This is a genomic window from Rhodococcus aetherivorans (assembly GCF_011058165.1).
GTDB lineage: Bacteria > Actinomycetota > Actinomycetes > Mycobacteriales > Mycobacteriaceae > Rhodococcus > Rhodococcus aetherivorans.
The window spans coordinates 1-113,502 of record NZ_JAALEG010000008.1; the positions used below are offsets into that span (position 1 = coordinate 1).

Consider the following 113,502-nt stretch of genomic DNA (forward strand, 5'->3'; position numbering starts at 1 on the left):
CTCTTTCGTCGAGTCGAGTTGGTAGCTCTCTCGAAGAATCACGCGGTGACCGTCTTTCGTTCGGTTACGACACGCCGGTCATCGGGATCCGATCCGGCTCGTACACCATCCTGATGGACGCAACCCCGGCCGCTCAGAACACGGTCGAGCTTCCACGACAGGTTCGCCGCATCGCGCATGCCGGAGCACATGCCCTGGCCGGCGAACGGAGGCATCTGGTGGGCGGCATCGCCGGCCAGGATCAGTCGGCCCTTGTTCCATGCGTCGGCCCACCGGGCACCGAAGGTGTAGACCGCGTGCCGCTCGAGATCGGTGTTCTCCGGGGTTCGCCCCCAGGCTGCGAGCAACTCCCACGCCTTGGCGGGGTCGTTGAGGGAGTCGCGTGTTTCCCCCGGCAGTCGCATGAACTCCCAGCGTCGCCGTCCCGGTCCGCCGGACACCACGGTGGTGGGTCGCGCCGGATCGCACATCTGCCAGTTCTGCGGCACCGGGTCTACGTCGTCCCAGCCCGGCGGTGCCCAGTCGGCTTCGTCGTGAGGCTTCGTGTCCACGACCAGCCAGTCGAAGAAGAATCCCCGATCGACCATGGAGACACCCATGCGCTGGCGGACGAAGCTGTTCGCCCCGTCGCATCCCACCACGTATCGGGCACGGATCCGGCGTTGCTTGGTCACCGCGCTGGTGTAGGTCACCAGCACGTCGTCGTCGGTTTCGTGGATCTGTACCACCTCGGCGCCGCGCCGCAGCCGCACATTGGGCATGGCGGTCACCGCGTCGGCGAGCACCTGTTCGAGCTCGGGCTGGGAGAAGAAGGACGTACCCCAGCCGCACGGGCGGTCGAGCTCCCACGGGATCTTCACCAGTGTCCGGCCTTGGGCGTTGCGCCACTCGTACGAGTCGTGCACCGGCTCGGAGATGGCCTTGACCTCGTCGCTCAGTCCCATGGACTGGAAGGCGCGTCCGATCTCGTCGTCGAAGACCACGGCCCGGGGCAAACCGTAGGGCTCGGGCCAGCGCTCGAGGATCACCACGTCGTGACCTTGCAGGCCCAGCAGCCGTCCGACGGCCAAGCCCACCGGACCGGCTCCGACCACGACCACATCGTGCAGTTCAGGCTGCATTGCCGAGGTCCTCTCGTTTGGAAGGGGAATGGTGCGGATCACCCTCGCACCAATTGAGCATGTTGAATATGCTTAATACTGTGACGTGATCTGAGTCTCATGTCAAGAGGCCTGAGAGAATCGGGCATGATGAATTGCGATCGAGTACGAAAGAGCAGGTAGAGGGCATGACCACTCCACAGCCGGACCTGCAGGTACGAGGGTCACTGACCCGGCCGGAGCAGGCCGCCCTCGCGATAGGCCGTCTCGCCGAGAGCGCCGAGCCCGGCGCGCGCCTCGGCACCAAGCAGGAACTACAAGAGCGCTGCGGGGTTTCGAAAGGAACCTTCAACGAGGCCCTGCGTTTGCTGCAGGCCCGGGGCCTGATCACCGTCCGATCAGGTCCGGGCGGAGGCCTGTTTGCCGCAGAGCCCACACCTGCCGTACGGATCGGCAACGCCATTCTGGCCCTCGATCGAACGGAAACCTCCGTCGACGACGCGGTACGGATCCGCAGCGCACTGGATCCACTGTTGATCGACGACGCCATCCAGTTCGCCGGCCGCGCCGACATCGCCCGGATGCGTCAAGCACTCGACGAAATGAGCCGATCGGTCGAGACCGAGGACGTGCTGACCTTCCTGCGCGCGAATTGGGATCTGCACGCCGCCATCGCACGCACCAGCCCCAGCCGGGTACTTCGATCGGTCTATCTCAGCCTGCTCGACGTGCTTGCCTCGCATACTGTTTCAGCCGACCCTGTCGACGGTCGGACCCTGGCCGAGGTGCTCGCCGAACGCTTGGTGCTACATTCCGATATCGTCGAAGCTCTTGCAGGCAAAGACCTTTCGCGCGCCCAGGAACTTATCGCTGTCCACAATCAGCGCTGACTCCATCCAGCCCTCCAGAAGGAGCCATTACGTGCAGGCAGCAGTTGTCCATCAGTGGGGCGGTCCCGAGCAACTCGTCCTCGAAACCGTGGCCGATCCCACCCCCAGCCCGGACCATGCCGTCGTCGAGCTCAAAGCCAGTGCCGTCAATTGGCACGACATCCTTGTCCGCCGCTCCGGCCGCGGATTCCCGCTTCCTCGCATCCTCGGCATCGACGGTGCCGGAATCCGGCGCGACACCGGTGAAGAAGTGCTCATCTATCCCGGCTTGAACTGGGGCGACAACCCCGCTGCCCCATCGGCACAGTTCTCGATCCTCGGTGACGACACCGACGGCACCTACGCCGAACTCGTCTGCGTACCTGCCGCCAACCTCTTCCCCAAACCTCGCCACCTCGGCTGGGAGGAAGCCGCGGCGCTGCCGGTCGGTGCGCTGACCGCATATCGCGCGATCGTTACCCGGGCCGGCCTGCGCCCCGGCGACACCGTTCTCGTCCTCGGCGCCGGCAGCGGCGTGTCCACCTTCTCGATCATGATCGCCGCCACCCTCGGCGCCACCGTGCTGGTCACCTCCTCGAGTACGGACAAGATCGAGCGGGTTCGCGAGCTCGGTGCCACCGACGGAGTGCTCTACACCGACCCGAACTGGCCCCGGCAGATCATCGACGCGACAGGTGGCGTCGATGTCGTCGTCGACGGTGTCGGCGCCAACCTCGACCAGTCCCTTTACTGCCTCAAACCCGGCGGCCGTGTCGTCGTCTTCGGGGCCACCGCAGGCACAGTCGGGAACATCGACATCCCTTCCCTCTACTTCGGGCAGCACACCATCCTCGGATCGACTCTCGGCACCCGAGACGAGTTCGGCCGGATGCTCTCGCTGTTCGATGCCCATCGCCTCCGCCCGGTGATCGACTCCGTACGTCCTCTGACCGATGTCCGGGCTGCCCACGAACGCATCGAAAGCCGTGCCCACTTCGGCAAGCTGGTCCTGTCCATCGATTGAGGACGGAGTTCGTCGATCTCGGGCGGGCCATGGAGCGTTTCGTCAGATCAGCGGGGTGACCTGCTCATCGATGTCGAGCAGCGCTCGTCCGTACGCCTCCGCACTGATGGACGGGTTGACCACTGCGTGACGCGAGCCGGTCTCGAGATCGCGCAACTTCAGCTGCAGCGGGCTGCCTTCGGCGAAACTGCCGGCGCCCTGCACACTGAGCAGCAAGTCTATTTCTCCCGAGTCATGGAAAGTGACTCGAGTTATGGGAAGTCCTCGAAAGCGACGACCTCCGAGTGTCGTTACGAGTCGCGCCTGGACTCCCACAGCCCGATCACGTTGCCCTCGGTGTCGGCGAAGTACGCTGCGAATCCCATGTCGCCGACGGGCATTCGCCCCGTCACCGTCTTCCCGCCGAGGGATTCGATCCTCTGCAGCGCGGCGTCGATGTCCTCGACGTCGACGGTCACGACGGGACTCTTCAACTCGTCGCGTCGGAACATGCCCCCGTTGATGTACCCGGGTTCGGTGGAGGTGCCGGTCTCGTCGACGGGACCGGTGGTGACGAGGGTGTAGTCCATGCCGGGGACGTCCGCGAGCGACCATCCGAATGCGTCGCGATAGAAGGACCGGGCGCGGTCACCGTCGTCGTAGGGGAGCTCGAAGTGCACGATGCGTCCTGCCATGACGTTCGCCTCCTGTGCGACCGGAACGACCGGGTTTCAGCGTAGCCTCCGCGAACTGGTGGACCCGCCCGATCGAGGTCGATCGGCGCTAAGCCATCGCTAAGAGCGTGTCTTGTATGGGTCGGATCCTGTGTACGGCATGATGCATGGCGTGGTCGATGCGTTGTCTACTCGGTTGGTGCCGGATGCGTTGTGGGAGATCGTCGAACCGCTGCTGCCTCGGTTCTCGCCGAGGCCGCAGGGCGGCGGCCGGGCGGCGCTCGATGATCGGGCGGTGTTCACCGCCGTCGTCTACGTGCTCACCAGTGGCTGCGCCTGGCGGCACCTGCCACCGTCGTTCGGGGTCAGCGTCCCGACCGCGCACCGCCGCTTCGCGGCCTGGGCAAAGGCCGGGGTGTTCGACGAGCTGCACCGCCAAATCCTCGACCGACTCGGCGCCGGCGGGGACCTGGACTGGTCCGCGGCGATCCTGGACGCCGCGCACGTCCGGGCGAAAAGGGGGGCTCTCTGACCGGTCCCAGCCCGGTCGACCGGGGCAAGAACGGCTCGAAGATCCACATCCTCACCGACGCCGACGGGATCCCACTCGTCACCGCGGTGACCTCGGCGAACACCCACGACAGTGTCATGCTGCAGCCCATGGTGGCCGCGATCCCGGCGGTCCGGTCGCGTCGTGGTCCGCGGCGCCGGCGACCCGGCCGGTTGCGGGCGGACAAGGGCTACGACTACCCCGTGCACCGTCGGTGGCTGCGTCAGCGGGGCATCGTCCCGCGGATCGCTCGCCGTGGCGTCGACAGCAGCGAGCGTCTCGGGCGGTACCGGTGGAAGATCGAACGCACCCTGGCGTGGCTGAGCGGCTACCGCCGGCTGACGATGCGCTACGAACGTCACGGTGAGCACTTCGCTGCCTTTCTCCAACTCGCTGCTGCGCTGACCTGCTTCAAGAAACTGGCCAAATGAGACATACTCTAAGAGGATGCGGGTGTACTCGACCGTGACAGCCCGGTCGAGCGAGGAAGAACCATGCACGAGAGCACGTTGACCGTCCACCTCCGGGCGGTGCTGCAGTTGACGCAGACGCAGATCCAGATCTTGGCGGCGCGCCGGGAGCGCACGGCCGACCCGGTGCGCCTGCGGGAGATCGCGGACGATCTGGAGCACGCGCTCGGCTACCGGGACGCTCTGGAGCAGGCCCTCCAGGATGGCGGCGCGCCGGCCGAGCGCCCGTCGGCGCGGGCCGCGCGCCTGAGTCGCTGCGTGGAGCAGATTGCGACGTCCGGCGACGGGCGCCGGGTGGCGGTGCTGGAACGGGTCCTGCACGAGCAGCTGGTGGACCGCACCCGGGCGCTGGCTCGACTCACCGCGGCCGGCGACCATCGGCCGGTGCACTACTGGGCACGGCGCTACCTGGCGCACTGCCGGAGCCTGGGCGAACCGCAACCGGCCGGGGGCGACGAGCAGTGGTCCGTCAGGTCACGGTGACGGTCATGCTCCGCTCGTCCGCCGACATGTGCTCGGCCCGCTGCAACTGGAGCGACACCGGCCAGGTGCCGGGCCGCTTGGCGCGCAGGTAGAGGATGCGTTCGCTGCCGGCGCCGGGGAGCGGATTCCGGGACGGTACGAATCGCACGTCGCTGAGCAGGAGACCCTTGCCGATGTGGGTCGGGCACCAGGTGTAGTCGCGGGAGGTGTTCTCCGGCAGGTGCAGTTCGATGGTGTCGCCCACGGCGACCTGCAGGTCCCGGGGTCCGGTCGTCACGTGCCTCATTGGACCAGAGTACGGCGGCTTTGTGATCTATGTCACTATCGGGAGCGATCCGGGGGCCTCGTTCGTCGGAACACGTGTCGGGGGTCCGCGAGGCGGGTACCCGGACCACCGAGATGGGAATCGACCAGGGAGTGGGAACACATATGGCCGCATCGGTGTCAGACGAGTTCGAGATCGAGGCGACGCCCGAGCAGGTGATGCGCGCGTTGACCGACATCGAGCGCATCCCGGAGTGGTCGTCCTCCCACAAGGACGTGCAGGTCGAATCGCGGCACGACGACGGCCGGCCCCGCGTCGTGCGCATGACGCTCGCACTGTTCGGCATCTCGGACACGCAGGTGATCGAGCACGAGTGGACCGAGGAGTCCACCTCGTGGACGCTGATCGAGAGCGAGATGCAGCACTCCCAGGACGGCGAGTACCGCCTGACCCGCACCGAGCGCGGGACGCGCGTGCGGGTGACGATGTCCACCGACCCGAAGATCCCGGTGCCGGGCTTCATGCTCAAGCAGGGCCAGAAGCACGCGGTGAAGACGATCCGCAAGGGTCTGACCGAGTTCGTCCTGCGGCACTACGCCTGACCCGGCAGCCTGACCCGGCACCAGGTCCGGCACGCCACCCGCCCACAGTCTCGGCACGCCGAGCCGCCGGCGCGTCGTGCGCGCCGGCGGCTCGTCGCTTTCCCGGATCAGCTCAGGTGGTGGACCTCCTGAAGCCCGTACACCGGCGTCGGGATCCCCTCGTGCCGGGCCTTGAGCTGCAACGCCAGGTACAGCGAGTAGTGCCGCGACTGGTGCAGGTTGCCGCCGTGGAACCACAGGCCCTCCTGCCGGGTGGGCTTCCACATGTTGCGCTGCTCGCCCTCCCACGGGCCGGGGTCCTTGGTGGTGTCCGACCCCAGGCCCCAGCACTTGCCGACCTTGTCGGCGACGTCCTGGCCGATCAGGTCCGCCGCCCACCCGTTCATCGAGCCGTAGCCGGTCGCGTAGACCACCAGGTCGGCCTCGAGCTCGGTGCCGTCCTCGAGGATCACGCTGTTCTCGGTGAGTTCGCGGACGCCGCCGTGGGCCAGCTTGATCTCGCCGTCGGCGACGAGTTCGGCGGCACCGACGTCGATGTAGTAGCCGGACCCGCGGCGCAGGTACTTCATGAACAACCCGGAGCCGTCGTCCCCGAAGTCGAGCATGAACCCGGCCTTCTCGAGCCGGGCGTAGAAGTCGGCGTCGCGCTCCCGGATCGCGTTGTAGACGGGAATCTGGAACTCGTGCATGATCCGGTACGGCAGCGACGCGAACGTCAGGTCGGCCTTGGCCGTCGTCATCCCCGCGGCCAGGGCCCGCTCGGAGTACAGGTCGCCGAGGCCGAGGTCCATCAATGAGTCGGATTTGACGATGTGCGTGGACGAGCGCTGCACCATCGTCACGTCGGCGCCGACCTCCCACAGCGCGGCGCAGATGTCGTGCGCCGAGTTGTTCGCGCCGATCACCACGGCCTTCTTGCCCGCATACGCGTCCGGCCCGGGATGCTGGCTGGAGTGGTGCTGGTCCCCGCGGAACCGGTCCATGCCGGGGAAGGTCGGGATGTTGGGCTTGCCGGACATGCCGGTGGCGAGCACCAGCTGCTTCGGCCTCAGCACGACGGGTTCGCCGTCGCGGACCACGTTCACGGTCCACTCGCCGGTCGCCTCGTCGTAGGACGCCGAGGTGCACGTGGTCTTGGACCAGTAGGGCACCTCCATGACCTTGGTGTACATCTCGAGCCAGTCACCGATCTTGTCCTTGGGCGCGAACACCGGCCAGTTCTCGGGGAACGGCATGTACGGCAGGTGGTCGTACCAGACGGGATCGTGCAGGCACAGCGACTTGTAGCGGCCGCGCCACTGGTCGCCGGGCCGGTCGTGCTTGTCGAGCACGAGCGCGGGCACGCCGAGCTGGCGCAGGCGGGCGCCCAGGGCGATGCCGCCCTGGCCGCCGCCGACGATCACGACGTACGGCTGGGTGGTGTAGCCGAGTTCGCGCTCCTCGGCCTCGCGCTTCTCGGACCAGGTGACGCGGTTGCGGTCGGCGCCGTGCTGCACGCCCTTGGGCCGGCGGACACCCTTGCTCTCCTCGTGCCCCTTCAGCTCCTGCATCGTGGTGAGCAGGGTCCAGGCACCCTCGTCCTTCAGCCGCAGGTGCCCGACGCCGCGGCCCACAGCGGTCTCGAACGCGATCCAGGCGCTGACGACGCCGCCGTCCTCGGTGGGGGGCTCGGTGGTGCGGAACCCGCTGGGGTCGGCGTCGTGCAGCCGCGCACGGAGCATGTCGCCGACACCTTCCCGGCCCTCGACGGTCTTGAGGTTCCAGGTGAAGGCGACCAGGTCGCGCCAGAAGCTGTCGGTGGCGAACATGCCCGCGGCGGCCTCGACGTCGCGCGCGGCGAGGGCGGCCTCGAAGTCGGCCAGCCACGCGTCGACCCTCTGCTGCGGTCCGGTGATCGCGGCGTCGGGTGGGGTCAGTGTGTCGGTCATTGCGTGCTCCTCGTCCTGAACTGTTGTGATACAGAGCACACCGCACGGCAGGTGGGTGCGGCCAGCGTTGCATCGTGTTGCACCCTGCGGCACACCGCTGCACGGACCCGGACGTCCGGCATAGACCCGCTCGCATCCCGGACGAACCGTCACAAACCCGGCGACGGTTCGTCCGGGATGCGAGGGTGGAGCGGTGAGAAACGGACATCCTCGCCCGGCGGCGGTCGCGGCGGGCCTCGCCGTCGCGGTGTCGACCGCCGTGGGATGCGCGCCGGCGATCGACTGCGGCGCCGCGATCACGCCGCTGCACGAGCCGGTCGGCGCGTGCCTGCGATTCGGCGTGAGCACGCCCGGCGGCCCGACCGCCGTCGACGAGTTCGAACGGGTCGCCGAGATCGCGGGCACTCCCCCGACCGTGGTGCTGTCGTTCTCCGACTTCGCCTCGCCGCCGCCCGTCGCGGGGCTCGCCGCCGTGCGGCGGCTGGGCGCCGACCCGATCGTCACGTGGGAGCCGTGGCGCTGGCTCGGCGACGGGCGGTACGAGCGCGGCGAGTTCACGATGGCGTCGATCGCCGCGGGCGTGCACGACGACTACCTCTACCGCTGGGCCGACGAGCTCGCCGCGTGGGGTTCGACCGTCTACCTGCGTTTCGCGCACGAGCCGAACGGGACCTGGTACCCCTGGAGTCCGGCCGGGGGGACACCGCCGCACGTCTACGTCGCCGCGTGGCGTCACGTGCACGAGTTGTTCGCGTCGAAAGGGGTGGCCAACGTGAAATGGGTGTGGGCTCCGAACGTCTCGTTCGAGGGCAGCAGCATGATCGCGGACCTGTACCCGGGGGCGGAGTATGTCGACGTGGTTGGGGCCGACGGATACAACTGGGGCGCCACGCAGCCGTGGAGCCGCTGGACGTCGCCGCGGGAGCTGTTCGAGGAGACCCTCGACGAGCTCGGCCGGATCGCGCCGGGCAAGCCGATCGTGGTCACCGAGGTGGGCAGCACCGACGTCGGCGGGTCGAAGCCGGACTGGGTCGGCGACCTGATCTCCTTCCTCGACGACCGGACGGATGTGGCGGCGTTCGTCTGGTTCGATCACGACAAGGAAACCGACTGGCGGCTGGCGAGCACCCCGGAAGCGGCTGCCGCGCTGGCGGAAGCCCTGCAGAGGGGGCAGCGCTGACATGACGACCGACGCCTCGCACCTCCCCGACGACCTCGAGGACCAGCGGGTCCGCGACCTCGAACGGCTGGAGATCCTCGACACGCCCCGAGAAGACCGGTTCGAGCAGATCACCCGCATGGCCCGACACGTGTTCGGGGTGCCCATGGCGAGTGTGGCACTGCTCGACCGGGACCGGCTCTGGTTCAAGTCCCTCCAGGGGCTCGACCTCGTACAGGTGCCGCGCGAGGAGAGCATGTGCAAGACCACGATTGCGCGCACCTACCACCATCCCGGCGATCCGACGCTGATCGTGGAGGACGCCTCCGCCGACCCCCGGTTCGCCGGCATTCCCGGTGTCGGCGGCGCCGACGGCGTCCGCTTCTACGCGGGCTACCCGTTGTACGGTCCCGCGGGTCATCCCGTCGGCACGTTCTGCATCTACGACACCGAGCCGCGGACACTCGACCCCGACCAGCTCGACGCGTTCGCCGAACTCGCCGAATGGGCGCAGCGGGAACTGCAGCGCGCCGACGAACTCGATCGCGCCGCCGCGATGCAGGCCCAGCTGCTGCCGCGCCCGTTGACCGGGCTGCCCGGATTCGAGGTGCAGGCCGTGTGCATTCCGGCGTTCGTGGTCGGCGGCGACTTCTACGACCACTACCGGTTGCGCGGCGGGCTGGTCGTCACCGTCGCCGACGTGATGGGCAAGGGCCTCGGCGCGGCGATCCTGTCCTCGGCGGTGCGCTCCACGTTCCGCGGCGCGTCCCGGGTGATGGAGCGGTTCAGCCACGCCGAGGCGTGCAGCGTCCTGGACACGGGCGCCGCGCTCGGCGCCGCCGCCGAGAACCTCACGGACGACTGCGAACACACCGGCACCTTCGTCACCGTGTTCCATGCCGCCGTCGAGTTCGCCACCGGGTCGGTGGACTACGTCGACGCCGGGCACGGCCTGGCCGCGATCCGCCGTCGCGACGGCTCCGTGGTGCCGCTGGCCGGCACCGGGCTACCCGTCGGCGTGCTCCGCGACACGTCGTGGCAGGCGCAGTGCACGCGCCTCGAACCCGGTGACACGCTGGTGATCTGCTCCGACGGGCTGCTCGACCTGCTCGACGAGCACAGCGACCGGGAGGCCCTGTACCGGTTCGTGGCCGACCATGCGACGCCGCACGACCTGACCGAGGCGGCGCGGGCGCTGGCCGAAGGCAACCCACCGATGGACGACGTCACCGTCGTCGCCGTCCGTCGCTGCGAGGACGCATGAGTGCGGCCGGCGCGGACCGCTACCCGTCGCCGGGCCTGCGGATCCTGATCACCGCGACGGTGCTGCTCGGCGTGAACTACGTGGTGTGGCGCTGGCTGTTCTCCGTCAACTGGTCCGCGTGGTGGATCGCGGTGCCACTCGTCGTCGCCGAGACGTACAGCCTGATCGACTCGATGCTGTTCGGGCTCACGATGTGGCGGTGGCGCCGGCGGGCCGCGCCGCCGGTCCCGCCGGACGGGCTGACCGTCGACGTCTTCATCACCACCTACAACGAGCCGGTCGACCTGGTGATCGGGACCGCCGAGGCGGCGGCACGCATCCGGTATCCGCACGAGACATGGATCCTCGACGACGGGGAGCGGCCCGAATTGGAGCGCGCCGCAGCCGAACTCGGGGTCCGGTACATGACGCGGGCGGCCAGCTGGACGAACAAGCCCCGGCACGCCAAGGCGGGCAACCTCAACAACGCCCTGCTGCACACGCACGGCGAGTTCATCCTCGTCCTCGATGCCGACCAGGTGCCCGACCCGGAGATCCTGCACCGCACCCTCGGCTACTTCGAGGATGAGCGGACGGCCCTGGTGCAGACACCGCAGTACTTCGTCAACGTGCCGGACTCCGATCCGCTGGGCAGCCAGGCCCCGCTGTTCTACGGCCCGATCCAGCAGGGCAAGGACGGCTGGAACGCCGCCTTCTTCTGCGGCTCGAACGCGATCCTGCGCCGCGAGGCGCTGATGCAGCTGGGCATCACCGGCTACGTCCGTGCCGTCGAGGAGGGCGTGGTGCGGGCGCTGCGCACGGCCGGCAAGGTGCTCGACCGGGCGCGATCCGAGGTCGGTGCGAACCAGCCGGAGGTTCTCGCCGCCCTCGATTCGGTGCGGGTGGCCGTGCGCACGGCCCGCGCGGCCGTCCGGCAGGGACAGCCGCTCGCCGAGGTGACCTACCGGTTCCAGCAGAGCGTGGACGAGGCCGCGCGGGCCGTGGTCGACGCGGACGCCGGATCGATCCGCGCAGACCTGGAGGCGATCGCCGCCCTGACCGCCACCCCCGGGTCCGACGCCGACGGAGTTCTGCTCGACGAGACGACACTGTCGCGCCTCGCAGACCGCGAGTGGTCGCCGCTCGGGGCACTCGAGTCGATCCGCACGATGATCCGCGCCGTCGACGTCAGCCGCGACGACGAGGCCGAACCGACGCTGGCGCTGGCAACGATCTCGGTGACCGAGGACATGGCCACGTCGATGCGCCTGCACGGGGTGGGCTGGAAGTCGGTCTACCACCACGAGGTGCTCGCGCACGGTCTCGCGCCGGAGGACGTGGGCACGATGCTCACCCAGCGGCTGCGCTGGGCGCAGGGCACGATCCAGGTGATGCTGCGGGAGAATCCGCTCGTGCAGCGAGGATTGACGATCCCGCAGCGGCTGATGTACTGGGCGACGATGTGGAGCTACCTCGCGGGTTTCGCGGCCGTCGCCTACATCGCCGCGCCGGTGATCTACCTGATCTTCGGAGTGCTGCCCGTGCAGGCCTACAGCTGGGACTTCTTCGGCCGGCTCATCCCGTTCCTGCTGTTGAACCAGCTGCTGTTCTTCGTGGTCGGTCGGGGCACCCCGACCTGGCGGGGGCAGCAGTACAGCCTGGCGCTGTTCCCGGTGTGGATCAAGGCGTGCTGGACGGCGTTTCGCAACGTGTACCTGCACAAGCCCCTCGACTTCGCGGTGACCCCGAAGACGCGGCAGGGCCGCGCCACACTCCCGTGGGGCAAGGTGCGGTACCAGATCGCGGCCATGGCGCTGCTGGTGATCGCGTCGGTGGTGGGCGTGGTGCGCTTGTATCTGGGCGCGAGCTCGGTGCTGGGCGTCGGCGTCAACCTGTTCTGGGTGCTGTTCGACCTGGCGATCCTGAGTGTGGTGATACCGGCGGTCCGCTACCGCGGGCCCGACATGGAAGGAAGACGATGACGCACTTCGCAACCCGCACCACCGGCTCGGACGTGGTGGTGGTCCGGCCCGAGGGCCGGCTGAACATGGTCGCCGCACCGCGGCTGCGGGAACAGCTGCGCGGCCTCGTCGAGGGCGGGTCCGCCCGCGTCGTCGTCGACCTCGGCGCCACCGAGTTCATCGACTCGTCGGGGCTCGGGGCGCTGGTGTCGGGGCTCAAGGCCGCCCGGCAGGCCGGCGGGGACCTGCGGCTGGCGGCGCCCACGGCGCAGGTGCGCAGCGTGCTGTCGCTGACGAGCCTCGACCGCGTGCTGCGCACGTACGACTCCGCGGACGCCGCGTTCGATGGCGACTGACCCCGGCGCGGGATCTTGGGCCCTGACGACCGTCACGGGCGCCGACACGCTCACCGACGTGCACGCGCTGATCGAGAAGATGATGTGCGCGGGGCAGGTGGAGGACGAGGATCGCTTCCCGTTCGAGATCGCGGTGGCCGAGATCGCCGCCAACATCGTCGAGCACGCAGGCGACGGCGCTCCGGTCACGATGCGGCTGGAGCTGCGCCTGTCCCCGGACCGGATCGAGGCCTGCTTCCACGACGACGGCCGGCCCGCGCGCGTCGACCTCGAGACGGTCCGGATGCCCGGGGACATGGCCGAGCGGGGCCGGGGCCTGGCGATCGCCCTGGCGGCGCTGGACGAGTTGTCCTACCGCAGGCGGGGCGGCAGCAACCGGTGGATCCTCGTGCGGGAACGGACCGACCCGGCATAACCGCGCACCGGTCCGCCCGGGGCCGGCCACGCGACCGGCCCGGCGTCCGCCCTCGCCGCGGCGACCGAGATGCCGACTTTGTCCGGACCACCCCCGTTAACTTCCCGTTAAGTCGACTCCCACGCGACCGCTCGGACCGCCGGAAAAGCCCAGGCCGGCGCCGCGCATCTGCCGTTTCGTCGAACGTCGGGATCGACGGCTCGCCGATGTGTCTATTACAGCGGCGGAGCGGGAACCTCAGACTCAGGCGGTCGAGAGGTACATCACACTCGATACCAAACCTGGTTGTGAAGGGGTTCCCATGTCGAACAGCGATCAGCCCGAGCTGAGGCACACGCTCGAGAAGCGGCACCTGTCGATGATCGCGATCGCGGGTGTCATCGGCGCAGGCTTGTTCGTCGGCTCGGGCGCTGCGATCCGGGAGACCGGTCCCGGGGTGCTGGTCGCCTACGCACTCGCCGGGGTGGTCGTCGTGCTCGTCATGCGCATGCTCGGCGAGATGGCGGCGGCGAATCCGCAGACGGGGTCGTTCTCGGCGTACGCCGACCGGGCCATCGGCCGATGGGCCGGGTTCTCCATCGGATGGCTCTACGCCTGGTTCTGGATCATCGTCCTGGGCATCGAAGCGACGGCCGGTGCGGTGATCATGAACCGCTGGATTCCCGGCGTGCCCCAGTGGACGTGGGCGCTGGTCCTCATGGTCGTGCTGACGCTGACCAACATCGCGTCGGTGAAGTCGTTCGGCGAGTTCGAGTTCTGGTTCGCCGCCATCAAGGTCACGGCGATCGTGGCGTTCCTCGTGCTCGGCGTCCTCGCGATCTGCGGCTTTCTGCCCGGCGTCGAGGCGCCGGGACTGAGCAACCTCACCGGTCACGGCGGCTTCTTCCCCAACGGGACAGGTGCCGTACTCGCCGGGGTCCTCGTCGTGGTGTTCTCCTTCTTCGGAGCCGAGATCGCGACCATCGCCGCCGGCGAGTCCGCCAACCCGGCCGAGGCGGTGCGCAAGGCGGTGCGGTCGGTCGTGTGGCGGATCCTGATCTTCTACATCGGCTCGATCGCCGTCGTCGTCACCCTGCTGCCGTGGGACGACGCCTCGGTGGCGTTGAGCCCGTACGTGGCGGTCATCGACTCCTTCGGCATCCCGGCGGCCGCCACCATCATGGACGTCATCGTGCTGACGTCGGTGCTCTCGTGCCTGAACTCGGGCCTGTACACCGCCAGCCGCATGATCTTCTCCCTGTCGCGCCGCGGTGACGCCCCGCCGTCGCTGGCCACCATCGGGCGGTCCGGTGTGCCCCGCAACGCGGTTCTCGTCTCCACCGTGGTCGGCTTCCTCACCGTGGGCCTGAACTACCTCTACCCCGAGACGGTGTTCCTGTTCCTGGTCAATTCCTCCGGAGCGATCGCCCTGTTCGTGTGGCTCGTCATTGCCGCGTCCCAGCTGCGCATGCGCCGCTCGCTCGAGGCCCAGGGCCGGGAGCTGTCGCCGAGGATGTGGCTCTTCCCGTACCTCACCTGGTTCACCATCGCGGCGATCGTCGCGCTGTGCGCCGGCATGATCGCCCTGGAGAGCACGCGCAGCCAGATGCTGACGTCCTCGGCCCTCGCCGCCGTCGTCGTCGGAGTCGGCGTGTACCGGCAGCGCCGCAGTGCCGCTCCGGCTGCGCCGGTGGACGCGAACGCCGGCGTCGCCGACGTGGTCCCGGAAACCACCTGACCGACCGGCCGGTGTCGCCCTCGCGGGTACCTGCCTCACCCCGGGGGGGCGACGTCGTGTCCCGAGTTCCGCAGCGCCGCTCAGAACAGGGTGGGGTCCGCCGACTCGGCTGCCGGCCGCGGCGGCGCTGCGACCGGGCGCCGGTGCTCGGCCACGCGCGCGCCGAGCCCGTAGCGGGACACCAGCGGATCGACGCGGTCCTTCAACCACGTCTTGTACTCCGGTGAGACGTACGCGCCGCGGCCGTAGATCTGCCGGTACCGCCGGATCAGGGCGGGGTGCTCCTGACCCAGCCACGACAGGAACCAGCCGCGGGTGGCGCCGCGCAGATGCATCGGCAGCACCGTCACGCCGGTCGCCCCCGCCGCCGAGATCGCACCGAGCAGATCGTCGAGGTGCCGGGTGGAGTCGGTGAGTCACGGGATGACCGGGGCGACCATGACGTGGCAGGGCAGCCCGGCGTCGCTGACGGCCCGGATCAGGTCCAGACGTGCCTTGGGCGACGGGGTGCCGGGTTCGATCTGCTTCTGCAGGTCGGGCTCGCCGATCGCGAGGGAGACGGCGACGCCGACGTCGACCTGCCCGGCGGCGAGGGTGAGCAACGGCAGGTCGCGGCGCAGCAGCGTGCCCTTGGTCAGGATCGAGAACGGGGTGCCGGATTCGGCGAGGGCCCGGATGACGCCGGGCATCAGCCGGTAGCGGCCCTCGGCCCGCTGGTACGGGTCGGTATTGGTGCCCAGGGCGACGTGCTCGCGCTTCCACGACCGTCGCGCGAGTTCGCGGCGCAGCACGGCCGCGACGTTGGTCTTGACCACGATCCGGCTGTCGAAGTCGCGGCCCGCGTCGAGGTCGAGATACTCGTGGGTCGGTCGGGCGAAGCAGTATCGGCACGCGTGCGAGCAGCCGCGAAAAGTGTTGACGGTGAAGCGGAACGGCAGGTTCGGCGCCTCGGGGGTCTTGTTGAGCGCGCTCTTGCACAGCACCTCGTGGAAGGTGATGCCCTCGAACTCGGGGGTCTGGACGCTGCGGACGAGCCCGGCCCGTTCGAGGCCGGGGAGCGCGCCGTCGTCGACGTCGAGAGTCTGTGCCGCCCACCGCATGCAGCCAGTCGAACATACGTGCTAAAGACAGTCAAGCGCGGGGCGGCGGGGGCGGCCTGACAGAATTCCGGGCCATGACCCGTGTGAACATCTCGTCCGGCTCCGAATGGGAACCCAGGATCGGCTACTCCCGCGCCGTGCGCATCGGCAACCAGATCGCCGTGTCCGGCACCACCGGCGCCGGCGACACGCTCGCCGACCAGACGCGCGCCGCACTGAAGACCATCGAGGCCGCGCTCGGCGAGGCCGGCGCCTCGCTGACGGACGTGATCCGCACGCGCATGTACCTCACCGACATGTCGACATGGGAGGAGGCCGCGCTCGTGCACGGCGAGGTGTTCGGCGAGATCCGCCCGGCCTCCACCATCCTCGAGGTCTCGAGCCTCATCGACAAGGGCCTGTTCATCGAGATCGAGGCCGACGCCGTCGTGTAGGCGGCTGCGCCGCCGGTGCGTCCTTCGGGCGGCAGGAACAGCCCGAAGGACACACCGGTGCTACGCGCCCGCGGCCTCCCAGCGGGCGCGCTCGGCGGCGAACGCCACCGACTGCACCTGTTGGAAGGCGTCGATCGACGCGGCGTTGCCGGCCAGGAACCGCTGGTGCTCGGCCAGGGAGAACGTGCCGTCGGTGATGTCCACTCCCCCGCCGCGGCCCGCCGCGAGGTCGGCGCGCAGGTCCATCAGCTCCTCCGGTTCGACGGGATACCAGGAGATCCGGTCGAAGAAGCGCAGCAGCCACGGTGTGCCGGCCTCGAACGGGCCCGCGGCCTGCGGGTGGCGGTGGTTCCACACCTGGGTCGTGCGGCCGACGAACTGGTAGCCACCCGGGCCCTCCATGCCGTAGATGCACAGGTACGCCCCGCCGATGCCGACGGCGTTCTCCGGCGTCCACGTGCGGGCCGGGTTGTACTTGGTCGTCACGAGCCGGTGCCGCGGGTCGAGCGGGGTCGCGACCGGCGCCCCGAGGTACACGTCGCCGAGACCGAGCACCATGTAGTCGGCGGCGAAGACGGTGTCGAACACGTCGTTCACCGAATCGAGGCCGTTCATCCGGCGGATGAACTCGATGTTCCACGGGCACCACGGCGCATCCGCCCGCACCCCGTGCATGTACCGCTGGATCGCCTCGCGGGTGGCCGGGTCGTCCCACGACAGGGGCAGGCGCACCCGCCGGCTCGGCACCACGAGCTCGTCGCTCGCCGGGAGCTGCTCCTCGGCCTCGGCGAGCAGATCGAGCAGCGTCGGCACCGGCAGCACGTCGGGGTCGACCTTGACCTGGAGCGACCGGATGCCGGGGGTGAGTTCGAGCAGGCCCGCGGGGCGTTCGGTGTCGAGCCGCCGGTGCAGCGCGTGCACGCGGGCCCGCAGCGCGAGATCGAGCGTCATGTCACCGTATTCGACCAGGACGTTGTCGTCGCCGCTGCGCCGGTAGGTGACGGCGGTGTCGCCGTCGCGGCGGGCGAGGACGCCGTCGTCGCCGTCGCCGCCGGGCGAGACCACCAGCGACAGCCCGGCGCGACGGGCGACGCCGAGTGCGCGGCGCGACGCGGCGTGCTCGGCGCGGACGGGCACGAACCGCACCGTGTGCCCGGGCGCGAGCTGGCCGAGCTTCCACCGGTCCGCGGCGACGACGGTGACGGGACAGACGAATCCGCCCAGGCTCGGGCCGTCCGGCCCGAGGAGGATGGGGGTGTCACCGGTGAAGTCGAGCGCACCGACGGAGTACGCGTTGTCGTGGATGTTGGACGGGTGCAGGCCGGCCTCCCCGCCGTCGGTGCGTGCCCACTGCGGCTTCGGCCCGGTCAGGCGCACGCCGGTGCGGTCGGAGTTGAAGTGCACCTCGTAGTCGGTGGCGTAGAGCGTGTCGATGTCGCTGCGGGTGAAGAACTCCGGAGCGCCGTGCGGGCCCTCGGTGACGGCGATCTCCCAGCGGGCGGTCATGGCCGGCACGTGTTCGGCCGGCACCGGGACGGCCGCGCCGGTCGCGACCTCCCCGACGACGAGCACGTCGCCCTCGGTGAGGGTGCGGCCCTCGTGGCCGCCGAACCTTCCGAGGGTGAAGGTGGCTGCGCTGCCGAGGAATTCGGGGATGTCGAGTCCGCCGCCGACGAGTACGTACACGCGCAGGCCGGGGCCGGCGACGGCGCCGACGTCGAGCACGCCGCCGGCGGGGACGGTGACGGGACGCCACTGCGGGACCACCGTGCCGTTCACCGTCACGGTCGCCGGGGCGCCGGTGACGCACACCTCGGTGGCGTCGGTGAAGCGCAGGGCCGGCCCGGCCATGGTGGATTCGAGGCCGGCCGCGCCCTCGGGGTTGCCGAGTGCGGCGTTGCCGAGTCGGAACGACAGGTCGTCCATCGGGCCGGAGGGCGGGACCCCGATCTGCCAGTACCCGGTGCGGCCCGGATAGTCCTGCACCATGGTGAGCATGCCGGGACGGTCGACGGTGATCTTGGTGGTCATGACGGTCGGGCCTCCGGTCGGGTGACGATCATCCGCACCGTGGTGGGGTCGAAACCGTTGCACGGATTGTTGATCTGCGGGCAGTTGGAGACGAGGACGAGCACGTCTCGGTCGGCGCGCAGTGCGAGGCGCTTGCCGGGCGCGGAGAGTCCGTCGACGATGCCGAGGGTGCCGTCGGGGTCGACGGGCACGTTCATGAAGAAGTTGATGTTGGACACCAGGTCGCGTTTGCCCAGGCCCCACAGGGCACCCTCGACGAGGAAGTTCTCGACGCAGGCGTGCTGGTGCTTGGTGTGGTGGCCGTAGCGCAAGGTGTTCGACTCCTGCGAGCAGGCGCCGCCGACGGTGTCGTGGTTGCCGACCTCGTCGGCGACGAGGGTCATCAGTTCCTCGCCGTCGGCGGCGCGCAGCACCGAGCCGGCGGTGAGGAACAGGTTGCCCTGCGCGGCGACGGTGGCGGCGGCGCTGTAGCGGACGGTGGTGTCGTGGGCGTCGTAGATCAGGGTGTCGACGGCCTGGTTGCCGTGCAGATCGACGATGGTGAGCACGTCGCCGGCGGCGACGACGGCCGACCACGGTCCGCGGGCGCCGGCGATCTCGTCGCGGATCACGGTCCCGGGGACGAGCGCCGGCAGGTCGAGGGTCGAGGTCATGATCAGTGCTCCGTTCCGGTGGCGGCAGTCCAGGCGTCCTCGGTGTTGAGGACGGCGCGCCGGTATTCGGGGTCCGTGTTCGGCAGGGTGTCGAGGTCACGCGGGGCGTGCCAGGCGAGCACCTCGAGGGTGGTGGTGGGGAACCCGGGTGCCGGGTCGAGGGGGTGGGCGGTGTTGGCGATGAGTGCGATCACCGGCAGGTGGATCAGCAGCTCGACGCAGGCTCCGGCGCCGGCGGTGCCGGTGCTGGTCAGGGCCCCGTCGGCCGCGACGCGCACGCCGTGGAAGAACGACAGGGACGGCGGCAGGTCGCGCGGGGCGAGGCCGTGCTTCGCGGCGGCGACGGTGAACAGCTCCCGCCCGGCGGGGGCGTGCGAATGCAGGCTGCCCGCCCCGTATTTCGCCGTGTTCCCGGCGAGGTTCGTGGTGCAGCACAGGGCGTCGTGGCGGCCGGAGGTGTCGGCGACGACGGTGGCGAGCACCCGGCCCTGGTCCGACAGCAGCGGGTGCCCGACGCCGAGGTAGGCCTGCCACGGCACCTTGACGGTGTCGGCGACGTTGAGCCGCTCGTGCGGGGCGTCGGCACGGAAGAGCAGCAGGTGGGCGCAGGCGGCGCCGTCGATGTCACGCAGCCGCAGCCGGGTGCCGCGGGCGAGGACCTTGGCGGTGTAACGGCCGCCGGGCACGGTCTCCGCCCAGGTCATGGCGGCGGTGCGGCCGCCGGGCGGGGTGGGGTACGCGGTGGCGGGCACGGTGGGCATGCCGTCGGTGACGGTGCCGGCCTGCGCGCGGGCGTGCGCCTTGGCGGCGTGGGTGGTGGCGGTGTCGAGGACGCCGGTCATCTCAGGCTCCGATCGTGACGGGGTTCGGGTGCGCGGCGCGGCGCGGGAAGCACAGGGCGCCCAGAGCGACGACGGCGGCGACGGTGAGCGGTGCGGCCCACTGCAGCAGCGGCATGGTGCCGTCCGGGTTGAAGATCTCGGCGCGCGGCCAGGACAGGTTGATCACCATCAGCAGGCCGTACGCGACGGCGAGGGCGTTGACGGGCAGGCCCCATCGGCCGAGGGAGAACAGCGGGTCGCCGTCGGCGTCGGTCGCCGTGCCGTCGTGCGGCCAACCGCGCAGCCGGCGCAGCAGCAGAGGCACGGTGACCATCAGGTACGCGAGGTAGATGAGCACGATGCACACGCTCGACAGGGTCGCGAAGATCGCGCTGTTGCCCATGTTGACCGCGAGGATGCCGATGCACACCACGCCGATCAGCACGGCCGGCGCGATGGGAGTGCCGGTGCGGGCGTTGACGTGCGAGAGGATCTTCGATGCGGGCAGTCGCTCGTCGCGGGCCATCGAGAAGATCAGGCGCGACGCGGCGGTCTGGATGGCGAGGGTGCAGATGAACACGGCGATGGCGACGTCGACGAGGAGCAGCGTGCCCCACGGTGAGGACAGGATGGCGCCGAGCACGTAGGGCAGGCCCTCGGCGGCGAGGCGGCCGTCGGTGAGGCTGGGGGCGGCCATGAGGGCGCCGAGGATCATCAGGCCGCCGCCGAGGGCGGAGACCGACAGGGCGAGGCGGATGGTGCGGGGTGCGACGCGCCGCGGGTTGCGGGTCTCCTCGGCGAGTTCGCCGGCCGAGCCGAAGCCGACCATGACGTACGCGGCCATGAGGCCCGAGACGATCCACGCCCAGCCGTAGCCGGGGGCCTCCCCGGTGACGCCGGTGTCGAGGACGACCTGCGGGCCGCGGACGGCGTGGGCGAAGAACATGCCGATCACGGCGACGACACCGACGATCTCGCAGGTGACGCCGATGCTGTTGATCCGCGACATCCAGTTCACGCCGATGCTGTTGATGATCGTGGTGAGCACGAGCAGCACCGAGCCGAGCAGGACGGCATTGGCGGCGCCGGAGGAGGAGGTCAGCGACGGGTCGTCGCCGATGATCTGGAATCCGCTCCAGATGTTCGGCAGGACCACCTGCAGGGCGATCGCGGCGGCCGAGGCGGTGACCATCTGGGCGAGGATCATGAACCAGCCGGCGAACCAGCCGACCACCTCGCCGCCCATCCGGCGGGCCCATTGATAGATCGCCCCGGAGATCGGATAGCGCGCCGCGAGTTCGGCGAAGTTCAGGGCGACCATGAACTGACCGGCGAAGACCACCACCCACGTCCAGAAGAAGGCGGGGCCGCCGAAGCCGAAGCCGAGGCCGAACAGCTGGAAGATGGTCGTCAGGATGGAGACGAACGAGAAGCCGGCGGCGAAGGAGGCGAACTTGCCGAGGTTGCGGTGCAGCTGCTGCTGGTAGCCGAATTCGCCCAGGTCGCCCGCGTCCTGGTGCGAGGCGGTCGGTGCAGCGGCAGCCGGCCGGGTGAGCGTCAGGCTCATGGCGGTGTCCGTTTCTGTGCGCGGTGGCGGCGGCCGGGTGACCGTCGAAAAACTGTCGAGTGACAGTTTTCGCGAGGTCACGTCTTGTCCGAATGACCGCGGCGTAACGAGTTCGTGACCGACGTTTCCTCCGTGTGACGGTCTGCTCACCGCCCGCCCGGGGCGCTGTCACCGTCCGATCTGTGCCATCGTCGAGGACGTGACCCACGCCCGTCCCGGACGCCCCCGACTGCACCGGCCACGCCGGCCCGGTTCCACCGCGCGCGCCGAAATTCTCGACGCCGCAGCAGAACTGTTCACCACCCGTGGATTCGCGTCGACCTCGACGCGGCTCGTGGCCGAGGCGGTCGGCGTCCGGCAGGCCTCCCTGTACAACCACTTCGCCACCAAGGACGACATCCTCGCGGCGCTGCTCGAGCAGACCGTCGCCCCCACCCTGTCGTTCTGCGAGCGCCTCGGCGACGACGCGCCCGCCGAGGCGCGGCTGTACGCCCTGGCGCTGTTCGACACCGCGCAGCTCGTCGCGGGACGCTGGAATCTCGGTGCGCTGTACCTGCTTCCGGAGGTGCGCACCGAGCGCTTCGCACAGTTCCACACCGCCCGGACCGGTCTGCGCGAGTGCTACCGGCGGCTCACGGTCGCCGTCCTCGACCGCCTCGGCGCCGGCGCGGACGCCGACGACCCGCGCGCCGATCTGCCGTTCCGGCTGGTCGAATCCGCCATCAACATCCGCGCGGACCGGGGCACGGACGCCGTCGCCGACCTGCCCGACGTGCTGGCGGAGGCGGCGCTGCGCGTGCTCGGATTCACCGCGCCCGCAGAGCCCGTGCGCGACGTCGCCCGCACGCTCGTCGCCCGTGTCGCCGACTCGAGTTAGAGTGCTGCCCACGCGAATCTGATTGGGGGGTCATCATGAGCGGTTTACTCGACGCTGTCGGCTCGTTCTCGACGGGAGGCGGCGTCCGTGTCGTACCCGACGGGGTCCGGGCCTTCGGCAGCACATCCCTGCGCGCCGCGGAGGAGGTCGCCCGCGCGGGCGCGATGGATCTGCAGGCCAACGTCTCGTCGCTGAGCCCCGCCATGGGCCTGATCGGCGCGGACTTCGTCGCGGCGTTCGCCGTCACACAGGGTGCGCACACCCGCACCGTCGCGCAGCTGGCATACGTCTACGCGTCCGGCGGTGTCGCCGCGCACGACGCCGCCGCCCGGTACGAGGCGCTCGACGCCGCGGTCGCCGCGGGACTCGGGGGCGCGCGATGATCGCACAGGAGACGCCGGTCGCCTCGCCCACCGTTCTCGACGCGCTGCGCGCGTCCCCCGCCGGCCCGGCCCTCGACCTGCCGCTGCCCGCGCCGCCGGCCCCGCCGACGTGGTCGCCCGAACCCGAGCTCGACGCGATAACTGAAGTGCTGCAGTCTCTTCCGGTTCCGGCAGTGCCGGGAATCGACGAAATGCTGCGTCCACTGCGCGACCTCGGCGACCTGTTCGGTACCGGCATCGTCGACGCGCTCGACCCGTCGGCGGTCCTGCAGCAGTCGTCGCGGATGCTCGACGGCGCGGCGTCGCTGGCCCGCACGGCACTGCACGCGCTGCCGGACTCGTGGGAGGGCGCACCCGCCGAGGCGGCGCTCGACAAGGGTCGCCAGGCCCAGGTCACCGCGGTCGAGCTGAGCGAACGGGGCGACGAGATCGGGGCCGTCACGCGCGCCGCCACCGCGAGTGTCGAGCGGGGCAACGTCGAACTCGGCGGGATCGCCCAGTCCTTCCTGGCCTTCGCCACCGCGACCGCGCCCGTCGCGTTGACGCCGCCGGGTCAGATCGCGCTGCTCACTTCCGCCGCCGAGCATGTATCCGCGGCACTGGCGGTGGTCGCGCGCACCCGCGGTGAGCTTCTCGGCTACACCACGGCGATGAACGCCCTCGCCGCACCCATCGCCGTGCCCGCCCCCGTCGCCGCGCCCGGCCTGCCGGCTGCGGACGACGTCGCAGCGGCGGCCACGGGAGCCGTGGACACCGTCGCCGGCGCGGTCGGTGTGTCCGACGACCTTCCCGCGCAGACGCACGCCGCGGCGTTCGGGGGTGGCACCGTCACCGCCGGCCCCACGATGACCGCCGCGACCGCACCGGTGAGCACCGGCGCCGTGGCACCGGGCGCCGGAGGCGCCGTTGCACCGGGCGCCGGAAGCGCCGTGGCGCTGGGCGCGGGAGGCGCCGTGGCGCTGGGGACCGCGGGCGGGGGTCTCACCGGCACGCCGTCGGGCCCGCGACCGCCCACGTCCGCTCCGGTGACGGCCGCAGCTGCGGCCGCACGTCATCCCCTCCCCGCCGCCGTCCCGGGCACCGGACGCGCCGACGAGGACGCTCCGCGACGGGCGCGTCCGACGATCCTGGTGACCGCGGCGAACACCACCGCCGTGATCGGCGAGGTGCCGCCGGCGACCGCCCCGGTGATCGGGGCCGGCGACGACTGGTGATTCCGAGTCCCCCGCCCCGGCGCGCGGGGCGGGGACACGGTCGACGGCCACGCTGGTGTCCGTGACCCGCGGTTTCCTTCTGCGAGGACGATCCGGGCCGCGTAGCGTGTAAACGCATGTTCGGTGGCGGTGCCCGCAAGCTTGGTGTCGAGGAGGAATTCCACCTCATCGACGCGAAGACCCGCCGTCTCACGCCGCGCGCCCCGGAACTGCTCGCGCGCCTGCCCGGCGACGTCTACGTCGAGGAACTGCAGCGCTGCGTCGTCGAGGTCAACAGCGGCGTGTTTCCGGATCTCGCGGGTCTCCGCGCAGATCTGGTGCACCGCCGGTCCGTTCTCGTCGACACCGCCGCCGAGCTCGGCCTCGGCATCGCCGCCGCGGGCGCGGTCCCACTGGCCGTGCCCGCGGAGATGCAGGTCACCGAGACGCCGCGGTATCGCCGCATGCTGGCCGACTACCAGCTCCTGGCCCGCGAGCAGCTGATCTGCGGCACCCAGGTGCACGTGGACATTCCCGACCGGGACGAGGCGGTGCAGGTCGCCAATCGGGTCGCCCCGTTCCTGCCGATCTTCCTCGCCCTGAGCGCGAGCTCGCCGTTCTGGGCCGACGGCACGGACACCGGATATGCCAGCGTCCGCAACCTGGTGTGGATCCGGTGGCCGAGTACCGGGCCGGCCGCGCCGGTGTCGTCGGCCGCCGAGTACGACAAGCTCATCGCGGACCTGGTCTCGACCGGCGTGATCACCGACCCGGGCATGGTGTACTTCGATCTCCGCCCGTCGGACCGGTATCTGACCCTCGAGCTGCGCGTGTGCGACAGCTGCCCGTCGGTGGACACGATCACGCTGATAGCCGGGCTGTTCCGCGCCCTGGTCGATCGGGAGGTGACCGACCTTCGGGCCGGTGTCCCGGGGCTCGACGTCTCGCCGACCCTGGTGCGCGCCGCCATGTGGCGCGCCTCGCGCTCCGGCCTCGAGGGTCCTCTGGTCGACGTGCAGTCGGCCACCCCGCGGCCGGCACGGGAGATCGTCGACGGACTGATCCGGTCGCTCCGGCCCCAGCTCGAGGGGAACGACGACTGGGCCCTGGTGTCGGAGCTCGCGGAGACCGCCCTGCAGGTCGGCAGTTCGGCCGCCCGCCAGCGGCGGGTGCTGCGCCGACGGGGCCGCCTGACCGACGTGGTGGATCTGCTTCTCGACGAAACCGCGGGGCGCGTGCGCGCGGTGCCGGAGATCGCCGATCCCGGTGCAACCCTGCTCCACGGCTACGTTCCGCTGCGAGCGGGCGACGTGGACGACCGGTACGACGAGGCCGTCGAGGTCGGCGGGCGTCCACGTCGCGAGTACGAGGCGGTCCTGGCCGCGGTGGCGCGGGTCGGTGCGGCCGAACTGCGCCGCATCCAGGAGTCCATCGACCGGGAACAGAGCGTCGACGGCGTGACGTTCCGGGTGAGCGGCGAGGATCGTGCCCAGGTCTTTCCCATGGACATCGTCCCGCGCATCGTCCCGCACACCGAATGGTCGCACCTGGTCCCGGGTTTGCAGCAACGCGCCCTGGCCCTCAACGCCTTCCTCGGCGACATCTACGGCGAGCAGGCCGCGGTGCGGGACGGGGTGATTCCCTCCGAGTTGCTCGACCGTGCCCCGGGCTATCGGGCCACCGGGGCCGCCGCAGCAAATCCCCCGGTGCGCGCCCACATCTGCGGGATCGACCTCGTCAGCACGGGCCCGGGCGACTTCGTGGTGCTCGAGGACAACCTGCGGGTGCCGTCGGGCGTGGGGTATGCGATGGCGCATCGCGCGATGACGACCCGGTTCCTCGGGGCCCTCGGCATGCCGGCCGACGTGATGTCCGTGGACTCGATGCCGGAGATGACGCGGCAGACGCTGCAGGCGGCGGCGCCCGCCGCGGCCGCGGGACCGGACGTCTCCGTGGCGCTGCTCAGCGCCGGGTGGAAGGACTCGGCATGGTTCGAGCACCGGTTGCTCGCCGAGAAGTCCGGACTGCCCCTCGTGCTGACCGGGGAACTGTCGGTACGCGACGACGTCGTGTACCGACACCGGGGCCGCGAGGCCACGCGAGTGGACGTGCTGTACGTCCGCCTCGACGAGGACATGCTGCTGTCCTCGATCGGGCACGACGGGCACCCGCTGCGCAGGGGGCTTCGGGCCGCGCTGCAGGCCGGCAACGTGACGATCGCCAATGCCCTGGGGAACGGGGTCGGGGACGACAAGGCCGTCTATTCGTATGTGCCGGCAATGATCGAGTACTACCTCGGCGAGAAGCCGATCCTCGAGCAGGTACCCACGTGGGTGTGCGCCGAGCGTGAGCAACGCGACTACGTCCTCGACCGGTTGGCGGAGCTGGTGGTCAAGCCGATCGACGGGTTCGGCGGCGCCGGAATCACCATCGGCCCGGAAGCGTCGCGACACGAACTGCTGGAGCGGCGTCGGGACCTGCTCACCCACCCGGAGCGATACGTCGCGCAGGAGGTCGTGCCGTTGTCGACGCATCCGACGTTCGACGGGAGCGGCCTGTTTCCGCACCATATCGACCTGCGCGCATTCGTTCATCTTCGGGCCGAGGGGCCGTCGGTGCGTGCCCACGTCGCTCCGGCGGCGCTGACCCGGGTGGCCCCCATCGGGAGCATGGTCGTCAATTCGTCCCGGGGCGGCGGGGGGAAGGACACCTGGGTGCTCGGTCCCCCACGCGGCGCGGGCAGCGACGAATAACCGGAGGGCGTGAGCCGGAAGGAGAGCACGATGTGCGGTGTGTGTGGGGAGATGCGCTTCGACGGGGCTCCCCCGGACGTGGCCGCGGTCGGGCGGATGACCGACGCCATGAGCGCCCGGGGCCCCGATGCGGCCGGCCTCCACGCGCGCGGATCGGTGGCGTTCGGGCATCGGCGGCTGACGATCATCGACCTGTCGGCGCGCGGCAGCCAGCCGATGATCGACAGTGAGCTCGGGTTGGCACTGGTCTTCAACGGGTGCATCTACAACTACCGGGAGCTGCGCTCGGAACTGGAGGGGGCCGGCTACCGGTTCTTCTCGACGGCGGACAGCGAGGTGGTGCTCAAGAGCTTCCACCGTTGGGGCGCGGAATGCGTGCAGCACTTCAAGGGCATGTTCGCATTCGCCGTGCACGACACCGACACCGGCGCGGTGACCCTGGCCCGCGACCGGCTCGGCATCAAGCCGCTCTATCTGGCGGAGGGCCCGGGACGGTTGCGCTTCGCCTCCACCGTGCCGGCGTTGCTCCGCGCCGGCGAGGTCGACACCACCGTCGATCGCGTCGCGCTGCACCACTACCTGAGCTTCCACTCGGTGGTGCCCGCACCGCACACGATGCTGCGGGGGATCCGGAAGCTGCCGCCGGCGACCGTGCGGGTGATCGAGCCCGACGGTGGCAGCACCGAGCACCGCTATTGGGAGCCCGCATTCACGCGGGACCCCGCGCGGACGACGTGGACGGCCGTGGATTGGCAGGAAGCACTGCTGGATTCGCTGCGGACCGCGGTGAGCCGGCGAATGGTCGCCGACGTGCCGGTGGGGGTGCTGCTCTCGGGAGGCATCGACTCGAGCCTGGTCGTGGCGTTGCTCGCGGAGCAGGGCCAGCGAGACCTGGCCACGTTCAGCATCGGATTCGATCCGGCCGGTGGCGAATCCGGGGACGAGTATGTCTACTCCGATCTCGTGGCGCGGAGGTTCGGCACCGTCCATCACAAGATCCACATCGACTCGTCCCGGCTGTTGCCGGCGGTGCCGAAGACCGTGGCGGCGATGAGCGAGCCGATGGTCAGCCACGACTGCGTGGCGTTCTACCTGCTGTCGGAGGAGGTGAGCAAGTCGGTGAAGGTGGTGCAGTCCGGGCAGGGCGCCGACGAGATCCTCGCCGGCTACGACTGGTATCCGCCGCTGACGGAGGTGGCCCGGGAACGGTCCGCCGAGGCGTACGCGAAGGTGTTCGCCGACCGTACCCACGCCGACATCGTCGCGCTGCTCGACCCTCGGTACTCCCTCGATCACGACGCGAGTGGCGAGTTCCTGGCCGAGCAGCACGCCGCGGCGGGGGCGGCGACGGCGGTCGATGCGGCGCTGCGTCTCGACACGACGGTCATGCTGATCGAAGACCCGGTCAAGCGGGTCGACACGATGACGATGGCGTGGGGCCTCGAGGGGCGGGTGCCGTTCCTCGACCACGACTTCGTCGAACTGGCCGCGACCTGCCCGCCCGAACTGAAGCTGGCCTCCGGCGGCAAGGGCGTCCTCAAGGAGGCGAGCCGCAAGCACCTGCCGGCGGAGATCATCGACCGGACCAAGGGCTACTTCCCGGTGCCGGGCATCCGGCACCTCGACGGGGACGTACTGACCCTGGTGCGCGATGCGTTGCACAGCCGGAGCGCCCGCGACCGCGGGCTGTACCGGCCCGAAGCACTCGACGCGCTGCTCGCCGACCCGAACCGGCATCGCACCACCCTCGGGGCGAACGCCCTGTGGCAGGTGGCCCTGCTGGAAATGTGGCTCCAGGAAATGGAACAGCTGTGAGCGGCGAGACGGAGACGACCCCGGTGGCGCGAACACCGGATGCCGCGACGACCGCCGCGGCGGCACAGCCGCGCCACATCCGCTTCACGTCGGGTGCGTCGGTCGCGCCGGACGGCACGGCGATCGCTCATCTCGTCGACGACGGCGGCTATCCCCGTGCGGTGCAGCGGTTCCTGTCCGGCCGCGCCACGAGCGCGGCGCGGTGGGTCGAGTTGCCGGTGGACGGGCCGGTCACCCGGATCATGCACTCGGCGGACGGCCGTTGGCTGGCGTGCGAGGTGGCGCCCGACGCCGGTACGCGCACCCAGGTATGGGTGGTGAGCACCGACCCCGACGACCGCGGCGCCCGCCGCCTCGGGTCGGCCGGGGACTCCTCGACGGAACTCGTCGGGTGGGACGGGAACCGGGTGGCGACGGTCGCCACCGACGAGGAGGGGGTGGCGGAATCCCGGCTGGTGGACCCGCACACCCAGGACACCGTGGTGCTCGATCGCCGCGTCGGCGGTCACCTCGTCGACGCGTGGGCGGGGTCGGCGCTGCTGCGGGTCGGTCCGCGCGGCCACCGGGAGTTGCTGCTGCTGCACGAGGACGGCACGCGGATTGCGCTGCTGCCCAACGACGTCGGTTCCACCACGGACGCCGGGGTCATTCTCGACGACCATCGGCTGCTCGGCGTGGTGGACCAGCTTCGTTCGCCGTGGGCGTCCAGCGACGGCGAACCGGAGAGATATCTGCGGTCGCTGGTGCGCAGCGACAACGGCGCGGAGTTCGCGCGGCTGCTGGGCGTGGCGGTGTCGTCGGAGGGCGTGTCGTACCGGGTGCTGGCCGAGCGGGAGGACGGCGATCTCGACGAGTTCGCCGTGAGCGACGACCACAGCACGGTAGCCCTGCTGTGGAACCACAAGGGTCTGAGCCAGTTGCAGATCCTGCACCTGGCGGACGGCTCGCTCGACGATCCCCTCGGGTTGCCCGGACTGGTGGCATCCGAACTGAGCATCAGCGCGGACGGCTCGCTGCTGGCGGTGACCGTGCAGGGTCCCGGAATGCCGCCTTCGGTGGAGATCGTCGATCCGCGGACCGGGGAGTGGGGCCCCGCGGAGGCCGCGCGGACCCGGATGGACGACGACGATCTGCCGACGTTGCTCGAGTTCCCGGCACGGGACGGGACGCCGCTCTCGGGTTGGCTGTATCGGGCGCAGGGCAGCGGCCCGGGCCCGGTGCTGCTGTACTTCCACGGCGGACCGGAAGCCCAGGAACGGCCCGGATACAGCGACTACTACCCGGCGATCGTGGCGGCGGGATTCACGGTCTTCGGGACGAACGTGCGCGGGTCCGGCGGTTTCGGGCGGACGTTCATGCACGCCGACGACCGCTACGGGCGGTTCGCCGGGATCGACGACGTGGCCGACTGCGTGCAGTACCTCGTCGACCACGGCATCGCCGATCCCGCCCGGGTGGCGTGCGCGGGCAGATCGTACGGCGGCTACCTGACGCTGGCATCGCTGACCTTCCACGCCGAGTTGTTCGCCGCCGGGATAGCGATCTGCGGGATGAGCGACCTCGAGAGTTTCTACGCCAACACCGAGCCGTGGATCGCGGCGGCGGCCTACCCCAAGTACGGGCATCCGGTGCACGACCGGGAACTGCTGCGCGAGCTCTCCCCCATCCATCGGATCGCGGAACTGCGGGCACCCCTGCTCGTGGTGCACGGGGCGCACGACACCAACGTGCCGGTCAGCGAGTCGGAGCAGATCGTCGCCGCGGTACGCGACCGGGGTGGGATCGCCGAGTTCCTCCTGTTCGACGACGAGGGCCACGACATCGTCAAACGCGAGAACAGGGACGTGCTCGCCGAGGCCATGGTGAACTGGCTGACGAGCCGGCTCGGTACGGCCGGCCCGTAGATGTCACCGAACCGACGGAGTTCTCGACGGATGAGGATCGACCACGACCGCCTCGTCGCCTGGCGACGGGACCTGCATGCCCACCCGGAGCTGTCGTTCGCGGAGTTCCGGACCACCGCGCTGGTGCGCGATCAGCTCGTCTCGCTCGGGCTGGACCCGGTGACGCTGCCCGGCGGCACCGGCCTGTGGTGCGACGTCGGCCCGGACACCACCGGATGCATCGGGTTGCGGGCCGACCTCGACGCGTTGCCGCTGACCGAGACCACCGGGTTGCCGTACGCGTCGACCGTGGAGGGCGTGTGCCACGCGTGCGGGCACGACGCCCACACCGCGATGCTGCTGGAGGCGGCCACCGTGCTCGCGGCGGATCCGCCCCCGCAGCGGGTGCGGTTGATCTTCCAGCCCGGCGAGGAGACCACCCCCGGTGGTGCGCTCGAGGTCGTCGCCGCGGGTGGCCTCGCCGGGGTGTCCCGGATCTTCGCCCTGCACTGCGCCCCCCAGCTCGAGGCGGGCAAGCTCGCCACCCGCGCCGGGCCGATCACCTCGTCCGGGGCCGTTCTCACGGTGCGGTTGTCCTCGCCCGGCGGCCACTCGGCCCGCCCGCACCTGACCGGCGACCTGATCCACGCGGCGGGCGTGCTGGTGACCGGGCTGGCGTCGGTGCTCGATCGGCGCCTCGACGCCCGCACCGCCACCGTGCTGACATGGGGCCGGATCCACGCCGGCCACGTCGGCAACGCCATCCCCGAGTCCGGTGAACTGGTGGGCACGCTGCGCAGCGCGTCGCATCGGACGTGGGCGACGGTCGAGCCGCTGGTGCGGCGCAGCGTCGCGGAACTGCTCGCACCCTACGCGGTGGACCACGAACTGGACTACGTGCAGGGCGTGCCGCCGGTGGTCAACGACGCCGAGGCAACCGCCGAGATGCTCGCCGCGATCGAATCCGTGGTGGGCCTGGAGAATCTGGCCGAGGCGGGACAGTCCAGCGGCGGCGAGGACTTCGCGTGGTACCTCGAGCACGTCCCGGGGGCCATGGCGCGATTGGGAGTCTGGGACGGGACGAGCCCGCGACACGATCTCCACAAGCCCGACTTCGAACTGGACGAACGAGCCCTGGTGTACGGGGCGCGCACCCTGCTGGCCCTCGCCTACGGAGGCAAGTACGAACCTCGTACGCCTGACCCGAGCGAATGAACCATGCTGTCGGACTGATCGAGTGAGCGATACATTCGCTCGGGGAAGCGCCCGCGCGGCGCCGTCACCGGTGGCGACGGACGGGTCCGGCCCGGATGGGCGGATCCGCCGCGGGGGGCGGGTCCGAGCGACGCACGGTCACCCGGACGGTCCGCGCGGAGGGCCGGGTGACCGTGTCGGCACGGCGGCGGTCGTACTCCGCGCGGCGGTGCGGATCGCGCAGGACGGCGTAGGCCGCGACGATCCTGCGCAGCTGCTCGTCCGGATCCGGGCCGAAAGGGACATCCGGGCTGCGGAGGTCGGGGTGGTGCTCGCGGAGCTTGCGGCGGAAGGCCGCGGTGATCTCCGCCTGCCCGGCAGACCCGGGCACGCCCAGCACGGCGTAGAGATCGGGTTCCCTGCCGGACACGGCCCCGCCCTTCCCTTCCGTTGTCGACGCCGAACGGCGTGACGGCGCGTGACAGGAGCGAACGCCCGGCCACCCGCCTCGTGGATGGGTACGAACGGCGGGTGGCCGGGCGTCGGCGATGATCGGGTGCGGCCCGCACTGTGTGTGCCGAATACCGGCGGTGCGCTGCCCGGTCACCGGCTCCGGGCCGGTGCCCCGCCCAGCGCCTCGTGGCTGCCGTCCGGGCGGGCGGCACGCACGTCAACGCCTGGCGACTCTGCTGCGATGTCGTATCACCGTCCTTTCGCTACTACGTGGCTTCGGCGGGCCGATCCGGTACGGACCGGAGGAGAGCGCTGCGTGGCAACCACTTCCCCCGGAGCCCGCGTCCCGGCTCGACCCGGCGGTCCCGCGGTGCGCGCCGCGCCCCGCGGACGACGGACCGCGGCGGTCCGGCACCTCGGGTCCGCCACCGGTCGTCGCGGCCGGGGCCACTCGAGCATCTCCAGCTCGAGATCGAGCAGGAGCAGCTCGAGGTCCACGCCGTCGACGGTGGGCGGCTGCCCGACGGGCGGTTCGGCAATCAGGTCGAGTTCGTCCATGGTCGTCTCCCGGGGACACGCCTCGGACGGATCAGCCGTCGATCGCCTTCTTGTCGCCTACCGCGATCTCGATCTTGCGCGGCTTGGCCTTCTCCGCCACCGGGATCGTCAGCCTCAGCACGCCGGCGTCGTACGTCGCCTCGATGTTGTCGGTGTCGAGGTTCTCGCCGAGGAACAGCTGCCGGCTGAACACTCCGCGCGGGCGCTCGGCAGCCACCATCTCCTGACTCTGGTCGCGTGCCGGCCGCTCTGCGTGCACCGTCAGCACGTTCCGTTCGACGTCGAGGTCGAGCGAATCCTCGGCGACGCCGGGCAGATCGAACTCGACGACGAACTTGTCGCCCTCACGCCAGGCGTCCATGGGCATCACCGCGGGACGGGCCGCCGTGCCGAGAACCTGCTGCGCGAAGCGGTCGAGCTCGCGGAACGGATCGGTGCGCATCAACATCGTTTCCACCTCCACAGACTCTCTTCGTGCCGGTTGAGGAGAGCGGTCGATCTATGCTGGCCGCTACACCTTTCTTGTACCACTCACAACACAGCGGGGCAAGGAATTGTTCCCGGAAACCCCTCGAATTCCGCGCGGACGGACGACAATCCGCCTCGCAAAACCTCCCGCGCGCGGCCGGTGCCGGTTACGCTCGACCTACCGCATGATGCCGCGGTCGTTCCGGGGTGCCGTCTCAGGCCGAGCGGAGCACCCGGCGCCGCAGCGACATCGCCGCCCCCGGGAGGCGCAAGGAGGCACCATGGTTGTCACCGAGACGAAGGCCGTTCGCCCGTATCCGCCGCGGTATGCGCCCAAGGGCTCGACGTTCTACAAGCTGGTCACGACGACCGACCCGAAGATGCTCGGGCTGATGTACATCGTGACCTCGTTCGCCTTCTTCCTGATCGGCGGGCTGATGGCCCTGCTGATCCGCAGCGAACTCGCCGTCCCGGGCATGCAGTTCCTGTCCAACGAGCAGTACAACCAGCTGTTCACCATGCACGGCGGCATCATGCTGCTGATGTACGCGACCCCGATCGTGTTCGGGTTCGCGAACTACATCCTGCCGCTGCAGATCGGCGCGCCCGACGTCGCGTTCCCCCGGCTGAACGCGTTCAGTTACTGGCTGTACCTGTTCGGCGCCTCCGTCGTGGCCTTCTCCCTCGTCACCCCGGGCGGCGCCCCGGACTTCGGGTGGACCTCCTACGTTCCGCTCGCGGACGACCTGCACAGCCCCGGTGTCGGCGGAAACCTGTGGTTCGCCGGTCTGGCCGTCGCCGGTCTCGGCACCATCCTCGGCGGGGTCAACATGATCACCACGGTCGTGTGCCTGCGTGCCCCCGGTATGACGATGTTCCGGATGCCGATCTTCACCTGGAACATCTTCATCACGATGATTCTGATCCTGCTGATCTTCCCGCTGCTGACCGCCGCGTTCATGGGAGTGCTGGTCGATCGCGTGCTCGGCGGCAACATCTACGACCCGGCCAACGGCGGGGTGATGCTCTACCAGCACCTGTTCTGGTTCTTCGGCCACCCCGAGGTGTATGTCATCGCGCTGCCGTTCTTCGGCATCATCTCCGAGGTCATTCCGGTGTTCTCGCGTAAGCCGATCTTCGGCTACACCGGCCTGGTCTACGCGACCCTGGCGATCGGCGCCCTGTCGATGGCCGTGTGGGCGCATCACATGTACGCCACCGGCGCCGTGCTGCTGCCGTACTTCTCGTTCATGACGTTCCTGATCGCGGTGCCCACCGGCGTGAAGTTCTTCAACTGGATCGGCACCATGTGGCGGGGGCAGGTGACGTTCGAGACCCCGATGCTGTTCGCGGTCGGCTTCATCATCACCTTCCTCTTCGGCGGCCTGACCGGCGTGGTCCTCGCCAGCCCGCCGCTGGACTTCCACGTCCACGACTCCTACTTCGTCGTCGCGCACTTCCACTACGTGCTCTTCGGCACCATCGTGTTCGCCACCTACTCGGGCATCTACTTCTGGTTCCCGAAGATGACCGGGCGGCTGATGGACGAGCGCCTCGGCAAGTGGCACTTCTGGCTGACCTTCCTCGGCTTCCACACCACGTTCCTGGTGCAGCACTGGCTGGGCAACGAGGGCATGCCGCGCCGCTACGCCGACTACCTGCCGTCGGACGGGTTCACCACCCTCAACACCATCTCGACGATCGGTGCCTTCACCCTCGGCGTGTCGACCCTGCCGTTCCTGTGGAACGTGTTCAAGAGCTACCGGTACGGGCAGGTCGTGATCGTCGACGACCCGTGGGGTTACGGCAACTCCCTCGAGTGGGCCACCACCTGCCCGCCGCCGCGGCACAACTTCTACGAGCTGCCGCGCATCCGCTCCGAGCGCCCGGCGTTCGAGCTGCACTACCCGCACATGGTGGAGACCATGCGGGCGGAGGCGCACGTCGGCGTCGGCCGGCGCCACGCCGCCGAGGTGGCCGAGGAGCCCCACGTCCGGGACACCGCCGAGCGGACACCGCCGAGCACCTGATTCGGACGGATCGGTGTAATCGGGCTCCTGCCGGGGTATCTGGAGCGCACGCCCCTCACGGCGGCGGGCATTCGAGAACCACTTCGGCGGGAGGCCTGGTGTCCACTGACGCGATCGTGTTGTTGAAGGAAGACCACAAGGAGATCCGGAAGCTGTTCCGCGAGTTCCGCGGAGCGGACGACGGCGACGAGAAGGGCCGGATCGTCGGCCGGATCATCGAACTGCTGACGGTGCACACCTACATCGAGAACGAGGGCATGTACCCCGAGGTGCGCGCGCTGCTGCCCGACCTCGAATCGGACATCCTCGAATCGTTCGAGGAGCACCACGTCGCGGACGTCCTCGTGACGGAACTGGCCGGGATGAAACCCGACGCCGAGCGGTTCGACGCGAAGACGACCGTCCTCATCGAGAACGTCGAGCACCACATCGAGGAGGAGGAAGAGGAGTGGTTCCCGAGGGTGCGGGAGGCACTCGGCCGTAAGCAGCTACAGGAGATCGGGGCGCGGATGCTCGAGCTGAAGGAGAAGGCCCCGCACTCCCCCGCGCAGCCCTCGGCCCTGAAGAAGACGATCGACGCCGTCGTGAGCTGACGCGTCGCCGGACCGGTTCCGGTCCGGCCCACGAAGGCCGGGGGTGCAGAGTTGCTCTGCACCCCCGGCTACTACGTTCCGGCGGTGTCGAGGAAACCGCTCCGCGCGGACGCGTCGGATGCCCCGCGTCCCGAGCGGCTGCCGCGGTATGCGTCGCGGCGGAACGGCACGAGCCAGCGCGGCCACAGCTCGACGGCCGCCGGGTGGTTGAGCACCGGATCGAACGACGGCTGGGCCTCGTCGGAGGCGGGCACCGCGGACTCGAGCGTGACGCGGCCGGCCGGCACGAGCGGCCCACGGGCCGAGGCCACGTGCAACGAGAACAGCAACGGGACGCCGTGCCGGGCCAGTTCCAGGACGGACGTCGAGGACGGCTGGTCGCCCTCCGGGAACGCGAAGATCCACCGCGGCGCGAGGTCGACATTCGTGCGATAGGCCATCAGGGAGCCGTACCGCGCGGTCGACCAGCCCCGGGCCGGCAGCAGGACCGCCCTGGTGGGCACGTGCAGGGTGGCGAGCAGGATGTCCCACGGGCCGTCCTCGAGGGAGAACCGCAACGCCAGACCCAGGATGTCGGGCACGCCGTCGGGCGTGCCCACGGCGCCGGACAGCCGCGCGGTGACCGGCACCCGCGCCGGTGCCGGAACCGGCCACCACCGCGAATCCAGTTCCGCGACGCCCCGGAAGAGCACCCCACGTGGATGGAACACCCGCGCCCCGCGCAGCGCGGAGGCGGCTCGGAACGGCCCGGAGAACACCGAGTGCAGCGAGATCATGCGCCCCGCATACCCGGGGTACCCACAGCCCAATCGGTCCGCGCTCACTCGACGAGCGAGGCCACCTCGTGGTCGGTGAGCGTGGTCTGCGGCACGCGCCCGGCGTCACGGGCCAGCAGCACCGCCCGGTACAGCGGCCGCTGCTCGAGCCCGGCGTCGCGGGCCTCCGCCCGCAGCTGCTCCACCAGCACCGACGACATCGCGGCGGCCGAGGCCAGCTCGCTCGCCGCCAGCGCGTCGGCGAGTCGGCGCAACGCCAGTACGTCGAGCTCCCGGCAGCCGCCGTTCGCGTACAACGCCAGCGGAACCGACACGAGCCGATCCCCGTCGTTGAGCCGCAACACCACCTGACTCACCCGCAGCGCCGACACCACCAGCTCGACCCCGGCGAGGTTGCGCAGCTCCACCCGCCGGGTGCGCAGCGCCCCCTTCGCGGTGACCGTGGTGCCGTCGATCCAGCGGTGCCGGCGCAGCACCGCCAGGGCGCCCACCGCGGGCGGCACCCCGACGAGCACACCGAACACGACCGCAACCAGCGGGCTGGACACCAGGTACACCAGCAGACCGGCCACCACGCCGATCAGGAGGGAGAACACCGCGACTCTCCCGGCGCGGGGCGCGAGCACCCGCGTGGGGATCAGGTCCAGACGGGTCGGCGCGGGACGGGCCGACGGGTCAGGTGCGGGCAACGACGTCCCCGACCCGGGCGACCACGTCGTCGAGCGGCACGGTGTGCTGTTCGCCGGTGCGCAGGTCCTTGACGACGATCTCGCCGGCCTCGAGTTCGCGCTCCCCCAGCACGAGCGCGACCACGGCACCGGAACGGTCGGCGGCCTTCATCGCGCCCTTGACGCCGCGACCGCCGTACGCCAGGTCCACGCGGATGCCGGCGGCGCGCAGCCGGTGGGCGATCGGCACCAGCGTCGACTTGGCGGCCTCGCCCATCGGCACGCAGAACACCTCGCAGCGGGCGGGGCTGCCCGCGGTCCTGCCCTCGGCGGCGAGCGCGAGGACCGTGCGGTCGACGCCGAGCCCGAAGCCGATACCGGAGAGCGGCTGGCCGCCGAGCTGCGCCATCAGGCCGTCGTAGCGGCCGCCGCCACCGATCCCGGACTGGGCGCCGAGCCCGTCGTGGACGAATTCGAACGTCGTCTTCGTGTAATAGTCGAGGCCGCGCACCATGCGCGGGTTGATCGTGTACGGCACGCCGAGCGCGTCGAGATGCGAGCGCACCTCGTCGAAGTGCGCCTTGGCCGTGTCGGAAAGGTGGTCGAGCATGAGCGGCGCGTCGGCCGTCATCTCCCGCACGTGGGGGCGTTTGTCGTCGAGCACCCGCAACGGGTTGATCTCGGCGCGGCGGCGGGTCTCCTCGTCCAGGTCCAGCTTGAACAGGAACTGCTGCAACAACTCCCGGTACTGCGGGCGGCACGTCTCGTCGCCGAGGGACGTGATCTCGAGGCGGAACCCCTCGAGGCCCAGGCTGCGGAATCCGGCGTCGGCGACGGCGATGACCTCGGCGTCGAGGGCCGGATCGTCGACGCCGATCGCCTCGACGCCCACCTGCTGCAGCTGGCGGTACCGGCCGGCCTGGGGGCGCTCGTACCGGAAGAACGGGCCCGAGTAGCTCAGCTTGACGGGCAGCTGGCCACGGTCGAGGCCGTGCTCGATCACCGCCCGCATCACACCCGCGGTGCCCTCCGGGCGCAGCGTGACGGACCGGTCGCCGCGATCGGCGAACGTGTACATCTCTTTGCTGACGACGTCGGTGGACTCGCCGACGCCGCGCGCGAACAGTCCGGTGTCCTCGAAGATCGGCAGCTCGATGTGCCCGTAGCCGGCCAGCCGCGCCGCGCGGGTCAGCCCGTCGCGCACGGCGACGAACTCCGCGGACTGCGGGGGGACGTAATCGGGTACACCCTTGGGCGCCGAGAACGTGGAGGGCTTGCTCAACTGTCGCTGCTTTCTCTCGTCGGTGGATCGGAGGCCGGGCCGGCCCGGGCCGGGTCAGCGGGAGCCGGCCAGCCCCACCAGGAACGGGTTCGACACCCGCTCCTGGCCGATGGTGCTGGACGGGCCGTGGCCGGGCAGGATCGCGGTGGCGTCGTCGCGCACGAGCAGTTTCGCCGCGATCGACGCGAGCAGCTGTTCGTGGTTGCCACCCGGCAGGTCGGTGCGGCCGATCGACCCCTGGAACAGGGTGTCGCCGGTGAGGGCGATCTCGACGTCGTCGCCGTCGGGGGTCGTCGCGTGGGTGCGCAGCACCACCGAGCCCTGGGTGTGCCCCGGGGTGTGATCGACGGCGAACCGGATGCCGGCGTGCTCGATCTCGTCCCCGTCGGCCAGTTCGATCACGGTCCGCGGCTCGGCGAATTCGGCGCCCTCGAGGAACGGCTTCAACGTCGGGCCGATGCCGCGCCCGGGATCGGTCAGCATGTAGCGGTCGTCCGGATGGATATAGGCCGGGATGTCGTAGCGGTCGGCGACGGCCTGCGCCGACCAGATGTGGTCGAGGTGCCCGTGGGTGAGCAGCACCGCGCGCGGCGTCAATCCGGACCGGGTGAGAAAGTCGGCGAGGGGCTCGGCGGCATCCTGCCCGGGGTCGACGACGACGCATTCCTTCGCGTCGTCCTGCGCGAGGATGTAGCAGTTGGTCTGGAACATCCCGGCGGGGAATCCGGTGACGAGCACGGGCATCGCTCCTACGGTGTGGGCCTTCGCGTGGCCCCTACAGCCTAGGCCGGGCTCCCCGTCGCCCGGTTCTCAGGTTGGGGTGGCAGACTCGATCCGGCTCGAGCCGGGTTCCAGCGGCGACGCTGGGACCGGCAACGACGATCGGTTACGGGAGGACTACTGCAGTGCCGAGCAACGCACAGCGGCGCCAGGCCGCCAAACGCAAACTCGAGCGGCAACTCGAACGGCGGGCACAGCGGGCGCGCAAGCGCCGCCAGCTGACCATCGGTCTGTCGGCGCTCGGTGTGGCCGCGGTCGTCGCGGCGGGCGTCGGCATCTGGGTGCTCGGCCGCGGCGGCGACGACGCCGCCTCCACCGCGGCGTCGGAGACGACCGACCCGGCGCAGACCGAGTTCGCGGCGCTGCCCGCGGGCCGGTCGGAACCGCTGCCCGAATCGGTGAACTGTGCGTACCCGCCCGGCGGCGAACCGGCCAGGCCGGTGCAGCCGCCGCGCACCGACGGCATCCTCACCACCGGCGAGGGCAATACCGACATCAGTGTCAGTGTGGAGACCACCCAGGGCAACATCGGCCTGGTCCTGCACAACGACACCTCCCCGTGCACGGTCAACAACTTCCTGTCCCTGGCGTCGCAGGGGTACTTCGACGACACCGCCTGCCACCGCCTGACCACGTCCGACTCGCTCGCCGTGCTGCAGTGCGGCGACCCGACCGGCACCGGCGCCGGCGGCCCCGGCTACCAGTTCGCCAACGAGTTCCCCACCGACCAGTACGCGCCCGAGGATCCGGCGGCCACGCAGCCGCTGACGTACCCGCGCGGCACCGTCGCGATGGCCAACGCCGGCGCCGGCACCAACGGCAGCCAGTTCTTCCTCGTGTACGGCGACTCGATCCTGCCGCCGCAGTACACCGTGTTCGGCACCATCGACGAGACCGGCCTGGCGACCCTCGACACGGTCGCCGCCGCCGGGGTCGAGGGCGGCGGCCAGGACGGCGCGCCGGCCCAGCCGATCTCCCTGACCAGTGTGAGGATGGACTGATGACCCGTACCCGATCCGGCGCTGCCCGGGCCGCCGTGGCCGGGGTCGGTGTGGCGCTGCTGCTCACCGCCTGCTCCGGCGACCCGGACGACGGGTCCGCGACGTCCACGTCGAGCACCGCGGCCTCGGCACCGACGTCCGCACCGTCGCTGTCCGACTTCCCGGCCCTGCCCGCCCAGCGGGCCGAGCCGCTGCCCGATACGGTGAGCTGCGCGTACCCGTCCGACGGGCGACCGGCCGCGAAGCCGGTGCAGCCGCCGCGCGCCGAGGCCGTCCCCACCACCGACACCGACGTCACCGTGGCGACCACCCAGGGCGACATCGGGCTGGCCCTGCGGGGCGAGCTGTCCCCGTGCACCGTCGGCAGCTTCCTGTCGCTGGCCTCCCAGGGGTATTTCGACGACACCGACTGCCACCGGTTGACGACCGACCCGACGCTGTCGGTGCTGCAGTGCGGCGACCCCACCGCCACGGGTACCGGCGGACCGGGCTACGAGTTCGCCAACGAGTTCCCCACCGACCAGTACGCGGCCGGAGATCCGCAGGCGCAGAATCCGATGATCTACCCACGGGGCACGCTCGCGATGGCCAATGCCGGCCCCGGCACGAACGGCAGCCAGTTCTTCCTGGTCTACGGCGATTCGATCCTGCCGCCGCAGTACACCGTGTTCGGCACCATCGACGAGACCGGCCTGGCGACCCTCGACGAGATCGCCGCGGCCGGGGTGGACGGCGGCGGACCCGACGGACCACCGGCGGCGCCGACGACGCTGACCGCCGTCCGCACGGACTGATTCTGCGCGTCTCCCAACGCCCCGCCCACCCGCCGGTGGGCGGGGCGTTCGCGTCCCCGCCGCCGGCAGGGGTCTGTCGGATTGTGACGGGATCGTCTACTGTGCCGTGTCTGTGACCTCAGGTACCTCCATTGCTGCGCGCCTGGCCGCGACGCTCGGCGCAGCACTCGCGGCTGCGGCGTGTGCCGCTTCCGACACCGGGCCCGCCCCTGCCGCGCTGCGGGCGACGACCACCGCGGCCGCCACTTCCCCCGGGTTCGACCCGTCCGCCTATGTTGCGATGCCGCCGCGGCCGGAACCGGCGGCCGCCACCGTCGCCTGCGCGTTCCGTGCCGCCGGGCCGGCCGCGAGGACGGCGACCGTGCCCGCGTCGACGTCCGTGCCCGCGACCGGGACGGTGGAGCTGACGCTGACGACCTCCGCGGGTCCGGTCCCGCTGGTCCTCGAGCGCGCCGCAGCGCCGTGTGCGGTGCAGAGTTTCGTCGGCCTCGCCCGGCAGGGCTTCTTCGACGGGACCGAGTGCCATCACGTGACCGACGAACCGGGGATGCAGATGTTCCGGTGCGGCGACCCCACCGGATCCGGGACGGGAGGGCCCGGCTACACGTTCGCCGACGAGTACCCCGTCACGGTCGTCCGCGGGGAGAACGGCTACCTGCCGTCCCCCGTCGTGTATCCGCGCGGCACCGTCGCGATGGCCAACGCCGGGCACCGGGACAGCAACGGCAGTCAGTTCCTGCTCGTGTTCGGCGATTCCCTGCTGCAGCCGCAGTATTCGGTGTTCGGCACCGTCGGAGAACCCGGCCTGCGGGCGCTCGAGGAGGTCGCCGCGGCGGGCGACGACGGATCGAGTCCCCTGGGCGGTGGGCGCCCCCTGATCCCGATGCGGATCGTCGCGGTCGGGTGAGTGCGGCCGGGTGAGTGCGGCCGGCCACCTACCGCGTCTGCAGGGCGACGAGTTCCGCGTACCGCCCGTCCCGGCTCAGCAGTTCGTGATGGCCGCCCCTTTCGACGATCCTGCCGTCGTCGAGCACGAGAATCACATCTGCGGTGCGGACGGTGCTGAGCCGGTGCGCGATGACGATCCGGGTCTGGCGCAGCCCTCCCAGCGACGCCACGACCGACGCTTCGGTCGCGGCGTCGAGGGCGCTGGTCGCCTCGTCGAGCAACAGCACCCGGGGCGCGCCGAGCACCGCCCGCGCAAGCGCGATCCGTTGGCACTGCCCACCGGACAGGCCCGACCCGTCCCGCAGCATCGTCTCGTACCCCATCGGCATGGCGACGATCGCGTCGTGGATGTGCGCCAGTTTCGCGGCCTCGACGATGCGGGGGAGGGAGGCCTCCGCCCGTCCCGCGGCGATGTTCTGCGCGACGGTCCCGGTGAACAGGGCGCTGTTCTGCGTCACCACCCCGAACTGGGCGCGCAGCGAACGGGATTCCAGGTCCGCGGCGTCGTGTCCGTCGAACAGCACCCGTCCCTCCGTCGGCTCGTAGAGTCCGAGCAGCAGGCGGGCGAGGGTGCTCTTGCCGGAGCCGGACGGTCCCACCAGCGCCACCGTCGACCCGGCGGGGATGTCGCAGTCGATGTCGCGCACCACCCACGGCGAGCGCGGGTCGTACCGGAATCCGACACCGCGCAGCGAGATCGCGCCGCTGAGTGCCGGGGCGGGCCGCACGCTCCGGCCGTGCTGTTCGACGTCGCTGTCGACGATGTCCCGCAGCCGGGCCAGGTGGGCCGCCGCGAACTGCAGCCGCTGCAGCACCGACACCACCGAGCCGAGCGGGGCGAGCGCGGCGAGCGCGATCCCGTTCGCGGCGATCATGGCACCGAGCGTCTGCCGTCCGTCCAGCACGCCGACGACGCCGACGATCATCAGGACCGCGGGCGCCGCGACCCTGAGACCGGCCACCAGCGATTCGACCACACCCTCGAGGCGGCCGCTGCGCGACGCCGCGTCCAGGGCGGTGGTGAACAGAGCGTGCCACTGCGCGGCCGCAGCCGCCTCGGAACCGGAGGCCTTCACCGTCTCGATGCCGTTCACGGTCTCGAGCAGGCGTCCCTCGGCGAGGGCGTGCGCGCGCAACTCCTCCTGACCGAGCTGACCGACCCGGCGGCCGGTGCCCACGATCAGGACGATCTGCACCGTCGCGAGCACCATCAGCGTGACGCCGAGCATCGGCGCCCACCACAGCAGCAGAGCGAGGTACGTCAGCGCCAACGGCCCGTCGAGCACCGCCGCCACGACGGGTCCGGTGAGCAGCTCCCGAATGGCCCCGACGCTCGAGACCCGCTGCACCACGTCACTGGTTCCCCGGCGAGCGAAGTATGCATACGGCAATGCCAGCAGGTGCGCGACGGCGGCGCCGGTGAGCTCACCGTCGGCGCGCCGGCGCAGCGCCTCCAGCATCCGGCTGCGCACCACCCCGACCGCACCGTGCGCAAGGCACGCGACGACCGTCGCACCGACCACGGCGTACAGCAGCGGGCGGTCGGCGCTCGGCAGGACCCGGTCCACCAGAATCGCCGAGACCACCGGAAGCGTCATCCCGATCGCCTGCAACGCGATCGAGGCCACCACGACCGACGCGAGCAGTGCGCGGTGGCCGTGCAGGAACCGGGCCGGCATCGTTCGTCGCCGGGAGGCGGGCAGGGCCGGCGGCGGATAGACCGACGGGTCGCCGGGGCCGAACTCGATGCTCACGCCCGAGTACCCGTCGCGGAACTGTGCCCGGGTCAGGCGCCGGCGCCCCCGCGCCGGATCGACGATGTGCACGTGCCGCTCCGTGCACCGTTCGACCACCACGAAATGGTTGCCGTCCCAGTGCACGACGGCGGGCAGCTGTGCACCGCCCCCGGCGACGGCGTCGGCGGAGCGGCCGAAGGCGCGGACGTCGAGCCCGTGGCCGCGGGCACATCGCACGAGCGCCAGGGCGGTGAGTCCGTCGCGGGAAACCCCCAGCTCGTCGACGAGGTCCGCGACGCCGCGTGGGACGCCGAAGTAGGCGAAGATCATCGCCAGGCACGCCGCGCCGCAATCGGACATCCCGGTCTGAGCGAGCGGCCGGATGCGGCGCGTCACCGCGGCGTCTTCTCCGCCTCGCCCCAGAACCATTCGATCCGGGCGGTGCGGCGCCGGTCGGCGAGCCACTCGTCGAACAACCGCCTCGAGGCCTGCTCCAGCAGGTCCGAATCGGACGCGGCGGCGCGCGAGAGCACCTGTACCACTTCCCATTCCGTTCCGACCGCCCGCGGCGGCAGCAGCGTACCGGGCGCGACCGCATCGGCCAGGCCGGAGCCGAGGCCGAGGTCGAGGTCGGCCACGGTCCGCTCCATCAGCTCGGCCCCCAGCGGACGGGACGGGGCGACAGCCGTCAGCGCCGCGCCGAACGCGTCGGCCGTTGTGTCGCAGGTGCGTCGCCGCTCGGCGAACGCGGCGACGAACCGCTCGGCGGCGGCGCGGTCGGCGAAGCGCACGCGGGCGATCCGGAGCCGGTCGTACGTCGATCGGTGCGCCGCGCACCACGAGTCGACGCGGTCGACCGTCACCCGCGTGCGCAGCGCGGCAACGGCGGCCTCGCGTGCCACCATCTCCTCGAGCGCCGCGTGGTCGAGGTGCCGCCGTGCCATCCATGCAGCGGTCGCCGCCGGGGTCAGCAGGCCGCGCGCGCGACGGAAGGCGTCCATGGCGTCCTGCAGCTCACCGTCGGTCAGCGTCACCGGGCTCTCGGCGAGTTCCTGCTGGACGAGACACACGTCGACGAGTCGGTCGAGCAGGGCCGTCTGCTCCCACATCACGTCCAGATACGCCATCGCGTGCTGGATGTCGAGCGCCTCGCCGTTGACGCGTAGCAGCATCGATTCGGCGCTGCGTTGCGCGCCGCGCAACATCCACGGCACCTCCGACGGCGGCGCCCAGGACAGCGTGACGGTGCCACCGCGGGGCCCGGAGACGAGCAGGCCGAACTGCACGGTGTCCCCGTAGGCTTCCCGGTGCCGGAGCAGGCGAAGGCGCAGTCCGGGGTGCTCCGCCCGCAGGGCCGCCAGCAGTTCCTCCGCGGACCCGGCCGCTACCGGGTCGGTGTTGAGGCGCGCGAGCAGAGTCAGCGCCTGCCCGAGAGCAGCGTCGTCGAGCGCCGCGCCGGCCGGGGCGATCATGCGGGCACCTCCTGGACGGCGGGGCGCCGGGAGCGGTGGGCACCGTCGAGCAGCAGCTCGCACAGTGCGTCGGAGATGGGCAGACCCGTCGCGTCCTCGATCCACAACCACTGTCCCGACGGGTTGATCTCGAGGAACACGTAGCGGCCGTCCGGAGTGAGTATGAGATCGATTGTCCCGTACTGCAATTCGAGCTCAGCCACCAGACTGCGGCACAACGCGGCGAGCGCGGCCGGCAACTCGTGCCGGCTGTAGCGGGTCGTGGAAGGGTCGTAGCTGCGCCAGTCGAGCCGCGTGTGGTTGCTGTCCTGGCTGTGGATGGCGGCGCCGAGGACCCGCTGCCCGACCACCGTCACCCGCACCTCGATCTGTTTGGGCACATAGCCCTGCACGATCATCGGGCACAGGCGCATCGCCTCCGCGTACCCCAGGTCCGTCGTCGTGACAGGCTCGCACATGCGGAAGTAGCCGTCGTCACCGTCGATCAGGAACGGCCGGTCGAGCGGTTTGCTGATCACCTGCCCCTCGTGCCGGTCCCAGAAATCGAGGAACTCGTCCGGGGAGGTGGTCACGATCGTGGGCGGAAGCTCGAACCCGAGACGGCCGGCCAGGGTGAGCTGGGCGGTCTTGCGGGCCGCCTGCCGGATCGCGGCCCGCGTTCCCGGCACCGCGAGACAGTCCAGATCGTCCCAGAGCGCGGAGGTCATTGCCTCGCATTCCCTTTCGACGTACTCGCGGACCGCCGGGGCGGTGACCTCCGGGTGCGCCCGCGGGTTGCGTGGGCGGCGGAACCAGACCGTGTCGACGGCGGACAGGTCGATCCGCCCACCGCGGTGGTCGAGGGTGCGGCGGACCGCACCGCCGGCGGTGTAGCCGACGGAGATCGACGCGTGGACAGGAAAATCGGCGGGGTCGAACACGACGACCCGGGCGTCGCGCCGGCGCAACAGGTCGACGACGTGGTCTGCGTGCGGGTCACCCGGCTGGGTGAGCACCAGGATGCGGGCGGGATGCGCGCTCATGAGCTGTTCCTCGGGGCGGATCGGATCGGATCGGTCGACGGACGAGCGCCGGGTGGGCGAGGCGAGCCGCCTCCCCACCCGGCGTCCTCGGTCCGTCAGAAGTCCTGATCGGTACCGACCGCGCCGGTCGACATGTCGATCGTCTTGCTCGACCGATCCTCGCACGCGCGACCGCCGGACACGGTCGCGAGGCGCGCCTCGTCGAGTTCCGCACCCTCGGCGGAAATGGCGGTGATGACGGTGTTACGCAATGCGTTCTCCTCTGTCAGGATGTGCCGGACCGTCCGGCGAGGAGAACGATCGCGCAGCGCGCTTAGCATGCGCTTAGCGTCGGCTGACGGACCGCGACGTGCGGATGGGCGAGGTGGGGTCGCCGATCCTGCTACGCCGCGGACCTTCTATGCCGCGGAGGTCACCCGGTACACGTCGTAGACGCCCTCGACGTTGCGGACGACGTTGAGCACGTGCCCGAGGTGCTTGGGATCGCCCATCTCGAACGTGAAGCGGCTCACCGCGACCCGGTCGCCGGTCGTGGTCACCGACGCCGAGAGGATGTTCACCTTCTCGTCGGCGAGTGCCTTGGTGACGTCCGAGAGCAGCCGGTGCCGGTCGAGCGCCTCGATCTGGATGGCCACGAGGAACACCGACGACGGGGACGGCGCCCACTTGACCTCGATGATCCGCTCGGACTGCTGCTGCAGGGATCCGGCGTTGGTGCAGTCGGTGCGGTGCACGCTCACCGAGCCGGTGCGGGTCACGAAGCCCATGATCTCGTCGCCGGGCACCGGCGTACAGCACTTGGCCAGCTTCGACACCGTGCCCGGCGCGCCGGGCACGAGGATGCCGGAGTCACCGCTCTGCCGGGACCGGGTCGGAATGGACGACGGGGTGGACCGCTCCGCGAGCTCCTCCTCGACGCCACCGACCCCGCCGAGCAGCGCGACGAGGCGCTGCACGACGTGGTGCGCCGAGACATGGTGCTCACCGACCGCGGTGTAGAGCGCCGACACGTCGGCGTACCGCAGTTCCTTGGCCACGGCCTGCATCAGGTCCGCGTTCATCAGGCGCTGCAGCGGCAGCCCGACCCGCTTGACCTCCTTGCCGATGGCGTCCTTGCCGGCCTCGAGCGCCTCCTCGCGGCGTTCCTTCGCGAACCACTGCCGGATCTTGGCCTTCGCGCGCGGCGAGACCACGAACGACTGCCAGTCGCGGCTCGGCCCGGCATTGGGGTCCTTGGACGTGAAGACCTCGACGACCTCGCCGTTCTCGAGCTTGCGTTCGAGCGCGACGAGCCGGCCGTTGACCCGCGCGCCGATGCAGCGGTGCCCCACCTCGGTGTGCACGGCGTACGCGAAGTCCACCGGCGTCGACCCGGACGGCAGCGTGATCACGTCGCCCTTGGGGGTGAAGACGAAGATCTCCTTCACGGCGAGGTCGTAACGCAGCGACTCGAGGAACTCGCCGGGGTCGGCGGCCTCGCGTTGCCAGTCGAGCAACTGCCGCATCCACGCCATGTCGTCGAGCTCGGCGACGTCGCCCGAGTGTTTGCCCTTGGTCTCCTTGTACCGCCAGTGCGCGGCGATGCCGAACTCGGCGGTGCGGTGCATCTCGCGGGTGCGGATCTGCACCTCGAGCGGCTTGCCCTCGGGGCCGATCACGGTGGTGTGCAGCGACTGGTACACGCCGAACCGCGGCTGGGCGATGTAGTCCTTGAACCGGCCCGCCATCGGCTGCCACAGCGAGTGCACGACGCCCACGGCGGCGTAGCAGTCGCGGATCTCGTTGCACAGGATCCGCACGCCGACCAGGTCGTGGATGTCGTCGAAGTCGCGGCCCTTGACGATCATCTTCTGGTAGATCGACCAGTAGTGCTTCGGCCGGCCCTCGACGGTGGCATCGATCCGCGACGCTGCGAGCGTCGCGTTGATCTCGGCGCGGACCTTGGCCAGGTAGGTGTCGCGCGACGGCGCCCGGGTGGCGACGAGCCGCACGATCTCCTCGTACTTCTTCGGGTGCAGGATCGCGAAGGACAGGTCCTCGAGCTCCCACTTGACCGTCGCCATGCCGAGACGGTGCGCGAGCGGCGCGATCACCTCGAGGGTCTCGCGCGCCTTGCGGGCCTGCTTCTCCGGCGGCAGGAAGCGCATGGTGCGCATGTTGTGCAGCCGATCGGCGACCTTGATCACCAGGACCCGGGGGTCGCGCGCCATCGCGATGATCATCTTGCGGATGGTCTCGCCCTCGGCGGCGGTGCCGAGCACCACCTTGTCCAGCTTGGTGACGCCGTCGACGAGGTGGGCGACCTCCTCGCCGAACTCGGCGGTGAGCTGCTCGAGACTGTAACCGGTGTCCTCGACGGTGTCGTGCAGCAGCGCCGCGATCAGCGTCGTGGTGTCCATGCCGAGCTCGGCGAGGATCGTCGCGACCGCGAGGGGATGGGTGATGTACGGGTCGCCGGACTTGCGCTTCTGCGACGCGTGCCGCTCCTCCGCCACGTCGTAGGCGCGCTGCAGCTCCGACAGGTCGGCCTTCGGGTACAGCTCGCGGTGGATCGTGACCAGCGGCTCGAGCACCGGCTTGAGAGTGGTGCCGCGCTGCCCGGTGATGCGGCGCGCCAGCCGCGCCCGCACCCGGCGGGAGGCCGACGTGGACGCCGAGGTCGGGGTCGGACCGGAATTCTGGGACCGATCAAGATTCTGGGTCATGCCCACACCTCCCGTCGCCGATGCACACCGGACGCACCGCCGCACATTCCTCGTCGTCCGGAACCACCGGCACCTGCGCCAACTCTAGCTCTCAGAGCCGAACCAATGACGTCACCGGGTACTTTTCCAGCCGCGCCCGCCCACCGAGGGCCTCGATCTCGGTCACCACCGCCACCGCGACGACCAGGGCACCGGCCGCGTCGAGAAGCTCCGCCGTCGCCGAGAGGGTGCCGCCGGTGGCGAGCACGTCGTCGACGACGAGTACCCGCCGCCCGCGCAACCGAACCGAATCCTGCGGGATCTCGATCGCCGCGGTGCCGTACTCGAGGGAGTACTCGCGGGTGTCCACCGGCGGAGGCAGCTTGCCGGCCTTGCGCACCGCGAGGACGCCGACACCCAGAGCGTGGGCGATGCCGCCGCCGAGCAGGAAGCCGCGGGCGTCGACGCCGGCCACCAGTTCCGCGTCCGGCGCGGTGGCGGCCAGCGCGGCGATGACCGCCCCGAAGGCCTCGCCGTCGGCGAAGACCGGGGTCAGGTCGGCGAAGCGGACGCCGGGCGCCGGGAAGTCGTCGACCCAGCGGGTACGGGCGGTGACCGCCGTGGCGGCACGTTCGATCAGAGCGTGCGCTCCGGCGGGATTGCTGTTCATCTGTTGAGGATCCACCTGTCCATGTTCCAGCCCGCACCGGCAGCGCTGGGGTTGGCGACGGCGGCACGCAGGCCGCCGGCGAAGGTCGTCTCCCGGGGCTGCGCGTACAGCGGCAGGGTCGGCATCGCGGTCCACAGGATCGTCTCGGCCTCACCCACCAGACCGGAGATGGTGGCGTCGTCGGTGGTGACGGCGAGGGCGTCGAGGATCTGGTCGACGCGGGCGTCGGCGAAGCGCCCGACGTTGCTGCCGGCCGCGGAGTTGAGGGCGCCGCGCGCGTCCTGCATGTCGGCCGTGCCTCCCGCCCCTGCCGCGACGGCGGTCCCGGCGAGGACGGCATCGACCTGTCCCGCCGTGAGCTGCGACGGCGTGAACGTGTCCGAGGCGGCGTCGACCACCTCTATGCCCGCCTCGCGACAGGACTGGGCGATCAGCTCGACGGTACGGGCGCGGCGCGGGTCCGGGCCGAGGTACCCGATCCGCACGGTGATGCGGTCCGTCCCCGCAGCGGCGAGCTCGGCCTGCGCCGCGGTCGTGTCCGCCCGGTCGTAGCGGGCTGCGGGCCCGGACACGCCCGGGTACAGCGGCGAGTCGGCGGGCAGCAGCCGCGACGACGTCGTCCCGGAACCGAGTCCGGTGGCGGGCACGTCCCCGACCCGGCCGAACTCGTCGAACAACTGCGAGCGGGGCACGCACAGCGCGAACGCCCGGCGCGCGGCGGCGGCGCCGAGGCTGCCCCCGCCGGTGCCCAGCACGAGCTGCTCGACGTTGCGCGACGCCGCGGCCGTCGTCTCCACGTCGTCCCCGAGGGACAGGTCGAGTGCCCCGGTGCCGGTGTCGGCGACGTGGACGCGGCCGTCGGCGGCCGCCGCGGAGGCGTCGGTGCCGCGCGGCCACACCACGATCCGGTCGGTGCCGGGCTTGTTGCCCCACCAGCGTTCGTTCGCGACGAGGACGAGCCCGTCCTCGGCGGTGAACGACTCGATCCGGTAGGGGCCGGAGGCCGGCAGCAGCGACAGGTCCAGCCGGCCGGGGGTCAGGTTCCACCCGGTGTTCCAGAAGTCGGCGAGCCGGCGCAGCGCCTCGACGTCGCCACCGCCGATGGCGGCGACCACGTCGGGCACCCCCGAGACCCGGGCAGCGACGTGCGCGGGCATCAGCTCGGTGGCGCCGAACAGGGCTCGCCAGTCGGCGTAGGCTCGGCCGGCGCGGAAGACGACGGTGGCGTCCTTGGACCCGGTCTGACAGTCGATCCGTTCGATGTCGACGTAGCCGGAGCGCCGGGCGGCGGAGAACAGGTTCGCCGGAGCACCCGAGGCGTCGGGCGCGGTGAATCGGCCGCTGGCGGCGGCCCAGGCGAGCACCAGGTCGTCGCACGACATCGGCACCCCGTCCGAGTACACGGAGTCCGGGGACAGCCGGTACTGGACGGTCAGCGGGTCCTGCGAGACGACGGTGGCCGCCCCGATGTCGGTGTCGGAGATCACCTGACCGGCCGGATCGACGTAGCCGAAGCCGGGCAGCACGCGGGCCAGGGCCTGCCGGGCTCCCGAGGCGGCGCCGTCCACGGTGTTGGCGTTGTAGGTGGTCACCGTGTTGTCGACGGCATACCCGATGGAGGGCAGGGACTCCTCCGTCGTGCCACAGGCGACGGTGGTCGCGGCGAGCGCCGCCGCGGCGGCCGCGCCCGCGATCGCCGCGCGGACGGACCGGCGGCGCCGGGCTCGACGTGTGTGCTCGGGTGCCGACATGTCAGTGCCTTCTCTTGGCGCGCTTTCCGGTGGGCCGGACGCCCGGTCTGGGGGTGCGCTCGGCCACCGGCGCGGCGCCGGCGCCCGCCGTCGTGGTCGCTCCGATGCGTTTGGTCACGGACACGGGTGTCGCGCCGGCGTGCGCGCCGACGGCCTCCCCGGCGGGGGGCACGGTCCGCGATTCGGCGGCGCCGCGCTTGGCGAGCACCTTGCGGGTGTGTGCGGCCACCGGCCCGCGCCATTCCTTGAGGGTCACCAGCAGCGGAGTCGCGAAGAAGATCGACGAATAGGCGCCGACCACGATGCCGACGAGCTGGACGAGGGCGAGGTCCTTGAGGGTGCCGACGCCGAGCAGCCACACCGCGATGACCATCAGCGCGAGCACCGGCAGCACCGAGATGACCGTGGTGTTGATCGACCGCATGAGGGTCTGGTTGACGGCGAGGTTGGCCTGCTCGGCGTAGGTCCGACGATGCAGGTGCAGGATGCCGCGCGTGTTCTCCTCGACCTTGTCGAACACCACCACGGAGTCGTACAGCGAGAAGCCGAGGATGGTGAGCAGGCCGATGACGGTGGCCGGGGTGACCTCGAATCCGACGAGCGAATACACCCCCGCGGTGACGATCATGTCGAAGAACAGGGCGGCCAGCGCCGCGAGCGCCATGTCCCGCTCGTAGCGCACCGCGATGTAGATGCTGACGAGCACCAGGAACACCGCGAGCGCGATGAGGGCCTTCTGGGTGATCTGTCCGCCCCACGTCTCGCTGACGTCGGCGACGCTGATCGCGTCGCGCGACGGCACGCCGTCGGGCCCGGTCGGCTGGAACTCGTCGTACAGCGCGTTCTGCAGGGTCCGGACCTGCTCGAGGTCGAGGGCCTCCGAACGGATCTGAATGGAGGCGCCCGCGCCGGACCCGACGGTCTGCACCGATACGGGCTCGGTGCCGAGGGTGTCGGAGTACACCGTCTCCACCTGCTCGGTGGTGACGCCCTCGGCGGCCGGGAGCTGGATGCGGGTGCCGCCCTCGAAGTCGATGCCCCACGTGAAGCCGCGGATCAGCATGCTCAGCAGCGCCACCAGCACGATGCCGCCGGTGAGCAGGTAGTAGAACTTGCGGCGGCCGACGATCTCGAACGCGCCGGTGCCGGTGTAGAGGCGGGAGAGGACGCTGTGCCGGGGTGCGGTCGTGGTGGTGTCGGTCATCGTCACGCCTCCTTCGCCGAGGCAGCCGCGAGCTGGCGTTCACGGGCGACCTGCTGAATGGCGCCGAGACCGTTCACGCTCGGCTTGGACCAGAACTTCGACGTCGACGCCAGGTGCACCAGCGGCCACGTCACCAGGAACACCACCACGACGTCGAGGATGGTGGTCAGGCCGAGGGTGAAGGCGAAGCCGCGGACCTGACCGACCGCGAGGACGTAGAGCACCGCGGCGGCGATGAAGCTCACGGCGTTGCCGGACAGGATGGTCCGGCGGGCCCGGGCCCAGCCGCGGGGCACGGCGGAGCGGAAGCTCCGACCCTCACGGATCTCGTCCTTGATGCGTTCGAAGAACACCACGAACGAGTCGGCGGTCATGCCGATGCCGATGATCAGGCCGGCGATGCCGGCGAGGTCGAGGGTGAAGTTGATGTACCGGCCGAGCAGCACCATCACCGCGTACACGGCGAGCCCGGACATCACCAGCGACAGCGCGACGAGCACGCCGAGCATGCGGTAGTAGACGAGACTGTAGAGCAGCACGAGGACCAGGCCGACGACGCCGGCGATCAGCCCGGCCTCGAGCGATGCCAGGCCGAGGGTCGCGGACACCGTCTCGGCCTCCGACGCGGCGAACGACAGGGGCAGCGAGCCGTACTTGAGGGTGTTGGCGAGCTCGGTGGCCTGGGTGTTGGTGAAGTTGCCGGTGATCGAGGTCGCGCTGCCGGCGGGGGTGGCGCCCTGGATCACGGGCGCGCTGACCACCTTGGAGTCGAGGACGAACGCGGCCTGCTGGCCGATGCTGGCGGCGGTGAACTGCGCCCAGGTGCTGCTGCCCTCGGAGTCGAACGTGAGGCTGACCTCGTAGCGGGACTGCTGGGTGTTGTAGCCGGAGGAGGCGTCGGTGATCTGCTGGCCGTCGATGATGCTCGGGCCGAGCAGATAGACGGCGGTGCCGTCGGTGGAGCACGCGACGAGCGGCTTTGCCGGATCGTCGTTGCCGGCGAGCGGGTCGGCGGCCGAGCAGTCCAGGGTGGCCATGGCCTGCTGCAGGACGGCCGGGTCCTCGCTCTGCCGGGTCTCCTTGGCGGCGGCGATGTCCGCGGCGGCCCGGGCCTGCGGGTCGAGGTCCTCCGTGGGAGCGGGAGCGGGCGCCGGGGCGTCGGTGGCGGGCGCCGGGGCGTCGGTGGCGGGCGCCGGGGTGTCGGTGGGATCCTGCGCCGGGAAGGGCCGGCCCTGCGGTTCGGGAGCGGGCGTGGCGGCGTCGGGCGCCGGCGTCGCGGGGGCGGGAGCCTGCGGGTCCGTGGGCGCGGGCGCCGGCTGCGCGGCGTTAGCGCTGGCGATGGGCTGACCGATCACGGGCCGGATGTACAGCCGTGCGGTCTGGCCGAGAGTGCGGGCCTGCGAGCTGTCGTCGCCGGGAACCGTGATCACCAGGTTGTCACCGTCGATCACCACCTCGGAGCCGGACACGCCGAGGCCGTTCACGCGGGTCTCGATGATCTGCTGGGCCTGCCGGAGACTGTCCTGGCTGGGCGCGCTGCCGTCCGGGGTGCGGGCGGTGAGGGTCACCCGGGTGCCGCCCTGCAGGTCGATGCCGAGTTTCGGCGTCGCCGACTTGTCCCCGGTGAAGAAGATCAGGGCATACAGCGCCACCAGGATCGCCCCGAACAGGGCGAGGGAGCGAACTGGATGCACCGATCCGTTGGAAGGTGCCACGGTCTGTCAGTCTCCTCGATGCGAGTGAGTGATGCGCTGGTCACGGGGCCACCGCACCCGTCGGGCGCGGCCCCCGGCGCGGCCCGCACATCGGCCGGGGTGTCGACCGGTCGGTGTCCGACCGTTCAGTGCTCGGCCGGCCGGCCGGCGGGCGGCTCGGTGTCGTCGCCCTTGTCCAGCGAGAGGCCACCGGTCTCGTCCGTCGCCGAGCCGAGCTCGGTGACCCGCTCGCGGACCACGACCCGGGCCCAGGTGGTCACCACGCCGGGAGCGATCTCGAGATCGACGGTGGTGTCGGTGAGCGCGACGATGGTGGCGTGCAGCCCCGCCGTGGTCATCACCCGGTCACCGACCCGCAGCGCGTCCTGCAGTTCCGCGGTCTTCTGCATCTCCTTCTTCTGGCGCCGGATGCCGAGGAACGTCGGCACCAGCAGGGCAAGGATCAGCAGCGGGAAGAGCAGTTCCATCGTTGAAGTCAGTCCTCGAGGTCGTCCGGTATCGGGCGCCGGCGGTCGTGGACCGGCGCAGTAGACCAGTGTGCCATTACCGGCGCGGCTCCTGTACCGGCGCCGGTGGCCGACCGGTCATTCGTCGTCGAACAGGCCGGGTTGCGGTTCGCGGGCCCGCACCTCGATGCCGCCGGTAGCAGCCTCCGGCGGCGGTGTCAGCCCGAGCTGCAGCCACGCGGCCTGGGTCGCGACCCGCCCGCGCGGAGTTCGCGCGATCATCCCCGCCCGTACCAGGAACGGTTCGCAGACCTCCTCGACGGTGCCGGGTTCCTCACCGACGGCCACCGCGAGCGTGGACACGCCCACCGGCCCGCCCCCGAAGCTGCGGACCAGCGCGCCGAGCACGGCACGGTCGAGCCGGTCCAGGCCGAGCGCGTCGACGTCGTAGACCGCCAGGGCGGCCTGCGCGATCTCGCGGGTGATGATGCCGTCGGCGCGGACCTCGGCGTAGTCGCGGACCCGGCGCAGCAGCCGGTTGGCGATGCGCGGGGTGCCGCGGGAACGGCCGGCGATCTCGGTGCTCGCCTCCTCGCCCAGGTCGATGCCGAGGATCCGGGCCGAGCGCAGCAGGATCTGCTGCAGTTCCGCCGGGTCGTAGAAGTCCATGTGCGCGGTGAAACCGAACCGGTCGCGCAAGGGTCCGGTCAGCGCGCCGGAACGGGTGGTGGCGCCGACGAGGGTGAACGGGGCGACCTCGAGCGGAATCGACGTCGCGCCCGGGCCCTTGCCGACGACGACGTCGACCCGGAAGTCCTCCATCGCCAGGTACAGCATCTCCTCGGCGGGACGCGCGATGCGGTGGATCTCGTCGATGAACAGCACGTCGCCTTCGACGAGGTTGGACAGCATCGCGGCCAGGTCGCCGGCCCGCTCGAGCGCGGGGCCCGACGTCAGCCGCAGCGACGACCCGAGTTCGGCGGCGATGATCATGGCCATCGACGTCTTGCCCAGGCCCGGCGGGCCCGACAGCAGGATGTGATCCGGGGTGCCGCCGCGCAGCTTCGCCCCGCGCAGCACCAGCTGCAGCTGTTCCCGCACCCGAGGCTGGCCGATGAAGTCGTCGAGGTTCTTCGGCCGCAGGCTCGCCTCGACGTCGCCGTCGGCGGGCGTGTACTCGGCGGTCATCGGCGCCTCGTCGGGGGCACCCGCAGGGGGGAAGTCCTCGATCATCGGCTCTTGCCCAGCAAGGCCAGCGCCGAACGCAGCGCGGTGGAGGTGTCGGAGTGCGGGTCACCCGCGAGGACCGTGTCGGTGGACTGCTCCGCCTGTTTGACGGGGAAGCCGAGTCCGACGAGAGCCTCGACCACCTGGTCGCGCATGGGCGAGCCGACCACCGCGGCCGGGGCGGAGGTTCCGGCGAACGCGGCGACCTTGTCCCGCAGTTCGACGACCATGCGTTCGGCGCCACGCTTGCCGATGCCCGGGACCCGGGTCAGGGCGGCGGTGTTGCCGTCGGCGAGGGCCGCACGCAACGAATCCGGATCCAGCACGGCCAGGGTGGCCATGGCGAGGCGGGGTCCGACACCGGAAACCGTCTGCAGCAACCCGAACAGATCCCGGGCGTCGGGGTCGGGGAACCCGTACAGCGTCATCGAATCCTCGCGCACGATCATCGCCGTCACCAGGCGGGTGTCCTCGCCACGGCGGAGCGTGGCCAGGGTGGCGGGCGTGGCGTGGATCCGGTAACCGACCCCCGCGGATTCGATGACGACGTGGTCGAGTGCGATCTCGAGCACTTCCCCGCGCACCGAGGCGATCACCGTGCACCTGCCTTCCGCGCGGCGGCCTGTTCCCGCAGCCGCGCTTCGTATCGTCGTTTCTGTTCGGCCGCGGCGGCCTCGGCGGCGGCCATGCGTGCGAGCATGGGCGCACGCCAGCAGTGGCAGATCGCGAGGGCGAGGGCGTCCGCGGCGTCCGCGGGCTTCGGCGCGGTGGCGAGGCCCAGGATCTTGGTGACCATGGCCGTGACCTGCTTCTTGTCGGCCGAGCCGTTCCCGGTCACGGCGGACTTCACCTGGCTGGGGGTGTGGAACGCCACCGGGATGCCGCGTCGGGCAGCGGAGAGCGCCACCACTCCCCCGGCCTGGGCGGTGCCCATCGCGGTGCGGACGTTGTGCTGGGAGAACACCCGCTCGACGGCGACGACATCGGGCCGGAATCGGTCGAGCCAGTCCTCGGCGGCCGCGGAGATGCGCAGCAGCCGCGACGGCAGTTCCAGGTCGGGGGGTGTGCGGATCACGTCCACCGCCACGGCGGCGACCTCGCGTCCGCGGCCGGTGTCCACGATGCCGAAGCCGCATCGCGTCAGTCCCGGGTCCACACCCATCACGCGCACCCGTTCACCTCTCGACCGCTACGAACAACTGTTCGAGAGCATAGCGGCCGGGGCGGCGCGTCGCGGTATCGACACGCAGCCCCGGCCGGGAGCCGTCCGTCTCAGGCGTCGAGTTCGGCGAGGACCTCGTCGGAGACGTCGACGTTGGTGTAGACGTTCTGCACGTCATCGGAATCCTCGAGGGCGTCGACGAGCTTGAACACCTTGCGGGCGCTGTCCGCGTCGACGGGGACCTCGACCGAGGCCCGGAAGTCCGGGTCGGCCGATTCGTAGTCGATGCCGGCCTCGACGAGCGCGGTGCGCACAGCGATGAGATCGCCGGCCTCGGAAACGATCTCGAAGCTGTCACCGAGGTCGTTGATCTCCTCGGCGCCGGCCTCGAGCACGACCTCGAGGATCTCGTCCTCGGTGCGGCCGTTCTTCTCGAGCACGACGACGCCCTTGCGGGTGAACAGGTAGGACACCGAGCCGGGGTCGGCCATGTTGCCGCCGTTGCGGGTCATCGCGGTGCGGACCTCGCCCGCCGCGCGGTTGCGATTGTCGGTGAGGCACTCGATGAGGATGGCGACACCGCTGGGGCCGTAGCCCTCGTAGGTGATGGTCTGCCAGTCCGCGCCGCCGGCTTCCTCGCCGCCGCCGCGCTTGCGGGCCCGCTCGATGTTGTCGTTGGGGACCGAGTTCTTCTTCGCCTTCTGGATGGCGTCGTACAGCGTCGGGTTGCCCGCCGGGTCACCACCGCCTGTCCGGGCCGCCACCTCGATGTTCTTGATCAGCTTCGCGAACATCTTGCCGCGCTTGGCGTCGATGGCCGCCTTCTTGTGCTTGGTGGTGGCCCATTTGGAGTGGCCGCTCATTCGATTGGAGCCCCTTCCGGCGAGGTGAGGTCGGACCGGGTCCGACTGGTTCGGAGGGTCGATTCTACTCCGCGCCGACCTGCCCCGAACGGACGGTGTCGACGAACAGCCGATGCACCCGCAGGTCACCGGTGACCTCGGGGTGGAACGACGTCGCCAGCACCGCTCCCTGCCGCACCGCGACCACCCGTCCGGCGGCCGGTCCCTCGGGGACGGTGGCCAGGACCTGCACGCCGGGACCGACCTCCTCCACCCAGGGCGCTCGGATGAACACCGCGCGCACCGGATCCCCCTCGATGCCCGCGACGTCGAGGTCGGCCTCGAACGAGTCGACCTGCCGGCCGAACGCGTTGCGCCGGACGGTGATGTCGAGGGCGTCGAGGTGCTCGGCGTCGGGGCGGGTGTCGAGCACCTGCGAGGCGAGCAGGATCATGCCCGCGCAGGACCCGTAGGCGGGCAGGCCGGCCTTCAACCGGGCGCGCAGCGGCTCGAGCAGGTCGAACACCTGCAGCAGCCGGCTCATCGTGGTGGACTCCCCGCCGGGAATCACCAGGCCGTCGACGGCGTCGAGTTCGGCGGTCCGGCGCACCCCGATCGCGCGGGCGCCGGCCGCCTCGAGTGCGGTCAGGTGCTCGCGTACATCGCCCTGGAGCGCGAGCACGCCGATGGTCGGAGAACTTCCCACTGTCGCCTGTTCTGTCGGGGACGGGACGACACCCGTCCGAAGCCTGGATATCAACGCTAGCAGCCGCGGCGGGGTGTCCCGGCTCACGGACCGCGAGCCGGATGCCGGCGCATCAGCGCAGGTAGCGGGCCAGTCCCTCCTGCACCACCGCGGCGACCATCCGCCCGTTCCGGTCGAAGATGCGGCCCTGCGTCAGGGCCCGCCCGAAACCTGCCGACGGGGACGTCTGGTCGTACAGCAGCCAATCGTCGGCGCGGAACGAGCGCAGGAACCACATGGCGTGGTCGAGGGAGGCGCCCTGCGTCTGCTCGTCGGGATGGGCGACGCTCGCGGAGCCGAGCAGCGTCATGTCGCTCATGTACGCCAGGGTGCACACGTGCAGCACGTTGTCGTCCGGGAGCGGGTCACGGACCCGGAACCACACCTGCTGCTGTGACACGATGCCGGCGCGCCGGAAGAGGCGATCCTCCGGCACCCGTCGCAGGTCCCATTCCGGCCACTCGCGCCTGGCCCACAGGTTTCCGGGGTCGTCCGAGTCCGCGAGGTCGGCGAGGTCGTCGGGATCCGGCACCTGGGGCATCTCGTCCTGGTGCTCGATGCCGTCGTCCTGGACGTGGAACGACGCGGACATGGTGAAGATCGCCTGCCCGTCCTGTACGGCGGTCACCCGCCGGGTGCCGAACGACCGGCCGTCGCGGATCGGGTCGACGAGATACACGATCGGCTTCTCGGGGTTGCCGGGGCGGACGAAGTACCCGTGCAGCGAATGCACCGAGTACGCGGGATCGACGGTGCGCACCGCGGATACCAGCGCCTGTCCGGCGACCTGCCCCCCGAAGGTGCGCTGCAGCGACGTCTCCGTCGCCACGCCCCGGAAGATGTTCTTCTCGAGGTGTTCGAGCGCCAGGATCTCCTCGATCTTCGCCATGCGGGCTCCTTCCCGGTCCTGCGACAGGCTATCCGCAGGGCCCGGCGAGAAGCGACGGGAGCCTCCGACACGGTCGGAGGCTCCCGTCGCACGCGGGGATGCCGGCGGCGGTGGGGTCACCAGCCCCGCTCGGCGAGGCGGTGCGGAACCGGGATGTCGTCGACGTTGATGCCGACCATGGCCTCGCCCAGTCCACGCGAGACCTTTGCGAGCACGTCCGGGTCGTCGTAGAAGGTGGTGGCCTTGACGATCGCGGCGGCACGCTCGGCGGGGTTGCCGGACTTGAAGATGCCCGAGCCGACGAACACACCCTCGGCGCCGAGCTGCATCATCATCGCCGCATCGGCCGGGGTGGCGATGCCGCCGGCCGTGAACAGCGTCACCGGCAGCTTGCCGGCCTTCGCGACCTCGACCACCAGGTCGTACGGCGCCTGCAGTTCCTTGGCCGCGACGTAGAGCTCGTCCTCGGGCAGGGAGGTCAGCCGCCGGATCTCCTGGCGGATCTTCCGCATGTGGGTGGTGGCGTTGGAGACGTCGCCGGTGCCGGCCTCGCCCTTGGAGCGGATCATCGCCGCGCCCTCGTTGATGCGGCGCAGCGCCTCACCGAGGTTGGTGGCGCCGCACACGAACGGCACGGTGAAGGCGAACTTGTCGATGTGGTTCTCGTAGTCGGCGGGGGTGAGCACCTCCGACTCGTCGACGTAGTCCACGCCGAGGGCCTGCAGGATCTGTGCCTCGACGAAGTGACCGATGCGGGCCTTGGCCATCACGGGGATGGACACGGCCTCGATGATGCCTTCGATCATGTCCGGGTCGGACATGCGGGACACGCCACCCTGGGCGCGGATGTCGGCGGGGACGCGCTCGAGCGCCATGACGGCGACGGCACCCGCGTCCTCGGCGATCTTCGCCTGCTCGGGGGTGACCACGTCCATGATCACGCCGCCCTTGAGCATCTCGGCCATACCGCGCTTGACGCGGGCGGTGCCGGTGGTGGGAACGGACTCGGGGCTGCTCACAGCAAGAACTCCTGGGGTATGGCCTGCAGAAACTGACGCGGCGGACGGAATCGGGCACGTCGCGGCGCCGCTCCCGATTCTAGGGGCACCGCGGGGACCGTCCCATAGCCAGTCGCGAGGCCCTGGCCTGCCTCGCAGGCAATCGGACTCCGCCTGCCTCGCCGGCAATCGACTCCGCCTGCCTCGCCGGCAATCGACTCCGCCCGCCTCGCCGGCAATCGACTCCGCCTGCCTCGAGTGCCGGCGCTCACCGGATGGCGCGGACCTCCGGCTCCACACGACGCACGGCGACGTCGCGCGCCTCCCCCAGCAGGTCTGCGAGATCCTGCGGATACACGGCCTCGCCGTGGCGCTGCAGGTCCCGGATCTCGCCCTCGGCGAACCAGCGGTGCTCGAGGCTCATGCGGCGCTCGAGGTCGGTGAATCCGCCGTCGCCCGGCTCGAAGGCGGGCGTCTGCAGCGCGAAGAACAGTTCCTCCGAGCGGATGAGCTCGCCGTTGAAGGGGAACACCGCCACCCGCCGCCACATGGGCCCGCACAGCTGCTCGGGCGCGACCGGCAACCCGGTCTCCTCCCCCACCTCGCGGACGGCGGCCGCGCGCAGCGTCTCCCCCACCTCGACCGCACCGCCGACGGTGAACCAGAAGTGCACGTCCGGCGTGGTCGGGTCGTGGCCCCGCAGTAGCAGCACCCGTCCCTCGTGGTCGAACAGCACCACCCGCGCCGAGGTGCGCGTCTCGTCGAGCGACAGGCCCGTCGCCGCGGCCGGGTTCGTGCGCTCGGCGATCTCGAAGTAGTTCGGCAACGGCGCCGTGCCGCCGAGATGCAGCCAGCGCACCGGCCGGCGGCTGCGCAGCGTCAGCGTGTCGCGGACGGCGTCGTTGTGGAACCGCCGTGCGATCAGCACCCGCGCCTCGGCATCGGCGAGTTCGGCCACCAACTGCGGGCGCAGCCGCTCGGTGTCCACCGCGGCCAACGCGGCCGACAGCGCGTTCTCCGCCGATTCCCGTTCGGCACGGTCCGCCCGTTCGGCGCGGTCGGCCAGCGCGGCCAGCCGACGGCCCTCGGCGACCGGGGTGGAGGCCGCGATGCCGCGCGCCACCACGGCGCGACGGGCCAGGGCGGCGTCGAGCGCCTGCCAGGAGAGGTCCGAACGCACGTGGAGCCGGTCCAGCCGGTTGGCCGTGCCGTAGGCCCACAACCCGAGCGCGACGATGATCGCGGAGATCAGCGCCAGGACGAGAACGGTGACCGCGGACAGCGTCACGTCCCACTCCCCTCACGCGGTGCCGTCGCCGGCTCGCACCTCACGACCGGACCTCCCGAACCGGCCCGGCTCCGACGGTGACGGTTTCGTACACGCGCAGGATCTGCTCGGCCACCACCGGCCAGTCGTAGGAGCCGACGATCTCGTTCGCCGCCGCCACCAGGGCGCGACGGCGGGCACCGTCGTCGAGCAGGCCGCGGATCGCGGCGGCGAGAGCCTCCGAGTCGCCCAGCGGGACGAGCACGCCGGCGCGCCCGTCGCGCAGTACCCGGCGGAACGCGTCGAGTTCGCCGGCCACCACAGGGGTACCGGCGGCCATCGCCTCCACCAGCACGATCCCGAAACTCTCCCCACCGAGGTTGGGGGCGCAGTACACGTCGGCGCTGCGCATCGCCGAGGCCTTCTCCGCGTCGGACACCTGGCCGAGCAGCCGCAGGTGCCGGGCGTACCGGCTGGCCTCCTTGCGCAACCGGTCCTCGTCCCCGCGGCCGACCACGAGGATCTCGAGGTCCGGGTAGTGCTCGACGAGCAGCGGCAACGCGCCGAGCAGCACCGCCATGCCCTTGCGCGGCTCGTCGTACCGGCCGAGGAACAGCACGGTGCGGCCGGCGCGGGGATAGCCGGGCAGCGTCGGGGCGTGAGCGAACGAGGACACGTCGACACCGTTCGGGATCTCCACGGCGTCCGAGCCGAGCGACGTCACCTGCCAGCGCCGGGCGAGTTCGGACACGGCGATGCGGCCGCTGATCTTCTCGAGATACGGCTGCAGCACACCCTGGAAGGTGCTCAGCACCAGCGATTTGGTCGTCGACGTGTGGAACGTCGCGACGATGGGGCCCTCGGCGATCTTCAGCGCGAGCATCGACAGGCTCGGCGCGTTCGGCTCGTGGATGTGCAGGACGTCGAAGTCGTTGTCGTTGATCCACCGTCGGACCCGCGCATAGGAGACGGGGCCGAAGCTCAGGCGCGCCACGGACCCGTTGTAGGGGATGGCGACGGCGCGCCCGGCGGAGACGACGAAGTCCGGCAGCTCCGTGCTGTCGGACGCCGGGGCGAGGACGCTGACCTTGTGGCCGCGTTCGATGAGCACGTGGGCCAGGTCCACGACGTGCGCCTGCACCCCGCCCGGTACGTCGAACGAGTACGGGCACACCATCCCGATCTTCACCGCGCCTCCATCCGGGCCAGGCGGGCCTCGGAGAGGTCGTCGAACCAGAGCGGTTGCAGCATGTGCCAGTCCGCGGGGTGTTCGGCGATGTCGGCGGCGAAGCAGTCGGCGAGAGCCTGTGTCGCCGGCCCGATCCCGCCGGTGACGTCGAGTTCGGGGTGGACCCGGAAACCCCAGCCGCCGTCGGTGAACCAGCAGTGCACCGGCAGCAGCGGCGCGCCGGTCTCGGCGGCTAGCTTCGCCGGGCCGGCGGGCATGCGGGTGGGCTCCCCGAAGAACGTCACCGGCACGCCCTTGCGGGCCAGGTCGCGCTCGCCGAGCAGGCAGACGATCCGGTTCTCGCGCAGCCGCGTCGCGAGCCGGTCGAACGGCGGCGACTCACCCCCGCTGAGCGGGAAGATCTCGAAGCCGAGGCTCTCGCGGTACGCGACGAACCGCTGGTAGAGCGATTCGGGGCGCAGGCGTTCGGCCACCGTCGACAGGCCACCGTAGGTCTGCGTGCACCACACGCCGGCCATGTCCCAGTTCCCGCTGTGCGGCAGCGCGAGGATCACACCGCGCCCGGCCGCCAGTGCTTGCTCGATGTGCTCGCGGCCCTCGACGGCGTGATCGAGGGCGGCGGCCGTCACGGTCAGGTCCATCGAGGGCAGCCGGAACGCTTCCCGCCAGTAGCGGGCGTAGGACCGCACGGACTGCCGGATCAGCTCGTCCGGGACCTGCGCGGCGGGCACGCCCAGGACCCGGGCGAGGTTGCGGCGCAACTGCTGCGGGCCACCGTGGCGCCGGGCGGCGACGTCGGCGCCGAGGTCGAACAGGCGGCAGGCGGTGGACTCGGGCAGCGCCCGCACGAGCCGCCACCCGGCGGCGTAGCCGAGGTCGGAGGCACGTTCGGTCGCGCTCATCGGGCTTCTCCGTCGGCCGGGGTCGACGACGGCAGGGGCAGCAGCTCGCGGGCATCCGGGGAGCGGCGCACGGCGAGCACCCGCTGGAACACGGTGATCACCGAGCCGGCGGCGAGCAGCCACATGGCGGCGTGGATCGCCCACCACACGCCGAGTCCGGTGACGCCGGCGCCGACCAGCACGATGACGAGCCGGTCGGGCCGCTCGATCAGGCCGCCGTCGGCGGACAGGCCACTCGCTTCGGCGCGGGCCTTGGCGTACGAGATGACCTGGGAGGTGACCAGGCAGATCAGAGTTGCGATCAGCAACGGTCGGCTCTGTTCCCCGTAGACGGCCCACCAGGCCAGCCCGGCGAAGATCGCGCCGTCGGCGAGGCGGTCACAGGTGGCGTCGAGGACGGCGCCGAAGCGGGTGCCGCCGCCGCGGGCGCGGGCCATCGCCCCGTCGAGCATGTCGAACATCACGAACAGCCAGATCACGATCGCGCCCCAGAACAGCTGCCCCATCGGGAACAGCGTCACGGCGGCGGCGATCGTGGCAACGGTGCCGATGAGTGTCACCGCGTCCGGCGTGAGGCCGGTGCGGATCAAGGCCCTGCCGAGCGGGGCGGTGACCTTCGACACCGACGCACGCCCGAAAAAGCTCAGCATCCACCGACCCCCGTCTTCCGTTCACACCGTTGCGTCCGGGACACGATCCTGCCACGCCCGCGAACGGCGACAAACATACAGGCGGGGGCGGCGACGGACACCGGGGCCGGGGCCCGGTGCGGCGTCACTCGTTCCAGGCCGCCGCGAGCAACGCGCGGGTGTCCCGCAGCAGCTGCGGCATGACCTTGGCGCCGCCGAGGACGGTGATGAAGTTGGCGTCGCCGCCCCACCGCGGCACCACGTGCAGGTGCAGGTGTTCGGCGAGCGAGCCGCCGGCGGCGGCCCCGAGGTTGAGGCCCACGTTGAAGCCGTGCGGCCGCGAGACGCTCTTGATGACCCGGATCGCCCGCTGCGCGAATGCCATCAACTCGGTGCTCTCCTCGGGGGTCAGGTCCTCGAGGTTGGCGACCCGGCGGTACGGCACGACCATCAGATGACCGGGGTTGTACGGGTACAGGTTGAGCACCGCGTACACGTGCTCGCCGCGCGCGACGACGAGACCCTCCTCGTCCCGCATCTTCGGGATGTCCGTGAAGGGCTCGTACGGCGCCTCCTTGGATCGCGGTGCCTCCGCGATGTACGACATCCGGTGCGGGGACCACAGCCGCTGCAGGTGGTCGGGTTCTCCGGCACCGCGATCGACGAGGGCGTCGTCGGAGCAGTCGCCGCTCACGCGGCGCCGCCCCGGTCGACGGGAGCGACGAGCTCCGCGGTGGGCGAGGCGTTCTCCCGCCGTCCGATCCACTCGGTGACCAGACGGATCGCGTCGGCCACGGGCACACCGTTGACCTGGGTGCCGTCCCGGAACCGGAAGCTGACCGCCCCGGCCTCGACGTCACGCTCGCCCGCGAGCAGCATGAACGGCACCTTCTGCGTGGTGTGGTTGCGGATCTTCTTCTGCATCCGGTCGTCGCTGGTGTCGACCTCCGCACGCACCCCGGCCGCCTTCAGCTGCCGGGTGACGTCGAACAGGTGATCCTCGAAGGCCTCCGCGACGGGGATCCCGACGACCTGCACGGGGGCGAGCCACGCCGGGAAGGCGCCGGCGTAGTGCTCGGTGAGCACGCCGAAGAAGCGCTCGATCGAGCCGAACAGGGCCCGGTGGATCATCACCGGCCGATGCTTGCTGCCGTCGGGACCGGTGTATTCGAGCTCGAACCGCTCGGGCAGGTTGAAGTCGAGCTGGATCGTCGACATCTGCCAGCTGCGCCCGAGCGCGTCCTGAACCTGGACGGAGATCTTCGGCCCGTAGAAGGCGGCGCCACCCGGGTCCGGCACGAGATCGAGCCCGGAGCCCTCGGCCACCTCGCGCAGCGTGTCGGTGGCCTCCTCCCACAGGACGTCGTCGCCGACGAACTTCTTGGGGTTCTTCGTCGACAGCTCGAGGTGGTAGTCCTCGAGGCCGTAGTCCCTCAGCAGGTCGAGGACGAAGTTCAGCGTCGTGGTCAGCTCGTCGCGCATCTGCTCGCGGGTGCAGTAGATGTGCGCGTCGTCCTGCGTCATGCCGCGCACCCGGGTCAGGCCGTGGACGACGCCGGACTTCTCGTACCGGTAGACCGAGCCGAACTCGAAGAGCCGCAGCGGCAGCTCCCGGTAGGAGCGGCCGCGGGAACGGAAGACGAGGTTGTGCATCGGGCAGTTCATCGGCTTGAGGTAGTAGTCCTGGCCCGGCTTGCGCACGGTGCCGTCCTCGTTGAGTTCCTCGTCGATGTGCATCGCCGGGAACATGCCGTCGCGGTACCAGTCGAGGTGACCGGACACCTCGTAGAGGTGCCCCTTGGTGATGTGCGGGGAATACACGAACTCGTAGCCGGCCTCGACGTGCCGCCGACGCGAGTAGTTCTCCATCTCCTGGCGGATGATGCCGCCCTTGGGGTGGAACACCGGCAGACCGGAACCGAGCTCGTCGGGGAAGCTGAACAGGTCGAGCTCGTTGCCGAGCTTGCGGTGGTCGCGGCGCTCGGCCTCGGCGAGCAGCTCGAGGTAGCGCTCCTGTGCCTCCGGGGATTCCCACGCGGTGCCGTAGATGCGCTGCAGGCCGGCGTTGTCCTGGTCACCGCGCCAGTAGGCGGCGGAGCTGCGGGTGAGCTTGAACGCCGGGATGTACTTGGTGGTGGGGATGTGCGGGCCGCGGCACAGATCGCCCCAGATCTTCTCGCCCGTCCGAGGGTTGAGGTTGTCGTAGATCGTCAGTTCCGCGCCGCCGACCTCCATGATCTCGGGGTCCTCGTCGAGGGAACTGTTGCCGGCCGACTTCTCACTGATCAGTTCGAGCTTGAACGGCTCGTTCTTCAGTTCCTCGCGTGCGTCGTCCAGGTTCTCGACGACGCGGCGGGAGAACCGCTGCGCGCCCTTGACGATCTGCTTCATGCGCTTCTCGAGCTTCGCGAGGTCCTCCGGGGTGAAGGGCCGGTCGACCTGGAAGTCGTAGTAGAAGCCGTCCTTGATCGGGGGCCCGATGCCCAGTTTGGCCTCCGGGAACTCCTGCTGCACGGCCTGGGCGAGGACGTGTGCCGCGGAGTGCCGGATGACGGAGCGGCCGTCCTCGGTACCGGCGGCGACCGGCTCGATCTCGGTGTCCTGTTCCGGCGTCCACGACAGGTCGCGCAGCCGGCCCTCGCCGTCGCGGACCACGACGATCGCGTCGGGTCCGCTGTTGGGTAGGCCGGCCTCCCGGAGGGCGGCACCGGCAGTGGTCCCCGCGGGCACCCGGACGAGCACGGCTGGGTCTACGGATGCGGGCGTCGTCACTGTGGTGGGCTCCTCGGGCTCGTGCCGGTGATGGGTGCACCGACGCCGCGGGGCATGCCACGCGTCGGCAACCAGACCATGCTATCGACACCACCCCGGTCGCCCGTTCACCCGGGCACCGCCGGGGCGGTGCGGGCCGGAGCGGTGCAGGCTGGAGCGGTGCAGGCTGGAGCGGTGCAGGCTGGAGCGGTGCAGGCTGGAGCGGTGCAGGCTGGAGCGGTGCAGGCTGGAGCGGTGCAGGCTACAGACGGCGCAGTCCGCCGAGAACCCGCGACAGGAGCTGGGCGTCGGGGCCGACCCCGTCGACGGTCCGGTGGACGGTGAGTTCCCCGGTGGCGGCGAGGTCGCCCACCAGGACCCGCGCGACCCCCAGGGGCAGCTTGGCCAGAGCCGCGATCTCCATGATGGAGCGGGGTTCGGCGCACAGCGCCAGAATGGTGCGGTGTTCTTCGAGGCCCGTGGCTCCCACGGCGTCGGGCACGGCCGAGACGAGGACCTCGAGCGGGAGATCCACCTCGGCGCGGGTCCGTCCCTGGCTGCGCACGAAGGGCCGCACGAACGACGGCTGCGCCCCGCTCGGCTCCTCTTCCCTCGGGACCGCGGTCACGACGGCGGGCATCGGGGTCGACGCCGGGGCGGCGACGGTCGCGAAGGCACCCGTCGCCGGCGGGTCCACCGCGGGCGCGGCCTCGTGCCGCTCGGTCGCGCCGGGGGCCGGGGCCGGGCGGTCCTTCCGCCGTCGGCCGGCAGATCCGAATCGTGCTCCTGTGGCCCCGACCAGGGGCCAGTTGTTGTCGGCGACACTCATCAGCCGCATCCTCCTCACACCGACCGCAATCCTGCCATCTGCGCAGTGCGGTCCGATGAACGCGCAGGTCACGACCGCTCCGCCGACGGCTGTTCCGTCCGGGCGCGCATCGAGCCGCGCCCGAAACGACGAAGGGCACCCCCGTGGGGGTGCCCTTCGTCGGTGCTGTGGTCCCGGCTGGGATCGAACCAGCGACCTCCCCGGTGTGAACGGGACGCTCTTCCACTGAGCCACGGGACCGGGCCGCTTCGCAGCGGCTCGAACGAGAAGGAACATTAACACGCCCACCGGGTGAACACGAATCGCCTGGTCGACCCCCGTTTTCGGTGGCGACGGAGGCCGGGCGCACCGCCATCGGCCCCGGCGCGGGAGCCGGTGCCGCGCACGCCGGATCCGCCGGAGCCCGCACGCCGGCGCCGGTGAGGGCCCTCACGACCCACGAGGACGCCTCGTCCGCGCCCTCACCTGCAGATTTGTGTGTTCTGACGATGGTCGGCTAATGTTCTCAACCGCACCACGGAGAGCACGACGCCGGACGGTGCGATGCGGATGTAGCGCAGCTGGTAGCGCATCACCTTGCCAAGGTGAGGGTCGCGGGTTCGAATCCCGTCATCCGCTCGAGAGGTTGGACTCGACCTTTTACGGTGGAGTGGCCGAGTGGTGAGGCAACGGCCTGCAAAGCCGTGCACACGGGTTCGATTCCCGTCTCCACCTCGCGCGATTAGCTCAGCGGGAGAGCGCTTCCCTGACACGGAAGAGGTCACTGGTTCAATCCCAGTATCGCGCACCACGATCGACCAGGTTTCACCCCGCACTTCTCGACCCGGGCCACCGGGAAGAGAGGTGCACATGCGGATGTAGCGCAGCTGGTAGCGCATCACCTTGCCAAGGTGAGGGTCGCGGGTTCGAATCCCGTCATCCGCTCCACCACCCGCGCGATTAGCTCAGCGGGAGAGCGCTTCCCTGACACGGAAGAGGTCACTGGTTCAATCCCAGTATCGCGCACCATCCACACGGCGAAGGCCCTCCCGACCGGGAGGGCCTTCGCCGTATCGCCACCCCGTCAGCGGGAGGCGTGCAGCCGGTTGGCGCCGGCGGTCATCGCGCGCAGTGCCGATTCGGTCCCGGTCGCCGCGATTCCCATGCTCCAGAGCCGGCGGCCGTCCGCCTCGCACAGCAGGAACGTCGCGTGGGTGTCACCGAGGTCGAACTGGTGGAAGGAGAGGATCTCGAGCGGCATCCCGAGGGTGTGCATCATGGCGGTCATCGCAGACACCGGGCCGGTGGCGGTCGCCGCGGCGGTGTGGATGGTCTCCCCCACGCCGAAGGTGGCCTCGTAGTTGCAGCGGCCGGCGCGCGCAGCCTCGGCGTACCAGCCACCGAGCCGCACGGGCCCGTGCTGCGGCGCATAGGTGGCGGTGAACTCGGCCCAGCTCATGCCGGCGGACTCGGCGCGCAGCTCGCGCGGCAGGAACCGACCGTAGCGTGCGGCGAAGGGATCGATCGGCGCCGAGCGGGGAGTGTTCGTGCAGCCGGCGGCAGGAATCAGAGCGGTGGAGGTGAAGGCGTTCATCGAAGGAGGTCTTCCGCGCGAAGGAAGGACCGACAGGTAGCTCAACGACCCGCAGCGAGGGGTCGGTCCGAATCAGACCCCGCTACGGCGGTGAACTACGAGTACGCGCTTCATGAGAGCCCACAGTAGAGCGTCGGCTCGCAGAAGGCAACCACCCCGGTAACCGGCGCGTGACCGAACCGTGACCCACCCGGCTGGAACCTGAGGAATCCCTCATGTATCGTCGGAGGTGCCATCCCCCCGATGGTAATGAACCCCAGCCATGACCCCCCATCCAAGGCTGGGGTTCAGCCATTTCCGGACCTCGGGCCGCTCCGTCCCCCGAGCGTCGCCGCGGCGGAGCGCCGAGTGATCTACTGGTTGCTATGCCAACGCCGTCACTCGAGGAATCCACCGCGAACGTCTCCGTCGAGCAGGCCGGGATCTGGGATGCCGAGACCATCGCCGACGTCGCGGCCACCACATTCCCCCTGGCCTGCCCGTCCGATGCCTCCCAGGAGGACATCGCCGCCTTCATCGACGAGACCCTGTCCGCGGAACGGTTCAGCGAGTACCTCACCGACCCGACCCGCATCGTCCTCAAGGCGACGGTCGGTGGCGAGATCGTGGGCTACCTCATGGCAATCGATGCCGAACCGGCCGACCCGGCGGTCCGCGAAGCCGTGACGGCGCTGCCGACCACCGAGATCAGCAAGCTCTACGTGCTCCCGGGCAAGCACGGCACCGGTGTTGCGGCGGCACTGATGGCTGCCATCGTCGACCACGCCCGGGCGACCGGCTGCCGGGGGCTGTGGCTGGGGGTCAACCAACAGAACTCACGCGCCCGGCGGTTCTACGCCAAGAACGAGTTCGAGGTCGTGGGGACGCGGACGTTCCAGGTCGGCTCGCGGACCCACCACGACTACGTCATGCAACGCACCCTCTGACGCGAGGTCCTGCGCTCCCGGCGGCGTCCGCCGGGAGCGTGACTCAGCTGGCCGCGGTCTCGAACCGCGACAGTGCCAGCAGGCGCGAGGTCGCGCGCAGGTACTTCTTGCGGTAGCCGCCGGCAAGCATCTCGGCGGTGAAGATCTCGTCCAGCTTCGCGCCGGCGACGGTCACCGGGATGCTCGCATCGTAGAGCCGGTCGGCGAGAACCACCAGGCGCAGCGCCACCGACTGGTCGTGGGCGGGATGGACCCCGTTGAGGAAGACCGCCGGGACGCCCTCGACGAGCTTGCCGTACCGCGACGGGTGCAGCGTGCTCAGGTGCGCGCACAATTCGTCGAAGTCGTCGAGGGTGGCGCCGGCCACCGCATCGGCTCGATCGAGCAGGTCCTCGGAGCTGATCGGGTCCGGTGCCGGGGGCAGGTCGCGGTGCCGGTAGTCGGGGCCGTCCACACGGATGGTCTCGAAGATGGCGGCGAGCTTCTTGATCTCGCGCAGGAAGTCCTGCGCCGCGAACCGGCCCTCCCCCAGCTGCCCGGGCAGGGTGTTGGACGTCGCGACGATGGACACGCCTCGCGCGGACAGCTCGGTCAGCAGCCGGGACACCAGCATCGTGTCGCCCGGATCGTCGAGCTCGAACTCGTCGATGCACAGCACGCTGTGGTTCGACAGCTCCTCGACGGCCTTGTTGAAGCCGAGAGCGCCGACCACGTGGGTCAGCTCCACGAACGTGCCGAACGCCTTCGGCGACGGCGCCGCGTGGAAGATCGAGGCCAGCAGGTGGGTCTTGCCGACGCCGAAGCCGCCGTCGAGGTAGAGCCCGGCGCCGGTGGACGGCGCCTTGCGGCCGAACAGGCCGCGCCGGCCACCGCCCCGGATCTTGGCGATCTTGTGGGCGAACTCCTCCGCCGTCCGGACGGCGGTCGCCTGGCTCGGCTCGTTCGGATCGGGAATGTAGGACGCGAAGCTCACGTCGTCGAACATCGCGGGCGGAACCATCTGGGCCACCAGTTGGTCGGACGGCACCACGGGATTGCGATCGACGAGACGTTCGTGCATTTCTCCAGGGTAGGGCCGGAGCTCGAGGCGACCGGTACACCGAGGGCAGATTGCGACCTACTTCACATCACGTACACCTGATCGTCACGTCCGGCGGATCGGACGATCCGGTCACGTGCGCGGCCCGCCGCACCGACCTGGCAGGCTGTGCCCATGCGCAGAACCGGTGTGCTCACGATGGGCATCGTCGTGCTCGGAGCGATGACCGCCGCGTGCGGGGCGGGCCCCTCGGTGCGTCCCGACGTCGCCGTGGTGCAGGAGGCGGACGGCCGGGCCACCCCCACCGGCGAGGACCCGGCCGCCGCGCCCGAGTTGCCGGTGCCCGCCCGGGACCTGGACTGGCGCGACTGCACCGCCGACACCCTCGCCGCACAGGCCCTGCCGCCGGGCCCGACGGGTCTCGTCCTCGAGTGCGCCCAGATTCCGGCCGCGATCGACGCCGCGGGCACCGTGCCGGGCTCGTTCCCCCTCGACGTGCTGCGTGCCCGGCTGGCGCAGACCCCTACCGATGCGGCCCCGCTCGTCATGACGACGGGGGCGGACCTGCCCTCCACCCGGGCGCTGGCCGCGCTGTCGACCGGCTCGCTCGCCGAGCTCGTGGCCTCCCGGCCGGTCGTCGCGGTGGATCGGCGCGGCCTCGGTGCGTCCCAGCCGATCGAGTGCATCTTCGGAGCGGACCGACGCGCCCTGGCCGACCACGGACAGTTCGGTCGTACCGGCGACGGACCCGACCGGGTCGCCGAGCTCGGCCGGCAGGCCACCATCGCATGCACCGACTACCTGCAGCCGCAGGAACTGCTGTTCGGGGCCGCCCACGCCGCCGACGATCTCGAGCAGCTACGCACCACGTGGGGGGTCGAGCGGATCGGTGTGCTCGGCATCGGCAACGGCGCCACGGTCGCCCTGGCCTACGCGTCGAAGTACCCGACGACCCTCGGCCGTCTCGTCCTCGACTCCCCCGCCGCGGCCACCGCCGACGCCGAGATGCTCGCCGAGAGCCGGGTGCGCGGCGCAGAGTCGGCGGTCGACGCGTTCGCCCGCCAGTGCGTTGCGCTGGCGTGCTCGCTGGGCCCGGATCCGCGGGCCGCGCTCGAGGATCTGCACGCCCGGGCCGCGGCCGGCACGCTCGCCCCGCTGTCGTCGAACTCCTTGCTCACCGCGGTGACGTGGTTCCTGGGGACTCCCCGCAGCGACGCGCCGACCCGGGTCCGCGAGCTGTCCGACGCGCTGTCCGCGGCCGGCGCGGGCGACGTGACGCCGATGCTCGAGCTCGTCGGCGCCGCCGAGGCCGTGCTGTTGTCCGACGGGCAGTTCGTCTCCCGCTGCAGCGACGGGCAGCGGTGGCCCACGACGGCACGGGCCGCCGAACTGCAGCGGACGTGGTCGGCGAACTACCCACTGTTCGGTGGCGACGCGGCGATCGGTCTCACCGCGTGCAGCGCCTGGCCGAGCATGCCGACCCCGCCGCTGCCGGCGGAAGTCCGCGTGCCCGTGCTGGTGACGACGGGCGCCGCCGACCCGCTCGTCGGCAGCGCGGGGCTCGACTCGGTCACCGGAGCCCTCACCGCCGTCTCGGCGCGGTGGGCGGCGCTGTCGTGGCAGGGCGCCGGATACTCCGCGGCCCTGCACTCCGGCTGCATCCAGACACGGGTGGCGGAGTATCTCGACACCGGTGCGCTACCGCCGAACGGCAGCCTGTGCCCGGCGTGACCCCGCGTCCGACGTGGCCCGGGCCCGGCGCCGCGAGGAGGGGACGGTGGGTGGCCACCACCGGCTCCCGGTGTACCGTGCCGTAGTGTTCCTCAGCCGCCTCGAGCCCCGCACCGCCCGCACCACCGCGGAGGTGGTCAAGTGCGTTGTGTGGCCGTTGGCCGTGCTCACGGTGCTGCACCGTGTGGCGGTCAAGGCCGTCAACGGATTCCGCACCGACGATTTCACCCCCGTCTACAACGCGGCCCTGGCGTTTCTCAACCGCCGGCCCGTGTACACCGCGAACTTCGAGTGGGTGGACCCGCACTACCTGTACCCGCCGTCCGGGACCCTGCTGATCTCCCCGATCGCGGTGATCGACCCGGAGCGATCGCGGTGGCTGTTCATCATCGCCAACGCGATCGCGATCATCGTGGCGCTGTACCTGCTGCTGCGGATGTTCGGCTACGGCCTCGACTCGGTGCTCGCGCCGATCCTGCTGCTCGCGGCGTTCAGCTCCGAGACGGTGACGAACACCCTGGTGTTCACCAACATCAACGGCCTCGTCCTGCTCGGCGAGGTCACCTTCCTGGCGCTGCTGCTCCGGCGGCGCGACCTGTGGGCGGGCGTCGCGATCGGGCTGACGTTCGCGGTCAAACCGATCCTCGCGCCGCTGCTGCTGATTCCGTTCGTGCGGCGGCAGTGGAAGGTGTTCGCCACCGCCGCGGCGGTCCCCCTCGGACTGACGCTCGTCGCGTGGCCGCTCTCGGTGGATGCGTGGGCGTTCGTCGAGCGCACCACGCCGTACCTGTTCGAGGCGCGCGACTACTTCAACAGCGCGATCGTCGGCAACGGCATGTACTACGGCCTGCCGGCGTGGTTGATCCTCGCGCTGCGCGTCGTGCTGGGTGTCATGGTCGTCGTCTCGCTGTGGCTGCTGTACCGGTACTGCCGCCACGACGAGCTGTTCTTCGTCGGCACGAGCACCGGGGTGCTGCTCACCGCGTCGTTCCTGCTCGGTTCGCTCGGCCAGATGTACTACTCGATGATGTTGTTCCCGCTGCTGATGACGGTGGTGCTGCCCAACTCGGTGATGCGGAACTGGCCGGCGTGGCTCGCGGTCTACGGCTTCATGAGCTACGACAGCTGGCTGTCGGGGCGGTGGCCGGAGGCCGGCCGCGCCGCCGAGTACATGAAGACGACGTTCGGCTGGTCGCTGCTGCTCATCGTGATCTTCGCGGTGCTGCTCGACCGGTACCTGGCCGCCCGGCGGGAGGGCCGGCTGGCGGACGGCATCGAGCCGTCGTTCCTGTTGCCGGAACGCAAGACCGCGCCGCAGGCCGAGCTCGTGGCGACGAACCGTGGTGAGGGCTAGCGTGGAGCGCATGGCTGACCCTGTCCCGACCGAACCCGCGCCGAAGGTGTCCCTGAGCGACGACGAATGGCGCGCGCGCCTCACCCCCGAGGAGTACGCGGTGCTGCGGCAGGCCGGCACCGAGCGGCCCTTCGTCGGCGAGTACACCGACACGGAGACCGAGGGCGTGTACGAGTGCCGCGCCTGCGGGACCGAACTGTTCCGCAGCACCGAGAAGTTCCATTCGCACTGCGGGTGGCCCTCCTTCTTCGATCCGGCGACGAGCGACGCGGTGATCCTGCGGTCCGACGACTCCCTCGGCATGCGCCGGGTGGAGGTACTGTGCGCGTCCTGCCACAGCCACCTCGGGCACGTGTTCGAGGGCGAGGGGTACCCGACCCCGACCGATCAGCGGTACTGCATCAACTCGATCTCCCTGCGCCTGGTTCCGAAGGACTGAGGCCGGCCGCGAACAGGGCCCGCCACAACCCCCGGCGACGCTCGGCGGTGGGCAGCGGCTCCACGAGGGCGAACGAGCAGCCGATGCGTCGGGCCGCGCCGTCGGCCTCCTCGCTGTCGCCCACCATCAGCGTGCGCTCCGGGGACACACCGAGCGCATCGACGGCGTGGCGGAAGATCTCCGGCTCCGGCTTGACCGCGCCGACCTCGAAGGACAACACGAACTCCGACACCAGGTCGTCGATGCCGAGCGCCGCGAACGCCGGCCGGATGTCGAAGGCGATGTTGCTCAGCACCGCCACGGCGAGGCCCTCGCCGGCGAGGGCCTCGATCACCGGGACCGTGTCCGGGTACACCGTCCAGCACCGCGGATCGGTCAGCTTCGCGTACAGGCCGAGGGCCTGCTCCTCGTCGGCGACCCCGGAGCGGCGCAGCACCGTGAGGTAGGCGTCGCGGTGCCAGCGGGGATCGCGGTCGCGGTTGATCCAGGCGTGATGCTCGGCGGCATCCATCTCGACGGGCTGGCCGGTCGGGGCGGTCATCCGGCGCATCAGCTCGGCCTGCCGGTGCACGTCGAACGGTCGGCCCCGGTCGTCGGTGACGTCGGCCAGCCAGGATTCGTCCTCCTCGAGCCGGAACAACGTGCCGGAGAAGTCGAACAGCACGGCGTCGAACGGTGGAACGCTCATGGTTCGAAGGCTAGCGGCCGCGGGGTCGGGCTGCGGATCGAGCGCGGAGCGACGACGATCGAGTCCATGTCGACGACCCGTGCGTCCCGCAAGTCCAAGGTTTCGATCGTCGGTGCCGGCAGCGTCGGCACCGCCGTCGCCTACGCGTGCCTGATCCGTGGCTCCGCGGATTCGCTGGCCCTGTTCGATCCGAACACCGACAAGGTGCGGGCCGAGGTGCTCGACCTGAACCACGGCACCCAGTTCGCCCCGGCGTGCCGCATCGACGGCGCCGACGACCTCGCCGTCACCGCCGGCTCCGACCTGATCGTCGTGACGGCGGGCGCCAAGCAGAAGCCGGGCCAGTCACGGCTCGAGCTGGCGGCGGCGAACGTGCGCATCGTGCAGGAGCTCACGCCCGCCCTCCTCGCGCTCTCCCCCGACGCCGTGGTGCTGTTCGTCAGCAACCCGGTCGACGTGGTGACGTATGCGGCGATCCGCGCGACCGACGCCCCCGCCGGACAGATCCTCGGGTCCGGCACGGTTCTCGACTCCGGGCGGTTGCGCTTCCTCGTCGCGCAGCACGTCGGCATCGCGGTGGAGAACGTGCACGCCCTCATCGTCGGCGAGCACGGCGACTCCGAGATCACGCTGTGGTCGAGCGCGACGGTGGGCGGGGTGCCGGCCACGGAGTACCGGGACGAGAACGGTGCGGCGGCGTTCGACGCCGCGATCCGGGAGCAGATCTCCACGCGGGTGGTCCGCAGCGCCTACGAGATCATCCTGGGCAAGGGGGCCACCAACCTGGCCATCGGCCTGTCCACCGCCCGGATCGTGGAGGCGGTGCTGAGGGACCAGCACCGGGTGCTGCCGGTCTCGACGCTGCAGCGCGGCGTGCACGGGATCGACGGGGTGTGCCTGTCGCTGCCGACGATCGTCGACGGCCGCGGGGCCGGCCGGGTGCTCGAGATCCCGCTGTCGCCCGACGAGGCCGCCGGGCTGCGGGCGTCGGCGCAGACGCTGCGGGAGGTGCAGCGCTCGCTGGGGCTGTGACCGCCGGGCCCGGCTCCGAGCGAATGTATCGTCGATCTCCGTAGCGGTAGCGAGCGATACATTCGCTCGGCGCACGGGAAGCCGGGAGGGTCAGCGCGTGCGGATCACCGGCGGGTCGAAGGCCCGGACCGGCGGCAGTTCCCCGTCGAAGCGCTCGATCTGCACGAGCACGTGCTGGCCCGTGCAACCGCGTGCGAGACGCGACGTGCCGATGTCGGCGGTGAGCACGTTGGGGTTGCCGTGCACGCACATCGAGCCGGGGTCGGCCGGGTCGAGGGGGTCGTACCAGGCGCCGGTGCCCAGCTGCACCACGCCGGGCAGCAGGCCGTCGTCGAGGACGGCGCCGGCCAGGCAGGCGCCCCGATCGTTGAAGACCCGCACAACGTCGTCGGCCGCCACGCCGCGTGCCGCCGCGTCGTCCGGGTGCATCCGGATCGGCTCACGCCCGCGGATCTTCGAGGCCTGGCTGGTGGCGCCGTGGTCGAGCTGGCTGTGCAGGCGGGTCTTCGGCTGGTTCGCGATCAGGTGCAGCGGGTAATGCTGCGCCCGCGGGCCCCCGAGCCACTCCTCCGGCTCGAACCAGGCGGGATGCCCGGCGCAGTCGTCGTATCCGAAGCCGTCGATATCGGCGGAGAAGATCTCGATGCGCCCGCTGGGGGTGCCCAGCGGATTGCGCTGCGGGTCGGCACGGAACTCCTCGAACAGGGTGAGCCCGTCCTCGCTGCGCATCCGCACGTGGCCGCGCCGCCAGAACTCGTCGAACTCGGGCGGTGTCTCGACGCGGTTCTCGTCGGCGAGAACGAAGCCACGCCACTGCCCGTACAGGTGCTCGAGCCACTCGCGGGCGCTGCGACCCTCCGTGAACCGCTCACCGAAGCCGAGCCGGTGCGCCAGGGCGGCGAACGTGTCGTAGTCGTCGCGGGCGTCGGCGAATCGGGGGGCGGCGGCGTGCATCGCGACGAGCAGCGGGTCGTTGCGGGTGCAGCTGAGATCCTCGCGTTCGAGAGACGTGGTGGACGGCACCACGATGTCGGCGTGCTTGGCCGTCGCGGTCCAGTAGGGGTCGTGCACGACGATCGTGTCCGGCCGGGTCAGAGCGCGGCGCAGCCGGCCCAGGTCCTGGTGGTGGTGGAACGGGTTGCCGCCGGCCCAGTACACGAGCCGGATGTCGGGGTACGTCAGGCGCCGGCCGTCGAAGTCGTACTCCTGCCCCGGCCGCAGCAGCAGGTCGGAGATCGCGGCCACCGGGATCAGGTCGTCGACCGGGTTGTCGCCCTGGAACAGGGTCGGCAGCGGATACGGGACGGGCGCGATGCCGGGTTCGTTCATCGAGCCGTAGCCGTGCCCGAAGCCGCCGCCGGGCAGACCGATCTGGCCGAGCATCGCGGCGAGGGTCACCCCCGCCCACGGCGCCTGCTCGCCGTGCCGGACCCGCTGCAGCGACCAGGTGACCGTGATCAGGGTGCGGCCCGCGGCCATGCGCCGGGCCAGCGCGGCGATGGCCTCTGCGGGCAGGCCGGACAGGCCGGCTGCCCACCGCGGGGTCTTGGCGACGCCGTCGGTGCGGCCGAGGAGATAGTCCTCGAACCGGTCGTAGCCGACGCAGTAGCGGTCGAGGAAGTCGCGGTCGGCGAGGTCCTCGGTGGCGAGCACGTAGGCGAGGGCGAGCATGACCGCGACGTCCGTGCCGGGCCGGGGCGCGAGCCGCTCGGCGGCGCCGTGCAGGTCGTCGTGCAGGGGGCTGATCGACACCACGGTCCCGCCGCGGGCGCGCAGGGCGTCGAGCGCGCCGCGGGTGGGGTGGTGGCTGGTGCCGCCGTCGTTGACCGCCGTGTTCTTCAGCGGCACCCCACCGAAGCACACCATCAGGTCGGTCTCGCGGGCGATGACGTCCCAGTTCGTGGCGCGGGCGAACAGCTTCCAGTGCGTGCCGACCACGCGCGGCATGATCACGCCGGTCGCGCCGAGCGAATAGCTGTGCACCGATCGGGTGTAACCGCCGAGCATCTTCAGGAACCGGTGGACCTGGCTCTGCGCGTGGTGGAACCGGCCCGGCGACGACCAGCCGTACGAGCCGCCGAAGATCGCCCGGTTGCCGTGCGTGTCGACCACGCGCCGCAGCTCACCGGCGAGCAGCTCGGTCAGCTCGTCCCAGGACACCGCGACGAACTCGTCGACCCCACGTCGGTCGCTGGGGCCCGGTCCTGCTTCGAGCCAGCCCCGGCGCACCGCAGGTCCGGCCACGCGCGACCGGTGCCGCACCGAGCCGACGGCGTTGGCGAGAATCGGCGACGGATCGGTGTCGCCTTCGAAGGGGTGCACGGCGGTGACGTCGCCCTCGTCCGTCTCGACCTCGAACATCCCCCAGTGCGCCATGTGCTGGTGTCGCACGGCTCGAGAACTCATGGGGCACAGTCTGCCAGTGGGCGCGCAGCGTCCGATCGGCGAGCCGAGCGGCGCCCGGGGACCTAGCGTGGGCATCGACGGACGGCGACAGCCGTACCCGACGAGAGGGAGGCGTTGATGGCGGAAGGTGTCGAATCCGGCGGGGCCCCGGCCCGCGCGGTGGTGGTCGGAGCCGGGCACGTCGGCATGATCTCGGCGATGCGCCTGGCCGACGCGGACGTGTTCGACGAGGTCGTGCTCGTCGACGTCGAACCCGGCCTGGCGGCGGGGATCGCTCTGGACCTGACCCACACCGGCGCGCTGACGGGCTCCGGGACGCGGGTACGGGGGGCGGTGTCGCTGGAGGAGGCCGGTCCCGCGGACTACGTGATCATCACCGCCGGCAAGGCCCGCCGGCCGGGGATGAGTCGCAGCGACCTCACCGCGACGAACGCCCGGATCGTCGGCGACGTGGCCGGGCGCGCGGCGGCGGTCTCCCCCGACGTGGTGCTCGTCGTGGTGACGAACCCGTTGGACGAGATGACGTACCAGGCGTGGCGCAGCTCGGGGTTGCCGGCGGAGCAGGTGCTGGGCATGGCCGGGCTGCTCGACGCGGGGCGGTTCCGGGCGCTGGCCGCCGCGGACGGGGCCGGGGCGGCGCGGGAGCTCGGCGCCGTGGCGCTCGGGAGCCACGGCGAGGAGATGGTGATCCCGCTGTCGCAGGCACCGGAGATCGCCGCGCGTCTCGACGCCGCGCGCCTCGACGAGCTGGTCGACCGCACCCGCACCTCGGGCGCGGAGGTTCTGGGGCTGCTGAAGTCCGGCAGCGCGTTCTTCGGTCCCGGCACCGCCGCCGCGCACATGGTGCTGGCGATGGTCGCCGACTCGGGAACGGTCGTGTCGGCGACGGTGCGCCCGAACGGCGAGTACGGCATCGGCGACGTGTTCGTCGGTCTCCCGGTGGTCCTGGGGCGCCGCGGCGTGCGGCGCATCGTCGAGCTGGACCTGACACCGGAGGAACTGGAACTGCTGCGCGAGGCGGCGAAACGGATCGGTGAGCGGATCGCGGGGCTGCCCGCCTGAGCACGCCCGGGCTGCGGCGCCGTCCCCGGTGGCGGCGCCGCGGCGCGGGTCAGGGCAGCGCGGTGATCAGCTTCTCGACGTCGACGCGAGGACCGGTGAAGAACGGGGTCTCCTCCCGGACGTGCATGCGGGCCTCGGTGGCGCGCAGGTCACGCATGAGATCGACGATGCGGTCCAGTTCGGGCGCCTCGAACGCCAGGATCCACTCGTAGTCGCCGAGCGCGAACGCGGGGACGGTATTGGCGCGCACGTCCGGGTAGCCACGGCCGGCCTTGCCGTGGTCGGCGAGCATCTTGCGGCGCTCGGCGTCGGGCAGCAGGTACCACTCGTACGACCGCACGAAGGGGTAGACGCAAATGTAGTTGCCGGGGTCCTCGCCGGCGATGAAGGCCGGGACGTGGCTCTTGTTGAACTCCGCCGGCCGGTGCAGCGCGACGTTCGACCAGACCGGAGCGCTGGCGCGGCCGAGGACGGTGGTGCGCCGGAAATCGGAGTAGAGCTTCTGCAGATCCTCGAGCCGCTCGGCGTGGGTCCAGATCATGAAGTCGGCGTCGGCGCGGACGCCGGCGACGTCGTAGATGCCGCGGACGATCACATCGGTGTTCTCGAAGGACGCGAAGAACTTCTGCGCGTCCTCGATCGCCGCGGTGCGGTCCTCGCCGAGGACACCGGGCCGGACCTGGAACACCGAGAACATCGCGTAGCGGAGGGTGGAGTTGAGCTTGTCGAAGTCGAGACGTGCCATGCCGCTCATCCTGCCACTCGCGTAGCGAGCCGCGTCGCGGCCGTCGTGCCTGATGCGACACAGGCGGGGACTCCGACGCCGTGAAGCATCGCGCCGGCGACCTCGAGGCCGTCGACGGTAGCGATCGCGTCCTCGAGGACGGCGACCACGTCGAGGTGCCCGGCCCGGTACTGGGGCAGGCCGCCGTGCCAGCGCTGGACGAACGTGGCCACGGGCTCGTCGGTGACCCCGGTGACGGTGGCGAGGTCGGCGCGAGCGCGGGCGATCAGCTCGTCGTCGGGGGCGTCGACGATCGCGGCTTCGCCGTAACGGCCGAACGACGCGCGGGCCAGCGCGACGTCGCGCCCGGCCAGGTGGGGCCACTTGCGGCTCGACAGGGTGAACGCCTTGGCGGACAGGTCCTCACCGGTGGCGACGAGGATCCCGGAGTTCTGCGGCAACGCGGCACCGCTCGGCAGTGCCAGCGCCACCACCGCGGACGAGGCGAGCGGGATCCGGGACGCCTGCGCGGCCGCCGCCGGGACGGCGTCGGCGAGCAGCTCGGCGGCACGGTCGGCCGGCACCGCGAGTACGACACCGTCGACGGGTCCGATCGGGTCGAGGTTCCAGCGGCCGCCGGCGCGGCGCAGACCGCTCGCGGCGGCGTGCCGGATCTCGGCGTCGGCGGCCTTCTCCAGCGCGTCGAGCAGCGTGCCGTAGCCGTCGCGCAGGGTGCCGAACACCGGCGCGTCCGAGGGCTCCGGCAGCGCACGGGTGACCGCCTCGCTCAGGCTCGGGGCACCCGCGTCGAGGGCTGTGGCCAGGGTCGGCAGGGTGGCCCGCACGCCCGCGGTGTCGGAGAGCCCGGAGTAGACGCCGCCGAGGAGGGGGTCGACGGAGCGGCGCACCACCTGCTCGCCGAACCGGTCGGCGACCAGGTCGGCCACCGAGACGTCGCCGGCGCGGTCCCAGTACAGCGGGACGGTGGGCTCGGCCGCTATCCGCGCAAGGGTGTCGGCGTCGACGAGACCGGTCAGCGACCCGGCGTCGGCGGGGATCCCCATCAGGGTGCCGCTGGGCAGCGGATGCAGCGCGGCACCGGCGTAGATCAGCGGCCGGGCCCCGGACGGGTGCACGAGCTGGTCGCTCAGGCCCAGCTCCTCGAGCAGCGCGGGGACCTCGGGGCGGCGGCCGATGAACGCCTCCGCCCCCACATCGACCGGATCCCCGGCGAGCGGCACGGTGCGCAGCTTCCCGCCGAGCCGCTCGGAGCCCTCGAGGAGGATGATCCGGGCGTGCGCGCCGAGCAGGCGACGCAACCGGTACGCCGCGACGAGCCCGGTGATGCCGCCGCCGACGACGGCGACGCTCGGTGCTCCTGCACCGCTCACAGCGAGTGCACCAGTTCGACGACGGCGGTGAGGACGTCCGGATCGGTGTCGGGCAGGACGCCGTGCCCGAGGTTGAAGATGTGCCCGGTCGCCCCCGCGGCGCGGGCGCGGTCACCCTCGGCGACGATGCGGCGCACCTCGGCCTGGACCACCTCGGGTCCGGCGAACAGGATCGCGGGATCGAGATTGCCTTGCAACGCTTTTCCGGCCCCCACCCGGGTGACGGCGACGTCCAGCGGCACCCGCCAGTCCACGCCGACCACATCGGCGCCGGCCTCGCCCATGGCGCCGAGCAGTTCGCCGGTGCCGACACCGAAGTGGATGCGCGGCACGCCGGCGGACTCGACCTCGGCGAACACGCGTTCCGAATGGGGCAGCACGAATTCGCGGTAGTCGGCCAGCGACAGCGCGCCGGCCCACGAGTCGAACAGCTGGATCGCGTCGACGCCGGAGTGCAGCTGAGCCTGCAGGAACGCGATCGTGATGTCGGCGAGCCGCCCCAGCAGGGCGTGCCAGGTGCGCGGATCGGCGTGCATGAGGGCCTTGGTGCGCTCGTGGTTCCGGCTGGGTCCGCCCTCGACGAGGTAGGAGGCGAGGGTGAACGGCGCCCCGGCGAAGCCGATGAGCGGGACGTCGCCGAGTTCGCGAGTGAGCAGCCCCACCGCCCGTGCGACGGCACCGACCTCGTCGTGTTCGAGGGTGGGCAGCTTCGCGACGTCCGCCGCGGTGCGCACGGGGTTCGCGATCACCGGTCCGGTCCCGGCCACGATGTCGAGGTCGATCCCGGCGGCCTTGAGCGGAACGACGATGTCCGAGAACAGGATCGCGGCGTCCACCCGGTGCCGGCGCACCGGCTGCAGGGTGATCTCGCAGACCAGTTCGGGATCGAAGCAGGACTCGAGCATGCCGATGTTCGCCCGGATCTCGCGGTACTCCGGCAGCGACCGGCCGGCCTGCCGCATGAACCACACGGGCCGGTGCGCCGGCTCGAGTCCCCGCGCGGCGGCGAGCAGGGGCGCCTGCGGGAGCTGGCGCCGCGTCGGGTAATCCACACGCGGGGTGGAGCCGACGTTCGTGTTCTCCAGGCCGGTCATTGATCCTCGTTCGTCCAAGGGCACGGGTCGCTGCCCATGCTGCCACGCCCGGCCACCCCTCCGGAATCGGCGCGCCTCCCGCGTGGTCCCGGTCACCCGGTCTAACGTCCGCTGTCGTGACCACCTCGCCCGCCGAGCCGGCCCAGTTCCGCGCTGCCATCGACTCGATGAACGCGGCCACCGTGCGGCCGGAGATCGAGGTGGGTCCGATCCGGCCGCCGCAGCGGCTGGCTCCGTACAGCTATGCGCTGGGCGCGGAGGTGCTCCATCCGGACACCGACCTGGTGCCCGAGCAATCGGAGGGCGACGCGTTCGGCAGGCTGATCCTGCTGTACGACCCGGAGGGCGACGAGGCCTGGAACGGCACCATGCGGCTCGTCGCCTACATCCAGGCCGACGTGGACGCCACCCTGGCTGCCGATCCGCTGCTGCCGGAGGTGGCCTGGAGCTGGCTGGTCGATGCGCTCGACGCGCACGGCGAGCCGCTGACGGCGCTCGGCGGCACCGTGACGTCGACGAGTTCGGTGCGCTTCGGCGACATCGCCGGCCCGGCGCGGGCGCATCAGCTGGAGCTACGGGCGTCGTGGACCGCACAGTCCGGCGAGCTCGGACCGCACGTGGAGGCGTTCTGCGAGGTGCTCGCGTATGCGGCGGGCCTGCCCCCGGCGGGCGTGACGCGCCTGCAGCACTGAGCCGTCGCCGAGTCCCGAGTCGCCGACGGCACGGAGAGCGGTGCACCGGCGCACCCCGCGGTCCTATGATCGAGGCATGCGTCGGCTCAGCGGGCTCGACGCCGCGCTCCTCTACACCGACTCGCCGGGGCTGCCCGTGCAGATCGGCGGCTTGGCCCTGCTCGACGTCTCGACCGTGCCGGGCGGCTACTCCTTCGAACGGCTCGGCTCCGACCTGGAGGCGCGCGTTGCGGCGGTGCCGCTGCTGCGCCGGCGAGTGGTCGACTCCCGGCTCAATCCCGGCCATCCCGTGTGGGTGGACGACCCCGATTTCGACGTCGGCCGGCACGTGCGCCGGTTCACCGTGCCGCCCCCGGGCACCGCGGCCGAACTGGCCGTGCTCTGTGGGCAGCGTTTCGCCCAGCGGTTCGACCGGTCCGGGCCGCTGTGGGAGACCGCGGTGTTCGAGGGACTGGCCGACGGCTCGGTCGCGGTGCTGACGCGCATCCACCACGCCGTCGTGGACGGCCTCGCCGGGGCGACCCTGCTGGCGCAGCTGTGCGACCGCGAACCCGGCGCCCCGCCACCGCGGCCCGAGTCGCCCGGCGTCGGTGGGGCGAACCGCCTGACCGTCGCCGCGGGCGGCGTTGCCGATCTCGCCACCCGGCCGCTGGACCTCGCCCGCGCGGTGCGGTCCAGCGCGGCCATGGTGCCCCGGTGGGTGGGCCGGGCGCGGCGAGGGGAGGCGATGGCGGTGCCGCTCACGGCGCCGCGGACGTCGTTCAACCGCCGCGTCACCGGCCGTCGCAACGTCGCGTTCGTGACGCTGGATTTCGCGGCCGTGAAGGCGGTCAAGCGCGCGTTCGGCGTCACGGTCAACGATGTCGTGCTGGCCCTGTGCGCCTCGGTTCTGCGCCGATATCTCGCCGCCCGCGGCGAACTGCCGGCCTCTCCCCTGGTGGCCGCCGTCCCGGTCTCGGTGCACGGACGCGCCCGGGGGGACGCCGGCAACCAGATTTCGGTGCTGATGGGGCGGCTGCACACCGAGATCGCCGATCCCGTCGTGCGGCTGCACGCCGTCGCGGCGGACGAGACTGCGGCCAAGGCCCACCACGCCACCTTCGACCCCGACCTGCTCGGCAGCTGGGGCCAGGTGGCTCCGGGCGCGGCGTTCGGGGCGGCCCTGCGGTTGTATTCGGCGCTGCGGCTGCCCAACGTGCTCCCGGTGCTGAACAATCTCGTGGTCTCCGACATCCCCGGGCCGACGGACACGCTGTACTACCTCGGCGCGCGGATCACCGCGCTGTACCCGTTCGGGCCGATCTACCACGGCGCGGGCCTGAACATCACCGTCCTGTCGCTCGACGGCGGCCTGCACTTCGGTCTGCAGTCGTGCCCCGACCTGCTGCCGGACCTGTGGCGGCTGGCCGACGGCTTCCCGGCTGCTCTCGCGGAGCTGGCCGACCGGGTGCCGGGCGCTCCGCCGGCCCCGCTCGCCGCGCCGAGCTGACCGGCGCCCGTCGCGGCGCCCGGGGAACGGGTTCCGGACCGCCGGGGCGACGAAGACCCGCTCGGGCAGGTGGACCAGGCTTCCCCCGCCGATACTAGAACCTGTTCTAGAATGTGGCCATGCATCGACTCAGCGGCCTCGACGCCGGATTCCTGTACCTCGAGACGCCGACGCAGCTGCTGCACGTGTGCGGACTGATCGTCCTCGACACGACGACCGTTCCGGACGGGTACCGCTACGAGGCACTGCGCGCGGAACTCGCGGCCCGCCTCACGGCCGTACCGTTGTTCCGCCAGAAGATCGCCGACAGCCCGTTCAACCTCGACCATCCGGTATGGGTGGACGATCCGGACTTCGACCTCGACCGCCACCTGCACCGGGTCGCGGTCCCGGCGCCCGGGCGCCGGGAGGAGCTCGCGGACCTGTGCGGGCACATCGCCGCACAGCCGCTCGACCGCTCCCGGCCGCTGTGGGAGATGGTGGTGATCGAGGGCCTCGAGGACGGATCGGTCGCGGTGATGACGAAGATCCACCACGCCGGCGCCGACGGCGTCACCGGCGCGGACCTCGTGGCGCAGCTGTGCAGCCTCGAACCGGACGCGCCACGGCCCGAGCCCGTCACCGACGGGGCCGGCGGCCGCTCGGCGCTCGGGATCGCCCTCGGCGGCCTGTTCAACGTCGCCACCCGCCCGCTGGGGCTGGTGCGGGCGCTGCCCAAGACCGTGGAGCTGGTGCCCCGGTGGATCACCCGGGCCCGTCGCGGCGAGGCCATGCCGGCACCGTTCACCGCTCCGCGCACCTCCTTCAACGGCACGATCACCGGCCACCGCAGCGTCGGATTCGCGCAGTTCGACCTGGGCCGGGTCAAGTCCGTGAAGGACGAGCACGGGGTGAAGGTCAACGACGTGGTCATGGCCGTGTGCGCCGGTGCGCTGCGCCGTTACCTCGCCGACCGCGACGAGCTCCCCGACTCCCCGCTGATCGGCATGGTCCCGGTGTCGGTGCGCGGCAGGTCGGACCGGCCCGGACGCAACCAGGTCTCGCCGATGTTCGCGAGCCTGCACACCCACATCGCCGATCCGATCGAGCGACTGCACGCGATCGCGGATGCGAATGCCTGTGCCAAAGAACATAATTCGGCCCTGGGCGCAAGCCTGCTGCAGGACTGGACGCAGTTCATGGCGCCCGCGGTGTTCGGCGCGGCGATGCGCACGTACGCGTCGCTGCGGCTCGCGGAACGCCACCCCGTGGTCCACAACCTGGTGGTCTCGAACGTGCCCGGCCCTGCGATGCCCCTGTACTTCCTCGGGGCCCGGATCCGGGCCATGTACCCGCTGGGACCGATCTTCCACGGGGTCGGACTCAACATCACCGTGATGTCGTTGGACGGCGCGCTCGATGTCGGCGTGCTCACGTGCCCCGAACTTGTTCCCGACGTCTGGGCGCTCGTCGACGCCTTCCCTTCGGCGCTCGACGAACTCGACACCGCACCGTAGAATCCGCGCAGCAGCCCGCGCGGTCGTGTGCCACTCGTCACACCGGGAATCGGCACGTCGACCGCGCGGTTGACCGGGTCGACGCCCAGACCACCGCCACCCGGATAGAGTCACGAACCATGTCGGTAGCCAACGAACACGAGCCCGCAGGGGCGACGGTCCCGCTGCTGACCCCGCGTGACGGCGTCCCCGAGGTCGTCACCACGGCAGCCGGGGTGGCCGCGGCGGCGGAAGCGCTCGCCGCGGGCAGCGGGCCGCTCGCCGTCGACGCCGAGCGGGCTTCGGGCTTCCGGTACTCCGCGCGCGCCTATCTGGTGCAGCTGCGTCGCGCCGGCGCCGGCACGGTGCTGCTCGACCCGATCCCGACGGCCGACGCGCTCGCGCCGCTCGCGGCGGCGATCAACGATCTCGAGTGGGTGCTGCACTCCGCCGACCAGGACCTGCCCGGCCTCGACGAGCTGGGCCTGCGGCCCGCGGTGCTCTACGACACCGAACTGGCCGGGCGTCTCGCCGGCTTCGATCGGGTGGGGCTGGCCGCCATCGTCGAACGCACCCTCGGTTTCGAGCTGCGCAAGGGCCACGGGGCGGCCGACTGGTCCACCCGGCCGCTCCCCGACGCCTGGCTGAACTATGCGGCTCTCGACGTCGAGATCCTCGTCGAGCTGCGGGACGCGATGGCGGCCGAGCTCGAGCAGCAGGGTAAGTCGGAGTGGGCCGCGCAGGAGTTCGAGCACATCCGTCGCGCCGGGCCTCCGGCCCCCAAGCCCGACCGCTGGCGCCGCACCTCCCGCATCCACACCCTCAAGGATCCGCGGCGGCTCGCGATCGTGCGCGAGCTGTGGACGGCGCGAGACGAACTCGCGGCACGCCGGGACATCGCCCCGGGCCGGGTGCTGCCGGACTCCGCGATCGTCGCCGCAGCCGAGGCCGCCCCCCGTACCGTCGACGAGCTGCGCGCCCTGCCGGTCTTCGGGGGGCCGCGGCAGCGCCGGTCGTCGCGGGTGTGGCTGGGAGCGATCGAGCAGGCCCGGGCGCTGCCGAAATCGGAGCTGCCACCCGTTACACAGCCGTTCACCGGCCCGCCGCCGGCCAACCGCTGGGCCCGGCACGATCCCGACGCCGCCGCGCGGCTCACCGCGGCCCGTGCCGCGCTCGCCGAGCTCAGCGAGCAGGTCCAGGTGCCGGTGGAGAATCTCGTCGGCCCCGAACTGGTGCGCCGGTTGTGCTGGGAGTGGCGGGTGTCGGCGGAGACCGACGTCGTCGCGTACATCGAGGAACGGTTCGCCACCGACGGGGCACGGCCCTGGCAGCGGGAGCTGACGGCGCCGCGCCTGGCGAAGGCGCTGACCGCGGACTGACCCGTTCCCACCGTCCCGGCCCGCGGACCCACGGTCGCGTCACGCCCGATCCCTGCATTCGCCACCGCCTCGGTGTCGAGCGCTTCCGCATACCCGCTGTTCAGAGCAACGTACTCGGGACCAGCGCGGCGAGTTCCCCTGATGGTCACGAGCGCGCCCCGCAACCCCGGCGACCACCGGCCTCGCCGCAGGACGCCCAGACCGCCGGCGAGACCGGTGGCTGCCCGGCGCGCGCACCCCTCCGGTGACGCCCGGCGCGGATGGTAAGTTACTGGTCGGTAACACGCTGGCGTCCGGGCTGCCCGGCGCCGGGATGTTCCCGGAACCCTGGCCTCGCCGGCGTCGGCGAGCATCGCTCCATCGGGAGGAATACGCGTGGCGTCAACCACCACAACTCAACGCAATGTCGTCTTCGTCGACGGCGTACGCACCCCGTTCGGGAAAGCGGGCCCGAAGGGCATCTACGCGGAGACCCGCGCCGACGACCTCGTCGTCAAGACCATCCGGGAGCTGCTGCGCCGCAACCCGCAGCTCGACCCCGCGCGCATCGACGAGGTCGCCGTCGCCGCGACCACCCAGACCGGCGACCAGGGCCTGACCATCGGCCGCACTGCCGCGATCCTCGCCGGCCTACCGGAGACCGTGCCGGGCTTCGCGATCGACCGCATGTGCGCCGGCGCGATGACCGCAGTCACCACCACCGCCTCCGGAATCGGCTTCGGTCAGTACGACGTGGTGATCGCCGGCGGCGTCGAGCACATGGGCCGCCACCCGATGGGTCAGGGCGCCGATCCGAACCCCCGGTTCCTCGCCGACAAACTCGTCGACCCCAGCGCCCTGGTGATGGGCAACACCGCCGAGAACCTGCACGACCGGTTCCCCGGTATCACCAAGGCCCGCACCGACGCCTACGCCGTCGCCAGCCAGAACAAGTTCGACGCCGCGAAGAAGGCCGGCTACATCGCCGAGACCCTCGTGCCCGTCGCCACCCGGTCGGCGACCGGCTGGGGCCTGGCCACCGAGGACGAGCCGCCGCGCCCGGGCACCACGCTCGAGGATCTCGCGAAGCTCAAGACGCCGTTCCGCCCCGCCGGCCGCATCACCGCCGGCAACGCCGCCGGCCTCAACGACGGCGCGACGGCCTGCCTCCTCGCCGGCGAGGACACCGCCCGCGAACTCGGTCTGCAGATCGGCATGCGCATGGTCGGCTTCGCCTTCCAGGGCGTCGACCCGGCCGTGATGGGCATCGGCCCGGTGCCGGCGACCGAGAAGGTTCTCGCCCGCACCGGCCTGACCATCGACGACATCGGTCTGTTCGAGATCAACGAGGCCTTCGCCGTGCAGGTGCTCGCGTTCCTCGAACACTTCGGCATCGACGACGACGACCCGCGGGTCAACCAGTGGGGCGGCGCCATCGCCTGCGGCCACCCGCTCGCGTCGTCCGGCGTGCGCCTGATGACCCAGCTCTCCCGGCAGTTCGCCCGGCACCCCGAGGTGCGCTACGGCCTGACCACGATGTGCATCGGCCTCGGCATGGGCGGCACCGTGATCTGGGAGAACCCCAACTTCGAGGGAGACAAGTAGTCATGAGCGAGCTTTCGTCCCTGTTCGCCGACGAGGTCGTCACGAACGCCTACACCAAGCTCGTCGAGGTGCCCGGCATCGACGGCCCCGTCGCGCTGATCACCCTCGACAACGGGTTCGACCACACCAAGCCGAACTCGTTCGGCCCCGCCGGCCTCGAGGCCTTCGACAAGGCCCTCGACGAGGCCTTCGCCGCGAACCCCGCTGCTGTCGCGGTCACCGGCAAGCCGTTCATCTTCGCCGCCGGCGCCGACCTGAAGGGCGTTCCCTCGATCACCAGCCGCGAGCAGGGGCTCGAGCTGGGCCGCCTCGGCCACCGCGTGTTCCGCCGCCTGCGCGACTCGCAGGTGCCGACGTTCGCCTTCGTGGGCGGCCTCGCCCTCGGCGGCGGCCTCGAGGTCGGGCTGCACTGCCACTACCGGACCTACGCCGACAACGTGCCGGCGCTCGGCCTGCCCGAGACGATGCTGGGTCTGGTCCCCGGCTGGGGTGGCACCCAGCTGCTGCCGAACCTGATCGGGCCCGACCACGCGGTGACGCTGATCCTCGAGAACCCGCTCAACAACGGCAAGGTCATCCGCGCGAAGCAGGCCGCCGAACTCGGCCTGGCCGACGCGGTGTTCGGCTCGGCCGACTTCCTCGAGCAGTCCCTCGCCTGGGCAGCGAAGGTCCTCGCCGGGGACATCACCCCGGCCCGCCCCGAGATCGACCGCGGCGCCGGCTGGGACGCGGCGCTCGGCCGCGCGAAGGCGCTCGTCGCGGCCAAGACCCGCGGCTTCGCGCCCGGAGCGGCCCGGGCGGTCGAGCTGCTCGAGCTGGCCCGTAACACCGACATCGCCGATCCCGAGTCGCTGTCGAAGGGCTTCGCCGCCGAGGACGAGGCGCTGGCCGACCTGCTGATGTCCGACGAGCTGCGGGCCGGGCTCTACGCCTTCGACCTGGTCAACAAGCGTGCCAAGCGTCCCGCCGGTGCGCCGGACAAGTCCCTGGCCCGCAAGGTCACCGGCGTCGGCATCGTCGGGGCGGGCCTGATGGCCAGCCAGCTCGCGCTGCTGTTCGTGCGCCAGCTGCAGGTGCCGGTGATCCTCACCGACGTCGACTCCGAGCGCATCGAGAAGGGTGTGGGCTACGTGCACACCGAGATCGACAAGCTGCAGGGCAAGGGCCGGCTCTCGCCCGACGCCGCGAACCGCCTCAAGGCGCTCGTGTCGGGCTCCCTCGACAAGGCCGCGTTCGCGAACACCGACTTCGTCATCGAGGCCGTGTTCGAGAACATGGACGTCAAGAAGCAGGTGTTCGCCGAGATCGAGCAGTACGTCTCGCCGGAAACCGTCCTGGCGACCAACACGTCGTCGCTGTCGATCACCAAGATGGCCGCGGACCTGAAGCACCCCGAGCGCGTCGTCGGCTTCCACTTCTTCAACCCCGTCGCCGTGCTCCCGTTGCTCGAGATCATCAGGGGCGCGCAGACGGACGACGCGACCCTCGCGACGGCCTTCGCCACCGCCAAGGCGCTGAAGAAGTCGGCCGTGCTGTGCGGGGACCTGCCGGGCTTCGTGTTCAACCGGCTCGTCACCCGCACCCTCGGCGAGGTGATGACCGCCGTGGACGAGGGCACCCCGTTCGAGGTCGCGGACAACGCCGTCGGCGAGCTGGGCATGCCGATGAGCCCCTTCACGCTGCTCGCACTCGTCGGCCCGGCCGTCGCGCTGCACACCGGCGAGACCCTGCAGGCCGCCTACCCCGACCGCTTCGTGTCCTCCCCCGGACTCGAGGCGCTCGTCGAGGCCCGCAAGCCGGGCGTGTGGACGTACGCGGACGGCAAGCAGGTCGTCGACCCGGAGGTCGCGGCGCTGTGGCCGCAGGGCGACAAGCCCTCCACCGCCGAGGAGGTGCTCGAGCGGACCCGTCGCGCCTTCGCCGAGGAGATCCGGATCATGCTCGACGAGGGCGTGGTCGCCGCCCCCGAGGACATCGACCTGTGCCTGATCCTCGGCGGCGGCTTCGGATTCTGGAACGGCGGCATCACGCCGTACCTGGATCGCACCGGCACCTCGGAGGCCGTCAACGGCACACGCTTCCTCGCCCCCGGCGTGGCCGGCGTCTGACGAATCGGTAGCTCCGCACGGCGCCCCGGGACCCGCGCAACCGTCGTGGGCCCCGGGGCGCGTCCGTGCGTATCACCCCGGCCACGGTGCCCACCGAAGCGGCCCCCCCGACGCGGTGTCAGGCGTACCGTCCAGCCTGTGACCGACAGTTCCCACCTCCCCCATTCGAGGATCGAGCAGCAGCACACGGTGGCCCGCGCGGTGCTGTTCGCCGCCGTGGCCGCGCTCGGCGGATTCCTGTTCGGATACGACACCGCCGTCATCAACGGCGCCGTCGGCGCCATCCGCGAGCGCTACGAGGTCGGCGCCGGGGCCATCGGCCTGTCCGTGTCGCTGACGCTGGTCGGCGCGGCGCTCGGTGCGTGGATCGCCGGCAGCATCGCCGATCGGCTGGGCCGGATCCGGGTCATGCAGATCGCCGCGGTCCTGTTCCTTGTCGGCGCACTCGGGTCGGCGTTCCCCTTCAGCATCTACGACCTGACGTTCTGGCGCTCCATAGGTGGCGTGGGCGTCGGCTTCGCCTCGGTCATCGCCCCGGCCTACATCGCCGAGATCTCGCCCGCCGCCATACGTGGCCGGCTCGGCTCGATGTACCAGCTCGCGATCGTCCTCGGCATCGCCGTCTCCCAGCTCGTCAACTACGCCCTCGCCGCGGCCGCCGGCGGGGCCAGCGAAGAGCTGCTCGGCATCGAGGCCTGGCAGTGGATGCTCGCACTCGGCGCGGTCCCCGCGACCCTGTACCTGATCATGACCTTCCCGATCCCCGAATCGCCGCGGTACCTGGTGCGGATCGGCCGGGAGGACGCCGCGCGCCGCATCATCGCCACGGTCGAGGGCGGCGACGAGGTCGCCGTCGCCGAGCGGATCGCCACGATCCGCGAGACCCTGCACCTCGAGTCCGCCCGGCCGGGTGTGCGGGACGTGTTCTCCCGGCGGCTGGGCGTGGCTGCGCTGATCTACGTGGGCATCGCCCTGGCCGCGCTGCAGCAGTTCGTGGGCATCAACGTGATCTTCTACTACTCGTCGACGCTGTGGCAGGCGGTCGGATTCGGCGAGGACCGGTCCCTGCTCATCAGCGTCGTCAGCGCACTGGTCAACATCGTCGGTACCTTCGTGGCCATCGCGGTGATCGACAAGATCGGCCGCAAGCCGCTCCTGCTCGTCGGATCCGTCGGGATGGCGGCGTCGCTGGGCACCGCCGCCGTGTGCTTCCACTCGGCGACCTTCGTCGTCAACGAGGACGGGGAGAAGGTCGCGACGCTGTCCGACACCTACGGCATGATCGCCCTGCTCGCGGCCAACGCCTTCGTGTTCTTCTTCGCCCTGTCGTGGGGTCCGGTGGTGTGGGTCCTCATCAGCGAGATGTTCCCGAACCGGGTGCGTGCCGTCGCCGTCGGCATCGCGACCGCCTCCAACTGGATCGCGAACTTCCTCGTGTCCGCGACGTTCCCGGCGCTGGCGGACTGGAACCTGTCGTTCACCTATGCCGGCTACGCGGTGATGGCCGCGCTGTCTCTGCTGGTGGTGATCAAGTTCGTGCCCGAGACACGCGGACGGACCCTCGAGGAAGCCGGCTGAGCGACCGACGGGCCGGCCGCACGTGCGGCCGGCCCGTCGTCGCAGCGTCAGAGGCCGGGGTCCCCCCGGACGACGACGTCGCCCGCGGACTCCTCCCCGGCGGTCCCGTCCACGGCCTGCTCCGCCTTCTGCGCGGCACCGAGCCCGACGACCCAGCCGGTCACCTGACGCGCGACGTCCTGCGCGGTCAGCCCCAGCTCACGATGGATCTGTTCCCGTGAGGCATGATCCAGGAACCGTTGCGGCACACCGAGTTCACGGGTGGGAACGTCGACCCCGGCCGCCCGCAGGGCCGACGAGACCGCCGAACCCACACCGCCGTGCATGCCGCCGTCCTCCACGGTGACGACGAGCCGGAAGTCCCGCGCCAGCCGGGCGAGGGCCGCCGGGACGGGCAGCACCCAGCGCGGGTCGACGACGGCGGCGGTGAGGCCGTGCTGCTCGAGCCGCTCCGCTGCGTCGAGCGCCAGGCCCGCAAACGCGCCGACCGCGACGATCAGCACGTCACCGCGACGCTCGGACGGCATCCGCAGCACGTCGACGGTGCCGTCGATGCGCTCCACCGCAGGGATGTCGGGGCCGACCGCGCCCTTCGGGAACCGCAGTACGGTCGGGCCGTCGGCGATGGCGAGCGCCTCGCCGAACTCCTCGCGCAGGGTCGCGCCGTCGCGCGGCGACGCCACCCGGATCCCCGGGATCACGCCGAGCAGGGAGAAGTCCCACATACCGTTGTGGCTGGCGCCGTCGGCGCCGGTGATGCCGGCCCGGTCGAGCACCACGGTCACGGGCAGCCTCAGCAGCGCCACGTCCATCAGCAACTGGTCGAAGGCGCGGTTGAGGAACGTCGAGTACACCGCGACCACCGGGTGCATTCCGCCGAGCGCGAGGCCGGCGGCGGAGGTGACGGCGTGCTGCTCGGCGATGCCGACGTCGAACATCCGGTCGGGGTAGCGTTCGCCGAAGGCCGACAGCCCGGTCGGTCCCGGCATCGCCGCGGTGATCGCCACGACGTCCTTGCGGCGGCCGCCCTGCACGAGCAGTTCGTCGGAGAACACCGACGTCCAGTCCGGAGCCGACGCCGCCGCGGTGGCGCGGCCGGTGACCGGGTCGATGACACCGGTGGCATGCATCTGATCGGCGACATGGTTCTCGGCCGGGGCGTACCCGGCGCCCTTGCGGGTGACGGCGTGCACGATCACCGGTCCGCCGAACGACTTGGCGCGGCGGAGGGCGGCCTCGAGAGCGGCCTCGTCGTGGCCGTCGACCGGTCCGAGGTACTTCAGGCCGAGGTCGGTGAACAACACCTGCGGGCTGACCGCGTCCTTGATGCCGACCTTCATCCCGTGCAGCACGGAGTACGCGGCCGCACCGATCCACGGCAGCCGCTTCACGAAGCGGCGGCCGTTGTCGAGGACACGCTCGTAGCCGGGCTGCAGCCGCAGCGCCGCGAGGTGCTCGGCCAGTCCGCCGATGGTGGGGGCATAGGAGCGGCCGTTGTCGTTGACGACGATCACGAGCCGCCGGTCCTTGCCGGCCGCGATGTTGTTCAGCGCCTCCCAGCACATCCCACCGGTGAGCGCGCCGTCGCCGACCACGGCGACCACGGTCCGGTCCTGCTGGTCCGACAGCTCGTAGGCCTTGGCGAGGCCGTCGGCGTAGGACAGGGCGGCCGAGGCGTGCGAGGACTCGACCCAGTCGTGCTCGCTCTCGGCGCGGCAGGGGTAGCCCGACAGGCCGCCCTGCTTGCGCAGCGTGTCGAAGCCGTCCTTACGACCGGTCAGGATCTTGTGGACGTACGCCTGATGCCCGGTGTCGAAGATGATCGGGTCGTGGGGGGAGTCGAAGACCCGGTGCATGGCGATGGTCAGTTCGACGACGCCGAGGTTGGGGCCGAGGTGTCCCCCGGTCGCCGCCACCTTCTCGACCAGGAACTGCCGGATCTCCCCGGCGAGTTCCCTGATCTCCGGCTGGCTGAGCCGACGCAGGTCCTCGGGCGACTCGATGCGGGACAGGACACCCAACTGGAATTGCTCCCTCCGGCTCGGACCCGCGCGTCTCCGCGCGAGCGGTTCTACCCAGTCTACGGAGCGTCGGAGGTGGTCGACTCGCTTCGTCGTGCCGCCGCCCCGTCTCACACCGTGTCCCTCACCTCATTATGCCGATGATGTGACGTCGCCCACGGTGGCGCCGGTGTGGCACGCCAGGCCCCGCCGAGCGGGGGTGGGCACTGCGCGGGGCGACCCCAGGCCGGTCGAATCCGACAAAACCGATTGCCGGGCCCGGCACCGTGGGCGAGGCTGGACCCATGCCCCCTGCACTGGCCATCGAGACCTCGGGCTTGATCAAGCGATTCGGCGCGGAGACCGCCGTGGCCGGAATCGACCTCGCCGTCCCCGCCGGCGGCGTCTACGGCGTCCTCGGCCCGAACGGCGCCGGGAAGACGACCACGATCCGGATGCTGGCCACCCTGCTCGCACCGGACGGCGGGACCGCGACCGTACTCGGGCACGACGTGCGTCTTCAGCCCGAGCTCGTGCGGCGCCGGGTCTCGCTCACCGGCCAGTTCGCGTCGCTCGACGAGGATCTGACCGGCGCGGAAAACCTGGTACTGCTCGCCCGGCTGCTGGGCTTCTCCAGGGCGGGTGCCCGGTCCCGGGCCGGACAGCTGCTGGCGGCGTTCGATCTGGAGCCGGCCGCGGGCCGTCAGGTGAAGCTGTACTCGGGGGGCATGCGGCGGCGCCTCGACATCGCCGCGAGCATCATCGTCGCCCCCGAACTGATCTTCCTGGACGAGCCGACGACGGGGCTCGACCCGCGCAGCCGCAACCAGGTGTGGGAGATCGTGCGGGCGCTCGTGGCCGCGGGGACGACGGTGCTGCTGACGACGCAGTACCTCGACGAGGCGGACCAGCTCGCCGACCGGGTCGCGGTCATCGACCGTGGCCGGGTGATCGCCGAGGGCACCCCGGGCGAGCTCAAGGCGTCCGTCGGGTCGGGTTCGCTGCACGTGCGGGTGGTCGATCCCGCGCGCCGGGACGAGGCGGCGGCGGTGCTGGGCGCCGCGCTGGGGGTGGCGGTGACGGCCGCGTCCGATCCGGCCGCGCTGACCGCACGGGTGGACGATCCGCGGGCCGCGGCGGGGGCGCTGACGGCCCTCGCCGCGGCGGACATTCCGGTCACGACGTTCGCCCTCGGGCAGCCGAGCCTGGACGAGGTCTTTCTCGCGCTCACCGGCCATCCCACGGAAATTCCCGACGAAGACGAGGAGATCGCGTCGTGACCTCGACCGCCGACCGACGGGCGGGCACCCCCGCCGCCGTCGTGGACGTCCTCCATGTCCCCGGGCCGCGTCCGACGCCGGCGTCCGCGTTCGCCGCGTCGCTGTCGTTCGGGTGGCGGGCACTGCTGCGGATCAAGCACGTTCCCGAGCAGTTGTTCGACGTGACCGTCTTCCCGCTGATGTTCACGCTGCTGTTCACGTACCTGTTCGGCGGGGCGCTGGCCGGTTCGACCACCGCGTACGTGCAGTTCCTGATCCCCGGCATCCTGGTGCAGACGGTGTGCACCATCACGATGTACACGGGCATGACGCTCAACCGCGACATCGAGAAGGGCGTGTTCGACCGGTTCCGCTCGATGCCGGTGTGGCGGCCCGCTCCCCTCGTCGGCGCGTTGTTCGGTGATCTCGCCCGCTACACGCTGGCGTCGGTGATCGTGCTGGCCCTCGGGATGATGCTCGGGTTCCGGCCCACGGGCGGCCCGATCGGCACGATCGGGTCGGTGGCGCTCGTGCTGCTGTTCGCGTTCAGTCTCTCGTGGGTCTGGACGATGCTGGCGATGCTGCTGCGCACCGAGCAGGCGGTGATGGGTGTGTCCATGACCATCCTGTTCCCGCTCACCTTCGCGTCGAACGTGTTCGTCGACCCCGCGACGATGCCGAGCTGGCTGCAGGGCTTCGTGACGGTCAATCCCATCAGCCGGCTCGTCACCGCCATCCGGGATCTGACGGCGGGCACGCCGGACGCCGCGCACCTCGCGATCGTGTTCGCGTGGTGCGCGGCGCTGATCGTGCTGTTCGGGCCGGCGACGATGTGGTTGTACAACCGCCGGTCCTGATCAGTGCTCCGCCGGCGCGGGCACCTTCTCCTCGGTGACGATGTCGATGGTCTTGCGCAGCGGGCGGTTCGGGATGAACGCGACCGCCGCGACGGTGACCAGCGCGATGATCGCGGCGACGAGGAACAGCAGGCCGGTGGCGTCGCCGTAGGCGTGGCGGATGATCTCCGCGACCGGTTCGGGCAGGGCCGCGAGGTCGAGGTTGCCTCCGCCGCCGGCCGAGCCGGTGTCGATGCCGAGGGCGGCGAAGCCGTCCGCGGACAGCGTCGTCACGCGTGTGGCGAGGATCGATCCGAGCACGGACACTCCGATCGCGCCGCCGAAGGTACGGAAGAACGCGACCGAGCTGCTCGCGGCTCCGATGTTGCGGACGCTGACGGTGTTCTGCACGGCGAGCACCAGGTTCTGCATGAGCATGCCGGTGCCGAGGCCGACGATCGCGATGTAGACCCCGATCAGCCACATCGGGGTGGCGTGGTCGAGGAACCCGAGCAGCCCGAAACCGATCACCTGCAGTACGGCGCCGAGCACCAGGAACGGCTTCCACCGGCCGAAGCGGGTGATCAGCTGGCCGGAGACCACCGAGGCCACGAGCGAGCCGAGCACCATCGGGATGGTGAGCAGGCCGGCGGCCGTCGGGCTGTAGCCGCGGGCCGTCTGGAAGTACTGGCCGAGGAACGCGGTGGCACCGAACATTCCGACGCCGACGGCGACGGACGCGATGATCGCGAGCGCAGTGGTGCGTTCGGTGACGATCTTCAGCGGGATGATCGGGTCGGCGACCTTGGACTCGACCACGACGGTGGCGGCGAGCAGTCCGACGCCGGCGCCGACGTACGCGAGGGTCTCCCACGACAGCCACTCGTAGTAGCCGGCCTTGCCGGCGAACGACACCCAGATCAGCAGGACGCTGACACCGGCGGTCAGCAGGGTGGCGCCCAGCCAGTCGATGCTCACGTTCTGCTTGCGTTCGGTCACGAGGTGCAGGGTGCGCTGCAGCAACAGCATGGCCGCGACGGCGATCGGGATCGAGATGAAGAAGCACCAGCGCCAGCCGAGCGGGCTGTCGACGATGATGCCGCCGAGGATCGGTCCGCCCGACATCGACACGGCCATCACCGCGCCCATGTAGCCGGAGTACCGGCCGCGTTCGCGGGGCGGGATGATGCTGCCGATGACCGCGACGACGAGCGCGGTGAGACCGCCCATGCCGATGCCCTGGATCACGCGGGCGGCGAGCAGGACGGGCACGTTGGTGGCGAAGCCGGCGAGGATCGAGCCGGCCACGAAGACGACGATCGCCGTCTGCACCAGCAGCTTCTTGTTGAACAGGTCGGCGAGCTTGCCCCAGATCGGCGTCGAGGCGGCGTTGGCGAGCAGCGCGGTGGTGATGATCCACGCGAACTGGGTCTGGGTGCCGTTCAGGTCCGCGATGATCGTGGGGAGCGCAACCGCCACGATGGTGCTGCTGAGCAGCGCCGTGAAGAGGGCGGCGAGCAGGCCGGCGAGAGCCTCGAGGATCTCGCGGTGCGTCATGGTGGTCTCGGCGGCGCCGGGTCCGCTCGCCGAGGAGGGGGGACTGACAGCTGCGGCACTCACAGGCAGTTCCTTCCGGGGGGTTCGTGTACGGAAAGGGTGTGGTTCAGGTGCGCGAGCGCGTCGAGGGCGGATTCGGCTTGCGCCTGGTCCCAGCCGCCGAGCAGCTCGTGCAATCGGGAGGCGCGCCGGTCGCGGATCTCGCGCAGGGCTTTCTGCCCGGTCTCGGACACGCTGACGCGGTGGGCACGCCTGTCGTCCGGGTCACGGTGGCGGTCCACCATCCCCCGTTCGACGAGCTCCCCCAGCTGCCGGCTCAACGCGGACTGACTCATGCACAGCTCCGCGGCGAGTTCGGTGGGGCGGCACTCCCCCATTCGCCACAGGACGAACAGGACGCCGGTCAGCGCGTTGGGCAACGGGTCACCCGTCGAGTTGGCCAGGGTCGTGCGCAGCGTGCGACCGAACAGGAAGATCGCGTCGACGAGCGCGTGCGCGGTGTCGGGCTGGACAGCCACGGAACACCTCCGAATCGAAATTATTTGCTTGCGACACGCAACTATACATTTAGTTGCATGCCGCAAGCAACCGCGGAGGACGCGCGAGACGCCCTGAATCCGTGATCGGCCTGCTCAGCGGGTGAACAACGCCAGGCACTCCACGTGATGCGTCGACGGGAACGCCGCGTAGACGCGCAGCTCGGCCAGCTCGAACCCGTGCTCCCGGTACAGGCCGACATCCCGGCCGAACGACGCCGGATCGCATCCGACGTGCACGACGCGCTCCGGCCCGGCCGCCGCGACGGCCGCCACCACCTCGCGCCCGGCGCCGGCCCGAGGCGGATCGAGCACCACGACCTGCGGGGCGGGGAGATCCGGCAGCAGCCGTTCCACCCGGCCCGCATGGAACCGCACCTGCCCGAGATCCGAGAGCGCTTCCGCGCCGTCCTGCACCGCCCGGCGCGACAGTTCCACCGACTCGACCCGGCCACCGTGGCCGACCTGATCGGCCAGGACGGCCGCGAACACCCCGACACCGCCGTAGAGGTCCCACGCCGTCGCCCCCGGCGACGCCGCGGCCCACTCCCCCACGGTGTCCGAATAGGTCTGCGCCGCGCCGCGGTGTGCCTGCCAGAAGCCGGTCGCGGCCAGGTGCCAGTCCCGGCCGCCGACCCGCTCCACCGCCCGCCCCGAGCCCTCGATCACCTTCTCGGCGCGGGGCGCACCGGCCGCCGCGCGGCGGGCGGACGCTCCCCGCCGGCCCGGACTGCGACGTCCCGTGCGGGAGACCGGCGGCGGTGCGATCTCGACCACGTGCCGCGTCCCGTCCGCATCGAGGACCACCTGGACCTCGGAACCGGGCTGCCACACCCGCTCGGCCAGCCCCTCGTAGGCGCGCGCCTCGATCTGCGGACACGCCAGTTCGGTCTCCAGTTCGTGGCTCCGGTAGCGCCGATACCCCGCTCGCCCGGCGGCGTCGACGGCCAGCCGCACCCGGGTGCGCCAGCGGGTGCCGTTCGCCGCCCCGCCCGGCACCTCCTCGACGACCACCTCGCGGTCGATGCCGCCGAGACGGCGCAACTGCTCCGCGACCACCGCAGCCCCGAATGCCCGCTGGGCCGGCACCGTCGCGTGGGACAGGTCGCAGCACCCCGATCCGCCGGGACCGGCGATGGGACACACCCGCTCCACCCGGTCCGGCGACGCTTCGAGGATGTGGACGGCGTCGGCGCGGCAGAACGAGCCGCCACGGTCCTCCGTGACCAGCGCGACGACGCGCTCCCCGGGCAGACCGTGCCGGACGAACACGACCCGCCCCTCGTGCCGGGCGACGCAGAAGCCCCCGTGCGCCGGGTTGCCCAGCGTCACCTCGAGCCGACGGCCGGACCAGTCGATGCTCACCGCTCCTCCTCCTCGAATCCCCGCCGCACCGATCCCGGCGCGGAGTCCAATCGTTCGCCGCGGGCATGGGCCGACGAGCTCAGCTGCCACGGGACGCTGGTGACCATGACACCGGGCTGGAACAGCAGCCGGCTCTTCAGCCGCAGCGCGCTCTGGTTGTGCAGGATCTGCTCCCACCAGTGACCCACCACGTACTCCGGGATGAACACGGTCACCACGTCGCGCGGCGAGTCCCGTCGCACCCGCCGGACGTATTCGAGGACGGGGCGGGTGATCTCCCGGTACGGCGACTCGACGACCTTGAGAGGGACGGTGATGTCGCTGCGTTCCCATTCGCGCACCAGCATCCGCGTGTCGGCCTCGTCGACGTTGACGGTGACCGCCTCGAGCGTGTCCGGCCGGGTGGCCCGCGCGTACGCCAGCGCCCGCAGGGTCGGCATGTGCAGCTTGGACACCAGCACGATCGAATGGGTGCGGCTGGGCAGCACACCGTCCCATTCGGTGTTCTCCAGTTCCTCGGCCACGCTGTCGTAGTGACGGTGGATGGCCTTCATCACACCGAAGATCGCGACCATCGCCACGATCGCGATCCACGCGCCCGCCGCGAACTTCGTCACCAGCACGATCACCAGGACGGATGCGGTCATGATCAGGCCGATCGTGTTGACGATCCGCGACCGTCGCATGCGGGCCCGCTGTTCGGGGTCGGTCTCGGACGCCAGATGCCGCGTCCAGTGCCGGATCATGCCGGTCTGACTGAGGGTGAACGAGACGAACACCCCGACGATGTAGAGCTGGATCAGCTTGGTGACCTCGGCATCGAAGGCCCACACGAAGACGATCGCCACGCCCGACAGGAACAGGATGCCGTTGCTGAACGCCAGCCGGTCGCCCCGGGTGTGCAGCTGCCGGGGCAGGTAGCGGTCCTGCGCCAGCACCGAGGCCAGCACCGGGAAGCCGTTGAACGCCGTGTTGGCGGCCAGCACCAGGATCAACGCGGTCACGATGGTGATCAGCAGGAACCCGAGCGGGAAGTCGTCGAAGACCGCGTGCGCGAGTTGCGCCACGAGCGTCTTCTGCTGGTAGCCCTCCGGGGCACCGCGCAACTGGGTCTCGGGATGTTCGGCGATGACCACCCCCAGCTTGTTCGCGAGCAGAATCATGCCGAGGAGCAGGACGATCGCGATCCCGCCGAGCATGAGCAGGGTCGTGGCGGCGTTGCGGGACTTCGGCTTGCGGAACGCGGGCACCCCGTTGCTGATCGCCTCGACGCCGGTCAGCGCGGCACACCCGGACGAGAACGCACGGGCCAGCAGGAACACGAACGCGATCCCGGCCAGATCCGACTGCTCGGCGACCAACTCGAACCCGGCCGACTCGGCCTTGACGTCGTCCCCGAACACGAAGACGCGCACCAGACCCCACCCGAGCATGACGATCATGCCGATCATGAAGGCGTAGGTCGGGACGGCGAACGCGGTGCCGGCTTCCCGCAGGCCACGCAGGTTGACCGCGGTCAGCACGACGATCGCGGAGATCGCGAACAGCACCTTGTGCTGCGCCACGAACGGCACCGCCGATCCGATGTTCGCCGCGGCCGAGGAGATCGACACCGCGACGGTGAGCACGTAGTCGACCATCAGGGCGCTGCCGACGGTCAATCCCGCGGTCGGACCGAGGTTCACGGTGGCAACCTCGTAGTCGCCGCCGCCGGAGGGGTACGCGTGCACGTTCTGCCGGTAGCTGGCGACGACGACGGCGAGGACGAGCGCCACCGCGACGCCGATCCACGGCGTGAACACGTACGCCGACAGACCCGCGACGGACAGGACGAGGAAGATCTCCTCCGGGGCGTACGCCACCGACGACAACGCGTCGGATGCGAACACCGGCAGGGCGATTCGCTTGGGTAGCAACGTGTGACCGAGCGTGTCGCTGCGGAACGGCCTACCCAACAACAACCGCTTCGTGGCGGTCGAGAGCTTGGACACTCGCAAAGCCTAAGCCGTCCCACCGGCCACCCGCCGGGCACCCGTGGCCGTGTCCGAAATGCACCTCTGCGGGGAGCCCGTTCGGCCGGCACCGCACGCCGGTCCTGCGCGGGCGGTACGGTTCGGTTCTGCGCGTCGCGATCGGGACGCACGGCGACACGGAAAGAAGCGGAACGGAGCGAACGGTGTACGTGGTGGTCATGGGCTGTGGCCGGGTGGGTTCCTCCCTGGCCGCGGCGCTCGTCCGGCTGGGCAACGAGGTGGCCGTCATCGACCGCGACCCGAGCGCGTTCCTGCGGCTGGGTCCGGACTTTCCCGGGCACACGATCGTGGGTATGGGCTTCGACCGGGACGTGCTGGTGCGGTCCGGCATCGAGCGGGCCGACGCGTTCGCCGCCGTCTCCTCCGGGGACAACTCGAACATCATCTCCGCCCGTGTGGCCCGGGAGACCTTCGGCGTCGAGCGCGTCGTCGCCCGCATCTACGATGCCAAGCGCGCCGCGGTGTACGAGCGACTCGGGATCCCGACCGTCGCGACGGTGCCGTGGACGACCGACAGGTTCCTGCACAACCTCACCCATGAGAGCCAGACCGCCAAGTGGCGGGATCCGACCGGCACCGTCGCCGTCGCGGAGGTGTCGGTGCACGAGGACTGGATCGGCCGCAACGTCACCGAGTTCGAGGCCGCGACCCACTCGAGGGTCGCGTTCATCATCCGATTCGGCACCGGGGTCCTACCCGACCGCAAGACCGTGCTGCAGGCGGACGACCAGGTCTACATCGCGGCTGTCTCGGGCACCGTCGCCGAGGCGATCGCCCTCGCCGAACAGCCCCCCGCGGCCGACGACTGACCGTGCCGCGCCCGCGGGCGCAGCCGCAACACACGACCCGGAATCACCGAGAGGAACGCCGATGAAGGTGGCCATCGCGGGAGCGGGAGCCGTCGGGCGCTCCATCGCGCGCGAACTGATCCGCAACAACCACGAAGTGATGCTGCTCGAACGCAAGCTCGAGCACGTCGAGCCCGAATCCGTGCCCGACGCCAAGTGGGTGCACGCCGACGCGTGCGAGCTGAGCCTGCTTGAGGCCGCACAGCTCGAGCAGTACGACGTGGTGATCGCCGCCACCGGCGACGACAAGGCCAACCTGGTGCTGAGCCTGCTCGCCACCACCGAGTTCGGCGTCGCCCGCGTCGTCGCCCGCGTCAACGATCCGCGCAACGAGTGGCTGTTCGACGAGTCCTGGGGCGTCGACGTCGCCGTGTCCACGCCGCGCATGCTGGCGTCGCTGGTCGAGGAGGCCGTCTCGGTCGGCGACCTGGTGCGGCTGATGACACTGCGCAAGGGCGCGAACCTGGTCGAGATCACGCTGCCGGACACCACCGTGCTGGCCGGCAAGCCGGTGCGCAAGCTGCAACTGCCCCGGGACGCGGCCCTGGTGACGATCCTGCGCGGCGGCCGGGTCATCGTCCCGCAGCCCGACGATCCGCTCGAAGGCGGCGACGAGCTGCTGTTCGTCGCCGCGGCCGAGGTGGAGCAGGAACTGCGGGCGGCCATCGGCCTCTAGCAGGTCAGCGCGCGTCCTGGTCGGGGCCGGCTTCGGCGGCCCGGCCCGGGCCGGTCTCGACGGGCTCGTCGACAGCCTCGGGCGCCGGCTCGACCAGCCGATCGGCGCGGCGGACCGCCCACAAGGTCACGAGCAACGCCACCGCGGTCAGCGGCCATCCCATACCGATCCGGGCCACGGCGAGCCAGCCGGTCCGGTCGGCGTCGTACAGCTCGTGTTGCACGAAGTAGCGGGCCGCGAACACCAGCGCCCACGCCGCGGTCGCGATGTCGTAGGCGCGCACGGCGACGCGATGCCGCCGCCAGGACGATCCCTGCCCGTTGAGCATGCCCCAGATGACGCCGACCAGGGGCCGCCGCACCAGAATGGACAGGACGAAACCGGCGGCATAGAGCAGGCTGGTGTAGATGCCGAAGAGGAAGTAGCCCTTGGCGTCGCCGGTGCGGTAGGCGATGAACGCACACACGCCCACGCCGAGGAGCCCCGAGACCGCGGGCTGGACGGGGGTGCGCTGGACGAGCCGCCACACGAGGATGACGGTGGCCACGGCGAGGGCCGCCCAGATCGCGGCGGTCAGGCCCCAGATGCTGTTGATCGGAACGAACACCAGCACGGGCACGGTCGAGTAGACCAACCCGCTGAGTCCACCGAGTTGTTCCAGGACCGTCTGCTGCTTGTCGCTCACTCCTACGAGGGTGCCACAGCCCCACGCGGGCGCGGGGCGGCGCCGGGCGCTGGGGCACCGGCGCTCGGGTCAGGCCCGCTCGCGCAGTTCGTAATACGGGTTGTAGATGACCTTCGAGCCGTCACGCTCGCCGACGCGCCCGCGCACCAGCAGGGTCTTGCCCGGCTCGATGCCCGGAATGCGGCGACGTCCGATCCATACGAGCTTGACGGCCTCGGTGCCGTCGAACAGTTCCGCCTCGACGGCGGCGCTGGCGGCCTTCGGGCACGCCTCGACACTGCGGAGACGACCGAACATGGTCACCTCTTCGCCGCGCGCACAGTCGCAGGCGCGGCGGGCACCCGTCGCCTGGGCGGTTTCGGCGATCTCCTCGGCGTCGAGTTGCTCGAGATCTTCCGTGAGCCGACGGGTGAGTCGGCGGAAGTAACCGGCTGCGGCGGGTGCCATAGCGTGCTCCTGAGAAGGGCGCGGCACGGATCGCGGGCCGCGCATGGGGCTTTCCTGAGGGCCACTGTAGACCTATCCGCACAGGGCAACCACTCGGGTTCCCACCTGCTCGGACGGGTCCGGCAGGATCGGACCATGCGCTCCGCGAACACGTCCCCCGAACACGCCGGGGCCAGCACTTTCGTCGCCGTCGTCCTGCCCGGGACGGGCTCCGACGCCCGCTTCGTGGAGCGGGCGTTCGGCGGTCCGCTCGCCGCTGCCGGAATACGCGCCGTCGCGGTCGACCCGGACCCGGCCCGCGTGGTCGGCAGCTACGTCGATGCACTCGAGCGCGCCGCCGCCGACGGTCCCGTGCTGGTGGGCGGGGTGTCGCTCGGGGCGGCCGTCGCGCTGCGGTGGGCGGCCGAGCACCCGGGGCGCACCGTCGGCGTGCTCGCAGCCCTGCCGGCGTGGACGGGCTCGCCGGAGGCCGCGCCGGCGGCGGCGAGCGCCCGTTGGACGGCCGGCGAGCTGCGCGCCCACGGACTTGCTGCGGTCACCGCGGCGATGGTGGCGTCCAGCCCCGCCTGGCTCGGGGTCGAACTGGCCCGCTCCTGGCGGTCGCAGTGGCCGGGCCTGCCGGCGGCGCTCGACGAGGCGTCCCGCTACCGGGCGCCGGACCGGGACGAGCTGCGGACCGTCGAGGTGCCGGTCGGCATCGCCGCCGCCGTGGACGATCCGGTCCATCCCCTCGCGGTCGCGCAGGAATGGTGTGCGCACCTGAGGCGGGCCGCGCTGGGCACCGTCACCCTCGCCGGGATCGGCGGCGATCCCGCCGTGCTCGGAGCCACCTGTCTGGAGGCACTGGCCTCCGTATCGGGGGGCCGGGATCGTCCGGCTCGCGCCGCCGGCACTATAAAGTCTTCGTAATGCACGCCAAAGTCCGCGCGATGTACGACCGGATCTGCGCGATGGACGAAGCCCGATTGACCGTCCTGGACGCCGCCTATCATCTGGAGTCCAGCCGAGGTCCCCACCTCGACTGGACGACGTGCTGGGTCTTCGACTCGGGCGACCGCGCGGTGCCGAGCCCCGAGGAGGTCACCACCCACCTCCTCGGTCGAGCCCCGCTCGTGTCCGTGTTGCGCCGGCGACTGCGCGAGGTACCGGGTGGTCTGGACTACCCCGACTGGGTCGTCGACGACACGCCGTTCCAGCGACACATCGAACATCACACAGACGACGGGGCGCACGGCATGTCGTGGGCGCAGTTCCTCGAGGGATGGGCGGCGGTGACTGCGACCCCGCTCGCGCCGGGGCATGCCTGGCGCCTGCACGTGTTCCACGACGTCCGGGATGCGCCGACGGCGGCAGGCGCGGCCACCGTCGTGGTGTTCGACGCGGCCCATTCGCTGATCGCCGGGCCATCCATCGCCTCCCTGTCGGCCGCGCTGTTCGGAGTGCCGGGCACACCCGCGACGGTGCCCGGCCTCGGTGCGGCGGCAGAGAGCTGGGACCCGCGCGTCCGGGCGGCGACGGCGATCGCGCGAGGGCCGTTTCGGATGGCCCGCTGGGCCGTCGGGTTGTTGTCGGCCGACCGGCCGACGCCGACGGCGATCACCGACCGTCCGCTCACCCGGTTCAATCGCGGGAGGGGTGCGCGTCGCACGATCCGGACTATGTCAGTGGATCCCGCCGTGCTGCGGCGTGGGGGCCTCACCGTCACCGAGACCGCGCTGACCGCCATCGCCGAGGCGATGCAGCGCTATCTGCACGAGTGCGACGGCATGTCTCCAGACGCACTTGCCGCGGCCGTCACCGTCGCCTTGACCACCGCCCCCGAGGAACTCGGCGTCAACCGGCTGGGCGCGGTGACAGTGGATCTGCGGCCCGATCTGACCGACCCGGTCGACCGGTCGCGCGCGATCCGACATTCGCTGACCGAGGGGCGCCGCGCGTGCGAATCTCCCGCCACGTCCACCGCGCTCCGGATCGACAACCTACTGCCGCGGCCGCTGTACCCCGTCGTCGCCGCGCAGCGGCGGCGGGGTCTCGACGCCCTGAGGGCCGCGGGCCGGACCACCGAACACGCGGTGCTGACCAGCGTCAACTGCGGGAACGCGCAGTGGTCGCTGTGCGGGCGCGACCTGGTGCAGTGCGCAATGACCGTTCCCCTCCCCTCGCATACCCACCTCACGCACGGCCTGGTGGGGACGTCGGCGGGGCTGACGCTGAGCGTCCACGGCACGCCGGAGTCGCTGCCCGACCCGGACCGCTATCTCGCTCTGCTAACCGACGCGTTTTCCCGGGTCGGCACCGCTCTGACCGCTCAGCTCGCACACCGCAACGAGTTCCATGGCGGCGCGGCATTTCCGTAGCGCTGCCGAGGCCACTCGTGCCGTTCTAGACTCGATCATGTTGCCGACACAGCTGAAGCCTCTCGATGCAGCCTACTATTTCGAATCGGAGCTGCACCCTCATCTGGACCGGGTCGGCTGTTGGGTGTTCGAATCTGAGCCCGGGCGCGCACCGTCTCCGGCGGAGGTCACGGCGCATCTCCGGCAGCGGGCGCCGTTCCTGACCGCCCTCGACCGGCGTATCGTCCGGGTACCGGCCTACCTTGACTACCCTTTCTGGGTGGCCGACCACGCGCCGATCGAGCAGCGGCTGGTGCACCGGGACCACGGTCTCGACTGGTCCGAATTCCTAGCCGCCATTGGCGAGCTCGCCGCGACCGCCATGGATGCGCGCAGCCGGGCGTGGCGCATCCACGTCTTCTACGGCGTGCGCCGCGTGCCCGGGGTCGAGGGCGCCGCCACGATCGTAGTGTTGCAGGGAAGTCACGCCCTACTGGCCGGACCCTCGATTGCAGCCGTGGCCTCCGTCCTGTTCGGTGATCCGCACGAGCCGGTCACCGTACCCGGGCTCGGTCCGGTCGCGGAACGGGTGAATCGGTTCGCCGCGGCCGCCCGCGGCCTGGCCCGCACGCCGGCCGGGCTCGTCCGGTATGCCGTAGCGCTGCAGGCCGCCGTACGCGCCGTGAAGCAGCGGCAAGCCGAGGGCAGCGCCGAGCCTGCGCCTTCCGTCGAGCGTGCGCTCACCCCCCTCAATGGCGGCTGCGGCGACCGACGCACAGCACGCGTCGTCCGGTTGGACGTCGACACCCTCAAACGGAAGAACCTCACGCTGACCGGCGTGCTACTGACGGGGATCTCCCACGCGCTGCAGCGCTATCTCGACGAAGAAGCCGGGGGATGCCCGCCGGACCTCGCGGCGCTGGTGACGATCGCGATGACCGCGGCTCCCACCGACCTGGGAGTCAACCGGCTGGCCGGGGCGGTCGTCGACCTGCACCCCGAGATCGAATCCCTCCCGGTGCGCGCCGCGACGGTGCAGGCGTCATTGGAACGCGAACGACGCATCAACTCGAACGAAGTCGCCGTCGAGAGAATCCGACTGGTCAACCAGCTTCCGAGCGTGCTGTATCCGTGGCTGTCCCGGCAGGGGCGGCGCCGCGGCCGGGCGGCAAAGGCACGCGGGATCGCCCGGCTGCACACCGTAGTGTCGAGCATCAACTTCGGGGGCGCGGCACCATGGAGCCTGGGGGGAGCGCCACTGGCGTTCGCGGCCGCCTTTCCACCTCTCACCTTCGAGGCGGGGCTTACCCACTGCTTCATCGGCGCCGGACACCAGTCCAGCCTGTCGATCCTCACCTCCCCTGACGTGATGCCGAGGGCGGATAGGTACGTTGCACTGCTCGAAAACGCCTTTGCGGAGATCACCGGCAGTCTGGTGCCGCGCTGACCCGCCGGCCGAGTGGCAGGGCCCTCTCATGGGAACGCCGATCAGAATCCGAGCTGCTGCATCGCCGAACCCGACTCGCCGTGCCGCGGCCGGGGCGGCGCGGGCTGCTGGGGCGGCGCGGGCTGCTGCTGTTGCGCGGACTGCTGCGGCGGCAGGGGCTGCTGGGCCGCCGCCTGCTGGGCCGCCTGCTGGGCTGCCGCCTGCTGTTGCGCGGCGGCCAATTGCTCCGCGAGGGCCTTCGGGAGCACCACCGGCAGCGGCGTCCGCACCGGATGCGGATCCTGGCCGCGCCGCACGACGGTCTCGGCGACGATGGCACGGGCCGTCTCCACCAGCGGCGAGTCGGCCGTCACCGAACCTGCCGGTCCGGCGACGACGCAGCGGATCATCCACCGGTAGCCGTCGACACCGAGGAAGCGCAGGTCCGCGTTCGTGGTGCTGCCCTGCAGCTCCCGGCCCCACGGTCCGCTTTCGATGCTCACCGTCGCGTTGTCGCGGCGCAGCGACTCGGCCAGCTCGGCGGCCACCTCCCGCCACTGCCCCGGGGACTTCGGTGCCGCGTACGCGGAGACCGTGATCCGGCCGTGCTGGGTCACCAGATGCACGGCCTGCGGTTGGCCGTTCGGTGCCATCTCCACCTGGATCTGCCCGCCCGGTGGCAGCGGGACGAGCACCGACCCGAGGTCGAGCCGGCTACCGACCGCGTCCTCGCCGATGTCGTCGATGTCGTAGGGACCGCCCTCGGGCGCCTGCACCTCGTCGTCCACGGGCGCGGAGTCGAAGTCGCCCTCGTCCGCGAGGCCCGGAGCCTCGGCGTCCCGGTTCTTCCGGCGTCGTCCGAACATGTCAGGAACCTTCCTTCACCAGACCGGCGTGCCCACCGCTCGACCCGTATCCTCCGGCGCCGCGGCTGGTGTCGTCGAGGGAACCGACCTCGACGAAGTCGACGAGCTCGACCCTCTGCACGAGCAGTTGCGCGATGCGGTCACCACGACGCAGTTCGACCGCGCGGTCGGGGTCGTGGTTGATCAGGCACACCTTGATCTCCCCGCGGTAGCCCGCATCCACCGTCCCGGGAGTGTTGACCACGGAGAGCCCGTACTTCGCGGCCAGACCGGAGCGCGGATGGATCAGACCCACCGTGCCGACGGGCAGGGCCACCGCGATGCCGGTCCCCACCAGCGCTCGCCGCCCGGGCTCGATGGTCACGTCCACCGTGGTGCACAGGTCCACACCGGCGTCGCCGGCGTGTGCCCGCGCGGGCAAGGGAATCCCCGGGTCCAGGCGGAGCAGGGGGACGGCTGGAAGATCGGTCACGTGCACCGAGACTACTCTGATGGACGTGTCTCGAACCTCTCGACCCGATGCGGATGCGCAGCAGACGACCGGCGCACCGGTCTATTCCGAACGGATGTGGGTGCCGCTGTGGTGGTGGCCCCTAGGCCTGGGCGTCGCGGCGCTGCTGGCCGCGGAACTGCACATGGGGGCGCCCGGCCTGTACGCCTGGCTGCCGTACGTGCTGCTGTTGCCGTTCCCTGTCTGGGCGCTCGTGTGGCTGTCCCGGCTGCGGCTGGAGGTGACGGGCGGGGAGTTGATCGTCGGCCGGGCGCACCTGCCGCTCGAGGTGATCTCCCGCGGTGTCGTGGTGCCGGCGTCGGCGAAGAGCGCCGCCCTGGGGCGCCAGCTCGACCCGGCGGCGTACGTCCAGCACCGCCCGTGGATCGGGACGATGGTGCTCGTCGTGCTGGACGACCCGGACGACCCCACCCCCTACTGGCTGATCAGCACAAGGCGGCCGGCAGAGCTGCTGGCCGCCTTGGGGTGTGCCGACAAGACCGAACGCTGAACCGGGGGCGGCCGGTCAGCGCCGTCCCTCCGGGACTCAGGCCGCGCAGTCCCGGCAGATCATCACTCCGTTCTCGTCGCTCGCGAGCCGGCTGCGGTGGTGCACCAGGAAGCAGCTCGAGCAGGTGAACTCGTCGGCCTGCTTCGGCACCACCCGCACCGACAGCTCCTCGCCGGACAGATCCGCCCCGGGCAGCTCGAAGGACTCCGCGGTGTCCGACTCGTCGACGTCCACGACGGCGGACTGCGCCTCGTTGCGTCGCGCCTTCAGTTCTTCGAGTGAATCCTCCGACACATCATCGGTTTCGGTTCGCCTCGGTGCGTCGTAGTCAGTCGCCATTTCCTCTACCTCTAGTCCTCGTGCAGGTGCCCTGCCGAAGGACACTGTTCATGTCCTTCGGCCCGGGCAACGCCCGACCGTCTCCGGAAGTTCCCACCGGCCGTATCCGGGTCCCGGACACGACCCGGGCCTTCCGCTGTCGAAAGCCTCGCCGTCGCCTCTTTCGACGACCTGGGCCGCCGAACAATAGCGGAAGTACCCACGGAAGCCGTAACCGATACACCCGGTCCGGGGAATTGTCGGTCAATTGTCACCAACACCACAGCAACTCGAGACATTCCACCGGTCGCCCACCTTCGCGGACCCCACCGGGAGGCCCTCTACAGTGGTCGCACACAACCCTTGGAGATGCGAGAGGCAGGGCGCCGTGGTTTCCCTGATCACCGAAGGCCGCGCGCGGGACGAACGCGGCCGGCCGTTCCCACGGCGCCGCGTCGTACCCGCCGCGGCCCTGTTCGCGGTCCTGGCGACGATCGGGATCGTGGTGTGGACATCGGTGTTCGCCGGCTCGGACCCGGTGTCCAGGACCGTGGCGTGCAACGCCCCGCCGACCGTCCCGTCGGAGCCCGGCGGACCCCAGCCGGCCCCCCTCGGCGAGGTGGTCGACCGTTCCGTCCTGCTTGACGTGGAGCCCGCTCCCCTGGCGGCGACGCGGGTGCGGGTGTTCAACGCCAACGGCGAGCGTGGCCAGGCCACCCACGTGGCAACCCAGCTGGCCGAATACGGATTCGCGAGCGCACCGGATGTGCAGGCCGGCAACGACCCGGTCTACATCGACCAGAACATGCAGTGTCACGGCCAGATCAGGTTCGGGGCGGCCGGGACCGCGGCGGCGAGCACGGTGTGGCTGGTCGCGCCGTGCGCCGAACTCGTCCGCGACGACCGCGCCGACGACACCGTCGACCTGGCCCTGGGCACCTACTCCAAGGAGATCGCGCCCAACGCCGACGCCGAGGAGGTGCTGCAGTCGCTGCGGGAGGCGCCGGTGGGCGCGGCCGCTGCGCCGCTCGACATCGACCTGCTGGCCGCGGCCCGCGACGCCCGCTGCTGAGCGCGCCGCGGACCGTCAGGCCGGGATCGGCGCGTCGGCGCCGAGCGCGGCGAACAGGTCCGCGAGCTGTGTCGCGATGCCGGGCGCGGCGGCGATGGTGATCTCGCCGGCGTCGCCGGCTCCGGCCGGGAGTTGCACCCACGCGCCCGCCTCCGCGGCGATCAGCGCACCGGCCGCCCAGTCCCACGGTTGCAGGCCGTGTTCGTAATGGGCGTCGACGCGCCCCGACGCCACCATGCACAGATCCAGGGCGGCCGCACCGATGCGGCGGATGTCCCGCACCCTCGGCAGCAGCCCGGCCACCAGCGCGCCCTGCCGTTCGCGACGGTGCGGCGCGTAGGAGAAGCCCGTCGCGACGAGGGCGCGGGCGACGTCGTCGACCGGGTTGCAGCGCAGGCGCGTCACCGCTCCGCCGACGTCGGTGCGGGTGGCTCCGCGCCCGCGCGCGGCCGAGTACACGTCCCCGGCGGAGACGTCGACCACCGCTCCCGCCACGG

Annotated in this window: 104 protein-coding genes, 6 tRNA genes and 2 pseudogenes (1 of these 112 only partly in view); 52 read left to right on the forward strand and 60 right to left on the reverse strand. The window is 71.1% G+C overall.

What is annotated here, in order from left to right; all coding sequences use genetic code 11:
* Positions 1 to 38: 38 nt before the first annotated feature.
* Positions 39 to 1,121: a bifunctional 3-(3-hydroxy-phenyl)propionate/3-hydroxycinnamic acid hydroxylase gene (locus G6039_RS05150; protein WP_164528062.1), complete on the reverse strand. Its 1,083-nt coding sequence runs from the start codon at positions 1,119 to 1,121 to the stop codon at positions 39 to 41.
* Between the two features lie 167 nt (positions 1,122 to 1,288).
* On the opposite strand from G6039_RS05150, the gene G6039_RS05155 reads away from it, so the two are divergent.
* Together G6039_RS05155 and G6039_RS05160 are read left to right on the forward strand one after the other, a co-directional pair.
* The gene (locus tag G6039_RS05155; RefSeq protein WP_006930667.1) at positions 1,289 to 1,990 is read left to right on the forward strand and encodes a FadR/GntR family transcriptional regulator; all 702 of its coding nucleotides are present in this window, start codon (positions 1,289 to 1,291) and stop codon (positions 1,988 to 1,990) included.
* A 31-nt stretch (positions 1,991 to 2,021) separates the two neighbouring features.
* Entirely contained in the window at positions 2,022 to 2,993 is a 972-nt protein-coding gene (locus G6039_RS05160) for a zinc-binding dehydrogenase (RefSeq protein WP_029543531.1), read from the forward strand.
* A 42-nt stretch (positions 2,994 to 3,035) separates the two neighbouring features.
* On the opposite strand, the gene G6039_RS05165 is transcribed toward G6039_RS05160, so the two are convergent.
* Both G6039_RS05165 and G6039_RS05170 read right to left on the reverse strand, forming a co-directional pair.
* Positions 3,036 to 3,209: a hypothetical protein gene (locus tag G6039_RS05165; RefSeq protein ID WP_006930663.1), complete on the reverse strand. Its 174-nt coding sequence runs from the start codon at positions 3,207 to 3,209 to the stop codon at positions 3,036 to 3,038.
* 74 nt (positions 3,210 to 3,283) lie between these two features.
* On the reverse strand, positions 3,284 to 3,667 hold the full coding sequence (locus G6039_RS05170; protein WP_006930662.1) for a VOC family protein: 384 nt from the start codon (positions 3,665 to 3,667) through the stop codon (positions 3,284 to 3,286).
* 142 nt (positions 3,668 to 3,809) lie between these two features.
* Between G6039_RS05170 and G6039_RS05175 the strand changes: the two genes are divergently transcribed.
* Together G6039_RS05175 and G6039_RS05180 are read left to right on the forward strand one after the other, a co-directional pair.
* Positions 3,810 to 4,627, forward strand: a protein-coding gene (locus G6039_RS05175; protein WP_206530751.1) for an IS5 family transposase whose coding sequence is annotated in 2 segments (ribosomal slippage) — positions 3,810 to 4,166 and positions 4,169 to 4,627 — 816 coding nt in all. Because the reading frame shifts where the segments join, the coding sequence is not laid out codon by codon here.
* 63 nt (positions 4,628 to 4,690) lie between these two features.
* Positions 4,691 to 5,149, forward strand: a complete 459-nt coding sequence (locus G6039_RS05180; RefSeq protein ID WP_006930659.1) for a hypothetical protein — start codon at positions 4,691 to 4,693, stop codon at positions 5,147 to 5,149.
* Here the strand turns inward: G6039_RS05180 and G6039_RS05185 are convergent.
* A complete protein-coding gene (locus G6039_RS05185) occupies positions 5,136 to 5,435 on the reverse strand; it encodes a protease inhibitor I42 family protein (RefSeq protein WP_040271220.1) in 300 nt (99 codons plus the stop codon). The genes G6039_RS05180 and G6039_RS05185 overlap by 14 nt on opposite strands.
* 143 nt (positions 5,436 to 5,578) lie before the next feature.
* On the opposite strand from G6039_RS05185, the gene G6039_RS05190 reads away from it, so the two are divergent.
* A complete protein-coding gene (locus G6039_RS05190) occupies positions 5,579 to 6,016 on the forward strand; it encodes an SRPBCC family protein (RefSeq protein ID WP_006930655.1) in 438 nt (145 codons plus the stop codon).
* Between the two features lie 107 nt (positions 6,017 to 6,123).
* On the opposite strand, the gene G6039_RS05195 is transcribed toward G6039_RS05190, so the two are convergent.
* Complete coding sequence (locus G6039_RS05195; protein WP_043797193.1) at positions 6,124 to 7,944, reverse strand: NAD(P)/FAD-dependent oxidoreductase; 1,821 nt, start codon at positions 7,942 to 7,944, stop codon at positions 6,124 to 6,126.
* Between the two features lie 193 nt (positions 7,945 to 8,137).
* Here G6039_RS05195 and G6039_RS05200 point away from each other — a divergent pair, with 193 nt between their 5' ends.
* From G6039_RS05200 to G6039_RS05225, 6 genes are all read left to right on the forward strand, one after another.
* Complete coding sequence (locus G6039_RS05200; protein ID WP_006930651.1) at positions 8,138 to 9,124, forward strand: glycoside hydrolase family 26 protein; 987 nt, start codon at positions 8,138 to 8,140, stop codon at positions 9,122 to 9,124.
* A 1-nt stretch (position 9,125) separates the two neighbouring features.
* Positions 9,126 to 10,367 (forward strand): PP2C family protein-serine/threonine phosphatase, encoded by a 1,242-nt coding sequence (locus G6039_RS05205; RefSeq protein WP_043798110.1) that lies wholly within the window; start codon positions 9,126 to 9,128, stop codon positions 10,365 to 10,367.
* Complete coding sequence (locus G6039_RS05210; protein WP_029543522.1) at positions 10,364 to 12,328, forward strand: glycosyltransferase; 1,965 nt, start codon at positions 10,364 to 10,366, stop codon at positions 12,326 to 12,328. Before G6039_RS05205 ends, G6039_RS05210 begins: the two co-directional genes overlap by 4 nt.
* Positions 12,325 to 12,663: an STAS domain-containing protein gene (locus G6039_RS05215; RefSeq protein WP_006930645.1), complete on the forward strand. Its 339-nt coding sequence runs from the start codon at positions 12,325 to 12,327 to the stop codon at positions 12,661 to 12,663. The genes G6039_RS05210 and G6039_RS05215 overlap by 4 nt, the downstream gene beginning before the upstream one ends.
* Positions 12,653 to 13,078, forward strand: coding sequence for an ATP-binding protein (locus tag G6039_RS05220; protein ID WP_006930643.1), 426 nt, complete (start codon positions 12,653 to 12,655; stop codon positions 13,076 to 13,078). Before G6039_RS05215 ends, G6039_RS05220 begins: the two co-directional genes overlap by 11 nt.
* A gap of 301 nt (positions 13,079 to 13,379) precedes the next feature.
* Positions 13,380 to 14,795 (forward strand): amino acid permease, encoded by a 1,416-nt coding sequence (locus G6039_RS05225; RefSeq protein ID WP_043798112.1) that lies wholly within the window; start codon positions 13,380 to 13,382, stop codon positions 14,793 to 14,795.
* Between the two features lie 80 nt (positions 14,796 to 14,875).
* Here G6039_RS05225 and G6039_RS05230 read toward each other — a convergent pair.
* Positions 14,876 to 15,895: pseudogene (locus tag G6039_RS05230) on the reverse strand (Rv2578c family radical SAM protein).
* A 74-nt stretch (positions 15,896 to 15,969) separates the two neighbouring features.
* Here G6039_RS05230 and G6039_RS05235 point away from each other — a divergent pair.
* Positions 15,970 to 16,329, forward strand: coding sequence for a RidA family protein (locus G6039_RS05235; protein WP_029543516.1), 360 nt, complete (start codon positions 15,970 to 15,972; stop codon positions 16,327 to 16,329).
* 60 nt (positions 16,330 to 16,389) lie between these two features.
* Here G6039_RS05235 and G6039_RS05240 read toward each other — a convergent pair whose 3' ends face one another.
* From G6039_RS05240 to G6039_RS05255, 4 genes are read right to left on the reverse strand one after another with little or no spacing between them, the layout of a single operon-like run.
* Complete coding sequence (locus tag G6039_RS05240) at positions 16,390 to 18,360, reverse strand: 5-oxoprolinase/urea amidolyase family protein (RefSeq protein WP_043798113.1); 1,971 nt, start codon at positions 18,358 to 18,360, stop codon at positions 16,390 to 16,392.
* The gene (locus G6039_RS05245) at positions 18,357 to 19,013 is read right to left on the reverse strand and encodes an urea amidolyase associated protein UAAP2 (RefSeq protein ID WP_043798116.1); all 657 of its coding nucleotides are present in this window, start codon (positions 19,011 to 19,013) and stop codon (positions 18,357 to 18,359) included. Before G6039_RS05245 ends, G6039_RS05240 begins: the two co-directional genes overlap by 4 nt.
* A 2-nt stretch (positions 19,014 to 19,015) precedes the next feature.
* Positions 19,016 to 19,855, reverse strand: coding sequence for an urea amidolyase associated protein UAAP1 (locus tag G6039_RS05250; protein WP_043798119.1), 840 nt, complete (start codon positions 19,853 to 19,855; stop codon positions 19,016 to 19,018).
* Between the two features lies 1 nt (position 19,856).
* A complete protein-coding gene (locus G6039_RS05255; protein WP_043798120.1) occupies positions 19,857 to 21,401 on the reverse strand; it encodes an amino acid permease in 1,545 nt (514 codons plus the stop codon).
* A gap of 199 nt (positions 21,402 to 21,600) precedes the next feature.
* On the opposite strand from G6039_RS05255, the gene G6039_RS05260 reads away from it, so the two are divergent.
* The 7 genes from G6039_RS05260 to G6039_RS05290 all read left to right on the forward strand — a co-directional run bounded on the left by G6039_RS05260 (position 21,601) and on the right by G6039_RS05290 (position 31,520).
* Positions 21,601 to 22,278, forward strand: a complete 678-nt coding sequence (locus G6039_RS05260) for a TetR/AcrR family transcriptional regulator (RefSeq protein ID WP_006930622.1) — start codon at positions 21,601 to 21,603, stop codon at positions 22,276 to 22,278.
* 35 nt (positions 22,279 to 22,313) lie between these two features.
* Positions 22,314 to 22,661 carry a type VII secretion target gene (locus tag G6039_RS05265; protein WP_006930619.1) on the forward strand — a complete coding sequence of 116 codons (348 nt, stop codon included), beginning with the start codon at positions 22,314 to 22,316 and terminating at the stop codon, positions 22,659 to 22,661.
* Positions 22,658 to 23,875: a hypothetical protein gene (locus tag G6039_RS05270; protein ID WP_043798123.1), complete on the forward strand. Its 1,218-nt coding sequence runs from the start codon at positions 22,658 to 22,660 to the stop codon at positions 23,873 to 23,875. The genes G6039_RS05265 and G6039_RS05270 overlap by 4 nt, the downstream gene beginning before the upstream one ends.
* A 116-nt stretch (positions 23,876 to 23,991) precedes the next feature.
* Complete coding sequence (locus G6039_RS05275; RefSeq protein ID WP_043798125.1) at positions 23,992 to 26,607, forward strand: carboxylate--amine ligase/circularly permuted type 2 ATP-grasp protein; 2,616 nt, start codon at positions 23,992 to 23,994, stop codon at positions 26,605 to 26,607.
* Between the two features lie 30 nt (positions 26,608 to 26,637).
* Entirely contained in the window at positions 26,638 to 28,422 is a 1,785-nt protein-coding gene (locus G6039_RS05280; RefSeq protein WP_043798243.1) for an N-acetylglutaminylglutamine amidotransferase, read from the forward strand.
* Positions 28,419 to 30,326, forward strand: a complete 1,908-nt coding sequence (locus G6039_RS05285) for an alpha/beta hydrolase family protein (protein ID WP_080688481.1) — start codon at positions 28,419 to 28,421, stop codon at positions 30,324 to 30,326. The genes G6039_RS05280 and G6039_RS05285 overlap by 4 nt, the downstream gene beginning before the upstream one ends.
* 30 nt (positions 30,327 to 30,356) lie before the next feature.
* On the forward strand, positions 30,357 to 31,520 hold the full coding sequence (locus G6039_RS05290) for an amidohydrolase (protein ID WP_029543502.1): 1,164 nt from the start codon (positions 30,357 to 30,359) through the stop codon (positions 31,518 to 31,520).
* Positions 31,521 to 31,584: 64 nt separating this feature from the next.
* Here the strand turns inward: G6039_RS05290 and G6039_RS05295 are convergent, their stop codons facing one another.
* The 3 genes from G6039_RS05295 to G6039_RS05305 all read right to left on the reverse strand — a co-directional run bounded on the left by G6039_RS05295 (position 31,585) and on the right by G6039_RS05305 (position 32,958).
* Positions 31,585 to 31,929, reverse strand: a complete 345-nt coding sequence (locus G6039_RS05295) for a J domain-containing protein (RefSeq protein WP_043798127.1) — start codon at positions 31,927 to 31,929, stop codon at positions 31,585 to 31,587.
* Between the two features lie 272 nt (positions 31,930 to 32,201).
* Complete coding sequence (locus tag G6039_RS05300) at positions 32,202 to 32,510, reverse strand: hypothetical protein (protein WP_072635180.1); 309 nt, start codon at positions 32,508 to 32,510, stop codon at positions 32,202 to 32,204.
* Between the two features lie 31 nt (positions 32,511 to 32,541).
* Complete coding sequence (locus G6039_RS05305) at positions 32,542 to 32,958, reverse strand: Hsp20/alpha crystallin family protein (protein WP_029543498.1); 417 nt, start codon at positions 32,956 to 32,958, stop codon at positions 32,542 to 32,544.
* 301 nt (positions 32,959 to 33,259) lie between these two features.
* Between G6039_RS05305 and ctaD the strand changes: the two genes are divergently transcribed.
* Positions 33,260 to 35,008 carry an aa3-type cytochrome oxidase subunit I gene (gene ctaD / locus G6039_RS05310; RefSeq protein ID WP_029543495.1) on the forward strand — a complete coding sequence of 583 codons (1,749 nt, stop codon included), beginning with the start codon at positions 33,260 to 33,262 and terminating at the stop codon, positions 35,006 to 35,008.
* A 98-nt stretch (positions 35,009 to 35,106) separates the two neighbouring features.
* Positions 35,107 to 35,601 (forward strand): hemerythrin domain-containing protein, encoded by a 495-nt coding sequence (locus G6039_RS05315; RefSeq protein ID WP_043798129.1) that lies wholly within the window; start codon positions 35,107 to 35,109, stop codon positions 35,599 to 35,601.
* 71 nt (positions 35,602 to 35,672) lie between these two features.
* Here the strand turns inward: G6039_RS05315 and G6039_RS05320 are convergent, their stop codons facing one another.
* From G6039_RS05320 to G6039_RS05335, 4 genes are read right to left on the reverse strand one after another with little or no spacing between them, the layout of a single operon-like run.
* Positions 35,673 to 36,377 (reverse strand): catalase family protein, encoded by a 705-nt coding sequence (locus tag G6039_RS05320; protein ID WP_006940995.1) that lies wholly within the window; start codon positions 36,375 to 36,377, stop codon positions 35,673 to 35,675.
* Between the two features lie 44 nt (positions 36,378 to 36,421).
* Entirely contained in the window at positions 36,422 to 37,066 is a 645-nt protein-coding gene (locus tag G6039_RS05325; protein WP_373867521.1) for a hypothetical protein, read from the reverse strand.
* On the reverse strand, positions 37,053 to 38,327 hold the full coding sequence (hisS, locus tag G6039_RS05330; protein WP_043798133.1) for a histidine--tRNA ligase: 1,275 nt from the start codon (positions 38,325 to 38,327) through the stop codon (positions 37,053 to 37,055). Before hisS ends, G6039_RS05325 begins: the two co-directional genes overlap by 14 nt.
* A 54-nt stretch (positions 38,328 to 38,381) precedes the next feature.
* The gene (locus G6039_RS05335) at positions 38,382 to 39,065 is read right to left on the reverse strand and encodes an MBL fold metallo-hydrolase (RefSeq protein ID WP_006940999.1); all 684 of its coding nucleotides are present in this window, start codon (positions 39,063 to 39,065) and stop codon (positions 38,382 to 38,384) included.
* Positions 39,066 to 39,232: 167 nt separating this feature from the next.
* On the opposite strand from G6039_RS05335, the gene G6039_RS05340 reads away from it, so the two are divergent.
* The 3 genes from G6039_RS05340 (at position 39,233) to G6039_RS05350 (ending at position 41,809) form a co-directional block, all read left to right on the forward strand.
* Positions 39,233 to 40,108, forward strand: a complete 876-nt coding sequence (locus G6039_RS05340) for a peptidylprolyl isomerase (protein ID WP_043798139.1) — start codon at positions 39,233 to 39,235, stop codon at positions 40,106 to 40,108.
* Positions 40,108 to 40,902 (forward strand): peptidylprolyl isomerase, encoded by a 795-nt coding sequence (locus tag G6039_RS05345; RefSeq protein WP_043798141.1) that lies wholly within the window; start codon positions 40,108 to 40,110, stop codon positions 40,900 to 40,902. Before G6039_RS05340 ends, G6039_RS05345 begins: the two co-directional genes overlap by 1 nt.
* Positions 40,903 to 41,014: 112 nt before the next feature.
* Positions 41,015 to 41,809: a peptidylprolyl isomerase gene (locus G6039_RS05350; protein ID WP_006941010.1), complete on the forward strand. Its 795-nt coding sequence runs from the start codon at positions 41,015 to 41,017 to the stop codon at positions 41,807 to 41,809.
* Positions 41,810 to 41,837: 28 nt separating this feature from the next.
* Here G6039_RS05350 and G6039_RS05355 read toward each other — a convergent pair whose 3' ends face one another.
* The 23 genes from G6039_RS05355 to thrS form a co-directional block, all read right to left on the reverse strand.
* Positions 41,838 to 43,982, reverse strand: coding sequence for a peptidase domain-containing ABC transporter (locus G6039_RS05355; RefSeq protein ID WP_043798144.1), 2,145 nt, complete (start codon positions 43,980 to 43,982; stop codon positions 41,838 to 41,840).
* On the reverse strand, positions 43,979 to 45,058 hold the full coding sequence (locus tag G6039_RS05360) for a TIGR04500 family putative peptide maturation system protein (protein WP_006941015.1): 1,080 nt from the start codon (positions 45,056 to 45,058) through the stop codon (positions 43,979 to 43,981). The genes G6039_RS05355 and G6039_RS05360 overlap by 4 nt, the downstream gene beginning before the upstream one ends.
* Positions 45,055 to 46,080, reverse strand: coding sequence for an MvdC/MvdD family ATP grasp protein (locus tag G6039_RS05365; RefSeq protein ID WP_231772869.1), 1,026 nt, complete (start codon positions 46,078 to 46,080; stop codon positions 45,055 to 45,057). The genes G6039_RS05360 and G6039_RS05365 overlap by 4 nt, the downstream gene beginning before the upstream one ends.
* Before the next feature lie 95 nt (positions 46,081 to 46,175).
* Positions 46,176 to 46,331 carry a putative ATP-grasp target RiPP gene (locus G6039_RS05370; RefSeq protein WP_006941017.1) on the reverse strand — a complete coding sequence of 52 codons (156 nt, stop codon included), beginning with the start codon at positions 46,329 to 46,331 and terminating at the stop codon, positions 46,176 to 46,178.
* A gap of 147 nt (positions 46,332 to 46,478) precedes the next feature.
* A complete protein-coding gene (locus tag G6039_RS05375) occupies positions 46,479 to 48,785 on the reverse strand; it encodes a RelA/SpoT family protein (RefSeq protein ID WP_006941018.1) in 2,307 nt (768 codons plus the stop codon).
* Between the two features lie 91 nt (positions 48,786 to 48,876).
* Entirely contained in the window at positions 48,877 to 49,434 is a 558-nt protein-coding gene (locus tag G6039_RS05380; RefSeq protein ID WP_043798151.1) for an adenine phosphoribosyltransferase, read from the reverse strand.
* Positions 49,431 to 51,185, reverse strand: a complete 1,755-nt coding sequence (locus G6039_RS05385) for an ABC transporter substrate-binding protein (protein ID WP_006941021.1) — start codon at positions 51,183 to 51,185, stop codon at positions 49,431 to 49,433. Before G6039_RS05385 ends, G6039_RS05380 begins: the two co-directional genes overlap by 4 nt.
* A 1-nt stretch (position 51,186) precedes the next feature.
* Positions 51,187 to 52,389, reverse strand: coding sequence for a protein translocase subunit SecF (gene secF / locus G6039_RS05390; protein WP_006941022.1), 1,203 nt, complete (start codon positions 52,387 to 52,389; stop codon positions 51,187 to 51,189).
* Between the two features lie 2 nt (positions 52,390 to 52,391).
* Positions 52,392 to 54,104, reverse strand: coding sequence for a protein translocase subunit SecD (secD, locus tag G6039_RS05395; RefSeq protein WP_006941023.1), 1,713 nt, complete (start codon positions 54,102 to 54,104; stop codon positions 52,392 to 52,394).
* Positions 54,105 to 54,229: 125 nt separating this feature from the next.
* Positions 54,230 to 54,571: a preprotein translocase subunit YajC gene (gene yajC, locus G6039_RS05400; protein ID WP_006941024.1), complete on the reverse strand. Its 342-nt coding sequence runs from the start codon at positions 54,569 to 54,571 to the stop codon at positions 54,230 to 54,232.
* A 117-nt stretch (positions 54,572 to 54,688) separates the two neighbouring features.
* Positions 54,689 to 55,738, reverse strand: a complete 1,050-nt coding sequence (gene ruvB, locus G6039_RS05405) for a Holliday junction branch migration DNA helicase RuvB (protein ID WP_373867520.1) — start codon at positions 55,736 to 55,738, stop codon at positions 54,689 to 54,691.
* Positions 55,739 to 55,779: 41 nt separating this feature from the next.
* Positions 55,780 to 56,373, reverse strand: a complete 594-nt coding sequence (ruvA, locus tag G6039_RS05410; protein ID WP_006941026.1) for a Holliday junction branch migration protein RuvA — start codon at positions 56,371 to 56,373, stop codon at positions 55,780 to 55,782.
* Positions 56,370 to 56,948: a crossover junction endodeoxyribonuclease RuvC gene (ruvC, locus tag G6039_RS05415; RefSeq protein ID WP_006941029.1), complete on the reverse strand. Its 579-nt coding sequence runs from the start codon at positions 56,946 to 56,948 to the stop codon at positions 56,370 to 56,372. Before ruvC ends, ruvA begins: the two co-directional genes overlap by 4 nt.
* 101 nt (positions 56,949 to 57,049) lie before the next feature.
* Positions 57,050 to 57,802 carry a YebC/PmpR family DNA-binding transcriptional regulator gene (locus G6039_RS05420; protein WP_006941030.1) on the reverse strand — a complete coding sequence of 251 codons (753 nt, stop codon included), beginning with the start codon at positions 57,800 to 57,802 and terminating at the stop codon, positions 57,050 to 57,052.
* A 64-nt stretch (positions 57,803 to 57,866) separates the two neighbouring features.
* The gene (gene pdxT, locus G6039_RS05425) at positions 57,867 to 58,487 is read right to left on the reverse strand and encodes a pyridoxal 5'-phosphate synthase glutaminase subunit PdxT (protein ID WP_006941031.1); all 621 of its coding nucleotides are present in this window, start codon (positions 58,485 to 58,487) and stop codon (positions 57,867 to 57,869) included.
* Positions 58,488 to 58,599: 112 nt separating this feature from the next.
* A complete protein-coding gene (locus G6039_RS05430) occupies positions 58,600 to 59,415 on the reverse strand; it encodes an acyl-CoA thioesterase (protein ID WP_006941032.1) in 816 nt (271 codons plus the stop codon).
* Between the two features lie 116 nt (positions 59,416 to 59,531).
* Positions 59,532 to 60,434: a pyridoxal 5'-phosphate synthase lyase subunit PdxS gene (pdxS, locus tag G6039_RS05435; RefSeq protein ID WP_006943825.1), complete on the reverse strand. Its 903-nt coding sequence runs from the start codon at positions 60,432 to 60,434 to the stop codon at positions 59,532 to 59,534.
* A 247-nt stretch (positions 60,435 to 60,681) separates the two neighbouring features.
* On the reverse strand, positions 60,682 to 61,701 hold the full coding sequence (locus G6039_RS05440) for an NUDIX hydrolase (protein ID WP_006943826.1): 1,020 nt from the start codon (positions 61,699 to 61,701) through the stop codon (positions 60,682 to 60,684).
* Between the two features lie 40 nt (positions 61,702 to 61,741).
* Complete coding sequence (locus G6039_RS05445) at positions 61,742 to 62,869, reverse strand: glycosyltransferase family 4 protein (protein WP_043798152.1); 1,128 nt, start codon at positions 62,867 to 62,869, stop codon at positions 61,742 to 61,744.
* Positions 62,866 to 63,771: a phosphatidylinositol mannoside acyltransferase gene (locus G6039_RS05450; RefSeq protein WP_006943828.1), complete on the reverse strand. Its 906-nt coding sequence runs from the start codon at positions 63,769 to 63,771 to the stop codon at positions 62,866 to 62,868. The genes G6039_RS05445 and G6039_RS05450 overlap by 4 nt, the downstream gene beginning before the upstream one ends.
* Complete coding sequence (gene pgsA, locus G6039_RS05455) at positions 63,768 to 64,421, reverse strand: phosphatidylinositol phosphate synthase (protein ID WP_006943830.1); 654 nt, start codon at positions 64,419 to 64,421, stop codon at positions 63,768 to 63,770. Before pgsA ends, G6039_RS05450 begins: the two co-directional genes overlap by 4 nt.
* A 124-nt stretch (positions 64,422 to 64,545) precedes the next feature.
* Positions 64,546 to 65,094: an ATP adenylyltransferase gene (locus G6039_RS05460; protein ID WP_006943832.1), complete on the reverse strand. Its 549-nt coding sequence runs from the start codon at positions 65,092 to 65,094 to the stop codon at positions 64,546 to 64,548.
* Complete coding sequence (gene thrS, locus G6039_RS05465; RefSeq protein WP_043798154.1) at positions 65,091 to 67,172, reverse strand: threonine--tRNA ligase; 2,082 nt, start codon at positions 67,170 to 67,172, stop codon at positions 65,091 to 65,093. Before thrS ends, G6039_RS05460 begins: the two co-directional genes overlap by 4 nt.
* Positions 67,173 to 67,206: 34 nt before the next feature.
* On the opposite strand from thrS, the pseudogene G6039_RS31380 reads away from it, so the two are divergent.
* Positions 67,207 to 67,404: pseudogene (locus G6039_RS31380) on the forward strand (pentapeptide repeat-containing protein); the annotation flags it as partial.
* A 9-nt stretch (positions 67,405 to 67,413) separates the two neighbouring features.
* Here G6039_RS31380 and G6039_RS05475 read toward each other — a convergent pair.
* Entirely contained in the window at positions 67,414 to 67,980 is a 567-nt protein-coding gene (locus G6039_RS05475; RefSeq protein ID WP_043798251.1) for a DUF742 domain-containing protein, read from the reverse strand.
* A 168-nt stretch (positions 67,981 to 68,148) separates the two neighbouring features.
* Positions 68,149 to 68,220, reverse strand: a tRNA-Val gene (locus G6039_RS05480).
* Positions 68,221 to 68,525: 305 nt separating this feature from the next.
* Between G6039_RS05480 and G6039_RS05485 the strand changes: the two genes are divergently transcribed.
* The 5 genes from G6039_RS05485 to G6039_RS05505 all read left to right on the forward strand — a co-directional run bounded on the left by G6039_RS05485 (position 68,526) and on the right by G6039_RS05505 (position 68,988).
* Positions 68,526 to 68,598: transfer RNA gene (locus G6039_RS05485), tRNA-Gly, on the forward strand.
* 25 nt (positions 68,599 to 68,623) lie between these two features.
* Positions 68,624 to 68,694: transfer RNA gene (locus tag G6039_RS05490), tRNA-Cys, on the forward strand.
* Between the two features lies 1 nt (position 68,695).
* Positions 68,696 to 68,770, forward strand: a tRNA-Val gene (locus tag G6039_RS05495).
* A gap of 61 nt (positions 68,771 to 68,831) precedes the next feature.
* Positions 68,832 to 68,907, forward strand: a tRNA-Gly gene (locus G6039_RS05500).
* A 6-nt stretch (positions 68,908 to 68,913) separates the two neighbouring features.
* Positions 68,914 to 68,988: transfer RNA gene (locus G6039_RS05505), tRNA-Val, on the forward strand.
* 55 nt (positions 68,989 to 69,043) lie between these two features.
* Here the strand turns inward: G6039_RS05505 and G6039_RS05510 are convergent.
* Positions 69,044 to 69,553, reverse strand: a complete 510-nt coding sequence (locus G6039_RS05510; RefSeq protein WP_043798156.1) for a 2-isopropylmalate synthase — start codon at positions 69,551 to 69,553, stop codon at positions 69,044 to 69,046.
* Positions 69,554 to 69,918: 365 nt separating this feature from the next.
* On the opposite strand from G6039_RS05510, the gene G6039_RS05515 reads away from it, so the two are divergent.
* A complete protein-coding gene (locus tag G6039_RS05515; protein ID WP_043798158.1) occupies positions 69,919 to 70,479 on the forward strand; it encodes a GNAT family N-acetyltransferase in 561 nt (186 codons plus the stop codon).
* A gap of 43 nt (positions 70,480 to 70,522) precedes the next feature.
* On the opposite strand, the gene zapE is transcribed toward G6039_RS05515, so the two are convergent.
* Complete coding sequence (zapE, locus tag G6039_RS05520) at positions 70,523 to 71,539, reverse strand: cell division protein ZapE (RefSeq protein ID WP_043798161.1); 1,017 nt, start codon at positions 71,537 to 71,539, stop codon at positions 70,523 to 70,525.
* 153 nt (positions 71,540 to 71,692) lie between these two features.
* On the opposite strand from zapE, the gene G6039_RS05525 reads away from it, so the two are divergent.
* From G6039_RS05525 to msrB, 3 genes are read left to right on the forward strand one after another with little or no spacing between them, the layout of a single operon-like run.
* Entirely contained in the window at positions 71,693 to 73,249 is a 1,557-nt protein-coding gene (locus tag G6039_RS05525; protein ID WP_174824767.1) for an alpha/beta hydrolase, read from the forward strand.
* 46 nt (positions 73,250 to 73,295) lie between these two features.
* On the forward strand, positions 73,296 to 74,603 hold the full coding sequence (locus G6039_RS05530) for a glycosyltransferase family 87 protein (RefSeq protein ID WP_006938070.1): 1,308 nt from the start codon (positions 73,296 to 73,298) through the stop codon (positions 74,601 to 74,603).
* Between the two features lie 10 nt (positions 74,604 to 74,613).
* Positions 74,614 to 75,042 carry a peptide-methionine (R)-S-oxide reductase MsrB gene (msrB, locus tag G6039_RS05535; RefSeq protein WP_037201669.1) on the forward strand — a complete coding sequence of 143 codons (429 nt, stop codon included), beginning with the start codon at positions 74,614 to 74,616 and terminating at the stop codon, positions 75,040 to 75,042.
* Here the strand turns inward: msrB and G6039_RS05540 are convergent.
* Positions 75,005 to 75,730, reverse strand: a complete 726-nt coding sequence (locus G6039_RS05540; protein ID WP_006938076.1) for an HAD family hydrolase — start codon at positions 75,728 to 75,730, stop codon at positions 75,005 to 75,007. The two genes, msrB and G6039_RS05540, sit on opposite strands and share 38 nt — an antisense overlap.
* A 66-nt stretch (positions 75,731 to 75,796) precedes the next feature.
* Between G6039_RS05540 and G6039_RS05545 the strand changes: the two genes are divergently transcribed.
* Positions 75,797 to 76,762, forward strand: a complete 966-nt coding sequence (locus tag G6039_RS05545) for an L-lactate dehydrogenase (RefSeq protein ID WP_029543449.1) — start codon at positions 75,797 to 75,799, stop codon at positions 76,760 to 76,762.
* 90 nt (positions 76,763 to 76,852) lie between these two features.
* Here G6039_RS05545 and G6039_RS05550 read toward each other — a convergent pair whose 3' ends face one another.
* The gene (locus G6039_RS05550; RefSeq protein WP_080688482.1) at positions 76,853 to 79,138 is read right to left on the reverse strand and encodes a molybdopterin-dependent oxidoreductase; all 2,286 of its coding nucleotides are present in this window, start codon (positions 79,136 to 79,138) and stop codon (positions 76,853 to 76,855) included.
* A gap of 147 nt (positions 79,139 to 79,285) precedes the next feature.
* Between G6039_RS05550 and G6039_RS05555 the strand changes: the two genes are divergently transcribed.
* Positions 79,286 to 80,230 carry a lactate/malate family dehydrogenase gene (locus G6039_RS05555; protein ID WP_043798166.1) on the forward strand — a complete coding sequence of 315 codons (945 nt, stop codon included), beginning with the start codon at positions 79,286 to 79,288 and terminating at the stop codon, positions 80,228 to 80,230.
* A 49-nt stretch (positions 80,231 to 80,279) separates the two neighbouring features.
* On the opposite strand, the gene hemQ is transcribed toward G6039_RS05555, so the two are convergent.
* Genes hemQ through hemE form a run of 3 tightly spaced genes read right to left on the reverse strand, consistent with a single transcriptional unit; the run spans position 80,280 to position 83,439 of the window.
* Positions 80,280 to 80,975, reverse strand: coding sequence for a hydrogen peroxide-dependent heme synthase (gene hemQ, locus G6039_RS05560; RefSeq protein WP_006938082.1), 696 nt, complete (start codon positions 80,973 to 80,975; stop codon positions 80,280 to 80,282).
* A gap of 5 nt (positions 80,976 to 80,980) precedes the next feature.
* Entirely contained in the window at positions 80,981 to 82,345 is a 1,365-nt protein-coding gene (locus tag G6039_RS05565) for a protoporphyrinogen oxidase (RefSeq protein WP_043798168.1), read from the reverse strand.
* Positions 82,342 to 83,439 carry a uroporphyrinogen decarboxylase gene (gene hemE / locus G6039_RS05570; RefSeq protein WP_043798170.1) on the reverse strand — a complete coding sequence of 366 codons (1,098 nt, stop codon included), beginning with the start codon at positions 83,437 to 83,439 and terminating at the stop codon, positions 82,342 to 82,344. Before hemE ends, G6039_RS05565 begins: the two co-directional genes overlap by 4 nt.
* A gap of 116 nt (positions 83,440 to 83,555) precedes the next feature.
* On the opposite strand from hemE, the gene G6039_RS05575 reads away from it, so the two are divergent.
* The 7 genes from G6039_RS05575 to G6039_RS05605 all read left to right on the forward strand — a co-directional run bounded on the left by G6039_RS05575 (position 83,556) and on the right by G6039_RS05605 (position 93,744).
* Complete coding sequence (locus G6039_RS05575; RefSeq protein ID WP_006938090.1) at positions 83,556 to 84,131, forward strand: DUF3000 domain-containing protein; 576 nt, start codon at positions 83,556 to 83,558, stop codon at positions 84,129 to 84,131.
* A gap of 76 nt (positions 84,132 to 84,207) precedes the next feature.
* Positions 84,208 to 85,620, forward strand: coding sequence for a WS/DGAT/MGAT family O-acyltransferase (locus tag G6039_RS05580; RefSeq protein ID WP_029543440.1), 1,413 nt, complete (start codon positions 84,208 to 84,210; stop codon positions 85,618 to 85,620).
* Positions 85,621 to 85,739: 119 nt separating this feature from the next.
* Positions 85,740 to 87,116: a WS/DGAT/MGAT family O-acyltransferase gene (locus tag G6039_RS05585; protein WP_043798174.1), complete on the forward strand. Its 1,377-nt coding sequence runs from the start codon at positions 85,740 to 85,742 to the stop codon at positions 87,114 to 87,116.
* 119 nt (positions 87,117 to 87,235) lie between these two features.
* Complete coding sequence (locus G6039_RS05590) at positions 87,236 to 88,474, forward strand: ribonuclease D (protein ID WP_043798175.1); 1,239 nt, start codon at positions 87,236 to 87,238, stop codon at positions 88,472 to 88,474.
* Between the two features lie 375 nt (positions 88,475 to 88,849).
* Positions 88,850 to 90,058, forward strand: a complete 1,209-nt coding sequence (locus G6039_RS05595) for a thiolase family protein (protein ID WP_006938095.1) — start codon at positions 88,850 to 88,852, stop codon at positions 90,056 to 90,058.
* A 2-nt stretch (positions 90,059 to 90,060) separates the two neighbouring features.
* Positions 90,061 to 92,166: a 3-hydroxyacyl-CoA dehydrogenase NAD-binding domain-containing protein gene (locus G6039_RS05600; protein ID WP_029543435.1), complete on the forward strand. Its 2,106-nt coding sequence runs from the start codon at positions 90,061 to 90,063 to the stop codon at positions 92,164 to 92,166.
* A gap of 138 nt (positions 92,167 to 92,304) precedes the next feature.
* Complete coding sequence (locus G6039_RS05605) at positions 92,305 to 93,744, forward strand: sugar porter family MFS transporter (RefSeq protein ID WP_029543433.1); 1,440 nt, start codon at positions 92,305 to 92,307, stop codon at positions 93,742 to 93,744.
* A 47-nt stretch (positions 93,745 to 93,791) separates the two neighbouring features.
* Here the strand turns inward: G6039_RS05605 and dxs are convergent, their stop codons facing one another.
* On the reverse strand, positions 93,792 to 95,765 hold the full coding sequence (gene dxs / locus G6039_RS05610; protein ID WP_029543431.1) for a 1-deoxy-D-xylulose-5-phosphate synthase: 1,974 nt from the start codon (positions 95,763 to 95,765) through the stop codon (positions 93,792 to 93,794).
* A 284-nt stretch (positions 95,766 to 96,049) separates the two neighbouring features.
* Here dxs and G6039_RS05615 point away from each other — a divergent pair, with 284 nt between their 5' ends.
* Positions 96,050 to 97,024 carry a daunorubicin resistance protein DrrA family ABC transporter ATP-binding protein gene (locus G6039_RS05615; RefSeq protein ID WP_029543429.1) on the forward strand — a complete coding sequence of 325 codons (975 nt, stop codon included), beginning with the start codon at positions 96,050 to 96,052 and terminating at the stop codon, positions 97,022 to 97,024.
* The gene (locus G6039_RS05620) at positions 97,021 to 97,860 is read left to right on the forward strand and encodes an ABC transporter permease (RefSeq protein ID WP_006938118.1); all 840 of its coding nucleotides are present in this window, start codon (positions 97,021 to 97,023) and stop codon (positions 97,858 to 97,860) included. Before G6039_RS05615 ends, G6039_RS05620 begins: the two co-directional genes overlap by 4 nt.
* Here G6039_RS05620 and G6039_RS05625 read toward each other — a convergent pair whose 3' ends face one another.
* The 4 genes from G6039_RS05625 to G6039_RS05640 form a co-directional block, all read right to left on the reverse strand.
* Positions 97,861 to 99,396, reverse strand: a complete 1,536-nt coding sequence (locus tag G6039_RS05625) for an MDR family MFS transporter (protein WP_029543427.1) — start codon at positions 99,394 to 99,396, stop codon at positions 97,861 to 97,863. It lies immediately after the preceding gene.
* A 59-nt stretch (positions 99,397 to 99,455) separates the two neighbouring features.
* Positions 99,456 to 99,914 carry a MarR family winged helix-turn-helix transcriptional regulator gene (locus G6039_RS05630; RefSeq protein ID WP_006938121.1) on the reverse strand — a complete coding sequence of 153 codons (459 nt, stop codon included), beginning with the start codon at positions 99,912 to 99,914 and terminating at the stop codon, positions 99,456 to 99,458.
* A 114-nt stretch (positions 99,915 to 100,028) separates the two neighbouring features.
* Positions 100,029 to 101,297, reverse strand: coding sequence for a class I SAM-dependent RNA methyltransferase (locus G6039_RS05635; RefSeq protein ID WP_029543422.1), 1,269 nt, complete (start codon positions 101,295 to 101,297; stop codon positions 100,029 to 100,031).
* Positions 101,294 to 103,288: an APC family permease gene (locus G6039_RS05640; RefSeq protein WP_006938123.1), complete on the reverse strand. Its 1,995-nt coding sequence runs from the start codon at positions 103,286 to 103,288 to the stop codon at positions 101,294 to 101,296. The genes G6039_RS05635 and G6039_RS05640 overlap by 4 nt, the downstream gene beginning before the upstream one ends.
* A gap of 185 nt (positions 103,289 to 103,473) precedes the next feature.
* On the opposite strand from G6039_RS05640, the gene G6039_RS05645 reads away from it, so the two are divergent.
* Entirely contained in the window at positions 103,474 to 104,139 is a 666-nt protein-coding gene (locus G6039_RS05645) for a potassium channel family protein (RefSeq protein WP_006938124.1), read from the forward strand.
* Between the two features lie 61 nt (positions 104,140 to 104,200).
* Positions 104,201 to 104,854 (forward strand): potassium channel family protein, encoded by a 654-nt coding sequence (locus G6039_RS05650; RefSeq protein WP_006938125.1) that lies wholly within the window; start codon positions 104,201 to 104,203, stop codon positions 104,852 to 104,854.
* Between the two features lie 4 nt (positions 104,855 to 104,858).
* On the opposite strand, the gene G6039_RS05655 is transcribed toward G6039_RS05650, so the two are convergent.
* Positions 104,859 to 105,539, reverse strand: a complete 681-nt coding sequence (locus G6039_RS05655) for a DUF3159 domain-containing protein (RefSeq protein ID WP_029543417.1) — start codon at positions 105,537 to 105,539, stop codon at positions 104,859 to 104,861.
* Between the two features lie 69 nt (positions 105,540 to 105,608).
* Positions 105,609 to 105,986, reverse strand: coding sequence for an OB-fold nucleic acid binding domain-containing protein (locus tag G6039_RS05660; protein ID WP_006938133.1), 378 nt, complete (start codon positions 105,984 to 105,986; stop codon positions 105,609 to 105,611).
* 135 nt (positions 105,987 to 106,121) lie between these two features.
* Between G6039_RS05660 and G6039_RS05665 the strand changes: the two genes are divergently transcribed.
* The 3 genes from G6039_RS05665 to G6039_RS05675 are packed head-to-tail and all read left to right on the forward strand — an operon-like array spanning position 106,122 to position 109,769.
* Positions 106,122 to 106,895, forward strand: a complete 774-nt coding sequence (locus G6039_RS05665) for an alpha/beta fold hydrolase (protein WP_029543415.1) — start codon at positions 106,122 to 106,124, stop codon at positions 106,893 to 106,895.
* Positions 106,895 to 108,343 carry a WS/DGAT domain-containing protein gene (locus tag G6039_RS05670; protein ID WP_029543414.1) on the forward strand — a complete coding sequence of 483 codons (1,449 nt, stop codon included), beginning with the start codon at positions 106,895 to 106,897 and terminating at the stop codon, positions 108,341 to 108,343. The genes G6039_RS05665 and G6039_RS05670 overlap by 1 nt, the downstream gene beginning before the upstream one ends.
* A 37-nt stretch (positions 108,344 to 108,380) precedes the next feature.
* Positions 108,381 to 109,769, forward strand: a complete 1,389-nt coding sequence (locus G6039_RS05675) for a wax ester/triacylglycerol synthase domain-containing protein (RefSeq protein ID WP_029543413.1) — start codon at positions 108,381 to 108,383, stop codon at positions 109,767 to 109,769.
* 41 nt (positions 109,770 to 109,810) lie between these two features.
* On the opposite strand, the gene G6039_RS05680 is transcribed toward G6039_RS05675, so the two are convergent.
* Positions 109,811 to 110,614: a DUF3710 domain-containing protein gene (locus G6039_RS05680; protein ID WP_029543412.1), complete on the reverse strand. Its 804-nt coding sequence runs from the start codon at positions 110,612 to 110,614 to the stop codon at positions 109,811 to 109,813.
* 1 nt (position 110,615) lies between these two features.
* The gene (gene dut, locus G6039_RS05685; RefSeq protein ID WP_029543411.1) at positions 110,616 to 111,086 is read right to left on the reverse strand and encodes a dUTP diphosphatase; all 471 of its coding nucleotides are present in this window, start codon (positions 111,084 to 111,086) and stop codon (positions 110,616 to 110,618) included.
* A gap of 19 nt (positions 111,087 to 111,105) precedes the next feature.
* Between dut and G6039_RS05690 the strand changes: the two genes are divergently transcribed.
* The gene (locus tag G6039_RS05690) at positions 111,106 to 111,615 is read left to right on the forward strand and encodes a DUF3093 domain-containing protein (protein WP_006938139.1); all 510 of its coding nucleotides are present in this window, start codon (positions 111,106 to 111,108) and stop codon (positions 111,613 to 111,615) included.
* A gap of 36 nt (positions 111,616 to 111,651) precedes the next feature.
* On the opposite strand, the gene G6039_RS05695 is transcribed toward G6039_RS05690, so the two are convergent.
* Entirely contained in the window at positions 111,652 to 111,954 is a 303-nt protein-coding gene (locus tag G6039_RS05695; protein WP_029543409.1) for a DUF4193 domain-containing protein, read from the reverse strand.
* Between the two features lie 367 nt (positions 111,955 to 112,321).
* On the opposite strand from G6039_RS05695, the gene cei reads away from it, so the two are divergent.
* On the forward strand, positions 112,322 to 113,005 hold the full coding sequence (cei, locus tag G6039_RS05700) for an envelope integrity protein Cei (RefSeq protein WP_006938142.1): 684 nt from the start codon (positions 112,322 to 112,324) through the stop codon (positions 113,003 to 113,005).
* Positions 113,006 to 113,020: 15 nt separating this feature from the next.
* Here the strand turns inward: cei and G6039_RS05705 are convergent, their stop codons facing one another.
* Positions 113,021 to 113,502 carry the 3' portion of an inositol monophosphatase family protein gene (locus G6039_RS05705; RefSeq protein ID WP_029543407.1) on the reverse strand. Its footprint extends 415 nt past the window's final position, so 482 of the gene's 897 nt are visible here — the last part of the coding sequence; the start codon falls outside the window, past its right edge; it ends in the stop codon at positions 113,021 to 113,023.

What these genes read in the sequence shown, in the direction of transcription:
- G6039_RS05150 (WP_164528062.1), bottom strand. Translation starts at nt 1,121, where the DNA reads ATGCAGCCTGAACTGCACGATGTGGTCGTGGTCGGAGCCGGTCCGGTG.
- G6039_RS05155 (WP_006930667.1), top strand. Translation starts at nt 1,289, where the DNA reads ATGACCACTCCACAGCCGGACCTGCAGGTACGAGGGTCACTGACCCGG.
- G6039_RS05170 (WP_006930662.1), bottom strand. Translation starts at nt 3,667, where the DNA reads ATGGCAGGACGCATCGTGCACTTCGAGCTCCCCTACGACGACGGTGAC.
- G6039_RS05180 (WP_006930659.1), top strand. Translation starts at nt 4,691, where the DNA reads ATGCACGAGAGCACGTTGACCGTCCACCTCCGGGCGGTGCTGCAGTTG.
- G6039_RS05185 (WP_040271220.1), bottom strand. Translation starts at nt 5,435, where the DNA reads ATGAGGCACGTGACGACCGGACCCCGGGACCTGCAGGTCGCCGTGGGC.
- G6039_RS05190 (WP_006930655.1), top strand. Translation starts at nt 5,579, where the DNA reads ATGGCCGCATCGGTGTCAGACGAGTTCGAGATCGAGGCGACGCCCGAG.
- G6039_RS05195 (WP_043797193.1), bottom strand. Translation starts at nt 7,944, where the DNA reads ATGACCGACACACTGACCCCACCCGACGCCGCGATCACCGGACCGCAG.
- G6039_RS05205 (WP_043798110.1), top strand. Translation starts at nt 9,126, where the DNA reads ATGACGACCGACGCCTCGCACCTCCCCGACGACCTCGAGGACCAGCGG.
- G6039_RS05210 (WP_029543522.1), top strand. Translation starts at nt 10,364, where the DNA reads ATGAGTGCGGCCGGCGCGGACCGCTACCCGTCGCCGGGCCTGCGGATC.
- G6039_RS05215 (WP_006930645.1), top strand. Translation starts at nt 12,325, where the DNA reads ATGACGCACTTCGCAACCCGCACCACCGGCTCGGACGTGGTGGTGGTC.
- G6039_RS05220 (WP_006930643.1), top strand. Translation starts at nt 12,653, where the DNA reads ATGGCGACTGACCCCGGCGCGGGATCTTGGGCCCTGACGACCGTCACG.
- G6039_RS05225 (WP_043798112.1), top strand. Translation starts at nt 13,380, where the DNA reads ATGTCGAACAGCGATCAGCCCGAGCTGAGGCACACGCTCGAGAAGCGG.
- G6039_RS05235 (WP_029543516.1), top strand. Translation starts at nt 15,970, where the DNA reads ATGACCCGTGTGAACATCTCGTCCGGCTCCGAATGGGAACCCAGGATC.
- G6039_RS05240 (WP_043798113.1), bottom strand. Translation starts at nt 18,360, where the DNA reads ATGACCACCAAGATCACCGTCGACCGTCCCGGCATGCTCACCATGGTG.
- G6039_RS05245 (WP_043798116.1), bottom strand. Translation starts at nt 19,013, where the DNA reads ATGACCTCGACCCTCGACCTGCCGGCGCTCGTCCCCGGGACCGTGATC.
- G6039_RS05250 (WP_043798119.1), bottom strand. Translation starts at nt 19,855, where the DNA reads ATGACCGGCGTCCTCGACACCGCCACCACCCACGCCGCCAAGGCGCAC.
- G6039_RS05255 (WP_043798120.1), bottom strand. Translation starts at nt 21,401, where the DNA reads ATGAGCCTGACGCTCACCCGGCCGGCTGCCGCTGCACCGACCGCCTCG.
- G6039_RS05265 (WP_006930619.1), top strand. Translation starts at nt 22,314, where the DNA reads ATGAGCGGTTTACTCGACGCTGTCGGCTCGTTCTCGACGGGAGGCGGC.
- G6039_RS05270 (WP_043798123.1), top strand. Translation starts at nt 22,658, where the DNA reads ATGATCGCACAGGAGACGCCGGTCGCCTCGCCCACCGTTCTCGACGCG.
- G6039_RS05275 (WP_043798125.1), top strand. Translation starts at nt 23,992, where the DNA reads ATGTTCGGTGGCGGTGCCCGCAAGCTTGGTGTCGAGGAGGAATTCCAC.
- G6039_RS05280 (WP_043798243.1), top strand. Translation starts at nt 26,638, where the DNA reads ATGTGCGGTGTGTGTGGGGAGATGCGCTTCGACGGGGCTCCCCCGGAC.
- G6039_RS05290 (WP_029543502.1), top strand. Translation starts at nt 30,357, where the DNA reads ATGAGGATCGACCACGACCGCCTCGTCGCCTGGCGACGGGACCTGCAT.
- G6039_RS05300 (WP_072635180.1), bottom strand. Translation starts at nt 32,510, where the DNA reads ATGGACGAACTCGACCTGATTGCCGAACCGCCCGTCGGGCAGCCGCCC.
- G6039_RS05305 (WP_029543498.1), bottom strand. Translation starts at nt 32,958, where the DNA reads ATGTTGATGCGCACCGATCCGTTCCGCGAGCTCGACCGCTTCGCGCAG.
- ctaD (WP_029543495.1), top strand. Translation starts at nt 33,260, where the DNA reads ATGGTTGTCACCGAGACGAAGGCCGTTCGCCCGTATCCGCCGCGGTAT.
- G6039_RS05320 (WP_006940995.1), bottom strand. Translation starts at nt 36,377, where the DNA reads ATGATCTCGCTGCACTCGGTGTTCTCCGGGCCGTTCCGAGCCGCCTCC.
- G6039_RS05345 (WP_043798141.1), top strand. Translation starts at nt 40,108, where the DNA reads ATGACCCGTACCCGATCCGGCGCTGCCCGGGCCGCCGTGGCCGGGGTC.
- G6039_RS05360 (WP_006941015.1), bottom strand. Translation starts at nt 45,058, where the DNA reads ATGATCGCCCCGGCCGGCGCGGCGCTCGACGACGCTGCTCTCGGGCAG.
- G6039_RS05365 (WP_231772869.1), bottom strand. Translation starts at nt 46,080, where the DNA reads ATGAGCGCGCATCCCGCCCGCATCCTGGTGCTCACCCAGCCGGGTGAC.
- G6039_RS05375 (WP_006941018.1), bottom strand. Translation starts at nt 48,785, where the DNA reads ATGACCCAGAATCTTGATCGGTCCCAGAATTCCGGTCCGACCCCGACC.
- G6039_RS05380 (WP_043798151.1), bottom strand. Translation starts at nt 49,434, where the DNA reads ATGAACAGCAATCCCGCCGGAGCGCACGCTCTGATCGAACGTGCCGCC.
- G6039_RS05385 (WP_006941021.1), bottom strand. Translation starts at nt 51,185, where the DNA reads ATGTCGGCACCCGAGCACACACGTCGAGCCCGGCGCCGCCGGTCCGTC.
- secF (WP_006941022.1), bottom strand. Translation starts at nt 52,389, where the DNA reads ATGACCGACACCACCACGACCGCACCCCGGCACAGCGTCCTCTCCCGC.
- yajC (WP_006941024.1), bottom strand. Translation starts at nt 54,571, where the DNA reads ATGGAACTGCTCTTCCCGCTGCTGATCCTTGCCCTGCTGGTGCCGACG.
- ruvB (WP_373867520.1), bottom strand. Translation starts at nt 55,738, where the DNA reads ATGACCGCCGAGTACACGCCCGCCGACGGCGACGTCGAGGCGAGCCTG.
- G6039_RS05420 (WP_006941030.1), bottom strand. Translation starts at nt 57,802, where the DNA reads ATGAGCGGCCACTCCAAATGGGCCACCACCAAGCACAAGAAGGCGGCC.
- G6039_RS05430 (WP_006941032.1), bottom strand. Translation starts at nt 59,415, where the DNA reads ATGGCGAAGATCGAGGAGATCCTGGCGCTCGAACACCTCGAGAAGAAC.
- G6039_RS05450 (WP_006943828.1), bottom strand. Translation starts at nt 63,771, where the DNA reads ATGAGCGCGACCGAACGTGCCTCCGACCTCGGCTACGCCGCCGGGTGG.
- pgsA (WP_006943830.1), bottom strand. Translation starts at nt 64,421, where the DNA reads ATGCTGAGCTTTTTCGGGCGTGCGTCGGTGTCGAAGGTCACCGCCCCG.
- G6039_RS05475 (WP_043798251.1), bottom strand. Translation starts at nt 67,980, where the DNA reads ATGAGTGTCGCCGACAACAACTGGCCCCTGGTCGGGGCCACAGGAGCA.
- G6039_RS05510 (WP_043798156.1), bottom strand. Translation starts at nt 69,553, where the DNA reads ATGAACGCCTTCACCTCCACCGCTCTGATTCCTGCCGCCGGCTGCACG.
- G6039_RS05515 (WP_043798158.1), top strand. Translation starts at nt 69,919, where the DNA reads ATGCCAACGCCGTCACTCGAGGAATCCACCGCGAACGTCTCCGTCGAG.
- zapE (WP_043798161.1), bottom strand. Translation starts at nt 71,539, where the DNA reads ATGCACGAACGTCTCGTCGATCGCAATCCCGTGGTGCCGTCCGACCAA.
- G6039_RS05525 (WP_174824767.1), top strand. Translation starts at nt 71,693, where the DNA reads ATGCGCAGAACCGGTGTGCTCACGATGGGCATCGTCGTGCTCGGAGCG.
- msrB (WP_037201669.1), top strand. Translation starts at nt 74,614, where the DNA reads ATGGCTGACCCTGTCCCGACCGAACCCGCGCCGAAGGTGTCCCTGAGC.
- G6039_RS05540 (WP_006938076.1), bottom strand. Translation starts at nt 75,730, where the DNA reads ATGAGCGTTCCACCGTTCGACGCCGTGCTGTTCGACTTCTCCGGCACG.
- G6039_RS05545 (WP_029543449.1), top strand. Translation starts at nt 75,797, where the DNA reads ATGTCGACGACCCGTGCGTCCCGCAAGTCCAAGGTTTCGATCGTCGGT.
- G6039_RS05550 (WP_080688482.1), bottom strand. Translation starts at nt 79,138, where the DNA reads ATGGCGCACTGGGGGATGTTCGAGGTCGAGACGGACGAGGGCGACGTC.
- G6039_RS05555 (WP_043798166.1), top strand. Translation starts at nt 79,286, where the DNA reads ATGGCGGAAGGTGTCGAATCCGGCGGGGCCCCGGCCCGCGCGGTGGTG.
- hemQ (WP_006938082.1), bottom strand. Translation starts at nt 80,975, where the DNA reads ATGGCACGTCTCGACTTCGACAAGCTCAACTCCACCCTCCGCTACGCG.
- hemE (WP_043798170.1), bottom strand. Translation starts at nt 83,439, where the DNA reads ATGACCGGCCTGGAGAACACGAACGTCGGCTCCACCCCGCGTGTGGAT.
- G6039_RS05580 (WP_029543440.1), top strand. Translation starts at nt 84,208, where the DNA reads ATGCGTCGGCTCAGCGGGCTCGACGCCGCGCTCCTCTACACCGACTCG.
- G6039_RS05585 (WP_043798174.1), top strand. Translation starts at nt 85,740, where the DNA reads ATGCATCGACTCAGCGGCCTCGACGCCGGATTCCTGTACCTCGAGACG.
- G6039_RS05590 (WP_043798175.1), top strand. Translation starts at nt 87,236, where the DNA reads ATGTCGGTAGCCAACGAACACGAGCCCGCAGGGGCGACGGTCCCGCTG.
- G6039_RS05600 (WP_029543435.1), top strand. Translation starts at nt 90,061, where the DNA reads ATGAGCGAGCTTTCGTCCCTGTTCGCCGACGAGGTCGTCACGAACGCC.
- G6039_RS05615 (WP_029543429.1), top strand. Translation starts at nt 96,050, where the DNA reads ATGCCCCCTGCACTGGCCATCGAGACCTCGGGCTTGATCAAGCGATTC.
- G6039_RS05625 (WP_029543427.1), bottom strand. Translation starts at nt 99,396, where the DNA reads ATGACGCACCGCGAGATCCTCGAGGCTCTCGCCGGCCTGCTCGCCGCC.
- G6039_RS05650 (WP_006938125.1), top strand. Translation starts at nt 104,201, where the DNA reads ATGAAGGTGGCCATCGCGGGAGCGGGAGCCGTCGGGCGCTCCATCGCG.
- G6039_RS05660 (WP_006938133.1), bottom strand. Translation starts at nt 105,986, where the DNA reads ATGGCACCCGCCGCAGCCGGTTACTTCCGCCGACTCACCCGTCGGCTC.
- G6039_RS05665 (WP_029543415.1), top strand. Translation starts at nt 106,122, where the DNA reads ATGCGCTCCGCGAACACGTCCCCCGAACACGCCGGGGCCAGCACTTTC.
- G6039_RS05670 (WP_029543414.1), top strand. Translation starts at nt 106,895, where the DNA reads ATGCACGCCAAAGTCCGCGCGATGTACGACCGGATCTGCGCGATGGAC.
- G6039_RS05675 (WP_029543413.1), top strand. Translation starts at nt 108,381, where the DNA reads ATGTTGCCGACACAGCTGAAGCCTCTCGATGCAGCCTACTATTTCGAA.
- G6039_RS05680 (WP_029543412.1), bottom strand. Translation starts at nt 110,614, where the DNA reads ATGTTCGGACGACGCCGGAAGAACCGGGACGCCGAGGCTCCGGGCCTC.
- G6039_RS05690 (WP_006938139.1), top strand. Translation starts at nt 111,106, where the DNA reads ATGGACGTGTCTCGAACCTCTCGACCCGATGCGGATGCGCAGCAGACG.
- G6039_RS05695 (WP_029543409.1), bottom strand. Translation starts at nt 111,954, where the DNA reads ATGGCGACTGACTACGACGCACCGAGGCGAACCGAAACCGATGATGTG.